The sequence below is a fragment of the Rheinheimera sp. WS51 genome (assembly GCF_050936095.1).
Taxonomy (GTDB): Bacteria; Pseudomonadota; Gammaproteobacteria; order Enterobacterales; family Alteromonadaceae; genus Alishewanella.
Window position 1 is genome coordinate 574976 of record NZ_JBOTRC010000001.1, and the last position, 115343, is coordinate 690318.

Below are 115343 nucleotides of genomic sequence, written 5' to 3' on the forward strand. Positions count from 1 at the left end.
AGTGTGCCTATAAATGATCCTTTGTGCATCGATACGGTGGCGCAGCAGATACAGGTGCCATTAAGTCTATTTGATCAAACTAAGGAGCAACAACGATGGTTAGTGCCTTTAGCGGCAATAACGCTGTTACTGGAATATTTAACAAAGAAAATGCTAAAAGCGACTTTAGATCCACAACTTTATTTTGCTATTGCTTGGCTAAAAGCAGAACATACTAGTGGCCAATGCGATGCAGATAGAATACTAGAGCCCAATAGGGTTCAGCACCGTACTGAAAATGACGAAAGAATTATTTGGCTGTTAGCTGGGCCCTTAGCGAATGAAGAACTCAATAAGTTACATGATACTATTTTAAACAAGGCAATTTTACACACTACGCTTTTATAAAATGTAACTGTAAAAAGTGTTTTATGTTAACTATTAGTTTCAATGGTTTAAGTTGTTTATTTTCATAAGTTGACGCTAAGTTAGCATTCAAGACTATTACTCTATTGATATAGCTGTTTCAACATAACATAACTTGGCGCAGGAATGGTTTTACGTTAATCTGAGTAATAGCATCAGCTGGCTGTTATTGATTCAAGGATGAAATGTGAACCTGCTAAGCTTTAAATTCAACTATTTATCTGCAACTTTATGCAAATTTTTTATTGCTTTATCTTTACTGGCTATAAGCAGCTTTAGTGCGGCGCTACAACCATCTAATACTTTACTTGAAGATTATTTCCAAGAAACTTGGACTACTCGCGACGGCTTACCACACAATACAATCAATAGCATAAACCAAAGCACAGATGGCTATCTTTGGGTAGCAACTTGGGAAGGTCTAGCCCGTTTTAATGGTAGAAAGTTTCAACTGTTCGGTCGGGGTATGACAACAGGCTTACCTGATTCTGGAGTGCGTTCTTTAAATAAGGGTTTAACCGAAGGCATGTTAGTGACTAGCGCACGAGGCGGAGTCGCTAGAGTTAAAGATAACGAATGGCAAAGTTGGCCGCCTTTTGGTGTGCTAATTAACGCTGCAGCTGAAGAAAAGTCGGGAACTCTATGGTTTGCTAGTGAGGGTAAAGGCCTTTTTCGTCAACTGCCTAATGGCGAACGGCAGCAATTTACCACGGAACATGGCTTACCGAGTAATGTAGTGCATAGTTTATTGCTAGATGCAAACCAGCAACTTTGGGTAGGCACTGGCCTAGGATTAGCATTAATTGATCTAGGATCTGAACAGGTCATTATAAATACTTTACCGGCTTTACCTAAGGTGCCAGTATTTGTAATCAAGCAGCAACACCAACACATATTAGTCGGTACAGAGCAGGGGTTATATACCCTTGACCAAGGGCAGCTGGTGAGTTTAGAGCCTAAATTAAGCCAGCATGCTATATCAGCCTTATGGGTTGCTGGTAACACGGTTTGGATTGGCACAACCGATACCGGATTATTTAAGTTGACTGGTGCAAAATTAGAGCATTTAAGTATTGCTCAGGGCTTACCGAATAATCGGATCCTTTCTATCTATCAAGATCGTGAGCAGAGCGTGTGGATTGGCACTAATGGCGGCTTATTTCGTTTACGAGATGCTCCTTTTATTACTTATACTTCTGAAAAAGGCTTAGCTGGCGATTACATCCGTAGCGTTATGCGCCACAGTGATGGCAGCATTTGGGTTGGTACGAGTGAAGGTGTTACAAGAGTTAAAGGACACGAATTCCAACAGCTAGATCTCACTAGCCACAGCGTTGCTCAGTCAGTTTTGAGCTTAATGGAAGATCCTGATGGCTCGGTTTGGATAGGGACTTATACTGATGGTTTATTGCAATGGAAAGATGGCAAAATTATCAATAGTTACACTAGAAATACCGGATTATTGGCTAATGAAGTGAGAGCTATTTTAAAAGCGCAAGATGGCAGTGTGTGGGTTGGTACCGCACAAGGATTAAACCAAATTACCAAGCAGGGTATTAAAAATATAGGCACCGAAAATGGTTTACCTGCGCCTTTTATTATTGCTTTATACCAGCATGATGATCAGCGCATCTTTGTTGGCACAGGGGCAGGTTTAGCTACTATTGATTCGACAGGCACTATTACAACAGTCGATTTATCACACCTAGATGGTGCTGAGTATGTATTTGGCTTTACCTATGACAAGCAAGAAAATACTTTATGGATAACAACAGATAGAGGTTTAATTGCCTATGACTTAATTAATGGTAAAAAACAGCTAATAGGCCGTAAAGCCGGGCTACCTTTTGATAAATTGTTTCAGTTGGTGATAGATAAAAAGCAAAACTTCTGGCTTAGCAGTAATAGAGGTGTTTTAAGATTAAGTAGAAAAAATATTTTGACTTACTTTCAGCAACCTAGCACTAAGTTAGCTTATGAACTTTTTGGTGAAAGTGATGGAATGCAAAGTGCTCAAGCTAATGGTGGCTCCATGCCAGCGGCGACCTTAGGTGATGATGGAAGAGTGTGGATAGCGACATCTAAAGGTACAAGTGTGGTGGATCCGACATTATTAGCCCGTTTTTCAACTACAATTCTACCCGTTGTGCTAGAAGGTATTAAAGCTGATGGGAATGCTTTAAAGCTAACAGATAATTTAACAATCGAAGCCGGAGCGAGTCGAATAGAATTTCACTTTGCCGGTTTAGGCTTTGTCATGCCTCAGCGTATTTTATATCGCACTAAATTAGTCGGTTTTGATCATGACTGGGTGCAAAGAGATAGCCAAAATAATGCAGAATATACCAATTTAGCGCCAGGACAATATGAATTTAAGGTCAGTGCGACCTATCCTCAAGGTGTTTGGAGTGATGCTGTCGCTAGTTTTAAATTCACTATAGCACCACATTTTTGGCAACGACCTATATTTTGGGTTTTTATTGCTATTTCAGTTTTGCTATTGGCTTTATTTTTAGTTCGTATGCGCTTAGCCAGTTTACAGCAGCGTGAGAGGCTACTTACTAAGCAGGTGAAAGAAAAAACCTTAGCTTTACAATTACAGGCAGATAATCTGCAAAAAGTTGATAAAGAACGCTCAGAGTTACTTATACAATTAAAGCATCAAGCAGAAAGTTTTGAAATCCAAGCAAGGCTTGATGTCCTAACAAACTTAGCCAATCGTCGTGCATTTGATGAGGCTTTGGCACAAGAATGTGCTAGAGCCAAACGTACAGGTCAGCCGTTATCAATGGTGTTGCTAGATATTGATTACTTTAAATTAGTTAATGATCAATATAGCCATAGTGTTGGTGACCAAGTGCTAGTGCTGGTGGCCGCCGAAATTAACCAATATTGTCGAGAAGAAGATACTGTTGCCCGGTGGGGCGGCGAAGAGTTTGCTATTTTGCTACCACAAACAAAATTAACTGATGCTGTTGTTTTATGCGAGCGGATCCGTTTAGCTATTATGCAAATTGACTGTTCGGACATTGCAGAAAATTTACAGGTCACTATTAGTTTAGGTGTGGCTGAATATATACAAAACCAACCTTATGACAAACTACTTTCTCGGTGTGATACTGCCTTATATAAGGCAAAACAAAATGGCCGTAATCGAGTAGAGGTTTCAAATAGTTAAATTTAATATTAATTCACAAAAAGTGAATAACAATTCTTGATTGTCAATTCTTAACATTCTACACTAGGCGCAGTTTAGTGCTATACCTATATGTAGCCTCCTGTTTGAGATCATTACTATGTCATTATCTAAGTCATCAAATGCAAAAGTACGCAGTATAGTGCTAGGTGCCGCAGGCTATAGCGGTGCAGAGCTAGCGGTCATTTTAACCCGCAACCCTTATTTTGAATTATATGCAGCTTTTGCTTCTGCAGGCAGAGCTGCACAACCTTTTGCAGAGCTATATCCGCGTTACAAACACCAGCTTGATATTAGTATTCAACCTTGGCAAGACGAATTAGCGACTGAGTTAGCCGATAAAGTTGATGTCGCCTTTTTAGCTTTGCCGCATGAGGCAAGTGAAGCTATTACCCCTATTTTATTAAACAATAATATTGATGTTGTGGACCTTTCTGGTGCCTTTCGCTTAAAAAACATTGAGCAGTATCCTCAGTATTATGGTTATAAGCATCAGCATCCTGAATTATTAGCCGAGGCCGTTTACTCGTTAATGGAGTGGCAAACTGCTGACTTACCTAGACTTATTTCTGTGCCAGGTTGTTACCCAACAGCCTGTTCATTAGCCTTAATGCCGTTAGTGCAAGCAGGATTATTAGCAGACTCTTGTCTGCCAGTTATTAATGCCACTAGTGGAGTCTCGGGCGCCGGGCGTAAAGCGGCGCTAAATACCTCTTTTTGTGAAGTTGGTTTAAATGCCTATGGCTTTTTTAAACACAGACATCGTCCTGAAATAGAGCAGAATTTAGGCCGAAAAGTTATTTTTACACCACATTTAGGCAATTTTAAACGCGGTATTTTAGCCACCAGCGTGGTAACGCTTAAGCCAAATACTAGCGCCGAACAAGTTAAGCAAGCATTCGTCCAAGCTTATGCAGATAAACCCCTGGTTAGACTAGTTGATAGCTCACCCAATGTGGCTGATATTGCCGGTACACCTTTTTGCGATATTTATTGGCAGCAAGATGGCGATCATCTGGTAGTTGTATCGACTGTCGATAATTTATTAAAAGGTGCAGCAGCGCAGGCTATGCAAGCGGCTAATGTTCGTTTTGGCAAGCCAGAAACAGCTGGGTTATTTGCAGGAGTTGCATTATGACAATAAGTAATCTAACTGAGGCGAATAAACAGACACCCTTAGTGTTAAAAATGGGCGGCAGGCTATTACAAGACGATAAGGCGCTTGATGCTTTACTTAATGTTTGCGCGATATTAAAACAGCAATATTCTTTAGTTTTGGTGCATGGCGGTGGTGATCAAGTTGATCAGTGGCTCGCTAAATTTGGCTTTAACACTGAAAAATTGGATGGCCAGCGTATTTCCCCAACCGAACAAATGCCAGTGATTGCTGGCGCTTTATCGGGTGCAGTTAACGCCCATATGGTAGCAAGGGCTGCATTAGCAGGTTTAGCGCCGGTTGGCTTAACCTTAGCGGCGGGCAATAGCTGTCGCTTTGAATTAACGCCGCAATTAGGTGCAGTAGGGGTGGCAAAGCCACAAGATGCCAAGCTATTAACTTGCTTACTTGGTCAAGGTTTTACGCCTATTTTTAGCTCTATTGGTCATGGTGAACAAGGCCAGTTATTAAATGTAAATGCTGATTTAGCTGCTGCGGCAATTTGTCAGCTTATTCAAGGCCAGCTGGTTTTATTGACCGATGTACCAGGCATTTTAGATGGCAATGGTCAATTAATCTCAGAATTAACCAGCAGCCAAGCTGCTGAACTGGTTGAACAAGGTGTAATTAAAGGCGGTATGAAAGTGAAGTTAGATGCCGCCTTAGATACGGCTAAGGTACTGCGACGAAGCATCACTGTTGCCGGTTGGCAGCAGTCTGACGATCTTTTAAAGCTGATGCATCAACAAGCTGTTGGTACCCGCATCATTAATTAAACCTTAGATCTGGAAACCGCTTTGGCGGTTAAATAATCAGTATGAATAAATTACAACACCTCTTGAGTTTGGCGGAATTCACGCCGGCGCAATTTGCCGATCTTTTGGCATTAGCATTAAAGGTAAAACAGCAACCTGCTAATTATAGCCAAGCATTAGCAGGAAAAAGCATAGCATTAATTTTTGAAAAGCCATCTTTGCGAACAAGAGTTAGTTTTGATGTTGGTATAAATAAGCTAGGCGGCCATAGCGTGTATTTAGATCAACAAAATGGCGCTATGGGTAAGCGGGAAACGGTTGCTGATTTTGGTCGTAACTTAGCTTGTTGGACCGATGCCATAGTAGCACGTGTTTTTTCTCAAGCAACCTTAGATGAATTAGCTGCCACTAGTAATAAGCCGGTAATTAATGCTCTGAGTGATCGATTCCATCCCTGCCAAGCATTAGCCGATTTATTGGCCTTAACAGAACGTTTTACTGATCTTAAAAAAGTGCATTTAGCTTATGTAGGTGATGGCAACAATGTGTGTCATTCATTAATGCTAGGTGCGGCGTTATCCGGAATCAAGATGACAGTAATAACACCTGAGGGCTTTTTACCCGCAGCAGATGTTGTCACTCAGGCCAAGCAAATAGCACTGCAAACAGGCGCTAGCATTAGTTTAAGCCAGGATTTAAACAGCGCAAACGGCGCAGATGCTATTTATACCGATACCTGGTTATCAATGGGCGATAAAGCTAATCCTGAACTTATCGCTAAAACCTTTAGCCCTTATCAAATTAATCAACCGCTAATGCAGCAATTAGGTGTGACCTATTTTATGCATTGCTTGCCTGCGCATCGCGAACATGAAGTGACCAGCGAAGTGTTAGATAGCCAAGCATCATTAGTTTTATTACAAGCCGAAAATCGTATGCATGCGCAAAATGCGGTTTTAATCAGTTTATTTTCGTGAGGTTTTTTTATGAGTATTAAAAAAGTTGTTTTAGCCTATTCAGGTGGACTAGATACATCAGCCATAGTGCCTTGGTTAAAAGATAATTATAACTGTGAAGTTATCGCTTTTGTGGCTAATGTCGGTCAAGGCGATGAAGAGTTAGCTGGGGTTGAGCAAAAAGCCATTAATTCAGGTGCCAGTTCATGCCACGTAGTAGATTTACGTGAAGAGCTATTAAAAGAAGTGATTTACCCTACCTTAAAAACCGGAGCGGTTTATGAAGGGCAATATTTATTAGGTACTTCTATGGCGCGCCCGGTGATAGCGCGTGCTCAGGTTAACTTAGCGTTAGAGTTAGGCGCAGATGCGCTTTGCCATGGTTGTACCGGTAAAGGTAATGATCAAGTACGGTTTGAAGCGGCCTTTGCTGCACTAGCGCCACAATTAAAAGTAATAGCACCGTGGCGAGAGTGGAACTTTACTTCAAGACAATCACTATTAGATTACTTAGCTGAAAAGAAGGTACCTACCACAGCCTCAGCAACCAAAATATATAGCCGTGATGCTAACTTATGGCATATTTCTCATGAAGGTGGCGAGCTTGAAGATCCTTGGTGCGAGCCAACAGAACAAGTTTGGATGTGGACTAAATCACCAGAGCAAGCACCAGATAATCCCACCTATATTGAATTAAGTTTCGCTAAGGGTGAGCTCACTCACTTAGATGGTAAAGCGGTAGATCCTATCACAGCTATTGCGCAGTTAAATGCAGTTGGCTCTGAAAACGGTATAGGCCGGATAGATATAGTAGAAAACCGTTTAGTGGGGATGAAATCACGGGGTTGTTATGAAACACCAGGTGGTACCTTATTAATGGCGGCAATTAAAGGGCTTGAGGCTTTAGTCTATGATCGTGCCTCGTTAAAATACCGTGAAGAGGTTGGGCTTGAATTTGCTCAGTTAGTTTATGATGGCCGTTGGTTTACGCCATTAAAAGATGCATTATTAGCCTCTGCAACCAGTTTAGCCCAAGAGTTAAGTGGAGATGTAGTACTTAAGCTATATAAAGGTAATGTGACGGTTGCGAAGCGTCGTTCAGAAAACTCATTATATTCTGAAGCCTTCGCTACCTTTGAAGATGACGAAGTTTATGATCAAAAAGATGCTGCCGGTTTTATTTGTTTATTTAGCTTAGCAAGCCGGATCAAGGCTTTACATCAACAGCAAAAAGGATAAGGGTTATGGCTATGTGGGGCGGTCGCTTTCAAGAGGCGACCTTAGATGAATTTCGCCAGTTTAATGACTCTTTGAGTTTCGATTATGTATTGGCGTTACACGATATCCAAGCATCACGAGCTTGGGCAAAACAATTAGCCGCAGCGAAAATTATTAGTGCTGATGAAGCGCTACAACTAGATAGCGGTTTAGCTAAATTAGCCCAAGCAGTAGAGCAAGATCCAAGCTTGCCATTGCAAACTAGTGAAGAAGATATTCATAGCTGGGTTGAATCACAACTTACCCAGCAACTTGGCTCTGTGGCAAAGAAATTACATACTGGCCGCAGCAGGAATGACTTAGTGGCTACTGATCTACGGTTATGGACCAAACTTAATGCAGAGTCAGTTAAGCAAGCATTGCTTGGTGCTATTAAAGCTTTGTTAGACTTTGCTGAGCAAGCGGGCACTGATGTTATGCCTGGCTATACTCATCTGCAACGTGCTCAGCCAGTATTAGTTGCTCATTGGGCGTTAGCTTATGTTGAAATGTTCCGCCGAGACTTAAGCCGACTTGAAGATGGATTAAATCGGTTGGATGTCAGTCCTTTAGGCTGCGGGGCACTTGCGGGCACGGGGGTTAATATTGACCGCCAAGCTTTAGCACAAAGCTTGGGCTTTACAACCGCGGCTAGAAACAGCCTTGATGCGGTCTCTGATCGAGATTATGTCGTCGAGTTATCTGCTGCAGGCAGTATCAGTATGACGCATTTATCACGCTTATCAGAAGATGTTATTTTCTTTTGTTCAGGTGAAGCTGGCTTCTTTAAGTTAGGCGATGCCATAAGTAGTGGTTCATCACTTATGCCGCAAAAGAAAAATCCAGATGTATTTGAATTATTGCGGGGAAAAACTGGCCGAGTTTTAGGCCATCTAGTTGCGATTATTCATACCTTAAAAGGCTTACCGCTGGCCTATAACAAAGATATGCAAGAAGATAAACAAGGCTTTTTTGACTTAATGCAAACTTGGCAGCAATCTTTACTGGTACTGGCCACAGTATTACCGCATTTAACTGTTAATAGCCAAAAATGTCGCAAGGCTGCTGAGCTTGGTTATAGTAATGCTACCGATTTAGCAGATTATCTGGTAAGTAAAGGCATGCCATTTCGTGATGCCCATGAGGTGGTAGGCGAGCTTGTTGTTGCCGCATCTAAGCAGCAATTAGCGCTTGAAGCTATGCCATTAGCTAGCTTACAACAATACAGTAGCTTGATTGAGCAAGATGTATTTGCGGCATTGCAACTTGAAGCAGGATTAGAAAAACGTAGTGCCTTAGCTGGCACTTCACCCAAGCGAGTTTTAGCGGCACTGGCTGAGGCTAAAAGCTGGTTAGAACAGCAAACATAGTCATTACGTTATAACTGCTTAAAATAAAAAAACCGCTATAGTCAGCGGTTTTTTTATTGCAAATGAGTTGAGATAGCTCTTTAAGAGTGTTTTAAAATAACTCGACTTCTTTTTCAACCGGTTCGCTACTGCTATCAAAACTAATGGGTTGTACGCTATTACTGCTATATTGAGTAGGTTCGGTACCGCTAATAAAGTACTCGAAACTACTAGAGGTATCTGTTTTTCGGCTAAGTAAACCAGTTTTAAGATCAATTCTTACAGAAGCTAGGCCAAAAGGGGCAGCCATTGGCTTAACCGGCAATGATGGCGAAATAACCTTCATATAATCTAACCAAGCAGGTAAAGCGGTTCTTGCCCCAGATTCAGTGCCGGCACTTTGCGACTGCCCCATATTAGCATGCCATTGTGCTCGGCCTAAACTGCGGTTTGCATCATCAAAGCCAACCCATGTTGTGACAGCGAGGTCAGAAGTGAAACCAGAAAACCAAGTGTCTTTTGAATCATTAGTCGTACCCGTTTTAGCAGCGATATCTCGACGTTTTAATTCTTGTAAGCGCCAGGCTGTGCCATTCCAGCCGGTGCCAATTGCCCAATCGCCACCACCCCATACGCTTGACGTTAATGCATCAGCTATTAAAAAGCTATTTTGTTTTGATAATACACGCTGGGCAATAATAGGTTGCTCAATAGGCAAGGTGGCCGCAGCAAACTCAGCATCAGATATTTCATGATGGCTTAAGCGATCATAAAGTTGTTTAATTGAAGTTTCAGCTTTTAATGTTGATGAGACTTTAGGGATAGTCGCTATATCTGTTTCACAGTTATCACAAGCTATAGCAGGTTTATGCTGATAAATAAGGTTATGCTCGGCGTCTGTAATCGTATCAATTAAGTAAGGCTGAACTAAATAGCCACCATTAGCAAAAACGGCGAAGCCTTTAACGACTTCCATAGGTGTTAATGATGCTGAACCTAGTGCTAACGTTTCATTGCGAGGCAAGTCGCTGGCAGTAAAACCAAAGCGCTGTAAATGCTCAATAGCATTATCGATGCCGACGCCACGTAATAACCGAATAGAGACAACGTTTTTAGACTTAGCTAAAGCTTCACGAATGCGAATAGGGCCATCATATACAGCGGGTGAATTTTTCGGTCGCCAGGCAATACCAGCGTTATCATCCCAATGATGAATAGGAGCGTCATTCATAATAGAAGCTAAGGTATAGCCATTTTCTAGGGCAGCAGAATAAATAAATGGTTTAATATTCGAACCTACTTGACGCTTAGCTTGGATAGCGCGATTAAATTGGCTTTCACTAAAACTAAAACCACCCACCAGTGATCGTATCGCACCATCTTTAGGATCTATCGCCACTAAGGCACTGGTAGCCTCTGGAATTTGACTTAGCCGCCACTTGTTGTCTTGTTGTCTTATTAATACATGCATTCCAGGCGCTAAAATAGCATCTGCAGTTTTCGGGGCGTTGCTTTGTCGCCGGTCTGTAATAAAACTACGTGCCCACTTTAAACCATCCCATTCTATAGTAACTTGATCACCACCTTGCATTATTAAGGATACTGATTTGCTAAAGACTTCAGTTACAACAGCAGGAACAAGGTCTTCCAGTCCTTGTTGCTGGTCTAAATAAGCAATGATTTGCTCAGGTTCAAGACGATCGGGTTGTTTAAACTCAGGTTGCTCTGTGACTTCAGGATCTAAAGTCGCTTGCCACAAAGTATTAACGGGACCACGATAACCATGACGTTCGTCATAGTCATATAAATTTTGTTGTAAACTACGCTTAGCGATTGATTGTTGTTGGCTGTTGACGGTTGTAGTTACTTGAAAACCAGCTGAATAGGCAAGCTCTTCACCGTAACGATCAACCATTTCTTGACGAACCATTTCCGCAATATAAGGCGCAGAGGCAGTAATTTGCGCGCCATGACGTTTACTCGTAATCGGGGCCTTAATCGCTGTATCATAAGCGTCTTGACTGATAGCACCCACCGTTAACATTCTATATAAAACGACATTGCGTCGAGTCTTGGCATTGGCAGGTGAACGCACAGGGTTTAAAGTCGAAGGCGCCTTAGGCAAGCCTGCAATAATGGCAATCTCATCTAAGCTAAGTTCATTTACCGATTTACCGAAATAGACTTGGGCGGCTGCGCCAACACCAAAAGAGCGCTGACCTAATTCAATTTTATTTAGATAAAGCTCGAGGATTTTATCTTTAGAAAGTAGTTGCTCAATACGAATAGCTAGAAAAACTTCTTTAATTTTTCGGATCAACTTTTTTTCTCGGGTAAGAAAAAAATTTCTAGCTAATTGTTGGGTGATCGTACTCGCACCTTGGCTAAAATCACCTGATGTAGCAACAACACTGGCAGCACGAATAATACCAATGATATCAATGCCAGGATGTTCATAGAATCGGCTATCTTCTATCGCTAGAAAAGCCTCTATTAATAGAGGAGGCATTTCGTCTAGTGTTAACGGAATACGGCGCTTTTCACCAAATTGAGAGATAAGCTGGCCATCAGCAGTAAATACCTGCATAGGAGTCTGTAATTTTACGTCTTGTAATGTAGAAACATCAGGCAAGTCATCTTTTACATACAGATATAAGCCTGCGATAGTTAAAAGGCCGCATAGACATAAAATAACACCGAGAATTAAAAGTTTTTTAAGCCAAGACACAGATCAACACCAATTTTTTACTCCCAATTCTTGAATAACACTGCTAGTATATATTTATTAGCGCTGGATGAAACGCTTTTTATTGCGAAAAATTAGCAACTAAGCTAATAAACATGCAAGAATAGCGATAACGATAACAATAAAATTTATTGCAGGATGCTATGATAAAACGCCTGTTTACCAAACAACCCACTATGATGGTGGGAATAGACATTGGAGCCCACTCGGTTAAAGCGGTATTGCTTAGTCAGCAAGACGGTAAATGTAAAGTTGAAGCATTTGCGGTTGAGCCTATGATTAAAGGTGCAATGTCTGACCGGGAGATTCAAGATATTGAAGCAGTAGGTAATATACTGACCAAGATCCGTAAAAAGATCCCTAGATCAGTTAAACATGCCGCTGCTGCAGTATCGGGTTCTACCGTAATCAGTAAAATCATCTTTATGGATGTCTCCTTAACCGATGCTGAATTGGAAAGTCAGATTGAAGTAGAGGCAGATACACTGATCCCTTACCCCTTAAATGAAGTTAGTATTGACTTTGAAAAGCTAGATGTTAATGAGTCAGATCCTTCAAGAGTCAACGTCCTATTAAGTGCTGCACGCACAGAAAGTGTTGAAGTAAGAGTTTCTGCCTTAGATAACGGTGGTTTTACAGCCAAAGTTATTGATATAGAAAGCTATGCCTTAAGTCGCGCTGCTAAGTTGTGCTGGAGTCAGTTACCTGACGATGCTGAGAAAAAAGTTGTTGCGATGGTCGATATCGGTGCCACTATGACTTTGCTTAGTATTATCGAAGACGGCAAGACGGTGTATACACGAGATCAATCCTTTGGCGGCGATCAATATACTCGAAGCATTTTATCGTATTATAACAAAAGCTATGACGATGCTGAGTCGGCAAAGGTTAATGGTAATTTACCGCCTAACTATACCTTTGAAGTTTTAGCTCCGTTTCAAACTATGTTGTTACAGCAAGTTCGTCGCGGCATCCAAATGTATCTCACCAGTAGCGGTAAAGATGCTGTAGATTATATTATTATCTCTGGTGGTACCGCTTTAATTGAAGGCATTGATAAACTGTTAATTGACGAATTAGGTATTCATACCGTAGTGGCTAACCCATTTAATTCAATGGATATTGTTGCTTCAATTGACAGAGAACAGTTAAAGAAACATGCTTCACAATTAATGGTCGCTAGCGGCTTAGCTTTACGGAGTTTTTCACCATGGCATATATAAACCTACTGCCGTGGCGCGAAGCTGCGCGAAAAGAACGGCAAAAGAAATACTTAACTGTTTTAGCAGCAACGGCACTATTTAGCTTTGCAGCCATGTTTTCTATTAACATGCTGTACAATGCTAAAATTGATGGCCAGTTACAGCGAAACAGTTATTTAAATAATGAGATTAAAGTACTTGAGCAGCGTATTGTTGAAATTAGTACTTTAAAAGATAAAAAGAAAAGCTTACAACAGCGTATGTCATTGATTGAGCAGCTACAAAGTAGTCGTAACCTCGGTACTCAAATCATGGACGAAATCGCTAGTGTTGTTCCTGCTGGTGTATATCTGACTCAATTTGAGAAAAAAGGTTCTTCTTTGTTGTTGGTTGGTAAAAGTGAGTCGAATAATCGTTTATCAAATATGTTGCGTGAAGCTGAAAGCTCTGAGCTATTAGCTGATCCGTTACTGGAGTTCATTGAAGCAGGTAAAGATTCATCGACTCTGTTAAGTAACTTTAAAATGCATCTAATGATTACTGGTTTTGAAGCTGTTCATGGACCTGCAGAACCTGTGACACCTGCAACAGGAGGTGGTAAATGAGCTTAAATGTTAATTTATCTGATATCGATATTAATGATCTCGATTTAGAGAATATGGGCTCTTGGCCAGTTATTGTAAAAGTAATATTTGCTTTTATTGTTGCCGCTATAGTCTGTGCCTTAGGTTACTTCTTTGTAATAGATAGCAAGCTTGATGAGCTTGCCGCTGCAGAAAGAAAAGAAACTGAGTTGCGACAAGTTTTCAGAACTAAATATGCTTCAGCAGTTAATTTAGAAGCATATAAGCAACAAATGGTAGAGATGGAGCAATCTTTTTCATCTTTACTTAAACAGTTACCGACAACACATGAAACACCAGGCTTATTAGATGATGTTACTTATGTTGGAACAACCAGTGGTTTAAACTTTATCCGTATTAATTGGGAGCCAGAGATAGAAAAAGACTTCTACACTGAGCTGCCAATAAAGATAGAGGTAATAGGTGATTATCACCAATTTGGTAACTTTGTTAGTGAAGTGGCTAAATTACCTCGGATAGTGAGTTTACATGACTTCAGCATAAAAACGGAGAAAGATGAAAAACTACGTTTTAATGTTGTTGCAAAAACTTATAGATATAAAGAGGTGCAGCAATGATAAAAAGATTAGCTGCTATAGCTGTAAGCACGGTGTTGTTAACAGGATGCTTTGATGATTTAAGTGAAGTTCAAAGCTTCACCCAACAAGTAAAAGCAAGTACTAAAGCTAAAGTTGAGCCTTTACCGGAAGTAAAAGAGTTTCAACATATTGCTTATCGCTCTATAAATGCAAGAAGTCCGTTCTCAGAACCAAGACCTGAAGCAATACAAGATAAGTTTTTACAAGTTCAAGATTGTTTGCACCCAGACCCAAGGCGCAGAAAAGAACCATTAGAAAAATATGCATTAGATAATTTAAAAATGCGTGGCACTTTAGGTGATGTCGGTAATATTTGGGCTTTAATTGAAGCTTCAGATAAAACCTTACACCGTATAACTTTAAGTAACCATGTTGGGTTATTCCATGGTCGCGTAATTAACGTTGAGCCAACCCATATTGAATTGTTAGAGTTAATTCCCGATGGCGCCGGATGCTGGAAAGAACGGACGACCATGCTGCAGATGGCAGATACATCATCTGCTACAAGTAATTGATAAGTATGCGAGTAAATTATGGATAAAATAATCACAATAATGTCTGACAGATTTCTGCGCGCTTTGGCCTGTGTGCTAACGCTGACTGTTCTGTCTTTGCCCGCAGCAGCTGTGCCTCTGCTATATGATGTTAAATATAACCCGCTATTAACCGGCGAAACTGAAATTGAATTTGTATTTGATGAAGAATTATATGCAGATCCAAGTATTCAGGTGTTTAACGAACCGGCAAGGATTGAGTTATTCTTTGATAACTCAGACTATGAAGAAAAATTAGACGAAGTGCTAATTAACAAAGCTGGTGTTAAAAAAGTGACGTCTGAATTCGTAGGTGAAGGATTTAGAACGGTTATCTATTTAGACTATTTGAAAATATACCGTACCCGTGTAAAGGGTAATGTTTTCTATATGCATATTTCTGATAACCCAACTTCGGATATTGTAGGTCAGGCTGCAGATGTTAAGCCTACTTATATTAACCGCGTCAATGCGATTGACTTTCGCCGTGGTGATAAAGGCGAAGGCCGCGTATTAGTCTTTTTACGTGATAATACCGCTGCTGTTGATGTTGCAGAACGCTTGGGTAAGCTAGAAGTCGAGTTTCACAATACTGATATCTTAGATGAACTATTATATCAATTAGATGTTGTTGACTTCGGCACTATCGTTAAAGGTATTGAAACCTTTAAAGAAGGCGCTTCTACTCGTTTAGTTATTGATACAACAGCTGAATTTACCTTCACCTATCAGCAAATTGATAATATATTTACTTTGAATGTAGAGCGTGACACTACCAATAGAAGTATTCTTGGCGGTGGTAAAGAATATAAAGGTCGTGCTATTTCTCTTAACTTCCAAGATATTCCAGTAAGAACAGTGTTACAAATTATTGCCGATTATAACGGCTTTAACCTTGTAACGAGTGATTCTGTGACTGGCAATATTACCTTACGTTTAGATGGTACACCTTGGGATCAAGCATTAGACATCGTGTTACGTGTAAAAGGTCTAGATAAACGTATGGATGGTAATATCTTAATGGTTGCGCCTACCGATGAGTTGTCTGCTCGTGAAGCACGTGAGCTTGAAGCGAAACAGCAAGTAGCAGACTTAGAGCCTCTATACTCAGACTTTTTATCTATTAACTATGCAAAAGCGAGTGATATTGCAGGGTTATTAAGTAATAAAGATGCCACAATTTTATCTAGCCGTGGTTCAGTTAATGTTGATGAGCGTACTAACACTATTTTAATTAAAGACACGGCTCAAAATATAGAAAGTGTCAGAAAGTTAATTGAACGTTTAGACGTACCGGTTAAACAAGTTTTAATCGAGTCAAGAATGGTTACCGTACGTGACAAGGTTGATGATGAACTAGGTATTCGTTGGGGCTTTAGTGACCAACAAAGTAGTAGTAGTTCAAATCAGGGCACCTCGGGCAATGCAGGTGGCGCTAATAATATCGCTAATGGTGTTATGCCTGCGTTAGATAATCGCTGGAACGTTAATTTACCTGCGAGTAATCCTGCTGGTAGTATCGCTTTTCATATTGCACGTCTTGCCGATGGTACTTTACTTGACCTAGAGTTATCTGCTCTAGAGCAAGAAAATAAAGGTGAAATTATAGCTAGCCCGCGTATAACTACGGCTAACCAAAAACAAGCAAGTATTGAGCAAGGTGTAGAAATTCCATATGTGCAGGCAGCTTCAAGTGGTGCAACAACAGTTGAGTTTAAAAAAGCAGTATTAAGCTTGACTGTAACACCACAGATCACGCCTGATAATAAAATTATACTAGACTTAATTATCACTCAAAATACGCGTGGTGAAACAGTAGCGACACCAACGGGACCTGCAACTGCAATAGATACGCAACAAATTCAGACCCAGGTATTAGTGGATAATGGTGAGACTATAGTATTAGGTGGAATTTACCAGCAACAAATATTATCAACAGTAAGCAAGGTACCATTCTTTGGTGATATTCCTTACTTAGGTCGTTTATTTAAATCGACAAGCGAAATAAACGAAAAGAATGAATTGCTGATATTTGTAACACCAAAAATTATCTCAGAAGGGCTTTAATTCTAGTTTGCCAGTCAGTATCACAAAGGATACTGACTGGAATAGAGAATTAGCTTGCCAACAAACGGGGATTCCTGACATAATCCCCGCGCTTTAAACTTTCGCGGGAGCCATTTGGTCCTTGAATTCAACATTTAAATGAGTTGGCTGATTAGCAATACGAAATATGGCAGAAAAACGTAATATCTTCCTTGTTGGCCCAATGGGTGCTGGTAAGAGCACAATTGGACGTCATTTAGCAGACATGCTTCATCTTGAGTTCTACGATTCAGATCATGAAATTGAACGTCGTACAGGCGCAGATATTGCTTGGGTATTTGATCTGGAAGGCGAAGAAGGTTTCAGAGTGCGTGAAGAAAACGTCATTCAGGATCTTACAGAGCTTCAAGGCATTGTATTGGCAACTGGCGGTGGCTCGGTGTTAAGTAAAGAAACCCGAAACCGGTTGTCTGCACGCGGCATAGTCGTTTACTTAGAAACCCCTATCGAAAAGCAGGTCGCGAGAACCCAGCGTGACAAACGCAGGCCCCTGCTACAAACAGAAGAAGAGCCAAGACTCGTTTTAGAGCGTCTTGCAGCAGAGCGTAATCCTTTATATGAAGAGATTGCTGACTTTACTATTCGTACTGATGAACAAAGTGCTCGTTCTGTAGCAAACCAGATCATAGATAAAATTGGTTTTTAGCTAAACACATAACGGGGAGCTGTAATGCAAAAAGTTGATGTGCAACTTGGTCAGCGCAGCTACCCAATATGTATCGATACCGACTTTAACGATCTGAATGCTGAATTAGTTCAAAGCAAACAGGTCGTTATTGTTTCTAATCCCGTAGTTGCAGGGCTCTATTTAACCCAAATAAAAAAACTATTTAGTAAGTCCCGCTTAGAAATCATTCTAATTCCTGACGGTGAAGCCTATAAAACACTGGAATCATTTGAATTAATTCAGTCTTTTTTACTGCAGCATCAATTTTCGCGTGAAGTTTTATTAGTTGCACTTGGTGGTGGCGTTATTGGTGATCTAACAGGCTTTGTTGCCGCAACCTATCAGCGCGGCGTACGATTTTTACAAATTCCGACAACATTACTAGCGCAAGTTGACTCTTCTGTAGGAGGGAAAACTGCCATTAATCATGTGTTAGGCAAAAATATGATTGGCGCTTTTAAGCAACCGGTACAAGTATTAATTAATACTCAGGTTTTATCTACTTTGCCTGAACGTGAGTTTGCAGCGGGCATGGCTGAAGTTATTAAATACGGCTTAATAGCAGACCAAGATTTTTTCACCTGGCTAGAACAAAACCAACACAAGATTAAGCAAAAAGATGATGCTAGTTTGGCTTATATGATTAAACATTGCTGCCAGATGAAAGCTGATATCGTCAGTCGGGATGAAACTGAACAGGGCGAACGAGCTTTACTCAATTTGGGCCATACCTTTGGTCATGCCATAGAGGCGTATTTAGGTTATGGTAGCTGGTTACATGGTGAGGCTGTTGCAACAGGCCTGGTTATGGCTGCAAAATTGTCATTATCGCGAGGTTGGTTACAGCAACAAGAGGTTGATAGAATCATCAAGTTACTTATTGCTTTTAACTTACCTACCTTAGCGCCTAAAGGTATGACTATTTCTGACTTTTTACCTTATATTAAATTAGATAAAAAAGTGCTAAATGATAGAATGCGCTTTGTACTCCCCAGCCGCTTCGGTGTTAGTAAGCTAGTGGATGATGTTACTGAACAAGAGTTATTTCAGGTGTTTACAGATGGACTGGGTTAATCTGCAGCAACAGCTAGTTAAATTACCGCATTTATCACCTATACAGCGCGAATGGTTTAGTCGTGTCTGTTTTCAGTTGTCATTTAATCAAATCGACACTATCCAAACTTTAGGTTCAGCCTCAACGGGTAAATCCACTCTTGCTCTTGCCTTAGCTGAATTATTATCAGAACAAGCGAATGTCGCTTTACTAAATGCTACAGCGGAACAACAAGTTGTAAGCTCAATTGAGCAACAATGGTTCGGTCGCCAAACCGCAAATGTTGATTTGCAACAGCAAGTAAATTTATATGCTGGTCATGAAAAACTATGTTTAATTATCGATGATGCGCAAAGCTATAGTCTAGAATTAATAGCTGAATTAACGGCACTTAACGTACTATGTTTTATTTTTACAACACAGTCGTTAATTTCCTCAGCATTAACCTTAACGCTAAAAGATGCTGAAACTGCCGATGCCGCACAATTGTCAGAAAAATACAATATAACAGCTGAACAGCTAGAGTCGCGTTTTAAACAAGCTAATATCGGCCTAGATGGCTCACTTAATCGTGCTGTAAAACCCTTGAGCCCGCAATCAGAGAAACCAGTCATAGCAACCAAAAAATTGACTAGGTCCGTTTTTATTATTTTATCTGTGGTTGCTATTTTAATTTTAGCCGTAGTGTTCAATTATAATTATTCAGCCTCTAAGCCTCGTGAAAAAGTTGCGCAGCAATCTGAACCTGCTAAACCGCTATTTGCATTGCCGAAAAAAGCGGCTAGCAGTGACACTACCTTGGCAACGATAGGCTCTGTTGATCCAGAAACTAATAGCGCTGAGGCTGCAACTGAACAGGATAAGCTTATCGTACCGGGTACTGATCTGAATACTCAGTCTGAGACTAAGGTTATTAACCCTGAAACTGCTGAGCTAACAAAAACCAACACCGGAACTGCCAAAACGCATAGTTCATCTGATATAACTCCTGAGTTACCAGTGACACCTGTGTCTACAAAGGCGTCAGCAGCCTCACAATCAACCAGTACCAGTCTGTCTGATGGCAAGGTTGCTTCTAGTGCCATTTGTGACTCTGAGCAATTACAGCAAGCTTTAGATGGTGATATTGCAATACAATTAGCGGTATTATCTAATGTTGCTGCTTTTGAAGCCTTCCAATCGCAATACCCATCAGTAGCCATGCAATGTTATCAGCGTAGTTGGCAAGGCAACTTACAAATAGTCGTTCTGCTAGGACCCTATGCCGAGAAATCAGAAGCTTTAATGGCCAAAAAAGCATTGCCAGCCAAATTAACTAAAAGCGGCAGCTTTTTTAAAAGCCTCAAAGCAATTAAAGCAGAAATAGATGCCTTTACCGTTAGCCAGCAACTTAGTACTGTAGATTAATTTTATGTCGCAAAAAGAAACTAAAAGTAGGGCCTTTTTAAAATGGGCAGGCGGCAAATTTAAGCTGGTTGATGATATAAAGCGGCATTTACCCAAAGCTGATTTATTGATTGAGCCTTTTGTCGGAGCTGGCTCGGTATTTTTGAATACCGATTATAAGCAATATCAACTCAATGATATTAATGCTGATTTAATCAATTTATATCAAATAGTACAGCGTAATTCAGAGCAGTTTATTGCAGATGCAAGCTCGACATTCTGTGAGAGCAGTAATCAGAAAACTAGTTATTTAAGCTTGCGTCAGCAGTTTAATCAAAGCCAAGATCTCTATGAACGTGCTGTATTGTTTTTGTACTTAAATCGACATGGTTATAATGGCTTATGCCGATATAATTTATCAGGTAAGTTTAATGTCCCTTTTGGCAGCTATAAGAAGCCTTATTTTCCATTAGCTGAGTTATGGTTTTTTGCCGAAAAAGCCCAGCGCGCTAACTTTATCTGCAGCAGTTATCAGGATGTCATGGCGCAAGCGCCAAGTGGCGCCGTCATTTATTGTGATCCACCTTATGTTCCTTTAAGCAAAACGGCAAGCTTCACTAGCTATGCTAGTGCCGGTTTTAATTTGGATGATCAAGCGGCTTTGGCCAATCAGGCTGAGTTACTGCAACAACGTGGAAATACGGTTGTCATTAGTAACCATGATACAACTTTGACGCGTAAGATATACCACCAAGCAAAATTACACAGTATTAAAGTAGGTCGCTCTATAAGCCAAAATGGCGCTGGCAGAAAAAAAGTAGCTGAATTATTTGCCGTCTATGCTGGGGGAAAAAATAATCTTAACTTAAAACCCAATTGACGACCAAGAGTAGAACAAAGACAAACAGTAGGGTGAAAATAACCGCAGTTATAATATAGGGGACAGGGCTTTTATCTGTAAAATCATGTTGCCGTTGTTGTTCAGATTGTACACCAATCAAACCACCTAATACCGCTTTAATTACCTTAAAAAATGACGGTTTACGTTGACGGGCTATGAAATATTTAAGCTTTATTAGCTGGAGAAACACGATTAATTAGCTCTAGTAAGTCAACAAAATGAAATTGGGTAGAGCGACTTTGGCCTTTGATCCAACTTAACCAACTTTGGGTATGTGCTTGGACACAAGATTTAGCGTTATCAACATTTAAGTCATAGCATTCTTGAGCGGCTGATTTTACGAAAAATAGACTGACAACAGCAATAAATACCGTACTAATCGCAATAGTTTTAAATATTGTTGTTGATTTCATGTAAATTCCATTTTGCTTAAAAGCTTTTCCATCATAAAACATTTGCAATAGTGATACAAGGTGATTAATTTTTGTTCTTAATCGCGTTTATGAGTTAGCAGTGTAAATTACTAATTTCAGCGCAATTTACAATGCTTATCAGTTATAATCGTTTAAAATTTAGTATCAATTATAATGGATAACAATTATGCAGCCTTATCTTATTGCTCCTTCTATTCTTTCTGCTGATTTTGCCCGTCTTGGTGATGATGTTGCAGCCGTACTTTCTGCAGATGCTGATGTAGTGCATTTTGATGTAATGGATAACCATTACGTGCCAAACTTAACGATGGGGCCTATGGTTTGTAAAGCATTGCGAGATTTTGGTATTACAGCCCCTATAGATGTTCATTTAATGGTAGAGCCCGTAGATGCTTTAGTGCCACAATTTGCCAAGGCTGGTGCGAGTATTATTAGTTTTCATCCAGAAGCGTCAAAGCATATTGATCGTACTGTGCAATTAATTAAAGATAATGGTTGCCAAGCCGGTTTAGTGTTTAATCCTGCAACTTCGCTAAGTTATCTTGATTATATGTTAGATAAAATAGACTTAGTGTTGTTAATGTCTGTAAACCCAGGCTTTGGTGGCCAAAAGTTTATACCCGCAACACTCGATAAGCTTGCTGCAGTACGTAAATTAATAGATAACAGTGGCCTAGATATTCGCCTAGAAGTTGATGGCGGCGTTACCGTAGATAATATCAGCGATATCGCTAAGGCGGGCGCGGATATGTTTGTTGCCGGTTCCGCTATTTTTAATACCGACAATTATGCTGCAACAATCGCTAAAATGCGTCAGCAGCTTAGTTTAGTCAGCAGATAAATACGGGGTATAAGCCCATAAATTTGTTATTATAAACATCAGGATCAGCATTATTTCTGGTTCGGTTAGCAATAACATTAAATAAATAATTAATTTGATTAAAAGTGGACAGAATTATGAGTAATAAACCCATTGTATTTAGTGGTGCCCAGCCATCGGGCCAATTAACCATTGGTAATTATCTTGGGGCATTACGGCAGTGGGATAAGATGCAAGATGACTTTGATTGTCTATATTGCATTGTTGACTTGCACGCTATTACTGTACGTCAAGATCCTGAAAAACTTCGTGCAGCCTCTTTAGATAGCTTAGCCTTATATTTAGCTTGTGGCATGGACCCAGAGCGCTCTGCTATTTTTATGCAATCTCATGTGCCTGAACATAGTCAGTTAGCTTGGGTGCTAAATTGTTATACTCAGTTTGGAGAATTGGGCCGTATGACCCAGTTTAAAGATAAATCTGAGCGACATAACAATAATGTCAATGCCGGTTTATTTACCTACCCAGTGTTGATGGCAGCAGATATTTTATTGTATCAAACTAACCAAGTTCCCGTAGGTCACGACCAAAAGCAGCATTTAGAGCTAGCCCGTGATGTAGCTATGCGCTTTAATGCAGTGCATGGGGATGTTTTTACTGTGCCAGAGCCTTTTATACCAGGTGTTGCCGCTAGGGTGATGAGCTTACAAGAGCCTACCAAGAAGATGTCTAAGTCGGATGAAAATCCATGGAACTTTGTTGGCTTATTAGAAGAACCTAAGGTGATAAGCAAAAAGTTTAAAAAAGCCATGACCGACTCGCAAGATCCGCCACGGGTTTATTTTGATTTAGAAAATAAACCTGGCGTTGCTAACTTACTCAGTATTTATAGTGGTGTAACGGGTAAAACGGTTGCAGCGTTAGAAGCAGAGTACGAAGGCAAGATGTATGGCCATTTGAAAACTGATGTAGCTGATGCGGTTATTGCATTACTTGAGCCGGTACAGCAAAAATATAAAGCGTTAAGAGAAGATCAAGCCACCTTAAATGAGGTTATGCGCTCTGGGGCAGAAAAAGCCCGTAAACGGGCTGCAGCAACCTTAGCTCAGGTAAACCAAGCGGTTGGTTTTATTACACCTTAAATCGCAGTGTAATAGCTATAGCCTAGTCAACTAGGCTATAGCACTTAGCGTTGTAGCATAAAAGTTTCATATTCTAAACGCAGAAACTGTCTATTAATGAGTATAAGTCCGACAAGGGTGCTAATAAGCATAGATAAGGCGAAACCATAGCCATAAAACTGCGGGCCAAGTTGAACCGATAATTCTGAGAAGATAAGATTGGTACTGGCCATAACAATAATTAAGCTTAGGGCCTGATAGCGTTTATCTAAATAGAACATCACATTTAAGATAGCCATTACAAGAACTTGTAATGATACACCGACTAAGTCGACGTATAGCAAATGCAGATAAGCTAAATCTATTTGTAATAAAGTAAGTATTTCTTCACTCCACAGAAGCAATAACGCGAGTGTAATCCCCTGGATTTTAAATATTTGGTATAAGCTGTTTTTACAGTCCAGCACCATTTTGTCTTTTAGTAAAAAGATGGCTTCTAACGTACCGCCTTCACGTACTGTCTTGTAGAATTTTTCATTTGATGCTGCAAAATCTGTTTCCATATGAAGCATAAAAACCGCCATTCCCGGAATAATGGCTAAATAGGCAATAAAAATAGGCAGGTCATAAATATAAGAGGCGCGAAAGACATCTATAACGTTAAATGACACCTCAGGGTGAAACCAGAACACAAACTTATCGACCCATACGCCTAGGTTATATAACAAGCCACACCAAGCTAAAGAGTAAAAAGCTTTACGCCTGTTTAGAAATTGAAATGAAACCAGTGAATCTGAGCTGTAATTGCGTAGTACAAAAAATAATAAAATAAACGCAATTAAGCCTTGGCTCGCAGCAAAAATAATTAATAAGCCAACTAAGCCATTAGGGGGTAAAAGCCATGATGCTAAAACCATAATGCTATAACCCCCTAATAAGGTTACAACAATTCGGTAATATTGTTTCATACCGCTTAGGAAAACAATAATTAACCATAAGTTACATAAGGCAATAAAACCACAGAATAGAGCGGTTTTTATCGCAGGAGGTAAGGAAGTATAACTAAGTGCTGTTATTGCTAATACACTGCCTAATACTGAAACTGTCATCATACAACCTAATAAATTAGGCGTGACAAGTTGCTCTTTTTTTTCGAAAATTCTATCGGAAATAAAACGTGTGAGTAACAGCTGAAATAAGCCACTTAAAATTAACGATGCAGCCATCATGTAGGTGACTAATACTAAGTATTGAATAATAAGCGTGCTTGGCAATACACGGCCAATACTGAGCATGCCTATTATCATTAAGGCTAAAATAGATAGCACCCAAGGTCCTGAGCCAACCACAGCAGCTAAACCATAGGCTTCTAAATAGGATAAAAGAGTATTTTTCTTCAGGATCCGTCTAAGCTCAAAACCTATTCCTGCCACGATAAGTACTCCTGATATAGGCTTTGATACCGCTGATACATAGTTGCTTCCTGGTAGTATTTTTTTACTCGCTGATAGCCATTCTCAGACATCTGTTGCCAATGCTCATCATCAGACAACAAGGTTAACAAGGCTTGGCTAGCTTGATTAGGATCAGCAATATTTATAATGTAACCACAGCGACCAAGCTGTTGGTCTTGGTCATTCATGCCTTCAACTATCTCTTTGCAAGCGCCAACATCAGTCGCAATACAGGGTATACCTGCAGCCATAGCCTCTAGTAAAACTAAAGGCTGAGCTTCACTAATTGAGGTCAGCATACAAGCGCCTAGTTTAGGTAGGATCTCTGCAACATTTTGCATGCCTAGAAACTTAACATGTTGCTTAAGATCTAAACTATTAATTAGCAGCTCACACTCTTTAACATAGTTAGGATCTTCTTCTGTTGGTCCTATTATCCAACCTTGTAGATCGGGCTGTTGATTAATAGCAACTCGAATTGTTCGTATAAAGGTTTTAATGTCTTTAATAGGCACCACACGGCCAATTAAACCGACCACCTTAGGCGGAGACGTATTGCGCTGTTGGTAAGCTTGAGCAAAGCGTTGCATATTTATGCCATTAACTATAATGCCTGTTTTTTCAACTGGTGCACCGTCTTTTATTTGCCGCTGCCGATTGCCATCATATAACGCAATAATATCATTAGCTTGATCATAAGCTGTGCGACCGAGTTGTTGAAAAAAACTGATCCAAGTTTGCCGTGTTAGCTCCATTTTTTTGTGAATACTGGTATCTAAGGCACTATGACGATCTTTAATCCAACTAGCTTGGGTTAAGTCGATAGTACGTTCTTTTGTGTAGATGCCATGTTCAGTTAATAAAAAGGGGACCTTTTGGCTTTGTTTGGCTAAGGCACCTAAAAAACCTGCGTAGCCGGTAGAAATGCTATGAAACATAGTGGCTTTAGGCAATTGTCTTGCTATTTTGGCTAGGGTAAATAATGGGCTATAGATATTCCTGAAGGTCCAAAAGTAATCGACAAAAGATTGATTAGCCGACTGTGAAAAATATAAATCAACCAGCACCTGCCACGAACGTTCACTATATAAAAAATCATCGTAGCTAAGGCCGTTATCATGGCCTAATTGTTGTATTAGTATGTCAAGCTGATCTGCAGACAGTGATTGCTCACTATTGCTAAAGCGCGATAATATCGCCTGCCACATACTAAAAGCCTGCTTTTTACCCCGTCTTGCTCTAGGTGATAATATGCCGTCTCTGTCCATTAAATAATGCTCTTCTAAACCAACCACATTATCTGGTAATTCATAGTGTTGCTTGCCATAAAATGCCTTACTGCCACCAATAAAGACTAAATAAAATTTATAGTGAGGTAGACCAGTAATTAATTGATGCACCCAGCTAGAGACACCGCCACGGACATAGGGGTAGGTGCCCTCAAGTAACAAGCAAATATCAATATGCTTCACGAGACCAGTACTCCTTAATCTCATCAAGATTTTCACCAGCAGCAGTCGGTAGGCTATTTAGCATAGGCTTAATGCTTTGATAATTACCTGTAGCAAAAGCCGCTTCAGCTAAATAGGGCGCTACTTGGCGTAATAATAAGCCGTTCTGACTAGCTTGTTGCAAATAATGTATCGCGTTAGGATAATCTTGCAGTTCAAGTAAAACGCGGCCTAGTTTTAGTTGAGCTGGCGCTGTGGGTTGTATTTCTTCAGCTTTTAGTAGGTACTGTTTCGCTTGTGTTAGATAATGCTGTTTTAAAGGGCCATCAGCTATACCTAAATAACATAACTCCCAATACAAAGTAGAAATTTGATAATAAGCGTCATAATTTTTTAAGTCAGAATTTAGCTCATCAATTTTTTGATTAATGGCAAACTCAATTTTTTCAATTGCGGCATAAGCTAATAACCGAACGTCATCAACTTTATCGGTTAGGGCTAACTTTAATAATGGCATAGCTTCACGTTGTGGTAAAAAACGACAAGCATTTACAGCGATTAATCGGCGCTCCTCTGATGGGTTAAACAATAAAATATCTTTAAGCGCAGAGGTACCATATCGTTCTCCTTCAAAAATATCTGTATTTAATGGTAGCTCTAATATTTCTGAACGTTTCCACCCTTTGTCGGTTTTCTTTTTGGGAAAATACAATGCAATTAAAAAAATCAATGTTAAACCAAGCATACCAATAACCGGCATACTAAAAGCAATAACAAAAATAAAAGCCATAGCCGGTATAACCGGACTTTTGTATTTCATAGGTAAGACTAACCAACAGAAAAGCGTGAAACTTGCAGTACTTATAGCATGATTGATGGCATAGCCTAGCCAACCTAAAGTACTTAGTTGATCAAGACCTAATAGATAGAGACTGGCCGATTCAAAAAGAATCGTTTGCAGAATCAACCATATCTTCATTTAATGCTCCTAAGTCTTCTAGTAGGCTATTTACTTGCGGCAACTGCTGACTAACAATTAATGGCCCTACAACATCAAGTTCTGTAGCGTTTAACTCAGTGTTTTTTCCTAGCAAGGCTGTTATACGCTCAATAAAATGATTAGCCTCGATTAATGAAGTCATCGGTAGTAGTACACACAATGCCTGTCTGCCATCTTTGCGTTGACAAGCCCAGTAAACATCAGCGCCTCTTCTATAATCAGTGACTTGATATAAGTTTAAAGATTGGGTTTTACTATTGTCATAAAACACAACTAGAACGCTATCTACGCTATATTTATGCATATACCAATGTTGATTTTTAAGATAGTCGCAGAATAATTGTCCTTGCTCAGGATATAAAATAGGGGCAAATAAATCGTTAGAAGTGATATTGGCAATATAACTGGCTAATAGAGCGATTAATGCAATATTGCTATCGGTTAGCGAAATAAACTGTACTTTCTCTGCTAGAACGATGGCTTTTATCTCATCTCGTAAGTCAACTAAAGGGATAACAAGTTGGTAATTGAGATTTTGTGATTTATGATCAAGAAAGCTTAATGGTGAGAGAACAGCTTTAGACTCAAAAGCATCGTTAAGCATTAAATCATCTGGATATAACTGATGCTTTGCCCCTATTTTTGCTAAAGCTTGAGGTTGTATCTGATTATGTTTAACTTCATAAAGACCAGCTTGAAATAAACCTATAACGTCAGAGAAAACCTGTAAAGATTTATCCGCTATATTTATTAACTGTTTATCTGGGGAAGAATTAATTTGTTGCTGTATTAAATGGATACCCGTGCGCAAACTAATTTGTTTGCCCGCGGCGCGTTGTTCTAGTTGGTCATGCGATACTTTTAACAGGTGATAGTTTTGCGTAAAGCTGGCTAGTTTTTGCTCCATATAACGGTAGTTTAATTCATAACGCTGGTTGATATCGTACCAATGGTCACGAAACTCACCTACTAACATGGTAATAACAGCGGTTCCTACGGCAACTGAAATACTAATATCAATTTGCATATCAGCTAAGCGATTAAAAGCCCCAGCTAAAATTAATAAAGTGATAAAACTCATCATGCCACGGCCAAAACCATAGCGTAGCGCAATTAAAATTGGACCTAACATAGGCCAATAAAAATAATCTGTTGCTACTTCATGGGGTAATGCTGAGAGATATAGCCAAATAAGTGCAGCTGCAAAAGAGACGACAAGCATTTCAAACCAAGCAAAAAGTTGGCGATCGCTGCCTAATAATAGTCGTACAAAAATAGCATTAGCGCGACGGCGCTTATTAATCGGCATAGAGCAATTATTCCCAGTTCAACGCATCAAGTAAGTTGTCAAAAGCTTTTAAAGCAATATGAGATAGTGACTCACGGCCCCAGCCACTCTTAGAAACTGAACCACGCCATAAAGTATTGCTTTCAGTCGAACTTAAAATAAGTGTAACGCCTATAGCGGGCTCGCCATCTAAACCGTATTTATATTGCCATTCTTGCACTGAACCTGTAATGACATAGCCACTAGGCTGATTTGCTAACCAGTTTTTTGCTTCCGTTAGACGTTGCTGTGGCTCTAAGCTGGCTTGCAGATCATTAACATTACGCTTTGGGTAGAGCATAACATTAAGCCCTGACTCTGCTAATACCGAAGCCAATAATTGTTCAGCCTGGCTTTGCGCCATTGGCATACTTGACTGGTTTTCAAGCGGCATAATATATACGGTTTTATTACTGTCTAGCACAGGGCTTGAGCCATTAAATTGTGTGGCACAGGCACTTATCATCAACATTAGTATGATTACCCATAAGGTTTTCACATTCTTCTCCTTAATTTTAAAAATCAATAAAATAACCTAGATTCCAACTTAGATTTTTTTGACCGTTTTGGTCAGCACTTTGCCAAGCTGTTTTGAAAAATAGTTCGTCACTGCCAAATAGTGGAATACCCACACTAAAATTAATACTGTAATCTAACTCTGAAGTAAGTAAGTTATAGCCCAAAGCCGTGTCTAGACTAAAGCGTGGTGGCTTATCATCGGGTCCTGGCTCACCGACATTACCATGAATAATTGTTTGGCCAAGTGTTAGCCGCCGATAGTCTTGGCTTATAAAATCAGCTGCATTGATCGTCTTAGATGGAAAATAAGTTGATATTACACTTAAAGGCTGGGTGCTTAAGTTATTTTTATGATAGTCGAATTGGCTATAGAGCTGCCAATTTGGATGCAAGCTTAGCTGTTCGCTTAGGCGTAATGAGGTTTGTAACTGCTGACCAATATAATCTGAAAAGTCAGAATTAAACTCGGCAGCTGAGACGGTTAAACTAACTTGCTCGTAACGGTTTACTTGCCAAGCACCGCGCCATTGCAACCTATCTTCATAGCCTAATAAATATAAATTCTGACTTTGTTTGCTTGGCATATTGTTGCGTAACTCTACTTGTTGCGAAATACGCGGCGAACTTTGCCAATTAAGTTTCAATTGTTGGCCGAAAATGGTTTGCTTAAATCTATCACTCATCGACAGCGAAAACTCTAAGCCACTAAATGCAGACCAATTACGGGTTTTCCAGTTAAGTTGCAGTAAGTCTCTATTATAATTATCAACAATAGTCGATGCTGCTGTGCCATGTTCAAGCTGATAATCTAGCCTAAATAAGCCATTATAAATTGGTTGGTAGTAACTTAACTGTTCGGTATTAATTTGCCAACTATCATAGTTAGTGTGTTCAAATCTAACGCCGTGACTATGTAAGTTATGTGCATTTGCTAAAAAGCGTTGTAAAGGTGCGATTTGCTGCTTAATTGTACCAGCGTGTAAAGAGTGCTCGGCTGTTTGCCAAGCCGAGAAGTTTTGGCCTATTTTGCTTAGTGCTGTTGCTCGCTCAAGCGGTGTTAAGCTGCTGCTTGCGCTAGTAATGGCTTTAATTGTTTTGTCATCATTATAAGCAAGGGCTATTGCTAGCTGAATGCTGTCATTAAAGTTTGTACGTTCAATGACGGAGTGGGCTTGCCAATAAGCGAGTCTCTGTAAACCGACGCTGGTTATATCTGTATAGAGCTCAGAAAATGGTGTAACACTATCTTGTTGATAGGCCTGTTGTAAGGCCAATTGTTGTTTAGTTGCTACATAGGCGGGTGATACAAATAAGCTAAGTAATGCTTGATAGCTTAACTCACCTTGAGGCAACTGTCTTAACTGCTCGGCCAGTGTGGTGAGTACATACCAGCGCAAAATTTGCGCTTGCTCTTCATTACCTTGTTGCTCTAGCAATAAGGCCCAAGCTAATTTATTGGCGGCAGAGGCATATTCAGACTCATCCAACCGTTGATACCATAATTGGGCTTGCTCACTTAAGCCCAAAAGTTGAGCGGCATAAGCCAAGGGTTGAAAAAACGTACTATTGTGTTGCAGATTGGGTACTAATTGCCAATATAGTTTGCTCAGCCATTTTTTATCTTCTGTACTAATCGCTAGCCAAAAGCTACTTTCAATAATCTGCTGATTGTCTGGGTACTGAGTATGAAGCTTGACCAAAAGCTGTTTTGCTTGAATAACATCTTGATGATATGTGGCTAGACTTAAACGAAGCAGTTGTACGTCTAAGCTCATATTTTGCTTTAAGTTTTGCTCAATATTATGCTCAACCTGGTTTATTAACTGCGTGTTGTTAGCATTGATTGCATAATTTAAAATATGCGATAAGACAACAAGAGACCCGCTGTCTAAATAATATTGCCAAAGCAGTTTAAGATCCGTTTCGTTATTTACCTTATAACTACTGAGCAATGCATAAGGATCAATAGTGCGATCTTTACGCGCTATGCGCAGCTCTTGGATTAGACGTTGGGTTTTATTGTCACCAACATATTTAGCTAATGCGTCTAAAGTGGCTAATTGATTTAAGTTTAAACTGATTAAGGGAGTGTGCTTTTTAAACAAAGCTAAGGCTTTATCCGGCTGGCCTAGCGCAAGATAAGCCTGAGCAAAGTATTCTGCTTCTTGGTAATTTAACGTGCTATCAAGGTTTAGCTGTTGCCAAAGTTGAATAATTTTATCTTGCTCGCCAATAAAGTTATAAATACGGGCTAAAGCAAACCAATAATAAGCTTGCTCAGGATAGCGCTGATACAGGGACTGTAAGCGCACAAGGGTCTGCTCAGCACCATAGGCTTTATCGTTATAGTCTAACCATTGTGTTTTTTGTTGATCACTGAGTTGATTTTGCAAGGCTAGCTGATAGTAAAAATCACTTAAGGCTAATACATCACTTTCGGTCGCTGCTTCTGCTAGACCTTGGCGTAAAATAGTCGGATCTGTACTTTTTTGGAGCATTAACTTCGTTAATTCTAATGCTTTTCCCGGTTTGCCCAGCCATAACTGATAGTCGTGTAATTGTTTAATATGGGCAAAACTAGGCTGCTGCTTGACGACCTTAGCTAACCAGGTGGCAGCGGCTTGGGTATTGCCATTGGCCGCAAATAATTGGCTGGCTTGTAGCCAATCGCTAGTGTCGCTACTTTGCAGCGCTTTTTTTAGCGCATAGTTAACACTTTTTTCAGGTAAGTTTGCACTTAGCATAAAATTGATTAATGTTTGCAAACAGCCCAGCTGGCAGTCAACTTTAGTTATATTGTATTCAATAAAGTGAGTGCCAGCTTGCCAATTTTGCTCGCTGGCAAACAAGCTCACTAATGTCACAAACTGCTCAGTTGTTGGTTGTTGTTGAAAATCTTGTTTGAGGTGTTGAATTGCTCTTTGATTAAAGTTTGCTTGTAAGGCCAAATCGGCAAGTTGTGTATGGTTTTTTGTATTTTGCTGACTTAATAATTGATATGCCAGCTTGGGCTGACCAATTTGCAGGGCATAACTTGCGAATTGCTCTGCATTAGCGCTGGGTTGCACTTTTATTTCATTGTGCAAAAACTGTTTTAATTTTGCTGTTGAAGATTGCTCACCATTAAAGCTCAATTGCAATAAGCTAGTGGCATAGAGCAGTTTTGCAGGTGCCTCAAACTCTGAGCCCATAAAGCGAGATAATGGCTCCAGTTCAGTTATTGCTTGTTGGTAGTTTGTTAAATTTGCGTATTGTTTTGCTAGCACTAAGTCTAACTTTAACGAAGGAGAACTGTCGTCTTGTAATACCTCTAAAAAGGCGATAGCAATATTTGGATCTTGAGCATCTTCCATCATCCTAACAAGTAAATCTTTATTGGGTTGCAGTAACCATAATAGGGTTAAGGTAACGCCAGCTAGCGTAATTAGCGTTCTTCTATTAATTAAAACTATCCGAGACTTTTTGCTATTAGCATAGGTATGCGCTTGCTCAGGAATAGGTTTATCTATTTTTCTCACTTATCTGGCTCCCCAATTTGGGTAGAAGAGCAAGCGACACTAATATCAAAATAACCCTGCTCAGGGCTAGTAATACGCATGTTACTTTTGCTAGCAAGACTGCTGATTAGCTTGCTGTTATTAGAGGCTATACTGCAATTTTGAGCCTTAGCTAAGATGATATCTAAAGGTTGATGGCTTTGTATTGTAAAGTGAATGCCTTTAGAGGTTCTTTGCCAGTGTTGAATTTGACCATTAGCTGATTCTAGGTGCACATTGCCGTTAAAATCTTGCTTATTAGTGGCAGCGGTTAACTTGCTACGCGCTTGGGTTAAACTCACATAGCGGCCGTCGGGGCCTGAAGTTACACCGGCGATGCCTTCACTTTGTGCTGATAATGTAAAGTCAGAAGCAATACGTAAGCTTTTTATTCCAGTGCTACTAATGTACCAGCTAGTGTCATTAATTGATTTAGCTATACCCGTTTCATATAAAGCTGTCGCTCGCTGTGCATATTCACTTAAATATAATGGGGTGAGTGTTTGTTGTTGAGCCCATTTATAAACCTGTTTTAACGCCGCAAGTGAGCTTGGATAAACACCAGAATACATATGATAGTAAATACTAACTGGCTTTAACCGTCTTGGTTTACCTAATAAGTCAAAGGTTTCAGTTACCCGTGAGTAGCTATTATAATTTGCTGTCCACAAGGCGGTATATAAGTTTTCATTAATGGTAGGTGCATAAACTTGAACACCGTCTTTATACCAATTTAGGTGTGGGTAAACTTGGGAGATAGAATAGTTATCTTTTAATATAAACGTATTACCTCCATTTACATTTAATAAGCCTAGTTGTTGAGTTTTAGCTATAACGTCTTCAGTAGGGTTGGCCATGCCAGACCATAAAAATACTTTTACTGGCTTATCTTTTGGCGCCAATTGCTGATTAATGTAATTAACGCTACCATCAATTTCGCGGTTTAAATCTTGGGTGTAATTAGGAACAGGTAAAGAATCGCCATAGAGTTTTGTTGTCACATTAATTCGTTCGTCCCAAAAAAAAGGATGACTAAAAGTATGGGATGCCACTTCTACATTATCTAATTGAAAAATTTTACGCGCTATCTGCTCTAATTTATCGGCTATATCTGGGTAGAGGCCATGTTTGGCTATTTCTGCTTCAACAACAGATACCGTATGAGGTAAAGTTGATTGGCTTAAAATGTGCTCATAAACTGATTGACCTGCAAAAGGTTTGCCTGGCAGCCAAGCGACTGATGGAAAACCATCGCCATCAATATGGGCTGTAATAACACGCCGTCCAGACTCTGTTGTAATATCGGGTACGGGGATTTGCTCTAATTTTAATAAGGGCATTAGATACTCAAAGGGATCTAACGGCCAACGACTACGATTATTTATTAACTCTTGTACGTTGAGCGGTTCTAGTAAAACGCCACCCCAAGTTGTGCTTGCCACTGCAATGCCTTGCTGTTGCTTCTGATCATACAAGCTGGCCAGTATTTTATGTCCAGGATCAGTACTTAAGTAGCGGGTAAACTGATTAGGCAACGCACTGGGTAGCGGGTAGGTTAGCGATGCATTATGAATACTTAATTTACCCTCATAGCTACCTGCTGCTTTTAAGCCTAATAAAGACAGTATTTCTGAATTATCAGGTAATTTGCCGATAAAAACGGTAGGAACTTGGTTAATTACCTGCTCAATACTTGTTTGTACTGCCTTATTGTTATAACTGGTTTGAGCTAACCAATAGATAACCGCAGCAAACTGATGACGATTATTTGCTGTTAATGGAAAATCATGGATATTTTCACATTGCGGCACATAGCCATAGTATTCAATTAATACGGATAAATAACGGTGACAGTAAGATTGTTTTTTTAGCTCAGAATTACCGTCATAAAAGCCTAATACCCTGCGCGCTATAGGGTAATGGCTTGAAACACCAAACTGACTAAGGAGCCCATCGCTGATATAAGGTGTATAGCCACGAGCCTGAATAGCGCCAGCAGCTTCTATTCGTGCGGCTTGCTCTGGTGGTAAATAATCGATAACTATGGCTTCTATACCAGCTTGCTTTACTTTATCTAATTGACTTGAAAGCCATAAGGTATCTTGGCTTGTTTGTCTGAAGTAAGCGTTATTCTCTACATCGTAGCCATTAATTAATGATTCAGCGACAACGGCATAGGGGGGCTTTTTTAACTGTGATAAAAGGTTAAAACCACGGTTTAAAATTAAGTTGCCGTTGCTAACTTGAAGTTGGTCAATAAGTGATACAAGGGCGTGTTGCTGTGCTGCATATTGCTTTGGACTTACTGCTAGTTGATAGCTATCTAAGGTATCTAAAAATACGCCGTCATAACCTTGCTGCTTTAATTGTTGTGCTTTTTGCACTAAGTAATTACGCCAATCTTGTTGATTAGCATCCATTATTTTTGCTTGCCACTGCTTGTTGTTACCGATTATTGCCTTAGGGTACAGCTGAGCAATTGAGGGGTTAGCCTCGCCTACACTTAAATAGGCAAAGACTTCGGTATTGGCTGATTTAAGTTGTTGTAACTGTAAGGCTGAAATACTTGAAGACTCAATAACAACACGCTGATAGCTTAATAGCTCACGAACTGAATCCATATTAGCGTAATAAAAAGCGATAGATTTGGCTGTATTGCTTTGTGCTGCATGTGAAAAGTTAGTGGATGCAATTACGTTGAACAAAATATAAAATAACAAAAGTTGACAACGTAAAAGGGGTCTTAGCATTCGGTTACCTGACTACATGATGAATTTTTCTAAATTAGTGTAGTTTTATAAGTATAACTAAAGCTTGGTAGTATATATATTATTGATTAAATTAGTATTATTTTAAAAAGAGAACTGGTTTTTTGTTAATGTAAGTGGTTTTAGTTTAATTAATGTGCTTATTGGGTAAATATTTTGTATCTAACATTGAGTGTAGACTAAAAAAATGAAATGGAAAGATATTAAGTGCTATTAATAATAGATAACTATGATTCATTTACTTTCAACCTGATGCAATACTTTGCGGTTTTAGGTCAACAGGTCGTAGTTAAGCGAAATGATGATATAACTATTCAAGCAATAAAAGCATTAGCGCCGGAGTATCTGGTTATATCGCCAGGCCCTAAATCGCCCGATGATGCGGGTATTTCTATGCAAGCTATTGAATATTTTAGCGATAAACTACCTATCTTAGGGGTTTGTTTAGGGCACCAAGCTATAGCGCAAGTTTTTGGCGCTAAAGTGATTCGGGCTAAGCAGGTTATGCATGGTAAGAACTCACTGATAACACACAATAACAGCTCGGTATTTACCGGTTTAGCTAATCCGTTAGATGTAACGCGATATCATTCTTTAGTTGTTGATGCGACAACATTGCCTACAGAGTTAAATGTGACCGCATGGACCACAGACACACAACAAAATCTTGATGAGATTATGGGGCTGAGTCATACCTCTTTACCTCTTCATAGCGTGCAGTTTCATCCTGAAGCTATTTTAAGTCAGCAAGGTCAGCAATTATTAGCTAATTTCTTACAGTTGACAAAGGCAAGTTAGCTTTGTGCTTGACTGAATTAAAATCCACTTGCAGTATTGCGGCATTAATATAAATGTAAAAAAGGACTCTACGGCACTAATGCAATCTTCCTCATCTAATAATGACGTTTTTTATGGCCGTTTTCTAGATCATTTAGTTGGGGTAGATCCATCTGCTAGCCGGATACATTATGAACCCACTAAAACAGTAGAACCCTCGTCTGAACGCACTTTGTTGCAAGTTGAAGCCGAAGCTAGACGAGCAAAACAAAAAACGCAAAAGATCCAAGCTAAGTTTACGGTGTTTGCTCAAGCACACTTGCATGATGAAGTGTCTAATGAGTTGTTTTTAAAATTACATAATATTGAACATGTTGAGTCAGTTTTATTTAATTTAGAGCCGTCATTTTACTCTTTATTAGATCTATTAAGTACTCAAGCTGTCACTATCACTAAGTTAAATGATACGGTTAGCAACATAAGTTGGCTGAAAGAAGATTTATTGCGCTTAGTTAATAAACCACAATATCGTAATAAAACCGCGTCTGGCGGTTTAATTAAAGATAGTAAAGTCGCTTTGCGACTTTTTGGTATTGAGGCTTTACAGCAGATTGTACCTGTATATGCATTAAAGCGTTTGTTACCTCACTCAACCGACCCCTTTTCGGGGTTAAAATCACGAATTTGGCAGCACTCCCTTGCGGTATCTTTAGCAGCGCGAGCCTTAGCGCAGCATGAGGGATTAAATGAATTTAGCGCTTTTTGTACTGGGTTATTTCAAAGCCTGGGTTATATTGTTGTAACGCGCAGTTATTTACGTATTTATCAGCAGCAGAAACATCAACAGATCCTAAATGCGCAAAAAATGCGCGATACAGTGTTAATTGAAACCCTAGACCCGCTTTTGCCAGATGCTAGCTTTTTAAGTGATAGCATGGTGGAATTTGCCGCTGAACTCAATGCGGATATCACTTCACGCTGGCAGCTAAAAAGGCAGCCGCTATGTCAGACCTTAGAGCAATTGGCTGAAGGCATAGATAATGACAACACTAGTTTATTAACTAAAGTGTTATTGCAGGCGCAAACTTATGTGCAATGGCAAAGCCTAAAGCGATCCAAGTTAATTAACAATGAAGAGTCTTTACGCTGGCTAGCTGCTGCTAAGTTAACAAATGAAAAAATGACCTTGTTAGCTAATACCGATTTAACTAGGTTACATATCGAAATATAAATCTCGAAATATAAATATTCACTTCTTGTGAGAATCTATCTATAAGCCTTATTGTTGTTGGCTTTGCATTCAGTGGGTATGCAAGACAATTGTTATTTTATCTGTAATAATGAGCCGCAAAAGGCCCAGTAATGCAGGCAAATATTGCACTAATATTGCGTTGAATTATTTGCGTAATAACGTCATCAAACTGTAATAAGGCTGTAGCGTTAAAATGATAGAGTTAACATGGAGTAAGCAACGATGATGGTGGTTCGCCCTATTCGTGCAGATGATTATCCTGCTTTGTATGACATAGCCGTAGAGTCTGGTCATGGCTTTACATCGTTACCAGTAAATGAAGAATTGCTGATGCGAAAAATTAGTCGCTCTGAGCAATCTTTTACTAAAGAGGTACAACAGCCAGGGGATGAAGGTTATCTTTTTGTATTGGAAGATACTGCAACTGGTGAAGTATGTGGTACTAGCGGACTAGAAGCAGCAGTAGGCTTAGATGATGCTTTTTATCACTATCATCTAGGTAAGGTTGTGCATAGCTCACGTTCATTAGGCGTGTATAAGACAGTCGATATTCTTACCTTGTGTAATGATTACACCGCAGTCACTGAGTTATGCACCTTATTTTTACGTGAAAGCAAAAGGCAAAAAAATAATGGCCGTTTATTATCTAAAATGCGATTTTTATTTTTAGCTGAATTTTCACAGCGTTTTTCTGATCGTATTATCGCTGAGATGCGTGGTATTTCAAATGCTGATGGCAGTTCGCCTTTTTGGCAATGGCTGCAAGAGCACTTTTTCTCTGTAGATTTCCCCACGGCAGATTATTTAACCGGTATTGGCCAAAAGGTTTTTATTGCTGAGTTAATGCCGAAATATCCTATTTATGTTAGTTTGCTAAGCAAAGAAGCTCAGGCGGCGATTGGTCAGGTGCATGAGCAAACAAAGCCTGCACTGGCTTTATTAAAATCGGAAGGTTTTGCTAGCCGCGGCTATGTCGATATTTTTGATGCTGGCCCAACAGTAGAGGCTAGAGTGGAGCATATACGCTCAGTGCAAAACAGTCACAGATTACAAGTTAGCGTAGCCAGTGTTGGCGTAGGGCAGACTTACTTAATTTGCAATACAAGACTCGCTGATTTTAGGGCAACATGCTGTGAATTAGAGGTTAATTTACCGCAGCAGCAAGTGGTAATTTCAGCTGATGTTGCCGCCGCGCTTAATGTTTCCGCTGGCGATTGGGTAAGAGTAACCAGCATTTAATTAGGGGATAACAATGAATAACGCAGTACAGTTTATTAATAACCAATGGCTTGAAGGTAAGGGGGCTACTTTTAGCTCGGTTGATCCGGCTAAAAATCAACAAATTTGGCAAGGCCAGTCGGCAACGGCAGAGCAAGTAAATCAAGCTATTGCTGCCGCACGCCAAGCGCAATATGATTGGGCAGGCTTAAGCTTTGACGAGCGCGTAGCTATTATTAAAAAGTTCTCTGAGTTATTAGCTGCCAATAAAGAGCATTTAGCCCTAACGATAGCGCAAGAAACAGGCAAGGCTTTATGGGAATCTCGTACTGAAATTGGCGCCATGATTGGTAAAGCTGATATCTCTATTCGTGCTTATCAAGAGCGTACTGGTGAAAAAGAGAATGCCATGCCACAAGGTAGAGCTTTTATTCGTCATAAGCCTCATGGTGTAGTCGCCGTATTTGGTCCATACAATTTCCCAGGTCACTTACCTAATGGTCATATTATTCCTGCGTTATTAGCCGGTAATACTATTATTTTTAAACCGTCAGAGTTAACGCCTAAAGTTGCAGAAGAAACAGTAAAACTGTGGCAGCAAGCTGGCTTGCCGGCAGGCGTATTAAACTTAGTTCAAGGCGAAGTTGAAACAGGTAAAGCCATTGCTGCTAATGATGAAATTGATGGTTTATTCTTTACTGGTAGCTCTCGCACTGGCCATTATTTACACCAGCAGTTCTCAGGACGTCCAGATAAAATTTTAGCTTTAGAAATGGGTGGCAATAACCCTTTAATTGTAAAAGATGTACAAAATATTGAAGCGGTTGTGCATGATATTGTGCAATCAGCCTTTATCTCTTCTGGTCAGCGTTGCACTTGTGCACGTAAACTATTTTTACCCGCTGACGTCAGTGGCGATGCTATTTTACAACGCTTGATTGAAGTAACACGCAATATTAAAGTTGACGTTTACGATGCTCAAGAGCAGCCATTTATGGGCTCTATGATTTCAGTTGCAGCCGCTAAAGGCATGTTAGCTGTTCAACAACAGTTAGCTGAATTAGGGGGGAAACCTTTAGTAGAAATGCAACACCTTGATGTGAATACTGCCTTAGTAACACCAGGAATTATTGATTGCACTGAGATTAAAGATTTTCCAGATGACGAGCATTTTGGCCCATTATTAAAAGTGTTCCGTTTTACGGATTTTGATCAAGCCATAGATGCGGCTAATAACACTAGTTTCGGCTTGTCGGCAGGTTTGCTAAGTGATAGTGCTGCACTTTACCAGCATTTCTTCCGTCGTATTAGAGCCGGCATTGTTAACTGGAATCGCCCTATAACCGGTGCGAGTTCAGCTGCGCCATTTGGTGGTATTGGCGCTAGTGGTAATCACAGAGCAAGTGCTTATTATGCTGCTGATTATTGCGCATACCCCGTTGCTTCAGTTGAGTTAGAGCAAGTGGTTATGCCTGAGCAATTATCACCAGGTTTAAGCTTCTAGATAACACTGTAGTTGATCGGGGCATTAGCCCCGATTTGTTATAACGTTTTTGGTGTAAGATTATGGTGACAGATAAAGCAGGATACGAGCATCTTATCATGTTCTTAACGGAGCACTTGTCGATATTCGAGCAGCCAACGGGCGAAATGACAACAAAAACCATAGATGAAGTTTTAGAAGAAACCATTGCCGAGCAAATAATTAATTTGTGCATGCAACATACACAACTTGAGATTAACCATCGTAGTATGATTATTCGTGAAGTTGATAGCATTATGTATGATATGCAAGAAGTGTTAAGCAGTGTGCTAGAAACTAAAGCAACAAAAAAGCAATTAGAATTTATTACAGAAATATCTATTCTTATCAAAAATTTATTTGATACAGCCATAGCTGAGCTATTTGATTAGGCTAAGTCCTGAGCCGATTTAACTAGATACCTCGGTCAATTTTACGTAGAATGTCGCCCTGTTTTTTAGTCGGGACCGTATCATGCAGGCAAAAGTAAAATGGTTAGATAATAATACCTTTATAGGCCGCTCTGGCAGCGGACATGCTGTTGTTTTTGACGGCAACAAAGAAGGTAGTACAGCACCAAGCCCAATGGAAATGGTTTTAATGTCGGCAGGAGCTTGCTCGTCAGTTGATGTTATTAGTATTTTGCAAAAAGCGCGTCAAAATGTTCAAGATTGTGAGGTCAGCTTGACTTCAGAGCGTGCAGAGACTGTGCCTAGTGTTTTTACCAAGATCCACTTGCATTTCGATGTTACAGGACATGATCTTAGCGAAACTCATGTTGAGCGTGCAGTAAAGCTGTCGGCTGATAAATATTGTTCGGTGTCAATTATGCTCACAGGCAGTGTTGAAGTGACTCACTCATTTAGCGTTATTAGCGCTAAGTAACTTACCTTTAAATTTTAAATACACAGGGCAACGTAAACCGTTGCTGGGTGCTGGAGATCTTGATAAGTGGTAAAACCTTTTGAAAAACTGAAACTGCATGGCTTTAACAACTTAACTAAAAGTTTAAGCTTTAGTCTATATGATATTTGTTACGCAAAAACAGAACAGCATCGTCAAGAGTATATTGAATATATTGACGAACAATATAATGCTGATCGCTTAACCGATATTTTAACTGAAGTAACCGATATTATTGGTGCAAATGTGCTGAATGTGGCTCGTCAAGACTATGATCCACAAGGTGCTAGTGTCACTATATTGGTAAGTGAAGAGCCGGTTTTAGTTAATCCAGATAACACTGAAAATCCAGGCCCAAGACCTGATGCTGTAGTCGCACATTTAGATAAAAGTCATATCTGTGTTCATACGTATCCTGAAGTACACCCGCATGATGGGATCTGTACTTTTAGAGCCGATATTGAGGTATCTACCTGTGGCATTATTTCACCACTAAAAGCACTTAACTTTTTAATTCATAGTTTTGAAACCGATATTGTTACTATCGATTATCGTGTTAGGGGTTTTACCCGTGATATCAGTGGGACTAAGCATTATATTGATCATCCCATTACGTCTATTCAAAACTTTATGGATGATGAAACAAAACAAGCATTTCAGATGATTGATGTGAACGTTTACCAAGAAAACTTATTTCACACCAAAATGATGCTAAAAGAAGCTGATTTAAATAACTACTTGTTTGGCGTTGGCACCGACTCGATGACAAAACAAGAACAAGCTGATATCAGCCAAAAAGTTTTCCATGAAATGCGCGAAATTTTCTATGGTCGTAACTTGCCGGATATTAAGTAATAATTATCATTAAGTAATTGGCAGTAACTAATAAAGCCAAGTACAAATTCACTTCTTGATTATAAACTTTCTATCAAGCCCAATCTAATAAGCTTTACAATACTTAAATAAGTAAGCAAATTAGGTGGGCTTTAGGATAGCTTTATAAGTAATTTTCAGCTCTATTTCTACTACTGCTAGAGCAACGCACTCATCACAGAATAAACCATTGAGCAAAGCGTAAAGCCTAGGCTGTTTGGTGGTCACTTATGTTAAAGTAATGTTTTTTATTTGTTTGTTTTAGGTTTTTTGATATTTTATTGCGGTTAAATTATGCAAAGGATACTGCTAAATGAGTTATCAGGAGATTACCCGCCAAGCATTACCCGTTACCCACTTGTGCAAGCTGAAGCGTTGCAACAGAGGTTAGCCAGCGCTGGTATAGGTAAAGGCAGCATATTGCCTATACAACACCGGCTTATTTTTACCGATCAGGCTCTGGGTATGCTAGAAGTATTAAACGATGTTGATGTTAAGCATGTATGGCAAGAAATTGCTGAATTGTGCAATGACAGTCAACCAGAGCAAAGCGCAGGATGGTGGCGTGATGCTACGCGGCGTTTAATCAAAAGCCGTTATCCGTTTAAGCAATATCATTACCTAATCAGCTATCAGCGCGAAGCTAGCCAGCATATCGTTATTCATGATATCTATCACGATAGGGAACTGAAAGGACCACAACAGTCGCCTAAAAATGAGCGCACTATATTGTATCAGGTAAACAGGACTCTAGACGCGTTACCTTACAGGCAAGCTCAGACCGCCGGAGTAGTGGAGGGGATGGAGGGGGCATGGTCACTTGATCGCAAAGATGTTTATACCATAGGTACCGACTATGCTGCGGTAAATGGTATGTTAAATGAGGTTCAAAAAGCAGCTTGGTTAATGGGGGCACATTTAGATGTGGCCTATCCTAAGGCTGCTATGCCGGCTTACACTCTAGTGCATAACCCAACCGAGGGTTTTTTGCTCGACTTGCTAGAATGCTGGTGGGATAAAAGGCCTGAAGCCGCGCCCAGCCATAATGCTCTGCATTTAGCCAGTGCCTTGCGTCAACGGCAAGCTCAGGGGAAACCCACACAATGGCTGGTACACAGTCAAGGGGCAATAATTTTTATTCGCGCTTTGCAGCAATGCCGAGCACAGGGCATTATGTTGGATAAACACCAAGTGGTAGTGCATGTCGGCGGGGCTAATATGGTTAAATTGCGTGATGTAGCGCAAGCTGTGGGGGTGAAAATAATAAAAAATCGCGCCAACCCGTTTGATGCAGTACCCAATCTTGCGGGGGCCAATAACTTAAGTCCCAGTGGATTATTGCGCAGTATTAGTATGTTCTGCTCTGTTGTTGGCGGTACACCGTTAACTAGTCCGCATAGTTTACCTTATTTGGGGCTGCGCAGTTATCAACAGCAATTAAAAAATGCCGGCCGGCCTTTAAAAGCAGCGATGGTAAAGCAGGTTTATAACCTACGCATAGCCAAAGTCAAACGTAGTGGTAAACAGTTAGTTAATCCTATAGTGGAGCGCTAATATGAGCCTAAATATGTTAAACAGATTACTAGGCCGTGGTTTTAAAGGGGGGCCTAATGCGCTTAAATTTATTGGGCATCGTATCCAGTTAGAGCAAGATGTGTTGGAGTTTTGTGCGCCAGTGGTTAATCCAAATAACTGGCCCGAGCATGCGCCATATCTGGCACCTGAACTACTGGAACAAAGTAAGTGGCAGGAAAGAGCATTGCCTTACTTGCTGTTGAATGTGCAAAGCTATTGGTATGGTGGTTCTTTTATTAAAACTGCAGGCCAGCCGTTGGCCTACCTAGAATTGAGTATCAAACTAAAGACTGTTGTTCAAGGTCAGAAGATTGAACGACATAATCTGGCGTTATTAGGTCGTTATATCGACTGGGAATACGATGATTACTATAATGCACCAGTGTATAACCCTGACATTGGTCCAGGACGAGGTTGGAATAGCCGCATAAGAGATGACTTGCGTTTTCCTTCATCTCACTCGCAGCGCACTGAAGCAGAGGTTGACGAGTTAATGGTAAAAGAGGGGATGCCGATGCCAGAGCATTTTGAAATTACTGAAATTGGTAATTGGCGTATCAGAACGACTGTTTATTAATCCTCATTCGTCTTACTACTCTCAAGCTGCAGGCATTGAAATGCGTAGAAAAGCAGCATTAAACGCCCTCGGTGTTATTGGTGGTGGAAAGGCACGGCACGTCGTTAACCAAGAGTTAATTGATGGCTACTTTCAGCAATACGGCACCTAGTTTGACGTGCCGTTAACTACTTTTCAAAAATTTTGGAACACGCTATGAATTATCATCACAAAAATATAAATGGACAGACGTTGGATTTAGCTCTGGGAAAAGTGGTTTGTGTTGGCCGCAATTACGTGGAGCACGCAAAGGAACTTAATAACCCTGTACCTAGTGAGCCTATTCTGTAAGCGTCTAGCTAACTGCACCTAGCCCTGTTTAATATTCCATGGTAGAAGCATGTCAATATTATCAGGCTTCTTAGTAAGGTGTTGCAAGCACATTGAGATATAGTCATGCACCATAATATCGTTGGCTTTTGCAGTTTCAACAAGACTATACAGTGTGGCACTGGCATGGGCGCCTCTGCTGGTGTTTGAGAACAACCAGTTTTTTCGACCTATTACAAACGGTTTTATTGCTCGCTCGGCGCAGTTGTTATCAATACTGAGCCTGCCATCTTCTAGGTAACGCCGGAACTTTTCAAACTGATTTATCCCATAGCTAATGGCTTTACCCAGCGGTATTTTCGGTGGCATGTTGTCTTGATGCTTTATCAGCCACTGATACAATTCATCCACTATCGGCTTGGCTTTTTGCTGCCTAACGTTGAATTTTTCTTCAACCGTTTTATCTTTAATGGCTTGCTCAATGCCGTACAGCTTGCCGATGAGGTTTAGTACTACGTCCGCTTTACCCGTTTTCTTATTATCTCCTTTGGCTTCGATGAATTTCCGGCGTATATGCGCAAGACACGCAACCAGTGTTGCCTGCGTTTGCTCGTAAGCTTTATAACCATCAACCTGCAGATACCCTTGGTAACCTGCAAGAAAATCAACAGCACATTGGCCTGCTCGGCTATTGTTGTAGTCAAATAATACAATATTGCGGCCTTTACCTTCCTTATCATCACCACAACAATACACCCACATATAGCTTGTTGCTTTATCCGCGTTAATTACCTTTAACGGGGTTTCATCACCATGAATAACCGCTTGAGATAACAGCACCTCTTTTAAGCGTTGATACAAGGGTGACAACAGTTGTGCACAACGTATCATCCAGCTGGACATGGTTTGCCTGCTCAACTCAATTTCGATGTTAGCAAACAGTGTTTCTTGGCGATAAAGCGGTAAGCCAAACTGGTATTTACAGGTGATTATTTGGCTTAGCAAACTGGGCGTGGCAATACTTTTTGCAATGGGTGCTGCGGGCATCGGGGCGGTTTTTATCACACTTTCAATACCTTCACGCTCACAGTGCCGGCAGGTATATTTTGGGCGAATAGTTTTTATCACTTTGATATGCGCGGGCACAAACTCTAAGGCTTCACTGCTGCTTTCACCCATTTTGTGCAAGGGACTTTGACAGCAATCACACACTTTGTCACTGTCATCTAGGTCAACAACCACGTTAACTCTGGGCAACTGCTTTGGCAGTGCCGTGCGTTTAGGGATGGCTTTGTCTTTTTTTACTGCGGCAGACGCCGCTAATAGCGCTTTATCATGTTCATCTAGCGTTTCTTCCGCTTCATTGAAGACCTCACCCGCACCTGGCATTTTTTCTGATTTCTTGGCGTATTCTTTGGCAAGCTTGGCGTTGTAGGCTGCAAGTAGCTCATGAATTTGTGCGTCTTTCTTAGCCAATTCTTCGTCTTTTTTTGCCACAACAAGGTGCAGCTCAAGCAGCATACGCTTGAGTTGCTCTGGGTCGTCAGGTAATGAGTGGGCATCAATTTTCATGGCCACAATTTAGCAGAGTTTACGATTATTTTCTTGCTGGCAGAGCAGATAATTACTGGCGTGGTGGCAATGATCGTTGACTCGTCATTCACACTCTTCTAGATCAGACTGATAACGCAATGCTTGATGGCCAAGCACATCATAACCGGATAATAACCCAATAAGTTGTTGCTCGGTAAGCTCAAACTCCAGCGTATCTAATTGACTGGGCCATTTGAACTTATGCTTTTCTAATCGTTTGTACCATAAAGCAAAACCTGTTTTATCCCAGTACACTAACTTGAGCTTGTCTTTGGTTTTATTGCAAAATAAAAATAATGCGCCAGTATAGGCATCACGTTTTAACTCGCTTTCAACGATAGCAACAAGGCCATCAATAGACTTTCGAAAGTCCACAACATCGCGGTGCAAGTAAATGCTGTCGGGTTGAACGAACATTTTCATTCGGCAAGCTCGCGTAGTAATTGACTTAGGAAGGTGGCGGAGGTTGTTGTCGGCAAGCTAAGTGTTACATTGCCAATCGCAAGAGTGAACGGCTGTTGCCGCTCGATAACGTCGATTTGTTTGGTGATTTTGGCACGAATAAAATGACCCGATGACGCACTCAGTTTATTTTTTGTGGCATAAAAAGTCTTTTTTGATAAAGCATGTTGTTGGCAATACTCAGCGACCGTTAACCCGCTAGCTTGTTGCTCTTCGATAATGTTGCGCCACTGCGCAAGGCTACGTGATTTTTTCATGGTTATCTCCTCATTGAAACGAGGAAATAGCCTAAGAGATTTGATGAGTTACTGGTAGGTGCACTTTGCTAGACGCTTACACCCTTGTGATTTATCCAATAGATCAATCTTGGTCAGAGTGCAGCGCGCTGTTAACAGCTGATAGCGTTCACTCAACCGAACGACCACATGCCGATAATGAAGACAGGAAATAGCGGCATTTATATGTGAAATTATGACCCACCTCACTAAACTAAACTGGTCGAATTCGACCAGTTTATATTTTTGAAAAGAGCCTAGTGCCGTAAGGTCTAGAATTCAAAATATACAATTCAGCAGTCTTATATCCGACTGCTATGAGCGAAAAGCAGACATTGACCGTTAATCGTTTCAACGACGGCAATTAGCCATACGTTGCATGTTTGCTCCCTTACTGGTTTTACGATATCCAAAACCGACATAACGACCATTAAGCAAATACCAAAGTAAAATAGGTATGTGCTCCAATCATATAGCCAAAGAGGATAAAGCGTTAATAGCACTGCTACAGGCCCTAGAATGCTGAAGACAGCTCTGGTATGGTTTTTATTTTTGTGCCAGTTGTATAAGTTTACCAATAGTTCCAAAGATGCAAAAATAGGTAAAAGCGTATTTACAGCTATTCCTTCGAAGTGAGAGAAGAAGCCTAGTCCTAATGCCGATGCAAGTGACCTTAATGCAGGGAGGCAGGCCGTGCCGCTAGCCAAACGCCACTAGAGCCTACTCTGTCTAATATTTTATTTATCATTTGAAAGTCTATTGGTTGATATTACCATCATTCTAAACTCCGTATACAAGTACGGAGTCAATCATTTTAATGAGTCAATTATGGGGCAATGTGTTGGATCTTCGTTTTGCATACAGGTATTTGTCATACCCACAATTACTTTCTCTAAACGTTGAAGGTCATTAATTTTGTCTCGAATGATTGCTAACTTTTGTCGGTTTAATAGCTCAACTTGAGCGCAGTTGCTGTCCATAGACATTAGCGATTTTATTTCTCTTAACGTAAAGCCGAGCGCTTTGGCTTTTGTGATAAACCTAAGTTGTCCTGCTATTGATTCGTCATATTGTCTATAACCAGATATTGGTTTTTCAGGTTGTGTAATCAGTCCTTCTCGTTCATAAAAACGAATGGTTTCTACATTTAAATTTAATGATTGTGCTAATTTGCCAATGGTTTTCATTATTGCCTTTGTGAATACTACTAATCTAAAGTTATATTTAGTTCAACTATCTAATGACTTGATAATGCCACAGACTTCAATTGTACCGTCAGACCCGCAAGAGCTTGCCATTAGTTTTAACTCTTTTTTGAGTGCATTCAATTCCTTCATTCGTTGATTAACTAAAGTTAGTTGCCGATCAATTAATGCATTTACACTAGAGCAACTCTCCTCTGGCTTGTTTTTTAATTCAATGAGTCGCTTAATATCATTAAGCGGAATATCTAAACTTCGACAATGCTTTACGAACTCTAGCTCTTTAAATGCCTTATTAGAATACAACCTGAAATTCCCTTCAGTGCGATCAGGATCTGACAGCAAGCCCTCCTTTTCATAATATCGGATGGTTTGTACTGAATACCCCGATGTTTTCGATAACTCACCAATTTTCATAAAATTTCCAAATAAACTTGACCCTATAGTCACTATAGGATTTATAGTTAGAGCATACAAGTTAATCGGAGATGAAAATGAGCGATTGTGGGTGTGAAGTTGAGCTAAAAGATAACCAGCAAAAAACGGTGCTTTATTGGCTTCTGGCTATCAATGCCTCGATGTTTGTTTTTGAAATTGGCTTTGGTTGGTTATCAGAATCAACGGCTTTAATTGCAGATTCGTTAGACATGCTAGCGGATGCAATCGTCTATGCAATTGCACTATACGCGGTGGGAAAGTCAATCCAACATAAGGCTAATGCTGCTTTAGTGAGTGGCTATTTCCAACTGGGGTTAGGCGTGCTAATTCTAATGGATATTGCTAGAAGGCTGTATGGTGAAAGTGAGCCTCACTCTTGGTTTATGATTGGCGTAGGCATGGTTGCTTTAGTTGCAAATGTGATTTGTCTCATCCTTATTCGAAAGCACAACAACGATGAAGTACATATGAGAGCTAGCTGGATATTTTCAGCGAATGATGTAATTGCAAATCTTGGTGTCGTTATCGCAGGCATACTCGTTATGGTGCTGAAACAGCGTTGGCCTGATATCGTCATTGGTAGCATCATTTCAATGTTAATTCTTCGAGGCGCTTACCGAATACTAAGCGATGCTAAACAAGAATTAGCTGTTGCTGAGAAAACACGTTAAACACCAAATGAAGATAAACAATCAACCTTTGGTTGTTCAAAGTAAGGAAACATCAATGAATAGCAAATATCTAGAAAAAACCAAGATAGTAAATTTTGAACACTCTACAATTCAATCATTAATTTCTGAGCGTAATTGGCAAGAACTCGATGACTTCAACAAAATTGGTGCAGCCTACCAATTTGTTAAAGATGAAATATTATTTGGTTACAATGAGAGTGATGATATTTCAGCAAGCAGTGTTTTAGCCGATGGTTACGGACAATGCAATACCAAGGGTAACTTGCTGATGGCTTTGTTACGAGGATTAGGTATTCAATGTCGTTTTCACGGCTTTACTATTGAGCAGCGATTACAAAAAGGAGCTATTCCAACTTATGTATTTTGGTTAGCACCTAAATATATCATTCATAGTTGGATTGAAGTTTATTTCAAGGATCGTTGGATAAACTTAGAAGGCTTTATATTAGATGAACAATATTTAAGTTCACTACAGCACAAATTTAGTCAAATAAAAAACGAATTTTGTGGTTATGGTGTTGCAACAAAGTGTTTCTCTTCGCCAGATACAGATTGGCGTGGTCAAGATACCTATATACAAAAAGAAGGTATTCATGATGATTTTGGTGTTTATAATTCCCCTGATGAGTTTTATCTCGAAAAAGGAACTAACTTATCAGGAATCAAACGTTGGATGTATCAACGAGTGATCCGTCACTTTATCAATTTTAACGTAGTCAATGTAAGAAATTTAAAAGTTCTTGAGGTGGAAAATGCACAATCATAGCCATAGCCATTCGCATGGAAAAGACGACCGTATAGGTTGGACATTTTTCCTTAATGTTTCATTTACTATTATCGAATTTATTGGTGGTTGGCTAACCAACAGTACCGCTATTATGGCTGATGCTGTACATGACCTGGGTGACAGTTTATCTATAGGATTCGCTTGGATACTGAGTCGTTTCTCGGATAAAGAAGCATCCGATAGATTTAGCTATGGCTATCGTCGTCTTACCCTGTTTGGCGCATTAATTAACAGTATTGTATTAGTTATTGGTTCTGTCTGGGTGCTATTTGAAGCAATACCAAGATTATCTAATCCTGAAATGCCAATGGCTGAAGGAATGTTGGGTCTTGCATTACTTGGGGTTGCTGTTAATGGGTATGCAGTATTTAAACTAAAAGCGGGTAAAACGCTGAACGAAAAAGTACTTACGTGGCATTTGCTTGAAGACGTACTTGGCTGGGTTGCAGTCCTAATTGTTTCTATCGTGCTGCTTTTTGTAGATCTACCAATATTAGATCCTTTGCTTTCTATAGGCTTTACACTGTTTATATTGTTTAACGTTTTGAAAAACCTGAAAACAACATTGGCACTATTTCTTCAAGCTACACCTGATGAAGAAGTGCAGAATAATATTGAAAAAGCGATAAAGGCTATACCTGAAATTAATGGGATTCATCATATGCACTTTTGGTCATTAGACGGGGAAAGTCACGTATTAACTGCTCACCTAGAGTTAGCCCATAACTTTGAGGTTGATAAATTAATTAGGCTAAAACAACAAGTGGCTAAGGAACTTTCTTCTTATAATTTATCTCATACAACCATTGAGTTTGAGTTTCCTCAAGAAACTTGCCGTGACGAGCATGAAAAACATGCGCATGGCTAGTTTAGAAAACCTTTTTTTGATATTATAATTTTTCATATTTAAGTAGGTGTTTATTTTGAAATTCAATGTTGCGTTAAAAATACTATTAGTCGTTTCGATTGTTTTGCAATCGTTAACTGCTGTTGTATCCGCAACACCTGAGAATCACCAAATAGATATAGAGCACCTTCAAATTCAACATGATCATGCAGATGATCGAAATGTCTCAAATGATAATGTAGGTGATGAGCAGCATAATGAAAAAGATTGTCATCACTGCGGACATTGCAGTGGCAGCCACTTATCTTGGATTTTAGTCAGTAATTCCAATGTCGATGGTAAGCTAAATATTATCAATAAAACGCCTTATCAAATTGATCAAACAAGTACCTTTCTTGAAGCTATACTTCGTCCGCCTATTTCTTAATTAGATTAATTTTTAATGACCTATTTATCCTTTAATAATGGATAAAGGGTTCGTGTTTATTAATTTTAAAATTAAGAATTTTTATGTATATATATTTAAAAAATACAGGTTTAGTCCTGTCATTATGTATGGCTGTGAGTTTTTCAGCTGCCAGTTATGGCAAAGAGAAAAATATTTCATGGCTTGATAGTCAAATAAATAAAGATCCCGAAGTTATAGCAGCGAAAGAGTTACTCAATGCAAGTAGTCATAGAGCCAAAGGTTTAACTCAAGCCGTTTATAACCCAGAGCTAGAAGCTAGTTATGAAAAAGAAGGTGATTTTGATAATTACTCTATTGGTATCAGTCAAACGATAGATTTTTGGGATAAGCAATCAGCAAATAAAAGCATTGGTGAAATTGATGTTTATGTAAACCAGCAACAATTGTTATCTTTACTCGATTCTAAAAAGGCTAACGCTTTAACTGCATTAGTTAATTGGCAAGCAGCAAAAGAAGCTGCTCAGTTACTTTCAGAAAGAGAAAATCAATTACAAACACTCGTTGGAATTGTTGAAGATAAGCGAAAAGCCGGACTTTTAGAGCCACTTGACGCTGAACTGGTTTATTTAAACTTGTCCCAAGTTTTCAGTGAAATATCTGAGTCGCAAATAGCATTGAAAAATGCAGAGGTAAAGGTTCAGGAGTTATTGCCTGATTGGACGCCTAATACTACCAATTTGTTTTCATTTACTTTTGGGGCAACAAGCTATTCATTTAACTCCCAGTGGGTTGAGGATCATCCAAAAGTTAAACTCGCTAGAGCGCAATGGAAGGGACAACAATCTAAGGCTCAGCTAACCACTATGGAATCTAAAGCTAATCCAACCATTGGAATTAGCGCAGGGAGAAGTGGAGATGAAGACTTGGTTGGTTTGACTTTCTCAGTTCCTTTAAACATCAGGAATAACTATTCAGATACGGTTAAAGCCGCTTATTCAGAAGCAATCGCAGCAGAAGCCAACTTTCGCTCGGTTTATCGAAAGCAGTCTTTTGAAGCAAAAGCTAATTATGAATCGCTTAATGTCAGTAAAAAATACTTTGAGCAATGGCGAAAACTCACAGAAGGCAGATTAGAAAGTAGCGCAAATTTATTAAATAAGCGCTGGGAAGCTGGTGACATTAATACGTCTGATTACTTACTTGTATTAAATCAACGTGCGGAAGGACTTCATGCAGGAATTCGTTTGGAAAATCAATTCAAGCTTGCAGAAATATCCTTCGTTTTAAGTATGGGTCAGTTATCAAAATTTGAGATTTAAACGTTTACTTTTTCAGTTACGAAAAACGAAATCTTAAATTTATCAAAAATATAGGTTACAAAAATGAATACAATATTTAGTAAAAAATTATTAGCCGTAGTAATTAGCAGCCTGTTATTAGGGCTTACTACAAATCATGATGCTTTTGCACAGTCATCAGATGGTACTGGTTCTGTCGCAAAGGTTTTGAAGCAAGATGTAAAAGAACATGAAGATGATCATGACGATCATGAAAAGGGACATGAAGAAGAAAAAGATGACCATGACGAGCATGAACACGAAAAAGGACATGAAGAAGATAAAGGTGACCATGACGAGCACGGCCATGAAGGTGATAATAAAGAGGAAGAAGAGCATGAAGAAGGTATCACTATTGATCCAAAGAAGATGTCGCTTGCTAACATCAAAGTGGAAAGTGTTAAGCCTGAATATCAATTTAGCACCGTGTATGCACCTGGCGAAATAAAAGCTAATGGCTATAAAAGTTATGTGGTATCACCACGTACAGAGTCGGTTATTATCAGTCGCCATGCAGCGCTTGGCGAACATGTAGCAATAGGTCAGAAGTTGGTTACATTATTTAGTGAAGCAATGGCACAAGCACAGGCTGACTATTTAATCGCTTCAACCGAATGGCAACGTGTGAAAAAGCTGGGTAACAAGACGGTGAGTGAAAGTCGATTGTTACAAGCAGAAACTACATTCAATGCAAGCTATGGGAAGCTTATTGCTTTAGGATTAACTGAAAAAGCGATAGATGGGATTTCTAACAAAAACATAAAAGCGTTTGGGCAATATACATTAACTGCTCAGCGTGAAGGAGTGGTACTTCAAGACGACTTTATCCAAGGGCAACGTGTTGATGCTGGGGATACCGTTATGTTGCTAGCTGATGAAAAACAACTATGGGTTGAAGCAAAAGTTTCTCCAAATAAAAAGCTTAATTTATCAATTGACTCTCCTGCGGTACTTAAATTAGAAGGCCAGAGTTACAATGCCAAAGTTATCCAAGAAGCCCATACAATTGACCCTATTACTCGTACTCGAATTATTAGATTAGGAGTAGAAAATTCGGATGATAACCTCCATTCAGGCATGTTTGTAAAAGTTTACTTTCAGTTCGCCACAAAGCAGAAAGTGATGGCTGTGCCAGAAGAAGCATTGATCCGTAGTGCCGATGGTGATTGGACCGTATTTGTCGAAGACCACCCTGGAGAATTTAAAGCTGTAGAAGTAGAACTAGGCCGAGCCTTAGGTGGTTTTAGAGAAATCATTGGCCTTGATAGTGGAACGCGAATTGTAACCAAAGGTGCATTTTTTGTTGCGTCTGAAATCGCTAAAGGCGGATTCGATCCGCATAACCACTAAGGGGCAAAACTATGTTTAATAAAATAATAGATTGGTCTGTTAATAATAGACTCCTGATTTTGATTGCGCTGTTTGCCACCATGGTTGGCGCAATTATGGTTATTCCAAAACTAAATTTAGATGCCTTTCCTGATGTTACTAATGTTCAAGTTGCTGTGAATACTGAAGCGCCAGGACTGGCTGCTGAAGAAGTTGAACAACTCATTACGTACCCCATTGAAGCGGTAATGTATGCTTTACCTGATGTAGAACAAGTGCGCTCAATTTCTAAAACAGGTTTGTCTGGCGTAACGGTTGTTTTCAAAGAAGGCACCGACATTTACTTTGCAAGACAACTCGTATTTGAGCGTCTTCAAGCCGCAAAAGAACTCATACCTGAAGGTGTTGGGACACCCGAAATGGGGCCAAACACCTCAGGGCTGGGCCAAGTTTTTCAGTACCTTCTTATTTCTGATAAAGATGCAGGCTATGATGCTATGGCGCTTCGAAGTCTTAACGATTGGATTGTGAAGTTACTCGTTATGCCTGTCGATGGTGTTACTGATGTACTCTCCTTTGGAGGTATTGTTAGGCAGTACCAAGTAAATGTAGATCCATCTAAGCTTCTTTCTTATAACCTAACGCAAGAAGACGTTGTTGGTGCCCTAGATAACAACAATGCGAATGTTGGCGGCTGGTATATGAACCGTGGGCAAGAGCAGCTTGTTATTAGAGGTACAGGTTGGTTTGAAAGTGGTGACGCTGGTATTAGTAATATCAAACAAGTTCCCGTCAAAACAGTTGATGGGACGGTTGTGACGGTTTCGGATATTGCTAAAGTTGAAATGGGCAGTGAAATTCGCCAAGGTGCTGTCACTATGACGCGAAAATCACCCAATGGTAAAGTAGAGAACTTAGGTGAAGTTGTCTCTGGTATTGTATTAAAACGCATGGGGTCAAATACTAAAGCTACCATTGATGGTATCAATGCAAGAATCCCATTGATTAATCAAGCATTACCTAAAGGTGTTCGCTTTGAACCATTTTATGATCAGGCTGATTTGATTGAAAAAGCCGTTGATACGGTAGTTGATGCACTTTCACTAGCATTTATTTTCATCTGTATTGTATTGGCTCTATTCTTAATGAATTTACGTGCAACCTTCTTGGTATTAATTTCAATTCCAATTTCTATTGGTATTGCGTTAATGATCATGGCTTGGTGGGGGATATCTGCTAATTTAATGTCGCTAGGCGGAATAGCTGTCGCTATTGGTATGCTAGTTGATGGCTCAGTCGTGATGGTTGAGAACATGTTTAAGCATTTAAATAGACCAGACTCTACCCATTCAAACAGTGTAAAAGAAAGAGTGCCTAGTGCTGATACTGATCCACATGATGTAGAACAAGATGAGCATGGTATTAAATTACGTCTTCAAAATGCGGGTAAAGAAGTGGCTCGTCCCGTCTTTTTTGCAGCCTCTATTATTTTAGTCGTATTTACGCCTTTATTTAGCTTTGAAGGTGTTGAGGCAAAGTTATTTCAACCTATGGCAATAAGCATCATTTTAGCTGTTATATCTGCTATTGTGGTTGCGTTGTTTGTTGTACCCGCTTTAGCTACTTATTTATTTAAGTCAGGTGTAAAAGAGAGGGAAAGCTTTGTTCTTAGGCCATTAGACAAACTCTACAGAAAAGGGCTTACATTCGCACTAAAACGCACCAAATTAGTCATTTCAGCCGCACTTATATTAGTTTTCTCTGCCTTTGCATTAGTTCCATTAATTGGTACTGAATTTGTACCTGAGTTAGAAGAAGGGACGATAAACTTAAGAGCAACGCTTGCACCTTCTTCCAGTTTAGATACCGCGCTCACTGTGGCACCAATTCTAGAAGAAAAACTAATGGCTTTCCCTGAAGTAACCTATGCATTAAGCCGAATTGGACGAGCAGAAATAGGTGGAGATCCAGAGCCAGTTAATAACATAGAAATTTACATAGGATTGAAGCCTGTTTCTGAGTGGTCAAGTGCATCTAATCGATATGAACTTCAAGGTAAGATGGAGAGATCTTTGGAAGAATTCCCTGGGTTGTTACTCAACTTTTCTCAACCTATTGCGACTCGTGTTGATGAGCTACTATCTGGCGTTAAAGCTCAGTTAGCGATAAAGTTATTTGGTCCTGAGTTAGACGTTTTAGCAGCTAAGGGTCAAGAGATTGAAGCAGTTATTAAGAGTGTTGACGGTGCAAGAGATGTTGCGCTTGAGCAAATTGCAGGTGAAGCCCAACTTGTCGTAAAACCTAATAGGCAAGAGCTATCGCGCTTTGGACTTTCAGTTGTTGATATAATGGAAGTTGTACGAGATGGTATTGGTGGGGTCGAAGCTGGACAAATCATCAATGGTAACGAGCGATATGATATTTATGTGCGTATTGAAGAAGAATATCGACGAAATAAGGAAGCTATTTCAGATATTCGAATTCAGTCACCAACAGGTGCCTGGGTACGCTTAGGTGATGTTGCAACTGTTTCATTTGAATCAGGTCCTCCTCAAGTAAGGCGTGATGATGTTCAAAGGCGTGTCGTTATTCAAGCAAACGTTCAGAATAGAGATATGGGCAGTGTAGTAGCCGACATCAGAAAAGTTATTGCTGAGAAAGTTGACCTACCTTCAGGCTACTCGGTAGCAATAGGTGGCCAATTCGAAAGCCAGCAGCGTGCTCAAAACAGACTAGCTATCGTTGTACCTCTGTCTTTAGCGCTAATTGCATTGTTACTTTACTTTGCTTTTGGCTCTGTTGGTCAAGCTATGCTGATTTTAGTGAATGTGCCACTAGCCGTAATTGGCGGAGTTTTCTCCTTATATTTATCTGGACAATACTTGTCTGTACCAAGCTCCGTTGGCTTTATTACCTTATTTGGTGTAGCGGTATTGAATGGGGTCGTTATGGTAGAAAGTATCAACCAACGTATTAAAGACGGTCTAGAAGCATCTAAAGCCGTTTTTGAAGGCGCTACTTCAAGATTAAGACCTGTACTTATGACTGCTATAACATCAGCTTTAGGTTTGATACCGATGTTAATGTCTAATGGTGTTGGTGCAGAAATACAGCGCCCATTAGCGAGTGTTATTGTTGGCGGCTTGGTAACTGCAACACTGTTAACATTATTTGTTTTACCTGTTTTATATCGCTGGTTTTCAGAGAAAAAAATAAAAGAGCTATCCAGATAAAATTACTGTGAACTCTAACCCCACGCTAAAGTCACGTTTAGCGTGGGGTTATTGAGTAGATGAACGAAAAGAAAGATTAGATTTAACAATAAACTAATAGTCATGACTGCTTTGTCGGAATATTTGTCGTTAAACAGGCCAAAGCTAACTTCCGCTTTCGTATCTTTGCAGTCTTAATCTCTATGTGTCTCAAGGTCGGATTATGGCACAGACTGTGTGAAAACTCTGATCACCTTTTGGTCTAAGTATGTTCTGCTTATGATCTATTAATCTATACATTTAGTTCACTTAATATACTGATATTTATATAATTAGACTATTGATTCAGTTGAGGGTTGAGGCAGTATGTCAAAGTTTATAAGCGGTGAAAGTCGTGACCAATCAACGTTATTTCCAGAATCGTTGGAAGACTACGTCAGTGAAGATAATACGGTCAGAGTGATTGATGTTTTCATTGAGGAACTAAATCTAGCTGAATTGGAGTTTAAAGGGTTAACTTTAAAGTCCACAGGCCGCCCTAAGTATCATCCAGCCACATTATTAAAACTGTATCTTTATGGTTACCTCAACCGTATTCAATCATCCCGCCGATTAGAAACCGAATGCCAACGCAATATTGAACTGATGTGGCTACTTGGTAAGTTGGCACCCGACTTTAAAACGATTGCTGATTTTAGAAAAGACAACGGAGATGGTATAAAAAATGTGTGCAAAACGTTTGTTGAAGTCTGCCGTCGTCTGAATATGTTTGAGAAACCAGTTGTTGCCATCGATGGTAGTAAGTTTAAAGCTAGCAACAACAAAGGCAATAATTTTACGCCAAGCAAAGTTAAATTCCACATCGACCGAGTCGAAAAGAATATTGAACGTTACCTTGAATTACTTGATGAAGCCGATAAAGAGCAAGCTAACGTCACAAAAATTAAAGCCACAAAAGATAGGCTAGCTGACTTTCGCAGCCAGTTAAAAAAACTACACGAGATTAAAGAACAAGTTGAAGCTCATCCTGACAAGCAAATATCCACTACTGATCCTGATTCACGTTTAATGAAAACTCAAGGTTTTACAAGAGTTGTGAGTTATAACGTGCAAAGTGCGGTTGATACCAAGCACCACCTTATAGTGGCGCATGAGGTGACCAACGTGCCAGATAGAGGCCAGCTTGCGTCAATGACAAAACTCGCACAAAAAGCATTGCGCAAGGAAGATATAAGGGTATTAGCAGATAAAGGTTACTTCAGTCAGCCCGATATAAAAGATACTATCGATTTGGGTGCAGAGCCAATCATGCCCAAGACGGATACATCGTCCTCTGAAAAGAAAGGGATATTTAACCGCTCACTCTTCAAATACGATGCAAATAAAGATATTTACTTATGCCCCGCTGGTAATGAACTTCAAAATCGAATGCAGGTATTTGAGCAAGGTAAATACCTTGATGTTTACTTCAATCACATTGCTTGTCGAGATTGTAAAATAAGAAGTCAGTGCACTAACTCTAAAAAAGACCCTAGGCGAATAAGGCGGTGGGTGCATGAGATTCTGACAGAAGAAATGCTTCAAAAGCTAAAGAATGAACCTGAATTGATGCTTCATCGCAAGCAAACTGTTGAGCACCCCTTTGGCACAATTAAACTCTGGATGGGAGCTACCCACTTACTAACACGAGGTTTAAAAAGCGTGGGGACAGAAATAAGTCTTCATGTCCTAGCTTACAACTTCAGAAGAATGATAACAATTATGGGAGTTAACGGCCTAAGTAAAGCAATTAGAGTAGCGTTGCCATAGCAGTTTCGCTCGCGCGGAGAAAATTGCGATACTGAGAAAAAATCGATCGCAACCATCTTAAATGGTTTCAAACTAAGAACATTCCCAAGACAATTTATTAAAAATTAGTTTTCACACAGTCTGGGCACAAATCAGTCAGTATGAAGCCATACATCTTTTACCAATTACCGATAAAACCGCTCAGCCAGCTCATCACAGAATTTCGTCCGGTATACCAAAGCAGCTTTTAGCCGCTGCGCGTCCTCCTCAGTCAGCCATGCAGCACTCGACTTCGGCTTGGTATGCGCCGTCAGGTAGTCGATAGCGCCTTCATTTATGCGCTTGGCATCTGCTAAAATGTCTTTTTTTTGCGAGAAGAACATGATTTTTTCATAGCAGCCCAGTTCAAGGCCTTGTGCGTACTTCAGCAAAATACCTTTACGACTCTCAGGGCTTTTAAAAGAATGCTCAAACTCCACCGCACAAAGAGTGCCACTAGGTTCACGTACGATGGCGTCGACACTGCGAACGTCAAATTTCCGTGCTATTTTTCGAAATTCAGCATCAGTAACAAAACAATTCCAGCCATCAAAACTATCGCCGTTTTGAAAATACTGCCCGGTAATACCGCGTAGGATGACATATTGCACTATCAGATCATGATACAAGCTCGATAGATTAATCCGCTGCGAGACCTGTTCTGACGAGCGAAAATGTAACTGCACACCGGTAAGCTGTTCGGCATATTGCGCACCGGCCCTGGTTAGCACATAAACTCTGTCATCAGGTGAGCGGTGTGTCTGGGTAAAGTCTAGCAACCCTTCCTGGCAAAGCTTGTTCAGGTGTACCAGCGCCTGGGCTTGAGAAATACCATATAACCAGCGGATGATCAGCGGACTGGTATGCCCAAACCGACTGACAACTATCATTGTCAGTCGACGTCGGCTTTTGCCTATTTGGTTATTGTTAGTGCCATGGCTGTAGTACATATCAATTGAAAAGTAGTTTTGGTACTGCTCAGTAATTCCTGGGGTTATACTCATAGTGTTTTTTCCGTTAGTTATTGGTCATAACTAACTAGAAAGTGGGGCTGCGAAATTTTCAGTTCCGCGCAGTTTGATGAATATTTTCATCGCGAGATGCTGATGAAGCCTGCTGGCAATGAAATTGGCGATGATTATCGCCAACCTGTCATGCTTCGCATGTTAGCTGGCCGATTTCATCACCCAACTAAACAGCTTGGAACGCACGTCATGCCTGGCCTCGCGAGGCCGTCCTGCCTTTACGCGCTGTTAGCGTTAGCGTACCAAACTGTAAGGCGCACGTTCGGGGCGATGCCCCGTACTACAGCGATTTTCGCCGTTTTCGTTCTGCGAATGCTGTCGCATTTTTTTCGCATCCACAAAAACTCTGCCGTCTGTCGACGGCTTAGGTTGCACTCGGCAATCTGGCGATTGTCTAATGCAATTTTGCCTGGGGGCAAAACAAAATTCACTGTAGTTCGGGCCAGCCGAACGTGCGCCTGCTGCACGCCAAAACCGCTATCGCGGTTATGCCGTTCCGCGACTTGTTGGCTAATTGCATTAGCGCCTTTTTTTGCATTTTTATGCTAAAAATGCTTCTAGTACTTCGTCAAAGGCGTTCTGAGAAATGTGCGGTTTTATATTGAGATAAAAATACTTTAATACGGAATTTTTAGTTTCCTCGCTGGATATATCGGACTGCCCGCGGGGTGAAATTTTGTGCAGGGCATTTTGCGCATCCAATTCGATATAAATTTCCGTTAATGTCGACAGGTCTTGATGGCCAGTAAACAATTTTGCTATGTGCACAACGCTAAAACCTTGCTCAAATTTACGGGAAATGCCCTCCCTACGTAGGTCGTGCAGTTTGAAATCCTCAAGACCTGCGGCGGTGCGTAATTCGGCAAAATACTTGGAAAACGTTTTGCCTTTTATTGAGAAAATCCGAGAGTCCTCGGTAAAATCTGGGCTAATCAAAGATTTGAACAATTGCATTCCGGCGTCTGTCATTTTTGCTGTGAAAGGACTTTTTTGTGTTAACCGCTTAGTGTATTTTAGATTGGAAACTCTGATTGTCTGGTTAATAAAATCCAAATCACTAACCCTAAGATGGAACAACTCCGACAGTCTCAGGCAGGTTTCGATAAGTAGCTGAATAATAATAGTGTAGGGCAGATTGGCAATGTGCTCGGTTTCAAACTGCTTTGCTTTGTTAAACAGTCGATCAGCTTCGCCATGCTTAAACCGGCTTTTACGTCTGCTTGACTGACATATGTACCCCGCTTTTTTCATATCTCTGATGTAGGTGTCCAGATGTAACGTTGATATAGCTTGCTCAGGAAGCTTTTCCGCTGCGTCTTTTAGAGCAGCAGATATAATTTGAATTTCTGTATTAATAGTGCTGGGAGATGCTCCATTGGCAGCGCGGTCTTGACAGTAGCTGATGAAATGTTTGTAAGAGAGTTCAGATGGATGCACTCTTGAAATATCGTATTTTAACGGCTGTCTGCATGCGGACAACATAGAACTGCTATAAGGGTTTGCGGCTGATTGACGATTTGCATAACCCCAATTAAGAACGTCTGCCACATTCGAAAATATTATTTTTGGTTTGAAATTTTGAAAAATAATTTGTTCGCTGTTATCAGCACAAACATGATTATTTAATGTTTCAAGACTCTCTTTAATGAATTGCTGCGCATCTGACTCTGTGTCGAAAGTCTTAGCTTTGGCTGGAAGCTCTATTCCAGCATGTTTTTGCCGGATGATTGCTTTGTATCTGGTTTTGCCACGAGCTGTTACTGTTTTAATTTTTGCGTAAGCCATCAAGTTCACCTGTTAGTAGGACAGGTAAATGCTAATAGATTTTTATATTCTTTCTAAAAGTTAGATCAAAGCGTGAATGGTGCCACGCTTTGTCCGTGGTTTTTAGCTCTGTGTTAGTTGACGCTCTTTCAGGTGAATATGTGCTGGTTTATCGACACGTACACGTTCCAGAGGATTTTTAGATCTTTATGGCCTGTTACCCGTGCGGCCTCTTCAACTGAAAAGCCTTGCTCAATCAACCGGCTAGCCCCCTCTCGGCGAAGATCATGATATCGTAAGTCATCGATTCCAAGTCGCTTGCGTACTCTACGGAATGCGGCTGTAACCGAGCGTGAATTATAGGGGAAAATTAGATCAGTTTGTTTTGGCTGCCGCTTGATGATGTCCAGCGCATTGCCCAGCAGAGGTAGAACGCAGTTGTTGCCAATTGAACCATTGGGGCTTTTCCGATCTCGGATTAAAATTACTTTATTAGTAGTATCTAAATCAGCCCAGCGAAGCTGACATAACTCGCCAATCCGACAGCATGTAATAAGGGACAGTTCGAAAAGATCTGCAAGAGGTAAAAATGATGCGTGGTGATGTTCGCTGGCCCTTAGTTGCTCTAGTAGTTGAGATTGTTCTGAATGTTCTAGTCGGCGAGCTCGTCGGTTTGAGCGGGCAATTAGTTTTAGATCATGTAGTGCAGCATAGGCATCTATAACGCAGCGGTCATCGGTTTTAACGCCAAAAATGGATTTTGCCACTTTTAGCACTTTTCTCAAACAGCTGACATCAATGGAAATAGTTTGTGGAGTAGGGTGGTTGGCGCTTTGTTTACGTTCAATGCAAAAACTGATCACATCTTTTGGTCTGATTTTAGTTACCAGCATCTGACTTATTGGATACCGCCTGATTAGTAACAGTGTATTCCTGGCAGTACGACCAACCGGTCGGTTTGAGGAATCTTTCAAACCTATATAGCGATCAATGAGTTCACCTAGAGTGCAGTCTACTAAATCGGGGTCTGTTTCATCCAGGCAGGATTCAACTTTATTGACCATATGTTTGCCCCAGGCGACAGCCGCAGTTTTGCTGTGAAAAGTTTTTGCTCTGGAGAATATAACAACGCCCTGCTCTTTCTCTCTCACTTTTACTGCGTAGACAGTCTGCCCACCCGTTTTACGTTTTGCTATGGTATAATTTGCCATCGATTTTATCCGTTTTTTGGGACGTAATTTAGTCCCCTGTGGTGAAAAAAAGAGAGCTGTTCCCCACAAAAAACGCAAAAAAATGACAAACGTCATTTAACCGGATTATTTTAAAATTAATGAAAAACAATAGCATACAAGACACTAGTTCAAATATTTTGCCTCACAGGTTCTCTGTCGCACCAATGTTGGATTGGACCGATAAGCATTGCCGTTATTTTCATCGTTTATTGTCAAAACAGGCTGTGCTTTATACTGAAATGATCACAACGGGTGCTTTGATTCATGGCAGTGGTGATTATCTTGATTTTAACCTTGAAGAACAACCCGTTGTTTTACAGCTTGGCGGTTCTGATCCAGACCAAATGGCCCATTGTGCCAAGTTAGCTGAACAACGAGGTTATGATGCGATAAACATTAATGTTGGTTGCCCATCTGACAGGGTGCAAAATGGTATGTTTGGTGCCTGTTTAATGGCTCAACCGCAGCGGGTAGCTGATTGTGTAAAAGCGATGCAGGATCAAGTGTCAATCCCAGTTTCGGTGAAAACGCGAATTGGTATTGATGACTCAGATGATTACCAGTTTTTACAAGACTTTGTTCAAGCCATGGCCGATGCTCAATGCCAGCAGTTGGTGATCCATGCCCGTAAAGCTTGGTTAAAAGGCTTAAGCCCAAAAGAAAACCGAGATATACCGCCGCTTAATTATGAGCGGGTATACCAGGTTAAACGTGATTTTCCGCAGATGGATATCAGCATTAACGGTGGCATTAAAACATTAGAGCAAGCCCAGCAGCACTTAGCTTTTGTGGATGGTGTTATGGTAGGACGTGAGGCCTATACTAACCCTATGCTACTTAGCCAAGTTGATCAGCTTATCTACGGTGACACTAGCCTTGTTAGCACACCGCAGCAAGCAGTATTAGATATGCTCCCTTATATAGAACAACAAATGCAGCAAGGCGCGCGTTTTTGGCATATTGCTAGGCATATGCTGGGTTTATTTCAAGGTATGCCAGGTGCACGGCAATGGCGACGCTTGCTAAGTGAACAGGGCCATCTAGCAACAGCTACACCAGAGTTATTACTACAAGCATTAAGTAAAGTTAGTCAGTTTGAAGATTGCACTATTTAATAGTCTATTTAACTAAAAATTAGTTTTTCAGCAAAAGGCCAATACTTAGTATTGGCTTTTTGTTTTTAAATCTAAATTAAAATCAACAACTTATTTTTATTTCTGCACTTGGCACGCCACTTGAAATACTTTGATCGTAGTGTCGATTAATCATTTCAAGGAACATACTATGAATACGTCTAAAGTTACCCTATCAACTGCTTTGCTCGGATTATGCCAGATTAGCAATAATCTGATGTTAATCGATAAATCTACTATTTCTCGACTATTTCAGAAGAAATAGACATGTTTTTTTCAGAAAATTGGTTATTACTCATCTACTTAAGTCCTGTGCTGAGTATGATCCCAGTATTACTTTTTTATCAGGGTATCAATGTGCTGTTACCGCTTATCCAAAAGTTAAAATGGCCAAATTAAGGTATAAGCCGTGTATTGGATTGCACTTGAGTTTTTAAGTTTCAGTAGTTTTATGTTGGTCTTGTTTGGTATGGGCCGACTGGTTAATTTAAATAAGGAATAACAATGTATACCGAAAAATCTAATGGTTGGTTTTGTTCACAAGCACATCGCAAAATTTCTGGTGTATGTGCCGGCTTTGCTGAATATTATCAACAGCCACGTTGGCTAGTGCGTATTGTGGCTGTTGTGCTGTTAATAAGTGCGCCATTATTGACCCTAAGCGCTTATTTTATTGCCGCACTTTTATTACCTAATCGATAATAGGGTCATAAGGCTTTGCTTTATCAATAAATCCTGACAGCTTAGATGGATACATGCTGTTAACTGAACGCAACTGGTGTAATATATTGTTATATTAATCAAGGAGCGTGCAAATGCATAAATTGATAACAAAGCTTTATTTCTCATTATTGGTGCTTTTAAGTCCTGCATTGTTTGCTAACCCAGCGACTATAATAGATGTATTAGACGCTCAAGTACGCCAACCCATGGTTGGCAGAACGGTTACTGCTGGGTACTTCACTTTACAGAATAAATCTGCTGATGATTTAAGTTTAGTTAGCGTGAGCTCCGATGCATTTGAGCGCATCGAGCTGCATCAACATAGCCACCGTAATGGGGTAATGCGGATGGAGCAAGTTGATGCAATAACAGTTGAAGCCGCAAGTTCTGTTACCTTAAAGCCAGGTGGTTTGCATTTAATGTTATTTGAGCCCAAAACAGACTTAGTTATAGGTGAAGTTATCATCTTGACGTTAACCTTTTCTAATCAGCAAGAATTTGATATTGAAGTGCCAATTGTCGCGCTACCAAAGCGTTAAGGAGTCAAAATGGGCAACGTGAAATTAATTAGTTTTGGCGCATTAATACTGTTAGTCATAATGTATTTAACTGCGTGGTGGGTTAGTAGAGAACCAGATTTACTGGTTGATGAAATCTATCAAAGTCATCAGTCTTTAGGCGATAAAGCGCCTGTAGGTTATAGCACAACAACGGCGTTAATCAGAGTAAGTGAGACGCTACTGAATAAAAATGGTGGCTATATATCAAATGATATTATGCCGCCGTTTAGCTTTATAGATAATATGCCAGCGTGGGAGTTAGGTGTATTAGAAATGTCTCGTGATTTAGCGTTGTCTTTACGTAAAGACTTGAGTCGCTCGCAGTCACAGTCGACAGAAAACATTTTTTTAAAAGTTGCTCAGCCGCAGTTTAATATTGATCATAAAAGTTGGGCGATTCCTAGTGCAGAGTCTGAATATAAAAAAGCCATAGCCCAATTATATTTGTATCGTGATGAGTTAGTTGATCCTGCTAAGCCAGATAGCCAATTTTATGCCCGTGCTGATAACTTACGTGATTGGTTAAAAGCCGTTGAAAAACGTTTAGGTAGCTATTCACAGCGTTTAAGTGCCAGTGTTGGTCAAGATAGATTAAACACAGATCTAGCGGGTGAAGCCGCTGCCCGCCAATCGACCTATGCACCATCTTTGCGTAATATTAAAACCAGCTGGTGGAAAATTGATGACGAGTTTTATGAAGCGCGTGGTGCTGCTTGGGCATTATTGCATTTCTTAAAGGCTGTAGAAGTTGACTTTGCAGACACGCTTGAGCGTAAGAATGCTATGATTAGTTTGCGGCAAATTATTCGTGAGCTAGAGGCGACTCAAGAAGCAATCTGGAGTCCTATGGTATTAAATGGCAGTGGGTTTGGTTTATTAGCAAACCATAGTTTAGTTATGGCTAATTATATTTCTAGAGCTAATGCTGCATTAATCGATTTGTCAGAACTATTATCACAAGGGTAACGATTAGATGAAAAAATCAGTTTTAGCATTAAGCATGACCGGGATGTTATTAAGTTCAGCTATTCAAGCTGACACTATATTAGGTATATATGCCGGTGCAGACGCATGGCGAACTGCTGGTGATGGGCATTTTGGCCAGACCGAGCAAGTACAGAAATTTAACTTTAAAGATAAAACGCAAGGATCCTATTACTTAGCATTAGAGCATCCGATTCCTGTGTTGCCAAATATTCGTATTCAGCATACTCCCCTTAAAGCTAACGGTGAGACAACCCTAAGCACGGATCTTAGTCTGGATGGTCAAATCTTTCCTGCTGGAACTATGATTAACAATCAAGTTGACCTTACTAGCACAGATTATATTTTATACTATGAAATTTTAGATAATGGTTTAGTAAGTATAGACTTAGGGATTAATGCAAAAAACATCAAAGGTGATGTTTATGTGGAAGATATCAATACTGGTTTTGCTCAAAGACAAAACGGATCTGAGTTTATTCCTTTAATTTATGCTTCTACCATTGTGGGGTTACCGCTAACTGGTTTAGAGTTTTTCGCTAATGGTAATTACGTATCTTATGATGGTAATCGAGTTTATGATGCTCAAGCCGGTGTGGCTTATGCTTTATTAGATAATATAGCGGTCGACCTGCGCTTGAAAGCGGGTTATCGCGCTTTTAATCTAACATTGGATGATGTTGATAATTTATATACTGATCTTGATTTCACCGGTGCATTCTTAGGTGTTGAACTACACTTTTAATGTAGTAAACGTAAGCTAAATTATTAGCTTACGTTTATTAAATTTTGGCTATTATAAGATTAATAGCCGTTAAAGAGAGAGTTCGTTTTATTTTGGTAAATCATTTTCGGCAACTAACCTTACCTTGGCTAGTTGCAGTTAGCCTGATGCTGCTGTTTACAGCACTTTGGTATCAGTACGAGGCTAAACTACAGCAACGAGCACAAATACAGCAGTTTTCTGCCGCATTGCAATTATCGGTTGCGCCTTATTTAGCTAATCGTAATTATCAGGCGATTAGTAATCACCTTACGCATGCTGGGGCCGTGAGTCGTTTACCTATTCAAGCAACCGCTTTGTTGTCAAAAACAGGTGCCGTTTTGGCATTATCACAAGCTTCTAATTTCTCTGAAAAACATATTCAGCAACAGTACTTTTCAACTGAAAATTCGACTAACTATCAACTGCAGAAAGTTGATCATTTATTAGTGTCGGTACAGCCGGTTTCGGCCTTGCAGCACTCTTCTGCAATAGACAAAGATTTTGAAAATATCGGCCAATATTATTTACTGATTATTATAGATAACAAGCCGGCTGTTGCGGTTTGGCTATTGCCGATGTTAGTGGTGTTTCTTATTGGTTTAATAACATTAATTTGGATTAAAAACAGCTTAGTCCAGCAGCAGCAGCGGCAGCAAATTGATATTGGTTTAGTTGCACATAAACTACGGCAATTACAACAAGGCCAATATAATTGTCGTATTGATGAAGAATTAACTCATGACTTAGAGCCCGTTAAACAGAGCTTTAATAAAATGGCTGAGCAATATACAGAGCAACACTCTGTATTGCAGCAAAACTTGCAAGATCAAACTGAAGAACTTAGCCAAGCTCGGTTAAAGTTAAGTCAAACTAATGATGTTATGCAGCAACTAATAACCGATCAGGTTAAGAATAAAGCTAAATTAGCCTACAGCATCCATGGTCTGCAAGTACTTTGTCATAATAGGTCCTTACTCGCATCTGAAGACTTATCTCGCCTAATTAGTAAGCAGCTATTCTTAATGCAGTTATTAATTAATGATGAAAAGTTTCTGCCAGAAAAGCTGTTATTAACTGAATTTATAGCGAATGAACTATCTGAATATCGGAAACGATTTACAGATAAAAATATCGAGTTGGTTGTATTTGAATCGCCTGCCAATGCTATTTATGTTATTGACATTAATCCAACGGTGTTAGGTGTTTTATTATCATCCTTATTAGAGATCGCAGTAGTAAACACTGAGGTTAGCCAAGTTGTGTTACGTATTGATTTAAAGGTAGAGCAAGCTGCATTTGAGCTAAGTGTTGTTAGCGATGGTGAGGGCTTATCTTTAAAGCAACAAAAGTTATTTGAAGCTAAGGATTTTACAGGTTTAGGTTGGCAAGATGTTGATTATGCCATTCTAGCCGCGTTAGGTGATCAGCTTAGTATCACAAAACATAATCTTAATTTAGCAGGGTTAGGTTGCACAATAAAATTGGATATTCCTGTTACTGTAGTAGAGCAGAAGCCTATAAGACCACTGGCAAGTATTTTAGTTTTTGATACAGATTTAGAGTATTTACAAGAACGAAAAAATAATTTAATGCCTCTAGCCACTCAAGTCACTTACTGTTCAGATTTAGCTAGTTTAGAGTTTAAAGCGAAACAAGCGAATATTGATACGGTTATTGTTTTTCTGCCGATACCTGAATCCTTGACTATTTGGCAACAAGCAATACAGAACATAAGCAAAAACCGGCGCGTTTATTGTTATGCTAGCCTTAATAGTGTTGAAGTTTGGCGACAAGCTTTAGGTCACTTAATACAAGAGGAATTATTTTGCTTAAACACCTTATTATCTAGTGTGGACGAAACTAAAAATACCCAACTTTTAGTGGTAGATGATAATCTGACAAATTTAGCTTTTATACGGGTTTTAATGAAGGATAAACCCATAGATCTTACGTTAGTTAGCTCAGGGCAAGAAGCTTTAGATGTCTGTGCCGTGAATAACTTTGATGTTATTTTACTAGATATTCAATTACCTGATATCCATGGTATTGAGATAGCTAAACAATTAAGAATGCAACCTGCCTATCAAGATGTACCCATTCTAGCTTTTACAGCCCATGCACTTGAATCAGAAAAAGCAGAGTTTCTAGCAGCAGGTATGAATGATGTTATTTTAAAGCCTCTACAGGCTGACAAATTAGAACAAATTCTACAGTGGTGCGATCTTGAAAAGTAAGCTGATACAAGTTGTAACGACTTATTGTTACTAATATCAACTAGCTTAAACGTTATTTAGGGGTATTATTAATTCAAACTATTCCTTAATTAACTTAGTGAAATTTGTTCACAAGTATTAATATCCTGCATTTATGCTGTTATTTTTCTTATCTTAAATTATAGTTAGGAATAAGAAATTTAAGTTCTAATTTGATTAAACATGGTTATTTATCGTTCTAGACTACAGGATTAAAGCGCATTGTCTAAAATATCAAATACAGACTTTTTGTTTTCAGCAGAAAGTGAGCCAGAGGTTAGCACTAAAAAAACCAGTTTGACGCCTTGGCCAATATTGATTGTTGATGATGAACATGAAGTTCATACAGTGACAACCTTAGCTTTAAGCAACTTACAGGTATTAGATAGAAACCTTATTTTTTATCATGCCTATAGCGCTGAAGAAGCGATCCAACTGCTAAAGCAGCGCTCTGATATTGCGCTGATTCTATTAGACGTAGTGATGGAGTCTGATAATGCTGGTTTGATTGCCGTACAACGAATCCGTGACGAACTTAAACTTGATGAAGTTCGTATTATTCTGCGTACCGGCCAACCTGGATTTGCTCCTGAAGAAAGAATAGTGAAACAATATGATATTAATGACTATAAAACTAAAACTGAACTTACTCGTGCTAAGTTAGTTACGTCTATTATCTCTGCTATACGCTCGTATCAACAAATCAGAACCATTAATCAAAGTCGTCGAGGTTTAGTTCAAATTATTACAGCGGCTGCAAACCTTCTTGAGCGGCAATCATTACACAGTTTTTCTGAAGGTGTCTTAACCCAAATAGCGTCATTACTAGGTTTGCCCGCCGAAGGCATAGTTTGTGCTCAGTTAGAGGAGGATGGTAAAGCCAGTGATAATATTTATGTATTAGGTGCTGCAGGCGAGTATGCTCCTTTTATTAAAAGTCAGTTAGAACACATAAATAACAACGATGTTATTGCCAAAATTAAACAGTGTTTAAAACATCAGCAGCATGTATATTCTGCTGATTCAACTGTGCTGTATTTAGGTCATAATCAGTACCACGCTGCTGTTTACATTACAACCAATCAGCCTATTTCTGAGCTAGTGCAGCAATTAATAGAACTTTTCTTAAGTAATGTTTCTATAGGTTATGAAAATGCAGCATTATTTCAGCAGCTAAAAAATGCAGCTTATATTGATCCGTTAACTAAGATTGCTAATCGTAATGAGTTTATTCAACTTATAGAGAAAGAGTTGATATTAGACACCACCGAAGATGTTATTGCTCTTGTGGATATTGATCATTTTTCGGATATTAATGACGGTTTAGGCCAAGAAACTGGTGATGAAGTCTTAATGGCTGTAGCTAATCGACTGACAGAATGCTTTGGTTTAAAAGCGCAAATTGCCAGGGTAGGTGGTGATGTCTTTGGTCTTATAGCGGCAGATGCCGAGTTAAGTTCTGACAATATCAATGCTGCTTTTACCCAGCCTTTTATCATATCAGAGCACCGGTTGCAGCTAAGTGTTAATATAGGTTTGTGCCGATTACAAGAGCTTAAGTGCAAAGCGTTATCTGCTCTAAAAAATGTAACAATCGCACTTAATGTCGCTAAGAAAAATCTAACTACAAATTATCAGTATTATCAGCCTGATATGGGGCAACAAATAACCGGTCGTCTTAGCTTATTGCGCAATCTAGCTTATGATTTTTCTCAGCAAAAATTGCAGCTTTGGTATCAACCGCAAATCGCTCTTAATGGTCAGAAAATAGTTGGTGTTGAGGCTTTACTACGCTGGCCGCAAGATGATGGTAGCTATATTTCTCCTGCAGTATTTATTCCTTTAGCTGAATATTCTGGCTTAATTGTTGAAATTGGCGACTGGGTACTGAAACAAGCTTGTCAGAAAATCAAGCAATTTACCGCTGCAGGCCATGCTATACGTATAGCTATTAATGTTTCTATGCAGCAATTTAGAACAGCAACCTTTGTTCAGTCGGTGATGGATAATATAAGTTATTATGGTATTGATGCTAGCCAACTGGAGATTGAGATAACGGAATCCATTGTTATGGATGATCCTCAAGCTATTATCGCAGCACTAAATCAATTAAAAAAGCTTGGAGTTAAAGTGGCAATTGATGACTTTGGCATTGGTTTTTCATCGCTAAGTTATATTCAAAAGCTCCCTTTAGACAGATTAAAAATAGATCGTTCGTTTATTATCAATTTAACTACAAGTACCGATAGGGTTATTGTTGAAACCATTATTCGTTTAGCAAAACAGTTAAACCTAGCGACTATTGCTGAAGGCGTTGAAGAAGCAGAACAACAGCAACTATTAACGGCTTTAGGTTGTGATGAGATGCAAGGTTACTATTACGCTAAACCTATGCCTGAGAATGAGCTTCTATTGTTGTTAAACAAACAGCAGTAAAGTCGTTTTAATAAAGCATAAAAAAGCCCAGTTAACTGGGCTTTTTTATAGCAACGGGCTAATTATTTGTTAGCGCGGTCAAAAGAACTTTGAATTTCTGCTTTTGCAGCATTAATATCGCCCCAACCGGTTACTTTTACCCACTTGCCAGCTTCTAAGTCTTTATAGTGCTCGAAGAAGTGTTGAATTTGCTTTCTTAGTAACTCTGGTACATCAGAAACATCTTTAACATCGTCATATAACTTAGTTAATTTGCTTACTGGAACCGCGATAACTTTTGCATCTTCGCCTGCTTCATCAGACATATGTAATACACCTACAGGACGGCACTTAATAACTGAGCCAGGTACTAAAGGGTAAGGTGTAGGAACTAACACGTCAACCGGATCACCATCTAGTGATAGGGTATTGTTTACATAACCATAGTTACAAGGGTAAAACATCGGGGTAGACATAAAGCGGTCAACTAAAATAGCACCAGTGTCTTTGTCTACTTCATATTTTACTGGATCAGCATTTGCTGGGATTTCAATAATAACATTAATTTCGTCTGGTAAGTTCTTACCTGCAGGGATTTCACTTAAGCTCATTAGCTTTTCCTTCGGTTCTTAAAAAATTGTCGCTTATTATAGCGGGCAAAACAAAAATCGCTATGATTGATGGTAATTAATGCAGGTTTCTACTTCGTGTTTAGAGCCTAAAATGACTGCAACACGCTGGTGAATACCCGTGGGCTGAATTTCCATAATACGCTGATAGCCAGTCGAGCTTAAACCACCTGCTTGTTCTACTAGGAAACTCATAGGATTAGCTTCATACATTAAACGTAATTTATCAGGCTTATTGGCATCTTTTGTATCGGTTGGGTACATAAAAATACCACCACGGCATAAAACACGGTGCACATCGCCTACCATAGCGGCAATCCAGCGCATATTATAGTTTTTACCGCGGCTACCCGTTTTGCCTTTTACTAGATCATCAATATAACGCTGCATTGGCTCTTGCCAGAAGCGCTGGTTTGACATATTAATAGCAAACTCAGCGGTATATTTTGGAATGCTAACCTGTTCTTCAGTCAGCAAAAAACCACCATAAGTTTTATCTAAGGTGTAAACTCTTGTGCCTTTGCCGGTAGTTAGCGCTAACATTGTAGATGGGCCGTAAAGTACATAACCTGCAGCTAGCTGTGCTGTGCCAGGCTGTAAAAACTGGCTAGGATCATCAGCAGCTAAATCAGCTTGTGCTGGTAATATTGAAAAAATAGTGCCAATTAAGCTGTTGATATCAGTATTAGATGAGCCATCTAAAGGATCGAATGTGACTAAATATTTACCATCTGGGTTGCCGGCAACAGTATGATCTTCTTCTTCTGAACTAATGGCTTTAACTAAGCCTGTCTCTAAGATCACCTCTTTAAGTAGCTCATTGGCAATAATATCTAGCTTTTTTTGAGTTTCACCTTGTACGTTCTCAGCTAAGGTTGAACCTAAAACACCAGCTAACTCGCCTTGACTGACACGAAATGATATTTCGCGACACGCTGCCAAGATGGTTTTTATTAGTGAAATTAAGTTACTATCAACTTTGTCTTGTTGTAGTACAGGGGAAATACGGCGCATTTTTGCTTCCTTTTCTCGACAGTTAGTCAGTGTAAAATAATAGGGCTAGACTATTTTAATGAATTTACCGCTAAATTGCAGGTGTGATTAACACTTTGTTTGTAATTACAGTAAAAACGGTAAATTAAGCGTAGGAAATGTTATGCATATTCACATTCTCGGTATCTGTGGCACCTTTATGGGCGGAATCGCTGCTATAGCAAAATCTCTTGGTCATAAAGTGACAGGTTCAGATGCCAATGTTTATCCGCCTATGAGCACGCAGCTTACTGAATTGGGTATTAATCTAACTCAAGGTTATGATCCAGCACAGTTAGATCCCGCACCCGATCTAGTGATTATTGGCAATGCCTTATCACGAGGGAACCCTGCTGTTGAATATGTTTTAAATAATCATTTACGCTATACGTCTGGGCCACAATGGCTTGCAGAACAAGTTTTGCACGACCGCTGGGTGTTAGCGGTATCAGGGACTCATGGTAAAACGACCACCAGCACCATGTTAGCGTGGATTTTAGATTATGCAGGTTTAAACCCTGGCTTTTTAATTGGTGGTATTCCGCAAAACTTTGACTGCTCAGCACGCCTGGGCGATTCGCCTTTTTTTGTTATTGAAGCCGACGAATACGATACGGCTTTTTTTGATAAGCGCTCTAAGTTTGTTCATTATCGACCACGCACCTTAGTTATTAATAACTTAGAATATGACCACGCAGATATTTTTGCCGATTTAGCCGCTATTCAAAGGCAATTTCATCACTTGTTACGGATGGTACCTAGCAATGGCTTAGTGTTATCACCTGAAGATACCGTTGCAATTAAACAAACTTTAGACATGGGCTGTTGGAGTGAAAGACAAAGTTACGGTACAGATTGGCAAGGGCCGTTAATTAAACCTGATGGCACTGAATTTAAAGTATGTTACCGCCAAGAAGTGCTAGGCCAAGTGCAATGGACCTTAAGTGGTCAGCATAACGTTGAGAATGGCATTATGGCAATAGCCGCAGCTCGCCATGCTGGGGTGCCGGTGAATATTGCTATAGAAGCCTTAGCTAAATTTGTAGCGCCTAAACGACGGATGGAATTAAAAGCTCAGATAAACAATATTAAAGTTTATGATGATTTTGCCCATCACCCCACAGCAATTAATACCACTTTACAAGGCGCTTGTGCCCAAGCAGGGCAAGGCCGAGTGTTGGCGGTATTAGAGCCTAGATCAAACACTATGCGTATGGGAGTTCATCAAGCCACCTTACCAGCAGCCTTAGCGTTAGCTAATCATGTCTATTTATACGAGCCTGCTAATGCCAATTGGTCATTAGAAACCCTAACACGCGCTTTGGCGCCTAAAGCCAGTTTATCGCATGATATTGCGCATTTAGTGAATATATTAACCGAACAGGCCTTACCAGGTGATAGTATTGTTATTATGAGTAATGGCGGCTTTGGCGGTATTCACGACAAGCTTATTGCTGCGCTAGAGGATAAATGGAACAATTAATGAATCAACATTTAGCGACTACAGCTGTAAAAGAAGTTACCTTAGCTTTTACAGGCGCATCAGGTGCTGGCTACGGCTGGCGCTTATTAGGTGTATTATTAGGCCAAGGCATTAAAGTTCATTTATTAATATCTAGTGCGGCTCGAGTTGTTTTTGCCACTGAAAATAATATTAAATTAGCGGCTTCTGCTGAAAAATGTACTGCACAGCTGGTTGAAACCTTTGGTTGTGATGCCAATTTAATCACTGTTTATGGTAAAGACGACTGGTTCTCTGTGGTTGCCTCAGGGTCAGCGGCACCAAAGGCGATGGTAGTTTGCCCATGCTCGACTGGGACGGTAGCCGCGATTGCTCATGGTATGAGCGATAATTTAATTGAGCGCGCAGCTGATGTTGTTATTAAAGAAGGGGGCAAGTTAATTTTAGTCCCTCGAGAAAGCCCGTTAAGCGCTCTACATTTAGAAAATTTACTTAAGTTAGCAAAAATTGGTGTAACCATTATGCCCGCAGCGCCAGGCTTTTATCATCAACCGACCCAGGTTAGCGATTTAATTGACTTTATGGTGGCCCGCATTTTAGACCATTTACAATTGCCGCATCAGCTACTAACCCGTTGGGGCTATAGTGGCACAACTAACAAATAGGAGAGCAGTGTTGAGCTTAGCGTTAGATATTCAGCAACTTCATAAAGTATATAAAAGCGGTACTGTGGCACTCAGTGGTATTGACTTACAAGTACAGCAAGGCGAATTTTTTGCCTTACTGGGCCCTAATGGCGCAGGTAAAAGCACCTGTATTGGTATTATTAGCTCGCTAGTTAATAAAAGCAGCGGCAGTGTTAAAGTATTTGGTTATGATTTAGATAACGACTTAGAGCAAGCTAAACAACAACTAGGCTTAGTCCCCCAAGAGTTTAACTTTAACCAATTTGAAACGGTGTTACAGATTGTTGTTAACCAAGCTGGTTATTATGGCGTGCCGCGCAAAGTTGCCTTACAACGCGCTGAAAAGTACCTAAGTCAATTAGGCTTATGGGATAAACGCTTTGCACGCTCGCGTGAGCTATCTGGTGGCATGAAGCGCCGATTAATGATTGCTAGAGCCTTAATGCATGAACCCAAATTACTTATTTTAGATGAGCCCACAGCAGGTGTAGACATTGAGCTTCGCCGTTCAATGTGGGACTTCTTACGGCTTATTAATCAGCAAGGCGTGACTATTATTTTAACGACCCACTATTTAGAAGAGGCAGAAAGTTTATGTCGTAATATCGCCATAATTGATCAGGGTAAAATTATTGAAAATACATCAATGAAAAGCCTATTAGCCAAGCTGACTCGTGAAACATTTATTCTAGATTTAGCAACAAATCCAAACCAGATCCAATTAGAAAACACTAGCTGGCGCATTTTAGATGACCATAGTATTGAAGTGGATATTGAAAAACAGCTTGGTTTAAATGCAATTTTTGCACAGTTATCAAAGCAAGATGTCACGGTATTATCGATGCGAAATAAAGCCAATAGATTAGAAGAGCTTTTTGTGAGTTTAGTTGAGAATGGCCGTGGAGGTAACGCATGAGTACGTCTACTTATTGGGTAGCATTAAAAAGTATTTTAACCAAAGAAACTAATCGATTTTTACGTATTTGGGTACAAACCCTAGTACCGCCAGCAATTACTATGGCGTTATATTTTGTTATTTTTGGTAATTTAATTGGCTCACGCATCGGTGAAATGGGCGGCTTTAGTTATATGGCCTTTATTGTGCCTGGCCTTATTATGATGTCGGTAATTACGAGTTCCTATTCTAATGTAGCATCCTCTTTCTTTAGTGCTAAATTTCAGCGCAACGTTGAAGAGCTGCTAGTGGCGCCTGTGCCTAATTATATCATTGTACTTGGTTATGTTGGCGGCGGCATGGCACGAGGCATGTTAGTTGGCTTGATTGTGACCTTGTTATCATTATTTTTTGTTACTATCCAAGTGCATAATATAGCGGTGATTATAATTACCGTTATGCTAACTTCTATGTTATTCGCACTTGGTGGCTTAATTAACGCCATCTACGCGAAAAGTTTCGATGACATTAGTATTATTCCTACCTTTGTTTTAACCCCGTTAACCTATTTAGGCGGTGTATTTTACTCGTTAACCTTACTGCCGGAATTTTGGCAAAAGGTTGCGGTATTAAATCCGGTTGTGTATATGGTTAATGCGTTTCGTTATGGCTTTTTAGGCGTATCTGATGTCAGCTTAATGGTTGCCCTCACTGTTGTTGTTAGTTTTATCGTTGTTCTGTTTAGCTTTGCATTATTTTTAATCAATCGGGGCATAGGCCTGCGTAGCTAAAGTTAAGTGAGTTATGATAATAATTTTTTACAGACTTTTTTTAACAGTTGCAGTAAAGTGAGCGACTTTCTTAACCGGCTTGGCAATATTAAGGCCAGTAAGTGCATGGTACTATAAGCATGACAGAACCAATACAGCGGCAGGCTACAGCGTCTGAAGAATCGCTTTTACGTATTTTTACCGTACCAGAAGCGCCAGATTCAACTTTAAGTATTATTGAGCAAAATCTGTCTCAAAATTTAGCTGGTTTTTTGCGAAATAGCATTGTTGCCTTAGAAAAACCGTTATGGCAAATCGAACGTGACTTTCAAACGCATCAAATTCCAGAGATGCCAGAGTTTGTGTCTGATTATGCCCAGAAGCTAATGCAAAAATTGGTTGCCCATTCGGTGCATACTGCAGCCCCTAGTTTTATTGGCCATATGACGTCAGCCTTGCCGTATTTTGTCTTGCCATTATCAAAAATGATGGTTGGGTTAAATCAAAACTTGGTTAAAATTGAAACATCAAAAGCCTTCACGCCGATGGAGCGCCAAGTTTTAGGCATGATGCATCACTTAGTCTATGGCGAAGCAGATGGCTTTTATAAAAAGTGGATGCATAGTGCGAACCATTCACTAGGCGCTTTTTGCTCTGGTGGTACTATTGCTAATATCACGGCCTTATGGATAGCCCGTAACCGGTTGCTCAAAGCCGATGGCGACTTTAAAGGGATAGCTCGGGAAGGTTTATTCCGCGCCATGCAGCATTATAATTATCAGGGCTTAGCTATTTTAGTTTCTGAGCGTGGCCATTATTCCCTTGGTAAAGCGGCGGATATTCTTGGCATTGGCCGAGACTCGTTAGTTTCTATAAAAACTGATGCTGATAATAAAATTGATGTCGCTGAATTAGCTGCGGCGATGGCTGATTTAACCGCACGAAACATAAGAGTGATGGCGGTGGTTGGCGTTGCTGGCACTACGGAAACCGGTAATGTTGATTCCTTGCATCAATTAGCCGATTTAGCCGAACAATATCAATGTCACTTCCATGTTGATGCGGCCTGGGGCGGTGCAACCTTATTCTCTGCGCGTTACCGGCATTTATTAGCTGGCATTGAGCGCGCTGACTCTGTCACTATTGATGCTCATAAGCAAATGTATGTGCCTATGGGGGCCGGTATGGTGGTGTTTAAGCATCCATCAGAAGCGCATGCTATTGCTCATCACGCTGAATATATATTACGTAAAGGGTCTAAAGATTTAGGCAGCCAGACTTTAGAAGGCTCAAGACCCGGTATGGCTATGCTAGTGCATGCTTGCTTACAAATTATAGGTCGTGATGGCTACGAGATTTTAATTAATAGAAGCATTGAAAAAGCCCGTTATTTTGCCACTTTGATAGCGCATAATATTGATTTTGAACTCATAACCGAGCCTGAGCTTTGTTTATTAACTTATCGCTATGTGCCAGCTCAAGTACAAAAAGCTATGGCTCAAGCAAGCCCTGAGCAGTTACTTAGTTTTAATGAGCTACTAAATGGCTTGACTAAGTTTATTCAAAAACGTCAGCGTGAAGAGGGTAAGTCTTTTGTATCACGTACTCGGTTGACTCCGGCCAAATATCAAAGGCAAGAAACCATTGTATTTAGAGTGGTTTTGGCAAACCCGTTAACAACAGAGCATATTTTACATGACGTTTTAGTTGAACAAGATCAAATAGCTCAGCAGGATAAAGACTATTACCCTAAATTAATCCAATTGGCAAAAAAACACTTGGCTTAATGCGGTAGTTTGTTCTGGGTTAATTAAGGCGCTATGCTTTAAACAATGATGATACTAAGCAAAGGATAATTTTATGCGCTACTTGTTGATTATATTACCTTTACTGTTAAGCCTTACAGCATGTCAAACTGCCTATTATTCCGCAATGGAAAAAGTGGGTGTTCATAAACGTGACATTTTATCAGACCGTGTAGAAGAGGCGCAGGAGTCACAACAAGACGCACAACAGCAATTTAAGTCGGCCTTAGATCAGTTTAGCCAATTAATTCAGTTTGACGGTGGTGATTTACAGCGTGCTTATGAAGCAACAGATAGTGAATACCAAGCTTGTAAAAAGGCCGCCGACGAGGTGAGCGAACGAATAGATAGCATTGAAGCGGTGGCAGATGCTTTATTCGATGAATGGCAAGATGAGCTTGAACAATATACTAGTGCCAAATTTAAACAAGATAGTGCAAGAAAACTAGAAAGCACTAAGCGACAATATACTACTTTACTTAAAACAATGCGCCGTGCTGAGAAAAGTATGCTACCGGTGCTGGCTTCTTTAAAAGATAATTCACTCTATTTAAAGCATAATTTAAATGCTAAAGCCATAGGGGCTTTACAAGGCGAGTTTGGCTCTATTCAGCGTGATATTAATCGCTTAATTTCTGATATGAATACTGCTATTGCGCAGTCAGAGCAGTTTGTTGCGACGTTAAAACAATAGGAAGTTTACTGCTGCTATCAACTCGCTTTAAATAAACAAGGCTTTAATCTAGATTAAAGCCTTGTTTATTTTACACTTTGAATGTTTTAAGCTAAAACTTAAATTTCAATATTATCAATTAACCTAGTTTTACCTAGTGACACTGCCGCTAAGATAACTTTTTCGTGCTCAGGGCTAGTGGCTAGCGTTAAATCTTGCTGATTGGCAATATTAATATAGTCAGCGGTAAAGCCTAAAGTATTTAGTTCTAGACGGGTTTGCTGCTCTAAAGAGCGGTAATCGTGATTGCCAGCAATAATCGTACTACGCAGCTGTTGCAGCACCTGGTACAGCTTAGGGGCGATAGCGCGTTGCTCCGGGGTTAAATAACCATTACGCGAGCTAAGTGCTAAGCCATCTTCAGCACGCTCTGTTGTAACGCCGACGATCTCAATAGGTAAAGATAAGTCACTAACCATTTGGCGAATAATAGCAACCTGCTGATAATCTTTCATACCAAAGCAAGCGATATCGGGCTGAACTAAATTAAACAGTTTGCAAACTATGGTCGAGACACCGCGAAAATGGCCCGCTCGGCTAGCACCGCAGTGTAAGTCGCCAAGTAAAGGCACTTCGACAAAGGTTTGCACATCTAAGCCCCGTGGATACATCATATCTGGGGTAGGCGTAAATACGGCATCGGCTCCGTGAGCAGTTAAGCCCTTGCAGTCGGCTTCTAAGGTGCGCGGATATTTGTCTAGATCTTCATTTTTACCAAATTGCATTGGGTTTACAAAAATACTAACAATCACGCGGTCAGCTTTTTGTTTGGCTACGTCGACTAAACGAAAATGGCCGTTATGCAGGTTGCCCATTGTTGGAACAAAAGCGATACGCTCACCATTACGGCGCCACTGGGCAATTTGTTCACGCAGTTCTGTGTTGGTAGTTAATAATTTCATCATAAGTTAAAGCTGTGCTCGGCAGATGGGAAAACACCCGTTTTTACTTCACTTACAAAGGTGCTAATAGCACTGCGGATTTCACCAGTTTGCTGTAAGTAGTTTTTCGAGAATTTTGGAATGTAACCGCTGCTTATGCCTAAAATATCGTGCATAACTAATACTTGGCCATCGGTAACATTGCCTGCACCAATACCAATAACAGGAATAGTTAAAGCATCAGTAATGCGTTTTGCCAGGGCTGTAGGAACACATTCTACGACCAATAGCTGTACTCCAGCTGCTTGTAAGGCAAGTGCTTGGGCTACAATAGCATCAGCTTGCTCGTTAGTTTTGCCTTGCACTTTAAAGCCGCCAAAAACATGCACCGATTGCGGCGTTAAACCAAGGTGACCGCACACAGGCACACCGCGCTCTGTTAAAGCTTTAATGGTAGGAATTAAAAAGTCGCCGCCTTCAACTTTAACCATATTGGCACCCGCTTGCATTAGGGGCACAACGCTTTGTAAGGTTTGCTCTAGGGTGCCGTAGCTCATAAAAGGCATATCAGCAATAACAAAGGCATTAGGTGCTCCAGCGCGCACAGCACGGGTATGGTAAGCAATATTATCAATGGTAACGGGTAACGTATCGCTATGACCTTGTAAGACCATGCCTAAAGAGTCACCGACTAATAATATTTCTACGCCTTGTTCAGCAAATAATTTAGCAAAGCTGGCATCATAAGCAGTCAGCATGGTAATTTTTTCAGCCTGCTGCTTCATTTTCTGTAATACGGCGGTATTAATTTTAGCCATTTTATTCTCTTTTACTTGTCTTGCAGGTTGCGCAAGATTGCACAATCCTAAGTTAACTGCAACTATTGTCCTAGCTTATATAAACCATTGTCAGGGACTTGGTTAAGCAACTGTTGTAACGAGGTGCCATCAGGAAGTATTAACTCTGGCGTTATTTCTGCCAAAGGGTATAGCACAAACTCACGCTGGGTTAAGCCATAATGGGGCACAGTTAAACGTGGTGTATCTATTGTTTGTTGGCCATAAAGTAAGATATCTAAATCTAAGGTTCTTGGCCCCCAGCGCTCATCTTTACGTTGCCGGCCTTGGTTAAGTTCAATCTGCTGTAAGTTATCTAACAGCGTTTCGGCTGTTAGTTCGCTATCAAGCGCTGCGACAGCATTAACATAGTCGGGCTGATCTTGCGGTCCCATAGGCTTAGAGGCATAAAAAGAGGAGGCAGCAATAAGTGTAGTGTGAGGAATTGCCTCTATTGCCACTAATGCTTGCTGTAATTGAGCCAGAGGCTGATCTAAATTAGCCCCTAAACCGATATAGCAACGAGTCATGATTATTTCTCTGCTGGGCGCTTACGTTTATAGTTACGTCTACGGTTAGGCTTTTTAGCATTGCCGCTTTTACCTAACTGTTGTACGAGGATGTTTTTTTCACCTTCATTGGCAAATTGAAACCGCTCCCACCACAGAGCAAGCTCTGTAAGATCGCCGCCTTCAGCTTCAGCTCTAAGTTGTAAAAAGTCAAAACCACCACGGAATTTAGGTTGCTCTAATAACTTATATGCCCGTCGACCACCACGTTTTACTAAACGGTGTTGTAAAATCCAGATATCACGCATAGTAAAGCTAAAACGCTTAGGAATAGCAATAGTGCGCTGAACGTCGGCTAAAATCTCGGTCATAGCAATGTTAAGCGCATCTAATTCATTTAAGCCGCTATCAATCATAAGCGCTTGGCTGCGCATTTCTACTGGGTACCAGAGTAAAGCCGCAAAAATAAAGGCCGGCGTAACCGGTTTGCCTTCTGCAATACGGTTGTCGGTACTTTGTAGCGCCTTAGTCGCTAATAAAAAGGCTTTGCCTTCTGGCTCTTGCTTTAGGGCCTTATCTAATTGTGGTAATAACTGCCTTAACACTCGCATTTCACGCATTAGCATAAAGTTGTCAAAGGCTTTGCCGGCAAGAAACATTTTAACTAGCTCGTCAAATAAGCGCGGCGCGGGCACTTCTTTTAACATAACGGCAAGTTGTGGAATTGGCGCTGCAGTGTCGGTTGCTATTTGCATATTTAACTTAGTAGCAAAACGAATAGCGCGTAATATGCGCACCGGATCTTCACGATAGCGCGTTTCAGGATCGCCGATTAATTCTATTTTACGCTGCGCTATTGCTGCCATGCCATTGGCAAAATCATAGACTGCGAAATCATTAACGGAGTAATATAAAGCATTAATAGTGAAGTCACGCCGCTCGGCATCTTCTTCAATAGTGCCATAGACGTTATCGCGTAAAATTTGTCCTTTATCACTTAAGCTAGCGGTTTTATTTTTAGCTGCCACTTCCTCTTCGTCATCTGCGCCACTATGATGGCCGCGAAAAGTGGCTACCTCAATAATTTCTCGGCCAAACATAATATGGGCTAATCTAAAGCGGCGACCAATTAAGCGGCAGTTACGAAATACCTGCTTAACTTGTTCCGGATGAGCATTGGTTACGACGTCAAAATCTTTTGGTTGCATGCCAAGCAATAAATCACGAATACAACCACCAACTAAATAGGCGTCAAACCCAGCATCTTTTAAGCGGTATAGCACTTTTAACGCATTTGGGCTTATTTGTTTACGAGATATAGCGTGCTGATCACGCGTTAAGCGTTTTACATCAGGTAATGCGCTAGCGCCTGCAGCTAATCGCGCGGGGGCGGCTTTAGTAACTGGATCGGCAGAGCGAGAGACTTTTGACGGTTCAGTTTGTTCTGTGGTTTGTTTGCCGGATAGGGTACGGCGGCAAAAATCTAACACGCGCGAAATAATGATAATTCTCCTGAAAAATAAACTGAATTAGTGACGCTAAAATTAGCGCTGCAATAATACCGCAGCTTGAAGCAAAAAAGAATGAAACTAAGCGTTATCAATTAAATTCCGTTTGTAATATCTCATATTGTCGGCTTACTTTTGCTAATTGCCACTGCGGGATAGCCCAGTTTAATAAATCTGTTACCGGTGCCGCCTTAAGTTCTAAAGGCACTGGGTGGCCTAAAAATTGTAAAACCTTAGCTAAGGCATCTGAACTAGACCAATGGCGAATATCTGTAGCATGATTTTGCTTGCTTAATTTAATGCCTGGGGCTGTTACGGCTACTGGAATATGGCCATAGTTAGGGCTAGCGGCGCCGAGTAATTTAAATAATGCTTGTTGGCGCGGTGTCATATCTATTAAATCTGCACCTCGAATGACTTCGGTTATGCCTTGATCCCAGTCATCTACTACTACGACTAATTGATACGAAAACAAGCCATCGCGCCGTTTGATAATATAATCTTCGTTAGCGAGCTTTTGGCTAATCTGTTGTTGGCCAAAGACCAGATCGTAAAAGTTGGTGTTAACGGTAGAGCGTAGGCGCCAAGCTAACCGGCTTTGCTTATCTTGGTTGGCAGCTAGCTGTCTATTGGCACAATGACCAAGGTAAATACCGCCTTGTTCGCTAATTTGTTTACGGCTGCAGTCACAGCCATAGATTAAATCTTGCTGTTTTAACTGTTGAAAAATGTCTTGATAACGCGCTAAACGCTGGCTTTGGTAAATAACAGGGCCGTCCCAGAATAAACCAAATTGCTCAAGCGTTTGCATAATACTGCTTGCAGCACCGGCTACGGTTCTTGGGCTATCAATATCTTCGATACGTAATAACCACTTACCCTGCTGGCTTTTAGCTTGTAGATAACTACTGGTGGCCGCTATTAAAGAACCAAAATGAAGAGGGCCGGAAGGCGAAGGTGCAAACCGGCCAGTATAGACAGGAACAATTGGCATCATTAGCCGCCTAGCTGTTTTTCCTTGATCTCAGCTAAGGTTTTGCAATCGATACACATGTCCGCCGTTGGGCGGGCTTCTAATCGTTTAATGCCTATTTCAATTCCGCAAGTGTCACAGAAACCAAAATCGTCATCTTCGATTTGTTGTAATGTCTTTTCAATTTTCTTCAATAATTTACGTTCACGATCTCGGGCGCGTAATTCGAGACTAAATTCTTCCTCCTGCGCGGCACGATCAACTGGATCCGGGAAGTTTGCTGCTTCGTCGGCCATGTGGTTTTTCGTGCGATCCACTTCCTCGCGTAATTGTTGACGCCAAGCGTCAAGAATTAAGCGAAAATGCTCTAACTGTTTTGGGTTCATATACTCTTCCCCAACAGCTTCTTGGTACGGCGCTACGCCTGCTAGGGCTAATAAGCCCAGGGTTTTGGTAGTCTTGCCCTCTGGCATGATCATCTCCTGTATAATGCCAAGCAAAAAATGTGGCGGCTATTGATAGCAGAATATCGCTATTATCGCAATCAGATCTTAAAAGCGCCGCAGTATACATTCGTTTAACCGGTTCGTCATCTGTTATTCAATAAAGCCGCTTTTATCCGCGCTCTAGTAGTGTGTTTTGGGCTATACTCGGCAGTTATTGAATTGCTATGTTACACTTAAGCCCATTTTTAGTTGTGGTAAAAGACGACAGGATAAAGCGTATATGACAGATATAATTGAAATTAAGTTGCAATTAGATGCAGTTGAAGCCAAGTGGGGTAAAGCATTATTTAGCCCTGTAGCTAACGGTTTTCAAATACATTTAACGGATACTGATAAAGCAAGAACAGTACAGAAAGTTGCAAGAAGCCTTGAAAGCATGGGCTTACGTCAAGTTCAACTTGTTGGCTCGGATTGGACTTTAGAATTGCAATGGGCGTTTTATCAAGGCTTTTGTAGTGCTAAAAAGTTAGGTGGTGTTAACTTCACCGGTGATAACGAAACTAAGCAGCATTTAGAACATTTAGCAAAATGCTTTAGCTGGGCCAAACAAATCGTCAATGATACGCCAGAGAATTTAGCACCTGTGACTTTAGCTAAGCAAGCAGTGAGCTTTATTGAATCTATTGCTGCAAAAGGCACAGTATCTAGTCAAATTTTACAAGGCGAGCAATTATTAGAGAATGGTTGGCAAGGTATACATGCGGTCGGCCGTGGTAGTTCGCGTCCTCCGGCGATGTTAATACTCGATTTTAACCCAACAGAAGATGATAACGCTGAAACCGCAGCTGCTTTAGTGGGTAAAGGCATTACTTTTGACAGTGGTGGTTATTCAATAAAAGCAAGCGAAGGCATGGCAACCATGAAGTGCGATATGGGCGGCGCGGCAACGGTGACTGCTGCACTCGCTTTAGCTATTTTACAAGGTTTAAATAAGCGAGTACGGTTAGTTCTTTGTTGTGCTGAAAACTTAATTAGTGGTAATGCTTATAAATTAGGTGATGTTATTACCTATAAAAATGGCACTACAGTTGAAATCTTAAATACCGATGCCGAAGGACGCTTAGTACTTGCTGATGGCTTAATGTGCGCAACAGAGAGCGGTGCTAAGTTAATTATTGATGCTGCAACCTTAACAGGTGCTGCCATTATGGCATTAGGCAGTGAATATAACGCGCTGTTCTCATTAGATCAGGCGCTTGCTCAGAAAACCTTAGCCTTAGCTGAGCAAGAGCACGAATTAACCTGGCAATTACCGTTACAAAAATGGCATCAACAACAGTGTCCATCACCTTATGCTGATACCGCTAACAGCCGTGCAGTAAAAGGCGGCGGTGCGGGTGGTGCTATTAACGCGGCTGCTTTTTTAAGTCGTTTTGTCAATGAAGACGGCAAAGGCTGGTTACATTTTGATTTAGCCGCAGCTTTTAACAGTAGCGGTAATGCGTTTTGGGCTGCGGGCGCAACGGGGATGGGCATTCGCACTATCAGCGCAACCTTACAATCAGAAGCAGAAGCCTGATTTTTATAGCGAAATAAGGTAAACTGCACAGCTAAAATAGCCATTTGGGTATAGCTGTGTTACCTGTTGCTGATATTTTTCCAAAATTATGTTCTTTATTAAAGCAGCACAGCATAGTGCTGCTTTCTGCTCCGCCTGGAGCAGGTAAATCTACTTATCTTCCTTTGCAATTACTACAGCACAGCGACTATGCAAATAAGCGCATTGTTATGCTGGAGCCGCGTCGTTTAGCGGTAAAAACTATCGCCAGTTATATTGCTAAGCAGCTAAACGAGCCGGTGGGGAAGACGGTAGGTTATAAAATTCGCCATGACAGTAAGCTAAGTTCAAATACTCGGTTACTTATTGTTACTGAAGGTATTTTAACCGCTATGCTGCAGCACGATCCCAGTCTTGAAAATGTCGATTTACTTATTTTCGATGAGTTTCATGAGCGTTCGCTACATGCTGATCTAGGTTTAGCTTTTAGTTTAGATGTTCAGCAATTGCGGCCAGATCTAAAGTTACTACTGATGTCCGCTACCATTGATATGGATAAGTTAGGACAACAACTCTCGGCTGCTGTAGTGCACAGTGAAGGGCGAAGCTACCCGGTAGAAATTAACTATATTCCTGACAACAATAAACCTTTGGCCATTCAAGCGGCAGCTGCAGCTGAAATGGCTTTGCAGAAACATTCAGGTAGTATTTTAGTGTTTTTGCCAGGCCAAGCTGAAATTAATCAAGCAGCCCAGCATTTATCTGGGCAGTTAAGCCACAATGTCGCCTTAGCACAAGTAGAAGTGCACACATTGCTTGGGAATTTGTCATTAGCTCAGCAGCAAGCGGCAATAGCCGCACCCGCTGCAGGGCAACGAAAAGTGGTGTTAGCGACTAACTTAGCCCAAACCAGTTTAACCATTGAAGGCATTAAGGTGGTAATAGACAGCGGGGTTTATCGACGAGCCCGTTTTGACCCGCGCCAAGGTATTACGGTTTTAGAAACCGTGGCAATTAGCCAAGCTGCGGCTATTCAACGCAGCGGCAGGGCTGGCAGATTAAGTGCCGGTGTGTGTTATCGCATTGATACCCCTGAAAAATGGCAACGAAGAGCCGCCTATGATCCTGCAGAAATAGAGATAGCCGAGCTAACTCAGCTAAGACTAGATATCGCAAGTTGGGGAGCTAAGGTTGCCGATTTAAATTGGCTAACGCCACCGCCGATGGGGGCAATACAGGTTGCTGAGCAGCTATTGCAACAATTGGGCTTAATTGATACATCAGGTCGTTTAACACCCTTAGGAACTGCATCAACTAAACTGGCCGCTGAGCCTAGATTGGCTACTATGTTACTGCATGCTAAAGAGTTAGAAAAGTTGGGGCATACTGGTGCGGCAGGTTTGGCTTGTGTTTTAGCGGCGTTGTTAGAAGACACTCGACACTTAGCGTCTGATATCTACCTGCAAATAGCAAACTTAAAAACCAGCTTAGGGCAACAGTGGCAACAAGCTTTAGCGCTCAGTCGGCAGCTTAACTGCAGCATAGCCAGTTCTTTACCCTTAGAGTTAGTACCCATTTTATTATTGCGAGCTTATCCAGACAGGTTAGCCAAACAGCGTGGCCAAGGCTATCAATTAGCCAGTGGCATTGGTGCCCAGTTAAAAGAAAATGATGCGCTGCAGCATCAACCATGGCTAGTGGTATTGCATTTGCAGCTTTTTGCTAAGCGAAATATCATTAGCCGTGCGGTGACAATAACTTTAGAACAAATACTTGCCGATTGGGATGACGAGTTAAGCTGGCGTACAGTAACGGGTTGGGATGATACTAAAGGCAGTTTTTATGCTGAGCGACAACTTAATTTTGGCCAGTGCCGACTTGCAACTAAGCCGGAGTCATTAGCGCTTAGCCCCGAGCATAAACAGCAAGCTTGGCTAAATTATATTAAAGTACAGGGGCTTAATTGTTTAACTTGGACCGAGCAAGCGAAGCAATTTATTGCACGCGTGCAATTGCTGCAAGAGTATCAACAAGAAGAAACTTGGCCAGATATGTCAGAGCAAACACTCATTGCTCAGTTGCCGTTATGGCTAGGTCATGCGTTACCGGCCATTAATAAACGGCAGCAATTAGCAGATGTGCCGATATATCAATATTTACTGCAGCGATTAAACTATGCGCTACAGCAGCAACTACAAGCGTTAGCGCCAACACACTGGCAAACGCCGGCTGGTAATAAGGTATTGATTAATTATTTAGCCCAAGGTGGGCCAAGAATTTCGGTAAGGGTTCAGGAAATGTATGGTCAAACAGCGTCACCGACTTTACTGCAAGGACGCTTAGCCATTACGATTGAATTATTATCACCGGCAAGGCAGCCATTACAACTAACCCAAGACTTAACCAGCTTTTGGCAAAATAGCTGGCAAGAAGTGCGTAAAGAGATGCGTGGGCGCTATCCAAAACATTTTTGGCCCGAACAGCCTGCACAAGCGATGCCAACCTCTAAAACGAAAAAGGCCATGTTGCGATGAGTAGTAAAAGCAATAAGAGTAAAACTAAGACCAATAAAAAGCAGAGTGCAGCGGTAAAATCTGCAAAATTAGGCCGCTTATTTAAACGCTGGGTATTCACTTTACTTAAGCTTGCGTTAGTTTTGTTTTTAATCTTGGTTTTTTATTTTATTTACTTAGATAGCAAAATAACCAAAAAATTCTCTGGGCAAAAGTGGCAAGTGCCGGCGCAAATTTATGCTCGCAGTATGACTTTACTGCCCGGTAAAAAAATCAGCCAGCAACAATTATTGCAACAATTAGACGCCTTGCAGTATCAAAGAAATGCCGAGTTAGCTTCTCCTGGCCAGTATAGTGTTTCTCGTGATCATATTACTATTTATCGTCGGCCTTTTACGTTTATCGATGGCTATGAAACGGCACAGTTATTTAGTGTCGAATTTAAACGAGGCAGTATTCACCGCATTACTCAACGGTTACAGGAACAGCCAATTAATTTTGCGCGACTAGAACCGCAACTGATTGAACATTTAGTGTCACCTCATCAAGAAGATCGTGAACTAGTGCGCTTAGAACAAGTACCTGAAATTTTTAAAGATACATTGCTTCTAGTTGAAGATAGAAATTTTTACCATCACCATGGAGTATCACCCTTAGCCGTATTGCGTGCGCTCTGGGTTAATATTACCGCTGGACGAACTGTACAAGGGGGCTCAACACTTACTCAGCAGTTAGCTAAAAACATGTATCTTAGTAATGAGCGTACTTTGTTGCGCAAGGTTAACGAAGCGCTTATTGCCATTATTTTAGATTATCGGTTTAATAAAGATCAGATTTTAGAAGCTTATCTTAATGAGGTTTTTGTTGGTCAAAAATATGCTACTGCCGTTCACGGTGTGGGCTTAGGTAGCCGTTTTTACTTTGGTAAGCCACTGGCTGAGCTAAGCATTAGTGAATCTGCGCTATTAGTGGGCTTACTTAAAGGGCCATCGTATTTTGACCCGCGCCGCCATCCTGAGCGCGCATTACAGCGTAGAGACTTAGTATTGCGCCTGATGTTTGAACAGCACTTTTTAAGTCGACACCAATATGAGGCTGCCGTAATGGAGCCATTATTTGTTATTCCTAGGGCAAAGTTGTCTAATGCCAGTTATTCTAGCTATATTGATGCTGTAAAAAAGGAGCTTCGCCAGTTAAATTTGGCTCATCAATTACGGCAAAGCGGCATTAAAGTTTTTACTCACTTAGATATTATAGCGCAGCAAGATGCAGAGGAAGCCGTAGCAAGCCAACTACAAAAATACGATGAAGCCCTGCAGGCAGCTGTTATTGTGACAGAATACCAACAAGCAGATATAGTCGCAGTTGTTGGTAGTCGTACCCAGGTAGATAGTGGTTTTAATCGCGCCTTAGATGCTAAAAGGCAAATAGGTAGCATTATCAAACCAGTTATTTATCTTGAGGCCTTAGCACAAAAAGGACGCTATAGTTTAGCTACCAAAATAGAGGATACGGCTATTCGTTTACGCAGTAATAATCAAGATTGGCAGCCGCAGAATTTTGATAAGCAATTTCGTGGCCCTGTTAGCTTATTGGATGCTTTAGCTAACTCCTTAAATGTGCCTACAGTAAGGTTAGGTTTACAGCTCGGTTTGCCTAATATTAGTAAAGGTTTAGAGAAACTCGGTTTAGAACGTGATATAAAATTACATCCTGCTGCTTTATTAGGAGCAATTGAATTAAGTCCTATTGAGGTAAGTCAGCTGTATCAAACTATTGCTAATAGTGGTTTGCATCGAAAGCAAAGTACATTGCTAGCGATAACTGATAACAATGGCCATATACTGTATCAGCGCCAAGATGCATTAACGCGCCGCTATTCAGAAGCCGAAATGTATCTATTACACTATGGCTTGATTCAGGCGGCTACAACGGGAACAGCAAAATCGTTAACTAATGCATTCCCACAACAGGTTTTGGCGGGTAAAACGGGAACCTCAAGTGATTATCGAGATAGCTGGTTCGTTGGCTTTGATCAGCATAAACTGGTGACAGTTTGGCTAGGTAAAGATAATAATAATGCCATAGGCTTAACCGGCAGTAGTGGTGCTTTGCCGGTATTTAGTCGTTTCTTTCGACAACAAGGTGTAAGCTCTATTTTACGGCTTATGCCAGAACAAATTAGTTTACAAGCTTTTTCAGTGACATCAGGCTACCCTCAGCCAGAGCACTGTAGCAGCATCTTGTTATTGCCAGCTTTTACCGATGAATCAATGGTAGTAGATGGTTGTGAAAACTAAGTTTGAACTATTAAAGCGTAATAACAGCACATTATAATTATAAACAGGCGTTAATTAATTCTATGACTATAAAACCAGATCAACCATTACAGGTTGGCGATTGGCAGTATTTGCCTGAGCAGGATAAGCTGGTTAAGCTAGATGCTCAGGGTGAAATTAGTGACGTTACTGATCTTGATAATTTATGTCAAAAAGTGATTAACTATTTTATTGTTAATGCAGGTAAGTTAGTCACTAAAGATGAATTATTACTTAAAGTGTGGGGCATTCAAGATGTTTCCGACGGCCGCGTTACACGAGTTATTCGTGTGCTTAGAGTGGCCTTAGGTGATGACACGAAAGAGCCTAGCTATATTGAAACTATTCCTAAACGCGGCTATCGTTTTATTGCCCCTGTTACACCGCTTACGTTAGAAACAGACAATCAAACGTCAGACGATACTCCCACTGATACTGGGTCTACTGCTGTTGCTCAAACTTACTCTCAAGCGAAATCAAAAAAGGTATTTAGTTATATTGCAATTGCATTTGCGGTTTTATTTGTTGTAGTAGCCTTGCTAGTGGGATTAATTCAGAGTAATGACAGCGAGCCAACCGAACTCAGTACGGCTATGCATCGTTATCGCCATATCACTGCTTTAGATGGTTTAGAGTTTTATCATCATACCTCTTTGGATGAACGATATTTAGTTTATAGTTATAAGCGTAATAATGATGTCAGCGCTGTTTTATTGCTAGAAGACTTACAGTTAAATCAGCGTATAACATTAACCTCTGCCGAATATAATAGCTTTGGCGCAGTATTTAACCGCGATGCAACAAAAATAGCTTACCAGCGTTTATATCCTGATGGTAGCTGTGAAATTAGGCTAATCCATTTACAACAACAGCAATTAATAGACGATACGTTGTTAGTTAAGTGCGCAGACAATTCTATTTCAGCACGAATAGCTTGGTCGCCGGATGATCATTATTTAGTTTACCCTGAGTTAGAGGCTGAGCAACGCCAGATGGTTTTAAAAATGCTGGCATTAGATAGCAAAACCCCAGAGCAGTTAACTGTGCCTTCTGCTAGTAGTTTTGGCGATTATGCGGCGCGTTTCTCGCGCAAGGGCGATAAGTTGGTTTTTTTACGTGATGCTTCAGGCTCAGCGCAAATTTGGTTATTAGACTTAGCTAGCCGCGCGACCCAATTTATTGTTGCTATTAAAGATATTTACCCCGGTAATGTTGATTGGAACTTAGACGATACCGCAATTATTTATCCGTCAGGTGCATCGACGCTAAGTCGAGTTGATATTGACACCTTACAAAGCAATATTTTTGCTTTTACTGATGATTATGCCAGTGAATTACAGGTGACCTCCTCGGGTAAAGTTATGGTATCTGCTGGAAACTTTTCTCGAATGAATATTAAAAAAGTAACTAACCCTTTATTAGCTGGTGCTGCAGTTGATCAAGTGGTATTTAGCTCTAATCGTAATGAAACCTATATTGAAGTAAACCCGAACAGTGAGGGGCCTACTGCAGTGGTATCTAGGCGCTCAGGTATACCGCAAGTTTGGTATTTTTACCCTGATGGTCGCCAGCAACAGATGACATTCTTTGCAAAAAACAGACGTTTTCGCAGCATTAGCTTTTCGCCAGATGGCCAGCAGCTATTAATACAATTAAATAATCAACTCTGGCTGCTTGATGCAAAGCAAAAACTGCAGCATATCGCCGGAGATGAGAAGGCTATTATTAATATGCCCAGCTGGGCTAAATCAGGTGAGAGTATTTATTATGCAGAGTCTAAGCAAGGGCGTTGGCAAATAGTCAAACAAAGTACCAGCCATAACGAAGTAAAAAGTGTTCATGCTACAGATAGAGAACTCTATTTAGAAAGCCCCCGCACAACTTATCACTTTTGGCGCGATAGCAGCAATAAGCACTTTTATATCCAATATGATGATAACCAGGCACAGAAGCTAGCAATAGACATACCTGAAGCGCAGGTGTCTTTGCAATTTTGGTTGGGGTTTAGAGGTATATACTATGCCTATTTTATCGGAGCTTTAGAGGAATATCAGCTACGTTTTTATGACTTTCAGCAGCAGAAAAGTGTAGTGGTTCAAGATGGAATGCAATTAGAGCGTTTTAGTCTTAATGCTAATGAAAGTGAGATTTTTTATTTAGAATATGAACTAGGTGATATCGATATTGCTGAGTTTACGCCTGATATCGGTTCTTTATAATAATTTTATCGGTTAAATATTAGGTTATTTTATTTTTATTGTTTTAGGTTGGATGTGTTGCCGACATAACTATAGAGGAATAAAAATGGTATCACTATTTGCATCAAGTGTTTTACTTGGCCAGCTACTTATGAACCAGCCGATAGCAGTAAATTCTGAGCAAGAATATAATCTACTAAATGAACAACCTGCTGAAAGTCAACTGTTAGCTTGTATTATCTTCCCATTGTGTACAGATCCAGATATGCGAGATAAAGAAAAAGACACAGACACGACGTCTAAAGATAATGACTCTAGCAGATTAGCTTAAATAGTTACTTACTCTACAAAGATAAAAGATTAAGTTAGATTCAGGTATACTCCGTTCGATGATTCAAATTGTCGAACGGATTTTTTTATGGCAGAGCGGGAGCCGGTAGTGCTTTTTGGTGATTGGCACTATGAGGTTATTGAAGGCCGAATACGTGCAATAAAGAATAATACCGATGGCGGTATTAGATTAGAGCCATTATTACAGCGTTTACTTAACTTCTTTATACAGCAGCCTACTATAGTATTGTCTAAACAGACTTTACTAGAAAACGTTTGGTCTGATGATTCAGGCTCAGACGCTGCGGTTATGCGTGCGATAGGCGCTTTGCGTAAAGTACTTAAAGATGACGTTAAGGCTCCTCGTTATATTCAAACTATGCCAAGAGAAGGTTATTGCTGGATTGCTGAAGTTACAAAAGTTGAGGCTAGTCAAAGTACTGAAACTCAGATAACAACCTTAGCCTTATTAGCGGAACCAGTAGTAGAGCCTGTAAATAAAACAGCTATAAACCAAGAAGCCGCTCCAGAAGCATACCCATTAGTAAGCAAAGTTATTCAACCAGCTTTAACACAAGCTTTGTCCCCAATCGTTGGCGACAAAAGCGCTAAAAATAATCAAAGTGATAATAGTAGCAGTTGGCGCTTTGTGTTGTTTTCTACCCTAATGCTATTAATTTGTTCAGCAAGCGTAGCCTATATTTTATCAATTTATACCACAGATCCGCTGCTAAAAATGCCAGATAGTCTGGTACCCATTAGCGCATTAAATGGACAAGAGTATTGGCCCATTTTAAATGTTGAGCAGACAGAGGTCATTTTTCAACATAAAAAGATGGGACAATCAACATTAAGCTGGGTACAACAAAGCTTAATTAGTCGACGCGTTAGGTTTTTAAAGCAAGACTATCTAGCCTTAGCGCCAAGCCAGTGGCTAGATAATAATCATATTATTTTTAGTGGTCAAACCGATAAAATTAAGTGTGGTATCTATAAGCAGCAACTTTACCCTGAGGTTGCGAAACCAGCGTTATTATGGCGCTGTAAGCAGCATTTTAATAATGCAGTTGTTAGGTGGCAAGACCAGTGGTTATGGCTTGATCTAGCAAAACAAGCAACTGAACAGCAGGTGTTAGAGTTGTGGCTTGGCGACGTTTCACAAACTGCCAGTTTGTTGGCTTCATTTAAATTAAATTGGCACAGCGTATCGGCTACATTACTACAACAAAATAAACTTTTAATGCTAGCTCATGAAAGTCCATATAATACGGTATTAGTTGAAATAGACCTTAAAACCCAAGCTTTATCGATACGTCATCGCTTTGATCGTAAAGTTAGTCATATGACATGGTGGGATAAATCTGAATTACTATTGTCGGGTTTTAATCAACAATTACAAATTTATGATTTAAAAGCGGGTACTGAGCAAAGTTTAGGACCATTAAGCCAAAGCTTAATTCAGCCCTTGCGTTACCCTCGACAAGTATTAGCAACACAGTATTTGAACTATACTAGCGATATTTATCATATTGATAACACAGCTAAATATGAAGCTAGATTGTCGGCATGGCAAGTTAGTAACAGAAGTGAGTATTTACCGAGTAAAAATGGTGGGTTATATGCTTATGTCTCAGAGCGCACTGGGCTTAGCCAAGTATGGCTACATTCGTCTTCTGGAGAAAACAGACAACTAACCCAGTTTACTCAGGCCAAGCAATTAAGGCAGTTATTCTGGCATAAAAACCAATTAATGTTAGTGGCGAATAACCAGTTATACCAATTGGATCCCTCCAGCTCTGAGCTTACATTAGCTCAGCAGCAGGCGAAGAGCCCAGGGCGTTATACTAGCTGCCAGCAACAACTGTTTTGGACCGAGCTTAACGATAACGAATGGCAACTTTTCACTGAGTCAGAGCAAGGGCCAAAACTACTATATAAAGATGTGGTAGATGTGCGTTGTGGGATTAATCAGCAATTGGTTATTCAACAGGCGACTGATCCCACTTTACAAGTTATCTCGTTTACAGATGGCAAGGTACAGTTAGTTAAGTTGTTGCCAGTTGGGCTTGATTGGCGTCAGCTGACAGCACAGCAGTGGTTTACTGATCGAAGTGGGATTTATTGGTTAAATCCAATAACAAAAACGCTAGATAGTTATTTATGGTCATCACAGCAAGTGAAACAAGCTAAGTTGCCAGATGATACTTGGCCATTAGGCATATACAGCAATGAAAACGGCCTAGGTTTTATAGTAAAAGCTAGGCCGTTTGATACCGATATTGTTTGGTTGCAACAACGAAATTAAAAGCTTTGCTATTACAATGCGGCGAAGCTTTTTTCGGCAGCAGCTATGGTATGAGCAATATCGTCATCTGAGTGGGCTAATGAAATAAACCCTGCCTCATAGGCTGAAGGCGCTAAATACACACCATGTTGTAGCATTAGATGGAAGAAGCGATTAAAGGCTTCAGTATCACACTGTGTAGCTTGAGCAAAGTTAGTAATGTTTTCTTCTTTGCTAAAAAACAAACCAAACATAGCGCCGACTTGGTTAGTGCTCAATGGGATATTATGTTTTTTCGCAGCCGCAGCAATACCATTAACTAACACCTGAGTCTTTTTGGTTAAGGTCTCATAAACGCCCGGCTTACTTAATTCAGTTAAAGAAGCTAAACCTGCAGCCATTGCGATAGGGTTACCTGATAAGGTGCCCGCTTGGTAAACCGGACCTAAAGGCGCGATATGGTGCATAATTTCTTTTTTGCCACCAAAAGCACCCACTGGCATGCCGCCACCTATAATTTTACCTAAAGTGGTAAGATCTGGTTTTACATTGTATACCGCTTGCGCACCGCCTAGTGCCACTCTAAAGCCGGTCATTACTTCGTCAAAAATAAGCACAGCACCATATTGGTCACACAGTTGACGTAAACCTTGTAAAAAACCTTCCCTTGGAGGAATACAATTCATATTACCGGCCACTGGCTCAACAATAATACAAGCAATATCATCGCCATGAGCCGCAAAGGTTTGTTTAAGCTGATCTAGGTTATTAAACTCACAGGTTAAAGTATATTTGGCAAAATCAGCTGGCACACCAGGAGAATTCGGTACGCCTAAGGTTAATGCCCCTGAACCAGCTTTGACTAATAAAGAATCTGCATGGCCATGATAGCAACCTTCAAACTTAACAATAGTATTTCTATTGGTATAGCCTCGAGCTAAACGAATAGCACTCATGGTTGCTTCGGTACCTGAACTGACCATCCGAACCATTTCCATGCTAGGGACTAGCTTAGCGACCATCTCAGCCATATCAACTTCGGTCGCGCAGGGTGCGCCAAAGCTTAAACCTTTTTCAGCGGCCTCAATAACGGCTTTACGAATAGCTGGATGGTTATGGCCCAATAACATTGGTCCCCAAGAGCCGATGTAATCAATATATTGCTTACCATCAACATCAAACATATAAGCGCCATCAGCATGATCAATAAATACAGGCGTACCACCAACACTACTAAAAGCACGAACCGGTGAGTTTACACCTCCTGGAATAGTGCGTTGAGCGCGGGCGAATAGTTGTTCTGAAATCGACATAAATAGTGATCCTAATAGTGACTTTAAATAATTAAACAGTTAGAAAGCGGCTTTAATTAAGCATTCTTATTACTAAACCAAGGCACAGCACACTCGTAATCTTTAACCTTATCAGCAACACCTAAGGTTAAGGCAAATAAAGCCATGCGTACTAATACGCCATTGTCAGCTTGACGAAATATGGCCAAGTTAGGGTTCAGGTTTAAGTCGTTATCAAGCTCGTTCGCATCTGAGCGAGAATCACGTGGCAACGGATGCATAATGACGGTATTAGACTTACAATAGCGCGTATAAATTTGTTGGTTTAAACGAAACTTGCCGCGATATAAGTTAGCTTCTTCTTTGCTGCTAAAACGCTCTTCTTGGATCCGAGTCTGATAAACAATATCAGCACTTAGATTGCCTTCTAAAGTATCGGTAATAGTGACTTGATGACCAGCAGTTTCAATTGCACCTGTAATTTCATCCGGCATAGCCAGAGCATGAGGCGCGATCAGAGTAAAACGAATATTTTTGAACAAGCATAATAACTTAGAGAGTGAATGTACTGTTCTGCCATGTTTAAGATCGCCGACCATTGCGATATGCATACCATCGACAGTTAAGCCAGAAGCAGCAAGTTCACGCTCTATAGTAAACAAGTCTAATAGGGCTTGAGTAGGATGCTCATTAGCACCGTCACCACCATTAATAACGGGTACTCTACTGCCCAAAGCAAATTCAGCAACCGATCCCGCCTGAGGGTGGCGCATGGCAATAACATCGCTGTAGCTACTAATTACCCGCGCTGTATCAAATAACGATTCACCTTTAGCTAAAGCCGAACTTTCCATACCGGTAGTTTCACGCACTTCACCACCTAACAAGTTAAAGGCACAACCAAAGCTAACACGGGTTCGGGTGCTTGGCTCAAAAAATAAATTACCTAAAATAGCGCCTTCTAATACTTTTGTCCGCTTCTGGCGGCTGGCATAAGGAGCCATATTGCGGGCAATTTGAAAAATCTGCTGGATACTATCGCGGTCAAATTGATGTACAGAAAGAATATGTTCGCCTGTGAAGCTCATATTTAGCACTCTCGTTGGTAAGATGTTATCACTGCCAGAATTGGCCAGTAACTACTGGCCATTATACCCAAGAACCTAGATTAAAAGCGAGTTTGTTCAAAAAGGTTTAAGCACGGCTAATAATACAACTGCTAATAGAACTAGCACTGGAAGCTCATTAAAAATGCGATAAAAGCGAGCGCTTCGTTGATTGTTATTGTTTTTAAAGTCAGCCAGTAATTTGAAACAATAGCCATGATAAAGATATAAAAGAAATACCAGCAGCAATTTTGCATGCAGCCAATGGCTAAATTTAAACCAAGCTAAGCCGTAGCTATAAATAAGTAAGCCGCCAAAAACTAAAGTTAGCAGTGCAAAAGGAGTCACAAAATAGAGCAGACGACGCTCCATTATTTTAAATTGCTGATCACAATCAGGACTTTGAGTTTGAGCATGGTAAACAAATAACCGTGGAAGGTAAAAAATGCCGGCAAACCAAGCGACCATAAAAAACAGGTGTAAAGCTTTATAGATTAATAGTGTTGTCATAGTAAGTTATTCTGTTTAATTAATAATGTGCGTATTTGATCCCAGCGAATAATCCCCATTAGCTGACAAGGATCTTGCTGTCGGTATATATATACTGCACCCTCTTTTGGCTCTTCTAATATTGAGAAAACCTCAGCGAGGGTAACTTGATGGCTTAAGCCTACTAAAGGCAGATATTTTAAAGCGCTATCGCTTGTCATAGATAATTGAACATCGTAATTGGCTAACAAAAATTGTGTTTCGTTACCTTCTCCTCTTTTTACAAGTAACTGAGCTGGAGGAGTTAAATTATCTAATGCTTGCATCACTGTTTCGTCATCTGGGTTATGCAACAGTTGATAATTAGTGTCTAGTACAGCGAGTGCTCCTACTTTTTGTAATACGTCGTTAGCCGGAGATAACTTATAGGGCATCTGTAAAAAATCTAACTGCAATAAAAAAATTGATTTATTATTAAACAGTTGCACCGCAGTGACATAGGCTGTCGCTATTACTAGCATAGCAGGGACAATAATAGTGGGGTTATTAGCTAATTCCATTACGGCAACTAAGGCTGCTAGAGGGGCGTGCATGGTTGCGGCCATTAACCCGGCCATACCTAATAAAGCGTAAGTGCCTGCTAGACTATTATCACCCGTAATGAGTGCTGGAACTATAGCTAATAAGGTGCCAAGTACAATGCCTAAACCAAAAACAGGCCCAATTACTCCCCCAGGTACGCCTAAACCTAATGCGAATAAGGTTAATAACATCTTACCTATGAAAATAATTAATAATAAACTAATGTCATCAGGTGCATTAATAGCGTAAAAAATAGCCCCTGTTTCAGCACCCATTGCCAGTGGAATAATATAACCAATAGCCGCAGTAATAATTCCTGCTAGACAAAGTCGAATAGCTAATGGCCATTTTTTAAAAAGTTTAAGTAATAGCATTAAATTGTTATTAAAAACAAAAGCGATAACGCCAAAAATAACACCACAGAGTACTAGGTAGGGTAAATGCCAGCCACTAATAGCAACAATATCTAATAAGGCAAGTTCCGATGTATTATCAAACACCGCTTGTGTCACTATAGAGCCAACAACAGAGGCCAGCATAATAGGAATAAAAACGTGAACACGATATTCCCTCAGTACCACTTCCATAACAAAAAGCACAGCGGCTAAAGGGGTATTAAATGAAGCAGAAATACCGGCAGCAATACCACAGCCGGCAAGAATTCGAATACTATTAAAAGGTAGCTGTAGGTATTTACCTATAGTACTAGCACCATAAGCACCAAGATGGACAGAAGGACCTTCTCGACCGACAGAAAAACCGCTGCTTAAGGCGATAATGCCACCAAAAAATTGATTAAAAGTATTGCGAAAAGGCATTAAGCCATACTTAATTTTAATTCGACTAATGACAAAAGGAATACCTAAACGATAATGTTTATAACCAGTAATTGCAGCGATAATACCGATTAAAACAGCCCCAGCGATAGGTAACATCCACCGAATATCAGCAGGAACAGTCGAGAAATCATCACTTTTATCTAAAAAAAATGCTTGAATGCCGATAATGGCTAAGCGGAATAAAATAATAAGTAATGCCGCAACAAGGCCACCTAATATAGCCAGTAGACATAACTGCCAAGATGTTTGAGCCAGCGCTAATCGCCGCTGCAAAGAAGGAAGCCAAATTTTCCAGCGTTGCATAGTTAACACCGTAAAAAGTTCGTTATAATTAGTGTAACATAAGCAATTGATTGCGCGTTATTAAAGCTTTTATACCTGTATAATATAAAAGTGAATACTTGAATAAAACAGTCAAGTATTAGATAATTTGTACTTAGCGTTAAACGATGGAGTTATTATGTCAGATCCTGCAGTACCAATTGAGTTTACTGAAGCGGCGGCAAAAAAGGTCGCATTACTCGTTGCTGAAGAGGAAAATCCGGCACTAAAGTTACGGGTATATATTACTGGTGGCGGTTGTTCAGGCTTCCAGTACGGCTTTACGTTTGACGAAAAAGTAAATGACGGTGATTTTGTTGTTGAAAAGCAGGGCGTTTCAATGGTTGTTGATCCAATGAGCCTGCAATATTTAATGGGCGGTGTTGTTGATTACACCGAAGGCCTACAAGGTAGTCGTTTCTTAGTGCAAAACCCAAACGCTAGTACAACATGTGGTTGTGGTTCTTCTTTCTCAGTGTAAGGGCATGACCTATAAAATTAATACAGCTAGCACGCCATTAGCGCTGAGTTAGCTGTATTAATATCGTTAGCATAGCTGCAATGGCTAAATTAAAGCTAATAATATAAGCAAATCCTTTCCAGCCTTGCTTAATTGTCCAATTATGTGATTTTAAATACCAAAACCATAATCCACACATAATTAATGGTATAAAATACAATAATTTAATCATGATTGTGCTGAAACCTTAATAATAACCTTTACTCATCTCTATACTAGCATCTATTAGCCAGCTGAATATAGCTGCTTTAGTACCCTAAAATGTTAAATGTTTTCGCGGTTGTGCTGTACGCTCTTGGTGAGCTGTGGTTTAATTAACCGATCCACTTTGCTTATTGCGTTTTTGCAATAAGGTTTACTGGTTGCGTTTTGCAACAACTGAACATTGCTATAGCGACATTAACTACCGGGAGAATAATAATATGAAAGGTACTAAAAGTGTCACGTCTGAAGAAAATAAGCGCTTATGTGTTTGGCTAAAGCGACAACGCCAAGAAAAAGGTCATACTATGCGCAGCTTATCTGAAATTTTAGGAGCACCACACTCTTTTATTGGTAAAGTAGAAAACCAAGAAAGAAGGCTTGATGTCATTGAGTTTGTACGATATTGCCAAGCACTAGAGGTTAATCCAGCAGAAGGTATTACCAAAGTATTAGAAGGCGAGTATTAGCGTTAACAATATATAGAATAAAAAACACCGCTAATTAGCGGTGTTTTTTATTCTAGGCGTAAATTTATTCAGGAGTAGTATTAAAGTTAATGCTGGGATCCCTAATAAGGCGCTAACAATAAAAAATTGGTTGTAGCCTAAGGATTGCACCATAACGCCAGAAAAACCACCAACAAATTTAGGAAGCAATAACATAAGAGAGCTAAAGATAGCATACTGTGTTGCGGTAAAAGCTAAATTAACTAGGGAGGATAAATAAGCAATAAAAGCACTAGTTGCAATGCCAGCACTAAGGTTATCGGCTGAAATAACAACGGTTAGCCAAATTAGATCATGACCAAGGGTGCTTAAAACAGCAAATAAAAGATTGGTAGCAGCGCTTAAAATTGCCCCTAAGAATAAAATACGCAAAATCCCAAATTGGTTTATGAGAATTCCACCTAATGCAGCGCCTAATAATGTCATAATGACACCGAAAACTTTTGAAATACTGGCTATTTCTTCTTTGCTATAACCCATATCAACATAAAAAGTATTTGCCATAACGCCCATAACAATATCTGACAATCTGTAGCAAGATATTAAACTTAAGATTAATAAGGCGTGCCATTTATAACGAACGATAAAATCAATGAAAGAAGCCAATACGGCCGTTTTTAACCAAAGTAATAACTTAAAGCGGCCTTCTTGTGTCGTGCCATGCTTAAGTTGGCTGTTAGGCTCTTTACTTAATAAGGTAGTGAATAAGCCCGGTAACATGCAAAGTGCCATGGTAGCGTAGGTCAGCTGCCAAGCGGTTAAGTCATAGCCGGTACCGGTTGAATATAAAGCAGCCAACCATAAGGTGCCAGCAGAAGCTAAAATCATCGCTAAGCGGTAGCCAGTTAAATAGGCCGCAGCTAAAGCTGCTTGCAACGTATCAGGAGCGGTTTCTATACGAAATGCATCGACATTAATATCTTGGGTTGCAGAAGCAAAAGCTAAAATAACCGCAAATACCGCCATCAATGCTAGGTTCTGTTGCGGATCAGAAAAGGCCATAGCGGCTATTGCTGTAATTACAGTAACTTGTGATAGTAATAACCAGCTACGCCGACGGCCTAACCAAGCATGTAAAAAGGGAATTTTCAAGTGATCGGCTAAAGGCGACCATAACCATTTAAAGGCATAGGCTAAAGCAACCCAGCTAAAATAGCCAATATCAGCCCGTGATACGCCAGCTTCACGTAACCAAAAAGATAAAACACCAAATACTAACATTAGTGGCAAACCACTAGAGAAGCCTAAGATGAAGATGCTAAGAACGCGACGCTGAAAATAAATATGTAAGCCACGTAGGCTACTAATAATAAAAGACAAAGGAAATACTCAATAGCGACAACAGCTGTTACTTTACTGCTCAATTTAGTGAGGTCAAGTGTTTATGGTCTAATACCTATACAATTAGCCGGAGCAATACCTGAGCCCTGTAAAAAGCGCAGACAATACTGAATATGTAAGCGTAATGGCTGGTTATGAATTAACTCTGCTTCAGGCCAATATTCTAATTGATGGATTAAATACCAAAAAACACGTTCATAATCGTCACACTCAGCGCAAGAGGTTACTGAGTATTGCGCCCATTCCTCTAATGTGTCCCAAATAAAAAGGTGTAACTCGTTATAAAGCAGTTGGCCTGAAAAGTAGGCCGATGCATATTTAATTAGCTGCTGAGCTTTTGAATCAATAAAATGTTCAAGAATCATGCGTTAAATACCCTCTTAAGCAGAGTAATTAACTTGATTATAGCTGGTTTTACAGTTCTGGCTCAGGCAATACGCGGATCATCTTAATTACAATAGGTTCAACCGGCACGTTAGGCCAGCCTAACTTTGGCGATACATCAGTGGCTTGCTCACGAATGGTTTCTAACACTGACTCGCCTGCGCTAATACGACCAAATACAGCGTAGCCCCAGCGTGATCCTGGATCTAAATTTGGGTTGTCTTTTAAATTAAAGAAAAACTGGCTAGTTGCACTATGAGGATCATTTAATCTAGCCATAGCTATAGTTCCGTATTGGTTTTTTAAGCCATTACCCGATTCGTTAAAAATAGACTCACGCTCTTCTATAGTAGTAAAGTCAGATTTGTAACCACCACCTTGTAATACATATTCTGGCTCTAGGCGATGAAAAACAGTATTGTTATATCTCTTTTCTTTAACATAGCTTAGAAAATTATTGACCGTAATCGGCGCACGACTGCGATCAAGCTCGACTTCTATATCGCCTAAGTTAGTGCTAATTAATACTTTAGGGAATAAATTATTAGGTTGAACAAATTGACCAGGATTAGCAAAAGTACTCTGGCTAATACTTACTAGGATTAGTAACAAAAATAGGGGCAGTAACAGTTTATATTTCATGGCTTAGCTCCGTAATTAGCTGCGTAAAAAATGTTGCCAGCTTGAGTCTTGCAATAATTGGCTTAGCACCTGTTCAGTTAATAAGCGTAGCTCGCGCTCTACAGCAGCAACGTCTATTGTGAATGGTCCTGTGTAATTTCCATCACCTGAGTAAGTTTTGGTAAAAGCGCCCGCTGCGGTTTGTACATTAATAATAAAGGCAACTTGGTTAGTTACTGTGTGATCTAAAGTGTTCTGTTGAACTAAGGCCTGTAACTGAGCTATTTGGATCTTAACTTGATAATCATTACTACTATTGATTGCCGCCCCTTGCTCAGTTAATGCTTGGGTAATTGTTGTTTTTAAATGGCTCAATAAGTCATTGCTAGTTTTTAATTGAAAGCTTTTATTACCATTCATTACCTTTAAGGTATAGGGCATAGCGCGGCTATCAACTAACTGAAGGTTAAACCTAGTTTGGCTTAAAGCTTGATTTTGGGGCGCAAAAGCCTGAGGAGCCAAAATAAATTTAGTCGGGTTATTACTACATGCGCTGATTAACAACAGCATAAAAACTAGCAGGTAACGCATTGATTAACTCCTTTTTATTGCTTCTAAGATAACAAACTTGGGATCAGCCGCTAATTGCCGACAATTACCAAATAAGCGTTGTAATACCTCTGCATAATTCAAGTGACGATTAGCCACAATACGAAAATGGCCCCCTTGCTTAAGCACGCGCTTAGCATCGGTAAACATTTGATTAGCAATATGCCGAGTCACAGCTTGTTGTTGATGAAATGGCGGGTTGCAAATAATGTAATCGGCTGATTTATCGGTTTGTTTTTGTAAACAGTCATCAATAATAAACTGGCACTGGGCTAGTTGTTGCGGCAAATTGTTAGCGATGGTTTGTCGAGCTGAATCAATAGCCATATAAGATTCATCGCATAAAATAAGCTTAATCTGCTTATCTTGCTGTAATAGTTTTAATCCTAAAACACCATTACCACAGCCTAGATCAATAACAGTATAGTGATCTTGCATTTGCGGAATATGCTGTAACAGCACCCTAGCACCTAAGTCGAGCTTTTCACGTGAAAATACATTGGCATGATTAACCACAGTAAAATCTGTACCTTCTAATGGCCAAACAATAGGAAAAGTAACAGTTTTAGCCTGTTGTGGTTTGTTGCTAAATTGGCTAGTGATAAGACGGCACTTCTTAACGGTTAAAGAAGCTGAACTTGGTCCTAAGCTTTGCTCGAACATTGTCATCACATTGCGGGTGATATCTTTAGCTTTCGCGCTGGATAAAATAACCGTTTTATCGTTAACAACCTTGGCTAGCTGCTGGAGAATATACTGTAAATAGCTATGGTTACTAGGGAGCTTAAGTAGCACTATATCTGCATCTGGGTATGTATCTAAGCTAGTAATCTGGTTTAAGTTTTGTGTTGAAAGGTTGTTTTGTTGTCTATTATATAAGGTGCCCTGTTCGGCTAAAAATGAATCATTAACCTGTATTTGCTGGCAATCAGCTAATGCACAAGATAAAGCACCAAAACTATCATTGATTATTAGCACCTTAGGCTGGCGCTGTTGCGTTGCTGCAAATTGATTAATAGCCTCAATAGCATGAGTAATCAGTAACTCATCAGCCGCATCCCAAGCCTGTAAGCTAGTATTTGGCTGGTTTAATGGCCAGCGACGCAATTGTAAGGTACCGGTTTGGGTTTGAAAATTAATATTCATAGCAACACATTTTAATAAATAAGGCCCCCATTTTGACACGGCATTGCCATACCGACAACTAGCAAAAGCAAGTCAATGAATTAATCAACAAGCAGGTCAATAAAATACCTAGTTTTGTGGCTAGACAAGTTTGGCGTATAGTATGGCGGCAATTGTCGAGTTAGGCTTAAATTAACGACAGCATTCTCAGCATAAGAGGTTATATAATGGTGGTTTATCCAATTATAGAGCAAAAGCTACAAGATGCATTTTCGCCTATTTTTTTGCAGGTGAAAAATGAAAGCTATAAGCATAATGTGCCAGAAGGCTCGGAATCACATTTTAATGTGGTGATAGTAAGCGAAACCTTTGCAGGGCAGCGTTTATTACAGCGCCATAGGGCAGTTAATACCGTGTTAGCTGAAGAATTAGCTAAGCAAATACATGCATTAGCTATCCATACTTATACGCCTGAAGAGTGGAGTAAGCAGCAAGCAGAACACGTTCCCGCCTCTCCAAAATGTTATGGCGGCGGTAAATAGGGGTAGCATAAACGGGTAAATAGATTAGTTTTGCGCTGATCAGACCTGTTTTTGCTGGTAAAGTTTTACACTAGCGTCAATTTTTCGCAATAACAGCAGGAGCTGTCATGGTTATTCAACCTAAAATTCGTGGTTTTATTTGTACTAATGCGCATCCCGTCGGTTGTGCTGAGCATGTCAACGAACAGATTGAGTACGTTAAATCGTTAGGTGACATAAGTGAAGGCCCTAAAAATGTATTAGTAATAGGAGCTTCAACAGGATATGGCTTAGCGTCACGCATTACAGCCGCTTTTGGTTCTGGCGCTAAAACTTTAGGCATCTTTTTTGAAAAAGAACCAACTGAAAGCAAAACTGCTTCGGCTGGGTGGTATAACACTGTTGCTTTTGAACAAGCTGCAAATGCCGCAGGCCTATGGAATAAACATATTAATGGCGATGCATTTACAGATGAATTAAAAGCGCAGGCAATTGATATTATTCGCCAAGAAATGGGCAAAATTGATCTCGTGGTTTATAGTTTGGCAGCACCAAGACGTAAAGATCCGGTAACCGGCGATGTCTATAGCTCAGTGTTAAAACCAATAGGTGAGGCCTATACCGCTAAAACCTTAAATACAAGCAAACGTGAAATCGAGCATGTATCAGTAGAGCCTGCTAGTGAGCAAGAGATTTTCGATACCGTTAAAGTAATGGGTGGCGAGGATTGGGAGCGATGGTTAAATCAATTAGACGGTGCTGGTGTTTTAGCGGATAACTGTCAAACAGTAGCTTATACCTATATCGGTGAAAAACTCACTTGGCCTATTTATGGCAAAGCAACCATTGGCCGTGCCAAAGAAGATTTAGACCGCGCAGCAACTGAGATTACCAATAAATTAGCCCATATTAATGGTAAAGCCTATGTGGCGTCATTAAAAGCTTTAGTAACGCAGGCTAGTTCAGCTATTCCTATTATGCCGTTATATATTTCATTATTGTATCGTGTAATGAAAGAAGAGGGCACACATGAAGGCTGTATTGAGCAGATTAATGGCTTATTCCGCCAAGGCTTATATAGCGAAACGCCAACTTTAGACAGCGCTGGCCGGTTACGTCAAGACGGTAAAGAGCTTAAAGATCATATTCAACAAGCCGTTACCGATTTATGGCACCAAGTGACAACAGAAACCATAGATACCTTGACTGATTATAAAGGCTATCATAGTGAGTTTTTACGTCTGTTTGGTTTTGGCTATGATCATGTTGACTATAACGCTGATGTTAATCCGCTGCAGCCACTAGCTAACTTAGTAAAATAAATAGAGTAACTTAAAAAAAAGTAAAATTAGTTAGCATTTTACGTCACAAATTAAGCTGAAAAGTAACGATATCGCTTGGTTTTATTCATCAATTAAAAGTGAAATAGACCAAGCGTGCATTTACTCAGCCCATTTGCTGGAAAATTTACGTTTTAGCATAGATAGGTGATCGTATTAGTGCTAGAATTCGCGACTTTAATACGTGTATCCGCTGAAAAAATGAGCAGTTAATGTTCGGAACTCGTCAACGGATGCGCTGCGCGGTGAGCAGCTGAAAAACTAGGTCCTGTTTCTTCCAATAAAGTAGTGCAAGTACGTATGATAAAACTCAAGAAAGGCTTGGACATTCCCCTGTCGGGCAGTCCTAAACAAGAGATTAGTACCGGCAATAGCATTAAAACCGTTGCGGTTTTAGGCGAAGAATATGTTGGTATGCGTCCGACTATGTCGGTCGAAGTAGGTGATAGCGTAAAAAAAGGTCAGGTACTTTTTGAAGACAAGAAAAACCCTGGCGTTAAGTTTACGGCACCTGTAGCAGGTACTGTTAAAGAAATTAACCGTGGCGCTAAGCGTGTTTTACAGTCTGTAGTGATTGCTGCAGAAGGTGACGCGGCTGAAAAGTTTGCAAGTTACCCTGCAAACCAGCTAGCTGGCTTAAGTGCTGAGCAGGTTAAGCAGAATTTAGCTGATTCAGGGCTATGGGTTGCATTGCGCACTCGTCCTTACAGCCAATCGCCTGCTTTAGACAGTACACCTAAAGCAATTTTTGTTAATGCCATGGATACTAACCCGCTTGCGGCAGATCCAAGCATTATCATTGCTGAGAATGCAGATGCGTTTAGCCATGGTTTGACGGTGTTATCAACGTTAACTGCAGGTAATAAACTCTATCTGTGTAAAAAAGCTGGCGCTACTGTGCCAAGCATTTCGCAGGCAGAAGTGGCTGAATTTGATGGCCCGCATCCAGCTGGTTTAGTCGGTACCCATATTCACTTCTTAAATAGTGCCAGTGCAAAAAATGTTGTTTGGCATATCGGTTATCAAGACGTTATCGCAATTGGTAAGCTGTTCACAACAGGCGAATTATGTAATGAGCGTGTTGTTTCAGTTGCTGGTCCTATGGTTAAGTCGCCTCGTTTAGTTAAAACCATTTTAGGTGCCTCTGTTACTGAGTTAACAGCTGGTGAACTTAATGACGGCCAATCTCGTATCATTTCAGGCTCAGTGCTTTGTGGCGTTAACGCTAAAGGTGTACATGGTTACCTTGGTCGTTTCCATAATCAAGTATCTGTGCTCGAAGAAGGAACTGAAAAAGAATTCTTAGGTTGGATAGCGCCAGGTTCTAAAAAGTTCTCAGTTACGCGTGCTTATTTGTCACATTTAAACCCGAAACGGTTATTTAATATGACAACCACGACTAACGGTTCTCCGCGCTCAATGGTACCTATTGGTAACTATGAACGAGTGATGCCACTGGATATATTGCCTACTTTATTGTTACGTGATCTTATTTCTGGCGATACTGACGAAGCTCAAGCTTTAGGTTGTCTAGAGTTGGACGAAGAAGATTTGGCACTTTGCACCTTTGTTTGTCCTGGTAAATACGATTACGGCACCATTTTACGTAATTGCTTGACGACCATTCAGAAGGAAGGCTAGTCATGAGTTTGAAGCATTTTTTAGAGCGTATTGAGCCGTCATTTGAAAAAGGCGGCAAATATGAAAGATGGTATGCACTATATGAAGCAATCGCGACTGTATTGTATACGCCAGGTCTGGTAACCCGTAACGGTACTCACGTTCGTGACAGTATCGACTTAAAACGGATTATGATCTTTGTTTGGTTGGCGTTATTCCCAGCTTTATTCTTTGGTATGTATAACGTTGGTCATCAAGCTGTTGTTGCGTTACAAGCCGGTTTTGGTACGCCAGATACTTGGCAAGTTAGCCTATTTGCTATGCTTGGCGGTGAGCTTACGCTTGACTCAGGCTGGGGCAGCAAAATGTGGTATGGCGCAGTTTGGTTTTTACCAATCTATGCTGTGACCTTTATCGTCGGTGGTTTCTGGGAAGTATTATTCTCAACTGTGCGTAAGCATGAAATCAACGAAGGTTTCTTTGTTAGCTCAATCCTATTTGCCTTAATTTTGCCTGCGACCATTCCTTTATGGCAGGTCGCCTTAGGTATTACTTTTGGTATCGTAGTGGCAAAAGAAGTATTCGGTGGTACTGGCCGTAACTTCTTAAACCCTGCGTTAGCCGGTCGTGCTTTCTTGTTCTTTGCTTACCCAGCTGCGATTTCTGGTGATCAAGTATGGACAGTAGCAGATGGCTTCTCTGGTGCAACTTGGTTAAGTAAAGCGGCTTCAGGCGAGTTAGATTATAGCTGGGCTGCAAGTTCACAACAGTGGTTAGATGCATTCTACGGCTTTATCCCAGGCTCGGTAGGTGAAACGTCAGTTTTAGCGCTATTAATTGGTGGTTTTGCCCTAATTTATTTCCGTATTGCTTCTTGGCGTATTGTTGCCGGTGTAATGATTGGTATGGTGGCAACATCATTCTTATTCAACGCTATCGGTTCTGAGAGTAACGGCATGTTTGCTATGCCTTGGCATTGGCACCTTGTGTTAGGTGGTTTTGCGCTAGGTATGTTCTTTATGGCAACAGACCCAGTATCAGCCTCTTTTACCAACCAAGGTAAATGGGCATATGGTATTTTAATTGGCTTAATGGTGGTGATGATTCGTGTTGTTAACCCGGCTTACCCAGAAGGTATGATGTTAGCGATATTATTTGCCAACTTATTTGCGCCATTATTTGATTTCTTCGTGGCTCAGGCCAACATTAAACGGAGGCTGGCACGCAATGTCTAGTAATAACGATAGCATTAGTAAAACGCTGATAGTAGTTATCTCTTTATGTTTAGTTTGTGCGGTTATTGTATCAACAGCAGCGGTACAGTTACGGCCACAACAAACAGCGAATAAGCTACTAGACTCGCAGAAAAACGTATTAGTTGCCGCCGGTTTATTAGAAGGCAGCAATATTGCCGAGCTTTATAGCAAGCACATTGAAGAGCGTTTTGTTGACTTAGATAGTGGTGATTTTGTCGAAAAACCGGCTAATTACGATTATCGTAAGTTTATGAAAGATCCTAACGAAAGCATTCGCTTAAAAGGTGAAGAAGACCAAGCGTCAATAAAAACACGTGCTAATGTTGCACCTGTTTACTTTGCTTATGAGCAGGGCGTTGAGTCAGGTAAGCTTTCTGCAATAGTGCTGCCTATTCATGGTTATGGCTTATGGTCAACTATGCATGCGTTTTTAGCATTAGGCCCTGATGGTACAACCATAAAAGCCCTTAATTACTATGAGCAAGGCGAAACTGCTGGTTTAGGTGGTGAAGTACAAAATCCGAAATGGGTTGCTCAGTTTGAAGGTAAAAAGTTACTTGATAAATCAGGTCAACCAGCTATTAAAGTGGTTAAGCCTGGCAATGCCAGTGCCGATTCTGCTTTTGAAGTAGATGGGTTATCTGGTGCGACTTTAACCAGCAATGGTGTGCAAAACACATTCGATTTCTGGGCCGGTGCTAAGGGTTTTGCCCCATTCCTGGCTAAAATTCGTGACGGAGCATTAAACAATGGCTAATGCAAAAGAAATTAAAACGGTTCTGTTTGGTCCTATTTTTGCCAATAACCCTATAGCGTTACAAGTATTAGGGATCTGCTCGGCACTAGCTGTGACTACAAGAATGGATAAAGCGTTAGTAATGTGTATTGCACTTACGTTAGTAACAGCTTTCTCTAACTTCTTTATCTCGTTAATTCGTAACCATATTCCATCAAGTGTGCGTATTATTGTACAGATGACGATTATCGCTTCATTAGTAATCGTAGTCGATCAGCTGTTAAAAGCATTTGCTTATGAGGTCTCTAAAGAGTTATCGGTATTCGTTGGCTTAATTATTACCAACTGTATCGTAATGGGACGTGCTGAAGCCTTTGCGATGAAACGCTCACCAGGTATCAGCTTTTTAGATGGTATTGGTAACGGTTTAGGTTATAGCTTAGTGCTGATGATTGTTGCCTTTATCCGTGAGTTAGGTGGTTCAGGTACCTTATTTGGTGTTGAAATTATGCCTCTAGTTAAAGATGGCGGCTGGTATCAACCTATGGGGTTACTGTTAATGCCACCAAGTGCGTTTATCATTATTGCCGCATTTATATGGATACTACGCGCTTTTCGTACTGAGCAAGTAGAGAAGGCATAAGGGGTTATCGATGGAACATTATATAAGTTTATTTGTTCGCGCGGTCTTTATAGAAAACTTAGCGCTAACGTTTTTCCTCGGTATGTGTACTTTTATTGCCGTATCGAAAAAAATCACTACTGCTTTTGGCTTAGGTGTTGCAGTTACTGTAGTACTTGGTATTTCTGTACCGGTTAATAATTTGGTTTATCAGAACTTATTAGCTCCGGGTGCACTGGGCTGGGCTGGTTTTCCTGAAGCTGATTTAAGCTTTTTAGGTTTCTTAACCTATATCGGTGTTATCGCTGCATTGGTACAGATTTTAGAGATGATTTTAGATAAGTTTTTCCCTGCGTTATATAACGCACTAGGGATCTTCTTGCCGCTAATCACTGTGAACTGTGCCATCTTCGGTGGTGTTGCCTTTATGGTAGAACGTGATTATAACTTTAGCGAAAGCGTTGTTTTTGGTTTTGGTAGTGGTATAGGTTGGGCATTAGCTATTACCTTACTTGCTGCTGTACGTGAAAAGTTAAAGTATGCAGATATTCCGGAAGGCTTGCGCGGTTTAGGCTCAACCTTCTTAATTGTTGGTTTAATGGGATTAGGCTTTATGTCTTTCTCAGGTGTTTCTCTGTAAGGGGTAAAGGAACGCGATATGGAAAATGTAGACATATTTCTTGGCGTTGGCATGTTTACCCTGGTGGTGCTGGCGTTAGTAATTATTATTTTAGCGGCTAAGTCAAAGTTAGTTGCCTCGGGTGATATTACTATCAGTATTAACGATGATCCAAGTAAAGCAATTAAAACCAAAGCCGGGGGTAAATTACTCGGTGCTTTAGCTGATAAAGGTATTTTCTTATCTTCAGCTTGTGGTGGCGGTGGCTCTTGTGGTCAGTGTAAGGTGCATGTTAAGTCTGGTGGTGGTGAAATCTTACCAACAGAATTAGGTCATATTTCTAAAGGTGAAGCGCGCGAAGGTTGCCGTTTATCTTGTCAGGTTAACGTTAAATCTGATATGGAAATTGAAGTTGAAGAAGAAATCTTTGGTATTAAAAAATGGGATTGTGAAGTTATTTCTAATGATAACAAGGCAACCTTTATCAAAGAATTAACTTTAAAAATTCCTGATGGTGAATCAGTTCCTTTCCGTGCTGGTGGTTATATTCAAATTGAAGCCCCTGCGCATCATATCAAATATAAAGATTTTGATATTCCAGAGCAATTCCGTGGTGACTGGGAGCGCTTTAACTTCTTTAGCTTAGAGTCTAAAGTTGATGAAGAAACCATTCGTGCTTATTCGATGGCTAACTACCCTGAAGAAGAAGGCATTATAATGCTAAACGTGCGGGTTGCTACGCCGCCACCAAATAACTTGACCTTACCTTGTGGTAAAATGTCATCTTATATTTGGAGCTTGAAAAAAGGTGATAAAGTTACTATTTCTGGCCCATTTGGTGAATTCTTCGCTAAGCAAACTGAAGCAGAAATGGTGTTCATCGGTGGTGGTGCAGGTATGGCCCCGATGCGTTCACATATTTTCGATCAGTTACGCCGTTTAAAAACGGATCGTAAAATTAGCTTCTGGTATGGTGCCCGTTCTAAACGTGAAATGTTCTATGTTGAAGACTTTGATATGCTTGCTGCTGAGAATGAAAACTTCGAATGGCATGTTGCATTATCAGATCCACAACCAGAAGATAACTGGACCGGTTATACAGGCTTTATTCATAATGTTATTTATGAAAACTACCTGAAAAACCATAAAGCACCAGAAGATTGTGAGTTCTACATGTGTGGACCGCCAATGATGAATAAAGCGGTTATTAGCATGTTACAAGATCTTGGTGTTGAAGATGAAAACATCATGTTAGATGACTTCGGTGGCTAACATTATGTAATACGAGCAGGGGCAATTTTTAGTTGCCCCTGCTGCTTTTAGGAACTTATATGCAATTAGTATCCCATTATAAAGTATGGCTAGCGGCTTTGGCGCTGGCCTTTTTAGTTTCTTGCAGTCCTGCTACTTCAACAGATAATCCGCAAAAACTGACTGGCAATACCATGGGCACTTATTATGTTATTAAATTCGTTGCTCAAGCTGAAGTTGATGCTGATGCTGATAAGTTACAACAGAAAATTGATGCAGAGCTAGAATTAATTAATGACTTAATGTCTACCTATCGCCCTAATTCAGAGCTAATGCGTTTTAATGCTTACCAAGGCACTGAGCCATTTGCTTTAAGTGACCAAACACGCACAGTAGTCGCGGAAGCTATTCGCATTGGCGCACAGACTAAAGGGACCTTAGATGTGACTGTTGGGCCTTTAGTTGAACTGTGGGGATTTGGTGCTCAGGGCCGAATTGAACATGCGCCTGAACAATCTCAGATTGATGCTGTCAAAGCGGCTATAGGCATTGAAAAATTAAGCCTAAGCGAACAGGGGTTAAGCAAAGCAGATCCAAAAATTGCCGTAGACTTATCAACCATAGCAAAAGGTTATGCTGTTGATAATGTGGCTGCTATTTTAGATCAAGCGGGTATACATAATTATCTGGTTGAAATTGGCGGTGAAATGCGGATTAAAGGTGCTAAAATAGACCAGCCGTGGCGTATTGCGATTGAAAAACCAGAGTCAGCTGAGCGTGCGGTTCAACGGGTGCTTGAACCTGGCGATATGGGAATTGCAACTTCAGGCGATTACCGTAATTATTTTGAGCAAGATGGTATTAGATTTTCGCATCTTATTAACCCCCATACAGGGCGACCAATCCAGAATAAGATTGTTTCTACAACGGTTTTACATCCATCTTGTATGACAGCTGATGCTTATGCTACAGCATTACATATTATGACCAATGCAGAACAAGCTCTAGCCTTTGCAAATGAGCATAATATAGCAGCACTTATTATCGTTAAAACGGCTGATGGTTATACAGAATTAGCATCAGAACAATTTAAACCCTATATAACTCAACAGTAAAGGTGGCAAAAATGAGCATATTCTTATTAACATTTGGTTTGTTTTTAATTGTCGTCGTTGCTATGGCATTAGGGTATTTAGTGCAACGAAAAACTATCGCAGGCAGTTGTGGTGGCTTAGGCGCACTAGGTATTGAGAAAGCCTGTGACTGTGACAAACCTTGTGAAAGCAGACAGCGTAGGTTAGAGAAAGAAAAGTTTTGGCAAGATAATAAAATAATTTAAGTAATAGCTTTATTAAAGGCTTAACTTAAGGTTGTAGCTATGGCTGTTGCTGGTTATGCTGTAGCTATGACATTCATTTAGAACATAACGGTTCTTTCATTAGCAGGATAAGAATGAGGTTACGCCAGACGCTTGTTGCTTAT

General features: G+C 40.3%; 103 protein-coding genes (2 of these 103 running past the window's edge). 67 read left to right on the forward strand and 36 right to left on the reverse strand.

Features of this window, described 5'->3' with window-relative positions:
• The 7 genes from ACRCA4_RS02705 to argH form a co-directional block, all read left to right on the forward strand.
• A protein-coding gene (locus ACRCA4_RS02705; protein WP_433183781.1) for a hypothetical protein crosses the window boundary here: on the forward strand, positions 1 to 387 show its end. Its footprint begins 939 nt before the window's first position; only the last 387 of its 1326 coding nucleotides appear in the window; the start codon falls outside the window, past its left edge; its stop codon occupies positions 385 to 387.
• Positions 388 to 592: 205 nt separating this feature from the next.
• Positions 593 to 3583 carry a ligand-binding sensor domain-containing diguanylate cyclase gene (locus tag ACRCA4_RS02710; RefSeq protein ID WP_433183784.1) on the forward strand — a complete coding sequence of 997 codons (2991 nt, stop codon included), beginning with the start codon at positions 593 to 595 and terminating at the stop codon, positions 3581 to 3583.
• Between the two features lie 118 nt (positions 3584 to 3701).
• Positions 3702 to 4739, forward strand: coding sequence for an N-acetyl-gamma-glutamyl-phosphate reductase (gene argC, locus ACRCA4_RS02715; protein WP_433183787.1), 1038 nt, complete (start codon positions 3702 to 3704; stop codon positions 4737 to 4739).
• Positions 4736 to 5533, forward strand: a complete 798-nt coding sequence (gene argB / locus ACRCA4_RS02720) for an acetylglutamate kinase (RefSeq protein ID WP_313908564.1) — start codon at positions 4736 to 4738, stop codon at positions 5531 to 5533. Before argC ends, argB begins: the two co-directional genes overlap by 4 nt.
• Positions 5534 to 5574: 41 nt before the next feature.
• A complete protein-coding gene (locus tag ACRCA4_RS02725; RefSeq protein WP_433183790.1) occupies positions 5575 to 6489 on the forward strand; it encodes an ornithine carbamoyltransferase in 915 nt (304 codons plus the stop codon).
• 9 nt (positions 6490 to 6498) lie between these two features.
• Positions 6499 to 7707: an argininosuccinate synthase gene (locus ACRCA4_RS02730; RefSeq protein WP_433183793.1), complete on the forward strand. Its 1209-nt coding sequence runs from the start codon at positions 6499 to 6501 to the stop codon at positions 7705 to 7707.
• 5 nt (positions 7708 to 7712) lie between these two features.
• Positions 7713 to 9095 (forward strand): argininosuccinate lyase, encoded by a 1383-nt coding sequence (gene argH / locus ACRCA4_RS02735; protein WP_433183796.1) that lies wholly within the window; start codon positions 7713 to 7715, stop codon positions 9093 to 9095.
• A gap of 91 nt (positions 9096 to 9186) precedes the next feature.
• Here argH and ACRCA4_RS02740 read toward each other — a convergent pair whose 3' ends face one another.
• Positions 9187 to 11802 carry a penicillin-binding protein 1A gene (locus tag ACRCA4_RS02740; RefSeq protein WP_433183799.1) on the reverse strand — a complete coding sequence of 872 codons (2616 nt, stop codon included), beginning with the start codon at positions 11800 to 11802 and terminating at the stop codon, positions 9187 to 9189.
• 161 nt (positions 11803 to 11963) lie between these two features.
• On the opposite strand from ACRCA4_RS02740, the gene ACRCA4_RS02745 reads away from it, so the two are divergent.
• From ACRCA4_RS02745 to ACRCA4_RS02785, 9 genes are all read left to right on the forward strand, one after another.
• Positions 11964 to 13043 (forward strand): pilus assembly protein PilM, encoded by a 1080-nt coding sequence (locus ACRCA4_RS02745; protein WP_433183802.1) that lies wholly within the window; start codon positions 11964 to 11966, stop codon positions 13041 to 13043.
• Positions 13031 to 13627: a PilN domain-containing protein gene (locus tag ACRCA4_RS02750; RefSeq protein ID WP_433183805.1), complete on the forward strand. Its 597-nt coding sequence runs from the start codon at positions 13031 to 13033 to the stop codon at positions 13625 to 13627. Before ACRCA4_RS02745 ends, ACRCA4_RS02750 begins: the two co-directional genes overlap by 13 nt.
• Positions 13624 to 14223, forward strand: coding sequence for a type 4a pilus biogenesis protein PilO (locus ACRCA4_RS02755; protein ID WP_433183808.1), 600 nt, complete (start codon positions 13624 to 13626; stop codon positions 14221 to 14223). Before ACRCA4_RS02750 ends, ACRCA4_RS02755 begins: the two co-directional genes overlap by 4 nt.
• Positions 14220 to 14759: a pilus assembly protein PilP gene (locus ACRCA4_RS02760; RefSeq protein ID WP_433183811.1), complete on the forward strand. Its 540-nt coding sequence runs from the start codon at positions 14220 to 14222 to the stop codon at positions 14757 to 14759. Before ACRCA4_RS02755 ends, ACRCA4_RS02760 begins: the two co-directional genes overlap by 4 nt.
• 39 nt (positions 14760 to 14798) lie before the next feature.
• Positions 14799 to 16844, forward strand: a complete 2046-nt coding sequence (locus ACRCA4_RS02765; protein WP_433183814.1) for a type IV pilus secretin PilQ — start codon at positions 14799 to 14801, stop codon at positions 16842 to 16844.
• A 166-nt stretch (positions 16845 to 17010) separates the two neighbouring features.
• On the forward strand, positions 17011 to 17529 hold the full coding sequence (gene aroK, locus ACRCA4_RS02770; protein WP_433183816.1) for a shikimate kinase AroK: 519 nt from the start codon (positions 17011 to 17013) through the stop codon (positions 17527 to 17529).
• Positions 17530 to 17553: 24 nt separating this feature from the next.
• Positions 17554 to 18624: a 3-dehydroquinate synthase gene (gene aroB / locus ACRCA4_RS02775; protein ID WP_433183819.1), complete on the forward strand. Its 1071-nt coding sequence runs from the start codon at positions 17554 to 17556 to the stop codon at positions 18622 to 18624.
• The gene (locus ACRCA4_RS02780) at positions 18611 to 20011 is read left to right on the forward strand and encodes an SPOR domain-containing protein (RefSeq protein ID WP_433183822.1); all 1401 of its coding nucleotides are present in this window, start codon (positions 18611 to 18613) and stop codon (positions 20009 to 20011) included. The genes aroB and ACRCA4_RS02780 overlap by 14 nt, the downstream gene beginning before the upstream one ends.
• Before the next feature lie 4 nt (positions 20012 to 20015).
• A complete protein-coding gene (locus tag ACRCA4_RS02785) occupies positions 20016 to 20870 on the forward strand; it encodes a Dam family site-specific DNA-(adenine-N6)-methyltransferase (RefSeq protein ID WP_433183824.1) in 855 nt (284 codons plus the stop codon).
• On the opposite strand, the gene ACRCA4_RS02790 is transcribed toward ACRCA4_RS02785, so the two are convergent.
• Both ACRCA4_RS02790 and ACRCA4_RS02795 read right to left on the reverse strand, forming a co-directional pair.
• Entirely contained in the window at positions 20851 to 21081 is a 231-nt protein-coding gene (locus tag ACRCA4_RS02790) for a DUF2970 domain-containing protein (protein WP_433183826.1), read from the reverse strand. The genes ACRCA4_RS02785 and ACRCA4_RS02790 overlap by 20 nt on opposite strands.
• Positions 21056 to 21304 (reverse strand): hypothetical protein, encoded by a 249-nt coding sequence (locus ACRCA4_RS02795; protein WP_433183829.1) that lies wholly within the window; start codon positions 21302 to 21304, stop codon positions 21056 to 21058. Before ACRCA4_RS02795 ends, ACRCA4_RS02790 begins: the two co-directional genes overlap by 26 nt.
• Positions 21305 to 21491: 187 nt before the next feature.
• Between ACRCA4_RS02795 and rpe the strand changes: the two genes are divergently transcribed.
• Both rpe and trpS read left to right on the forward strand, forming a co-directional pair.
• The gene (gene rpe / locus ACRCA4_RS02800; protein ID WP_433183832.1) at positions 21492 to 22166 is read left to right on the forward strand and encodes a ribulose-phosphate 3-epimerase; all 675 of its coding nucleotides are present in this window, start codon (positions 21492 to 21494) and stop codon (positions 22164 to 22166) included.
• A 116-nt stretch (positions 22167 to 22282) separates the two neighbouring features.
• Positions 22283 to 23287, forward strand: a complete 1005-nt coding sequence (gene trpS / locus ACRCA4_RS02805; protein ID WP_433183835.1) for a tryptophan--tRNA ligase — start codon at positions 22283 to 22285, stop codon at positions 23285 to 23287.
• A 44-nt stretch (positions 23288 to 23331) separates the two neighbouring features.
• On the opposite strand, the gene pelG is transcribed toward trpS, so the two are convergent.
• From pelG to ACRCA4_RS02840, 7 genes are read right to left on the reverse strand one after another with little or no spacing between them, the layout of a single operon-like run.
• A complete protein-coding gene (gene pelG / locus ACRCA4_RS02810; RefSeq protein WP_433183838.1) occupies positions 23332 to 24699 on the reverse strand; it encodes an exopolysaccharide Pel transporter PelG in 1368 nt (455 codons plus the stop codon).
• Entirely contained in the window at positions 24687 to 26192 is a 1506-nt protein-coding gene (gene pelF / locus ACRCA4_RS02815; protein WP_433183841.1) for a GT4 family glycosyltransferase PelF, read from the reverse strand. Before pelF ends, pelG begins: the two co-directional genes overlap by 13 nt.
• A complete protein-coding gene (locus ACRCA4_RS02820) occupies positions 26179 to 27150 on the reverse strand; it encodes a hypothetical protein (RefSeq protein ID WP_433183844.1) in 972 nt (323 codons plus the stop codon). The genes pelF and ACRCA4_RS02820 overlap by 14 nt, the downstream gene beginning before the upstream one ends.
• Positions 27113 to 28480, reverse strand: coding sequence for a PelD GGDEF domain-containing protein (locus ACRCA4_RS02825; protein WP_433183846.1), 1368 nt, complete (start codon positions 28478 to 28480; stop codon positions 27113 to 27115). Before ACRCA4_RS02825 ends, ACRCA4_RS02820 begins: the two co-directional genes overlap by 38 nt.
• Positions 28481 to 28487: 7 nt before the next feature.
• On the reverse strand, positions 28488 to 28997 hold the full coding sequence (locus ACRCA4_RS02830) for a hypothetical protein (protein WP_433183849.1): 510 nt from the start codon (positions 28995 to 28997) through the stop codon (positions 28488 to 28490).
• Between the two features lie 16 nt (positions 28998 to 29013).
• Positions 29014 to 32535 (reverse strand): tetratricopeptide repeat protein, encoded by a 3522-nt coding sequence (locus ACRCA4_RS02835; protein WP_433183852.1) that lies wholly within the window; start codon positions 32533 to 32535, stop codon positions 29014 to 29016.
• Positions 32532 to 35303 (reverse strand): endo alpha-1,4 polygalactosaminidase, encoded by a 2772-nt coding sequence (locus ACRCA4_RS02840; protein WP_433183855.1) that lies wholly within the window; start codon positions 35301 to 35303, stop codon positions 32532 to 32534. The genes ACRCA4_RS02835 and ACRCA4_RS02840 overlap by 4 nt, the downstream gene beginning before the upstream one ends.
• Positions 35304 to 35528: 225 nt before the next feature.
• On the opposite strand from ACRCA4_RS02840, the gene ACRCA4_RS02845 reads away from it, so the two are divergent.
• The 9 genes from ACRCA4_RS02845 to ACRCA4_RS02885 all read left to right on the forward strand — a co-directional run bounded on the left by ACRCA4_RS02845 (position 35529) and on the right by ACRCA4_RS02885 (position 44018).
• On the forward strand, positions 35529 to 36119 hold the full coding sequence (locus ACRCA4_RS02845; RefSeq protein ID WP_433183858.1) for an anthranilate synthase component II: 591 nt from the start codon (positions 35529 to 35531) through the stop codon (positions 36117 to 36119).
• A 79-nt stretch (positions 36120 to 36198) separates the two neighbouring features.
• Positions 36199 to 37329 (forward strand): HDOD domain-containing protein, encoded by a 1131-nt coding sequence (locus ACRCA4_RS02850; RefSeq protein WP_433183860.1) that lies wholly within the window; start codon positions 36199 to 36201, stop codon positions 37327 to 37329.
• Between the two features lie 243 nt (positions 37330 to 37572).
• Positions 37573 to 38589, forward strand: coding sequence for an arginine N-succinyltransferase (gene astA / locus ACRCA4_RS02855; protein WP_433183863.1), 1017 nt, complete (start codon positions 37573 to 37575; stop codon positions 38587 to 38589).
• 13 nt (positions 38590 to 38602) lie between these two features.
• The gene (gene astD / locus ACRCA4_RS02860; RefSeq protein ID WP_433183866.1) at positions 38603 to 40072 is read left to right on the forward strand and encodes a succinylglutamate-semialdehyde dehydrogenase; all 1470 of its coding nucleotides are present in this window, start codon (positions 38603 to 38605) and stop codon (positions 40070 to 40072) included.
• A 62-nt stretch (positions 40073 to 40134) separates the two neighbouring features.
• Positions 40135 to 40482: a DUF3802 family protein gene (locus ACRCA4_RS02865; RefSeq protein WP_433183868.1), complete on the forward strand. Its 348-nt coding sequence runs from the start codon at positions 40135 to 40137 to the stop codon at positions 40480 to 40482.
• An 82-nt stretch (positions 40483 to 40564) separates the two neighbouring features.
• Entirely contained in the window at positions 40565 to 40975 is a 411-nt protein-coding gene (locus ACRCA4_RS02870; RefSeq protein ID WP_433183871.1) for an OsmC family protein, read from the forward strand.
• Between the two features lie 66 nt (positions 40976 to 41041).
• A complete protein-coding gene (gene speD, locus ACRCA4_RS02875; protein ID WP_433183873.1) occupies positions 41042 to 41848 on the forward strand; it encodes an adenosylmethionine decarboxylase in 807 nt (268 codons plus the stop codon).
• 312 nt (positions 41849 to 42160) lie between these two features.
• A complete protein-coding gene (locus tag ACRCA4_RS02880; protein ID WP_433183876.1) occupies positions 42161 to 43420 on the forward strand; it encodes a hypothetical protein in 1260 nt (419 codons plus the stop codon).
• Between the two features lies 1 nt (position 43421).
• Entirely contained in the window at positions 43422 to 44018 is a 597-nt protein-coding gene (locus tag ACRCA4_RS02885) for a hypothetical protein (protein ID WP_433183878.1), read from the forward strand.
• 348 nt (positions 44019 to 44366) lie between these two features.
• Here ACRCA4_RS02885 and tnpC read toward each other — a convergent pair whose 3' ends face one another.
• The 6 genes from tnpC to ACRCA4_RS02915 form a co-directional block, all read right to left on the reverse strand.
• Positions 44367 to 45899 (reverse strand): IS66 family transposase, encoded by a 1533-nt coding sequence (tnpC, locus tag ACRCA4_RS02890; RefSeq protein ID WP_433183881.1) that lies wholly within the window; start codon positions 45897 to 45899, stop codon positions 44367 to 44369.
• Positions 45900 to 45983: 84 nt separating this feature from the next.
• Positions 45984 to 46343 (reverse strand): IS66 family insertion sequence element accessory protein TnpB, encoded by a 360-nt coding sequence (tnpB, locus tag ACRCA4_RS02895; protein WP_433183884.1) that lies wholly within the window; start codon positions 46341 to 46343, stop codon positions 45984 to 45986.
• Positions 46340 to 46639, reverse strand: a complete 300-nt coding sequence (gene tnpA, locus ACRCA4_RS02900) for an IS66 family insertion sequence element accessory protein TnpA (RefSeq protein ID WP_433183886.1) — start codon at positions 46637 to 46639, stop codon at positions 46340 to 46342. The genes tnpB and tnpA overlap by 4 nt, the downstream gene beginning before the upstream one ends.
• 320 nt (positions 46640 to 46959) lie before the next feature.
• Complete coding sequence (locus ACRCA4_RS02905; protein WP_433183889.1) at positions 46960 to 47364, reverse strand: MerC family mercury resistance protein; 405 nt, start codon at positions 47362 to 47364, stop codon at positions 46960 to 46962.
• A 102-nt stretch (positions 47365 to 47466) separates the two neighbouring features.
• The gene (locus tag ACRCA4_RS02910; protein WP_004588890.1) at positions 47467 to 47844 is read right to left on the reverse strand and encodes a MerR family transcriptional regulator; all 378 of its coding nucleotides are present in this window, start codon (positions 47842 to 47844) and stop codon (positions 47467 to 47469) included.
• A 42-nt stretch (positions 47845 to 47886) separates the two neighbouring features.
• Complete coding sequence (locus ACRCA4_RS02915) at positions 47887 to 48276, reverse strand: Cd(II)/Pb(II)-responsive transcriptional regulator (RefSeq protein WP_004588889.1); 390 nt, start codon at positions 48274 to 48276, stop codon at positions 47887 to 47889.
• A 77-nt stretch (positions 48277 to 48353) separates the two neighbouring features.
• On the opposite strand from ACRCA4_RS02915, the gene ACRCA4_RS02920 reads away from it, so the two are divergent.
• The 8 genes from ACRCA4_RS02920 (at position 48354) to ACRCA4_RS02955 (ending at position 58719) form a co-directional block, all read left to right on the forward strand.
• Entirely contained in the window at positions 48354 to 48968 is a 615-nt protein-coding gene (locus ACRCA4_RS02920; RefSeq protein WP_004588888.1) for a cation transporter, read from the forward strand.
• 55 nt (positions 48969 to 49023) lie between these two features.
• Complete coding sequence (locus ACRCA4_RS02925) at positions 49024 to 49755, forward strand: transglutaminase-like domain-containing protein (RefSeq protein WP_004588887.1); 732 nt, start codon at positions 49024 to 49026, stop codon at positions 49753 to 49755.
• A complete protein-coding gene (locus ACRCA4_RS02930) occupies positions 49742 to 50644 on the forward strand; it encodes a cation diffusion facilitator family transporter (RefSeq protein ID WP_004588886.1) in 903 nt (300 codons plus the stop codon). The genes ACRCA4_RS02925 and ACRCA4_RS02930 overlap by 14 nt, the downstream gene beginning before the upstream one ends.
• 55 nt (positions 50645 to 50699) lie before the next feature.
• Positions 50700 to 51050 carry a hypothetical protein gene (locus ACRCA4_RS02935; protein WP_433183898.1) on the forward strand — a complete coding sequence of 117 codons (351 nt, stop codon included), beginning with the start codon at positions 50700 to 50702 and terminating at the stop codon, positions 51048 to 51050.
• Between the two features lie 83 nt (positions 51051 to 51133).
• The gene (locus tag ACRCA4_RS02940; RefSeq protein WP_433183901.1) at positions 51134 to 52351 is read left to right on the forward strand and encodes a TolC family protein; all 1218 of its coding nucleotides are present in this window, start codon (positions 51134 to 51136) and stop codon (positions 52349 to 52351) included.
• 63 nt (positions 52352 to 52414) lie between these two features.
• Positions 52415 to 53719 (forward strand): efflux RND transporter periplasmic adaptor subunit, encoded by a 1305-nt coding sequence (locus tag ACRCA4_RS02945; RefSeq protein ID WP_433183904.1) that lies wholly within the window; start codon positions 52415 to 52417, stop codon positions 53717 to 53719.
• An 11-nt stretch (positions 53720 to 53730) separates the two neighbouring features.
• The gene (locus ACRCA4_RS02950) at positions 53731 to 56931 is read left to right on the forward strand and encodes an efflux RND transporter permease subunit (RefSeq protein ID WP_433183907.1); all 3201 of its coding nucleotides are present in this window, start codon (positions 53731 to 53733) and stop codon (positions 56929 to 56931) included.
• A gap of 345 nt (positions 56932 to 57276) precedes the next feature.
• Positions 57277 to 58719 carry an IS1182 family transposase gene (locus ACRCA4_RS02955; RefSeq protein WP_004589456.1) on the forward strand — a complete coding sequence of 481 codons (1443 nt, stop codon included), beginning with the start codon at positions 57277 to 57279 and terminating at the stop codon, positions 58717 to 58719.
• Positions 58720 to 58883: 164 nt separating this feature from the next.
• On the opposite strand, the gene ACRCA4_RS02960 is transcribed toward ACRCA4_RS02955, so the two are convergent.
• The 3 genes from ACRCA4_RS02960 to ACRCA4_RS02970 all read right to left on the reverse strand — a co-directional run bounded on the left by ACRCA4_RS02960 (position 58884) and on the right by ACRCA4_RS02970 (position 62737).
• On the reverse strand, positions 58884 to 59741 hold the full coding sequence (locus tag ACRCA4_RS02960) for a hypothetical protein (RefSeq protein ID WP_433183910.1): 858 nt from the start codon (positions 59739 to 59741) through the stop codon (positions 58884 to 58886).
• A gap of 561 nt (positions 59742 to 60302) precedes the next feature.
• A complete protein-coding gene (locus tag ACRCA4_RS02965; protein WP_433183912.1) occupies positions 60303 to 61547 on the reverse strand; it encodes a tyrosine-type recombinase/integrase in 1245 nt (414 codons plus the stop codon).
• A gap of 128 nt (positions 61548 to 61675) precedes the next feature.
• Positions 61676 to 62737 (reverse strand): site-specific integrase, encoded by a 1062-nt coding sequence (locus ACRCA4_RS02970; RefSeq protein WP_433183915.1) that lies wholly within the window; start codon positions 62735 to 62737, stop codon positions 61676 to 61678.
• Between the two features lie 119 nt (positions 62738 to 62856).
• Here ACRCA4_RS02970 and dusA point away from each other — a divergent pair, with 119 nt between their 5' ends.
• The 7 genes from dusA to ACRCA4_RS03005 all read left to right on the forward strand — a co-directional run bounded on the left by dusA (position 62857) and on the right by ACRCA4_RS03005 (position 71612).
• A complete protein-coding gene (dusA, locus tag ACRCA4_RS02975) occupies positions 62857 to 63873 on the forward strand; it encodes a tRNA dihydrouridine(20/20a) synthase DusA (RefSeq protein WP_433183918.1) in 1017 nt (338 codons plus the stop codon).
• Between the two features lie 522 nt (positions 63874 to 64395).
• Positions 64396 to 64593, forward strand: coding sequence for a PspC domain-containing protein (locus ACRCA4_RS02980; RefSeq protein WP_433183921.1), 198 nt, complete (start codon positions 64396 to 64398; stop codon positions 64591 to 64593).
• 113 nt (positions 64594 to 64706) lie between these two features.
• Positions 64707 to 65153 carry a copper chaperone PCu(A)C gene (locus ACRCA4_RS02985; RefSeq protein ID WP_433183924.1) on the forward strand — a complete coding sequence of 149 codons (447 nt, stop codon included), beginning with the start codon at positions 64707 to 64709 and terminating at the stop codon, positions 65151 to 65153.
• Between the two features lie 9 nt (positions 65154 to 65162).
• Positions 65163 to 66140, forward strand: coding sequence for a DUF2333 family protein (locus tag ACRCA4_RS02990; protein WP_433183927.1), 978 nt, complete (start codon positions 65163 to 65165; stop codon positions 66138 to 66140).
• Positions 66141 to 66147: 7 nt separating this feature from the next.
• On the forward strand, positions 66148 to 66903 hold the full coding sequence (locus ACRCA4_RS02995; protein ID WP_433183934.1) for a TIGR04219 family outer membrane beta-barrel protein: 756 nt from the start codon (positions 66148 to 66150) through the stop codon (positions 66901 to 66903).
• Between the two features lie 92 nt (positions 66904 to 66995).
• Positions 66996 to 69158, forward strand: coding sequence for a response regulator (locus tag ACRCA4_RS03000; RefSeq protein WP_433183937.1), 2163 nt, complete (start codon positions 66996 to 66998; stop codon positions 69156 to 69158).
• A gap of 240 nt (positions 69159 to 69398) precedes the next feature.
• On the forward strand, positions 69399 to 71612 hold the full coding sequence (locus tag ACRCA4_RS03005) for a GGDEF/EAL domain-containing response regulator (RefSeq protein WP_433183940.1): 2214 nt from the start codon (positions 69399 to 69401) through the stop codon (positions 71610 to 71612).
• A gap of 62 nt (positions 71613 to 71674) precedes the next feature.
• Here the strand turns inward: ACRCA4_RS03005 and ppa are convergent, their stop codons facing one another.
• The gene (gene ppa / locus ACRCA4_RS03010; RefSeq protein WP_433183943.1) at positions 71675 to 72202 is read right to left on the reverse strand and encodes an inorganic diphosphatase; all 528 of its coding nucleotides are present in this window, start codon (positions 72200 to 72202) and stop codon (positions 71675 to 71677) included.
• A gap of 60 nt (positions 72203 to 72262) precedes the next feature.
• Positions 72263 to 73234 carry a class 1 fructose-bisphosphatase gene (locus ACRCA4_RS03015; RefSeq protein WP_433183946.1) on the reverse strand — a complete coding sequence of 324 codons (972 nt, stop codon included), beginning with the start codon at positions 73232 to 73234 and terminating at the stop codon, positions 72263 to 72265.
• A 142-nt stretch (positions 73235 to 73376) separates the two neighbouring features.
• On the opposite strand from ACRCA4_RS03015, the gene mpl reads away from it, so the two are divergent.
• The 6 genes from mpl to ACRCA4_RS03045 all read left to right on the forward strand — a co-directional run bounded on the left by mpl (position 73377) and on the right by ACRCA4_RS03045 (position 79564).
• A complete protein-coding gene (gene mpl / locus ACRCA4_RS03020) occupies positions 73377 to 74735 on the forward strand; it encodes a UDP-N-acetylmuramate:L-alanyl-gamma-D-glutamyl-meso-diaminopimelate ligase (RefSeq protein ID WP_433183949.1) in 1359 nt (452 codons plus the stop codon).
• Positions 74735 to 75379 (forward strand): flavin prenyltransferase UbiX, encoded by a 645-nt coding sequence (locus tag ACRCA4_RS03025; RefSeq protein WP_433183952.1) that lies wholly within the window; start codon positions 74735 to 74737, stop codon positions 75377 to 75379. The genes mpl and ACRCA4_RS03025 overlap by 1 nt, the downstream gene beginning before the upstream one ends.
• Positions 75380 to 75389: 10 nt before the next feature.
• Positions 75390 to 76316: an ABC transporter ATP-binding protein gene (locus ACRCA4_RS03030; RefSeq protein WP_433183955.1), complete on the forward strand. Its 927-nt coding sequence runs from the start codon at positions 75390 to 75392 to the stop codon at positions 76314 to 76316.
• Positions 76313 to 77086: an ABC transporter permease gene (locus ACRCA4_RS03035; protein ID WP_433183958.1), complete on the forward strand. Its 774-nt coding sequence runs from the start codon at positions 76313 to 76315 to the stop codon at positions 77084 to 77086. Before ACRCA4_RS03030 ends, ACRCA4_RS03035 begins: the two co-directional genes overlap by 4 nt.
• 119 nt (positions 77087 to 77205) lie before the next feature.
• On the forward strand, positions 77206 to 78852 hold the full coding sequence (gene panP / locus ACRCA4_RS03040) for a pyridoxal-dependent aspartate 1-decarboxylase PanP (protein ID WP_433183961.1): 1647 nt from the start codon (positions 77206 to 77208) through the stop codon (positions 78850 to 78852).
• A 73-nt stretch (positions 78853 to 78925) separates the two neighbouring features.
• The gene (locus tag ACRCA4_RS03045; RefSeq protein WP_433183964.1) at positions 78926 to 79564 is read left to right on the forward strand and encodes a DUF2959 domain-containing protein; all 639 of its coding nucleotides are present in this window, start codon (positions 78926 to 78928) and stop codon (positions 79562 to 79564) included.
• A 98-nt stretch (positions 79565 to 79662) separates the two neighbouring features.
• Here the strand turns inward: ACRCA4_RS03045 and panC are convergent, their stop codons facing one another.
• The 6 genes from panC to dksA form a co-directional block, all read right to left on the reverse strand.
• Positions 79663 to 80505 (reverse strand): pantoate--beta-alanine ligase, encoded by an 843-nt coding sequence (gene panC / locus ACRCA4_RS03050; RefSeq protein WP_433184405.1) that lies wholly within the window; start codon positions 80503 to 80505, stop codon positions 79663 to 79665.
• Positions 80505 to 81302, reverse strand: coding sequence for a 3-methyl-2-oxobutanoate hydroxymethyltransferase (panB, locus tag ACRCA4_RS03055; RefSeq protein WP_433183966.1), 798 nt, complete (start codon positions 81300 to 81302; stop codon positions 80505 to 80507). Before panB ends, panC begins: the two co-directional genes overlap by 1 nt.
• Before the next feature lie 62 nt (positions 81303 to 81364).
• On the reverse strand, positions 81365 to 81850 hold the full coding sequence (gene folK / locus ACRCA4_RS03060; RefSeq protein WP_433183969.1) for a 2-amino-4-hydroxy-6-hydroxymethyldihydropteridine diphosphokinase: 486 nt from the start codon (positions 81848 to 81850) through the stop codon (positions 81365 to 81367).
• A gap of 2 nt (positions 81851 to 81852) precedes the next feature.
• Positions 81853 to 83319 carry a polynucleotide adenylyltransferase PcnB gene (pcnB, locus tag ACRCA4_RS03065; protein ID WP_433183971.1) on the reverse strand — a complete coding sequence of 489 codons (1467 nt, stop codon included), beginning with the start codon at positions 83317 to 83319 and terminating at the stop codon, positions 81853 to 81855.
• 109 nt (positions 83320 to 83428) lie between these two features.
• Positions 83429 to 84334 carry a tRNA glutamyl-Q(34) synthetase GluQRS gene (gene gluQRS, locus ACRCA4_RS03070; protein WP_433183974.1) on the reverse strand — a complete coding sequence of 302 codons (906 nt, stop codon included), beginning with the start codon at positions 84332 to 84334 and terminating at the stop codon, positions 83429 to 83431.
• Positions 84334 to 84783 carry an RNA polymerase-binding protein DksA gene (dksA, locus tag ACRCA4_RS03075; RefSeq protein WP_433183977.1) on the reverse strand — a complete coding sequence of 150 codons (450 nt, stop codon included), beginning with the start codon at positions 84781 to 84783 and terminating at the stop codon, positions 84334 to 84336. Before dksA ends, gluQRS begins: the two co-directional genes overlap by 1 nt.
• A gap of 253 nt (positions 84784 to 85036) precedes the next feature.
• Here dksA and pepB point away from each other — a divergent pair, with 253 nt between their 5' ends.
• From pepB to ACRCA4_RS03105, 6 genes are all read left to right on the forward strand, one after another.
• A complete protein-coding gene (pepB, locus tag ACRCA4_RS03080) occupies positions 85037 to 86335 on the forward strand; it encodes an aminopeptidase PepB (RefSeq protein ID WP_433183980.1) in 1299 nt (432 codons plus the stop codon).
• Positions 86336 to 86391: 56 nt separating this feature from the next.
• Positions 86392 to 88848: an ATP-dependent helicase HrpB gene (hrpB, locus tag ACRCA4_RS03085; RefSeq protein WP_433183983.1), complete on the forward strand. Its 2457-nt coding sequence runs from the start codon at positions 86392 to 86394 to the stop codon at positions 88846 to 88848.
• Positions 88845 to 91127 carry a penicillin-binding protein 1B gene (gene mrcB / locus ACRCA4_RS03090; protein WP_433183985.1) on the forward strand — a complete coding sequence of 761 codons (2283 nt, stop codon included), beginning with the start codon at positions 88845 to 88847 and terminating at the stop codon, positions 91125 to 91127. Before hrpB ends, mrcB begins: the two co-directional genes overlap by 4 nt.
• Before the next feature lie 62 nt (positions 91128 to 91189).
• Positions 91190 to 93364, forward strand: a complete 2175-nt coding sequence (locus ACRCA4_RS03095; RefSeq protein WP_433183988.1) for a winged helix-turn-helix domain-containing protein — start codon at positions 91190 to 91192, stop codon at positions 93362 to 93364.
• Positions 93365 to 93449: 85 nt separating this feature from the next.
• Complete coding sequence (locus ACRCA4_RS03100; RefSeq protein ID WP_433183991.1) at positions 93450 to 93674, forward strand: hypothetical protein; 225 nt, start codon at positions 93450 to 93452, stop codon at positions 93672 to 93674.
• An 87-nt stretch (positions 93675 to 93761) separates the two neighbouring features.
• The gene (locus ACRCA4_RS03105) at positions 93762 to 95978 is read left to right on the forward strand and encodes a winged helix-turn-helix domain-containing protein (RefSeq protein ID WP_433183994.1); all 2217 of its coding nucleotides are present in this window, start codon (positions 93762 to 93764) and stop codon (positions 95976 to 95978) included.
• Positions 95979 to 95989: 11 nt separating this feature from the next.
• On the opposite strand, the gene hemL is transcribed toward ACRCA4_RS03105, so the two are convergent.
• From hemL to ACRCA4_RS03125, 4 genes are all read right to left on the reverse strand, one after another.
• Positions 95990 to 97270, reverse strand: a complete 1281-nt coding sequence (gene hemL / locus ACRCA4_RS03110; protein ID WP_433183997.1) for a glutamate-1-semialdehyde 2,1-aminomutase — start codon at positions 97268 to 97270, stop codon at positions 95990 to 95992.
• A 56-nt stretch (positions 97271 to 97326) separates the two neighbouring features.
• The gene (locus tag ACRCA4_RS03115; protein ID WP_433184000.1) at positions 97327 to 98337 is read right to left on the reverse strand and encodes an aspartate carbamoyltransferase; all 1011 of its coding nucleotides are present in this window, start codon (positions 98335 to 98337) and stop codon (positions 97327 to 97329) included.
• Between the two features lie 96 nt (positions 98338 to 98433).
• On the reverse strand, positions 98434 to 98865 hold the full coding sequence (locus ACRCA4_RS03120) for a CopD family protein (protein WP_433184003.1): 432 nt from the start codon (positions 98863 to 98865) through the stop codon (positions 98434 to 98436).
• A complete protein-coding gene (locus ACRCA4_RS03125) occupies positions 98862 to 100568 on the reverse strand; it encodes a chloride channel protein (RefSeq protein ID WP_433184006.1) in 1707 nt (568 codons plus the stop codon). The genes ACRCA4_RS03120 and ACRCA4_RS03125 overlap by 4 nt, the downstream gene beginning before the upstream one ends.
• A 157-nt stretch (positions 100569 to 100725) precedes the next feature.
• Between ACRCA4_RS03125 and erpA the strand changes: the two genes are divergently transcribed.
• On the forward strand, positions 100726 to 101067 hold the full coding sequence (gene erpA / locus ACRCA4_RS03130) for an iron-sulfur cluster insertion protein ErpA (protein WP_433184008.1): 342 nt from the start codon (positions 100726 to 100728) through the stop codon (positions 101065 to 101067).
• 461 nt (positions 101068 to 101528) lie between these two features.
• Complete coding sequence (locus ACRCA4_RS03135) at positions 101529 to 101777, forward strand: helix-turn-helix domain-containing protein (RefSeq protein ID WP_433184011.1); 249 nt, start codon at positions 101529 to 101531, stop codon at positions 101775 to 101777.
• 30 nt (positions 101778 to 101807) lie between these two features.
• Here the strand turns inward: ACRCA4_RS03135 and ACRCA4_RS03140 are convergent, their stop codons facing one another.
• From ACRCA4_RS03140 to ACRCA4_RS03160, 5 genes are all read right to left on the reverse strand, one after another.
• Entirely contained in the window at positions 101808 to 103136 is a 1329-nt protein-coding gene (locus tag ACRCA4_RS03140) for an AmpG family muropeptide MFS transporter (protein ID WP_433184014.1), read from the reverse strand.
• A 62-nt stretch (positions 103137 to 103198) separates the two neighbouring features.
• Complete coding sequence (locus ACRCA4_RS03145) at positions 103199 to 103522, reverse strand: hypothetical protein (protein WP_433184017.1); 324 nt, start codon at positions 103520 to 103522, stop codon at positions 103199 to 103201.
• 49 nt (positions 103523 to 103571) lie between these two features.
• Positions 103572 to 104183, reverse strand: coding sequence for a peptidylprolyl isomerase (locus ACRCA4_RS03150; protein ID WP_433184020.1), 612 nt, complete (start codon positions 104181 to 104183; stop codon positions 103572 to 103574).
• A gap of 15 nt (positions 104184 to 104198) precedes the next feature.
• The gene (locus ACRCA4_RS03155; RefSeq protein WP_433184022.1) at positions 104199 to 104753 is read right to left on the reverse strand and encodes a YajG family lipoprotein; all 555 of its coding nucleotides are present in this window, start codon (positions 104751 to 104753) and stop codon (positions 104199 to 104201) included.
• A gap of 3 nt (positions 104754 to 104756) precedes the next feature.
• Positions 104757 to 105917: a methyltransferase gene (locus ACRCA4_RS03160; protein ID WP_433184025.1), complete on the reverse strand. Its 1161-nt coding sequence runs from the start codon at positions 105915 to 105917 to the stop codon at positions 104757 to 104759.
• Between the two features lie 206 nt (positions 105918 to 106123).
• Between ACRCA4_RS03160 and bolA the strand changes: the two genes are divergently transcribed.
• From bolA to ACRCA4_RS03215, 11 genes are all read left to right on the forward strand, one after another.
• Positions 106124 to 106438 carry a transcriptional regulator BolA gene (gene bolA / locus ACRCA4_RS03165; RefSeq protein ID WP_433184028.1) on the forward strand — a complete coding sequence of 105 codons (315 nt, stop codon included), beginning with the start codon at positions 106124 to 106126 and terminating at the stop codon, positions 106436 to 106438.
• A 107-nt stretch (positions 106439 to 106545) separates the two neighbouring features.
• A complete protein-coding gene (gene fabV / locus ACRCA4_RS03170) occupies positions 106546 to 107739 on the forward strand; it encodes an enoyl-ACP reductase FabV (RefSeq protein WP_433184030.1) in 1194 nt (397 codons plus the stop codon).
• A gap of 318 nt (positions 107740 to 108057) precedes the next feature.
• A complete protein-coding gene (locus ACRCA4_RS03175; RefSeq protein ID WP_433184033.1) occupies positions 108058 to 109398 on the forward strand; it encodes a Na(+)-translocating NADH-quinone reductase subunit A in 1341 nt (446 codons plus the stop codon).
• A 2-nt stretch (positions 109399 to 109400) separates the two neighbouring features.
• The gene (locus tag ACRCA4_RS03180) at positions 109401 to 110612 is read left to right on the forward strand and encodes an NADH:ubiquinone reductase (Na(+)-transporting) subunit B (RefSeq protein ID WP_433184036.1); all 1212 of its coding nucleotides are present in this window, start codon (positions 109401 to 109403) and stop codon (positions 110610 to 110612) included.
• A complete protein-coding gene (locus ACRCA4_RS03185; protein ID WP_433184038.1) occupies positions 110605 to 111390 on the forward strand; it encodes a Na(+)-translocating NADH-quinone reductase subunit C in 786 nt (261 codons plus the stop codon). Before ACRCA4_RS03180 ends, ACRCA4_RS03185 begins: the two co-directional genes overlap by 8 nt.
• Entirely contained in the window at positions 111383 to 112012 is a 630-nt protein-coding gene (locus tag ACRCA4_RS03190) for an NADH:ubiquinone reductase (Na(+)-transporting) subunit D (protein ID WP_433184041.1), read from the forward strand. Before ACRCA4_RS03185 ends, ACRCA4_RS03190 begins: the two co-directional genes overlap by 8 nt.
• Before the next feature lie 10 nt (positions 112013 to 112022).
• Entirely contained in the window at positions 112023 to 112631 is a 609-nt protein-coding gene (gene nqrE / locus ACRCA4_RS03195) for an NADH:ubiquinone reductase (Na(+)-transporting) subunit E (RefSeq protein ID WP_433184044.1), read from the forward strand.
• Positions 112632 to 112649: 18 nt separating this feature from the next.
• The gene (gene nqrF, locus ACRCA4_RS03200; RefSeq protein WP_433184047.1) at positions 112650 to 113882 is read left to right on the forward strand and encodes an NADH:ubiquinone reductase (Na(+)-transporting) subunit F; all 1233 of its coding nucleotides are present in this window, start codon (positions 112650 to 112652) and stop codon (positions 113880 to 113882) included.
• A 59-nt stretch (positions 113883 to 113941) separates the two neighbouring features.
• The gene (locus ACRCA4_RS03205; protein ID WP_433184050.1) at positions 113942 to 114976 is read left to right on the forward strand and encodes an FAD:protein FMN transferase; all 1035 of its coding nucleotides are present in this window, start codon (positions 113942 to 113944) and stop codon (positions 114974 to 114976) included.
• An 11-nt stretch (positions 114977 to 114987) separates the two neighbouring features.
• Positions 114988 to 115200, forward strand: a complete 213-nt coding sequence (gene nqrM, locus ACRCA4_RS03210; RefSeq protein WP_433184053.1) for a (Na+)-NQR maturation NqrM — start codon at positions 114988 to 114990, stop codon at positions 115198 to 115200.
• 113 nt (positions 115201 to 115313) lie between these two features.
• On the forward strand, positions 115314 to 115343 hold the beginning of the coding sequence (locus tag ACRCA4_RS03215; RefSeq protein WP_433184056.1) for an ATP-binding protein. The gene runs 2625 nt beyond the window's last position; only the first 30 of its 2655 coding nucleotides appear in the window; the start codon lies at positions 115314 to 115316; its stop codon lies beyond the right edge, outside the window.

Bases quoted from the DNA above. Each gene is read 5' to 3' on its own strand.
- argC (WP_433183787.1), top strand. From the start codon at position 3,702: ATGTCATTATCTAAGTCATCAAATGCAAAAGTACGCAGTATAGTGCTA.
- argB (WP_313908564.1), top strand. From the start codon at position 4,736: ATGACAATAAGTAATCTAACTGAGGCGAATAAACAGACACCCTTAGTG.
- ACRCA4_RS02725 (WP_433183790.1), top strand. From the start codon at position 5,575: ATGAATAAATTACAACACCTCTTGAGTTTGGCGGAATTCACGCCGGCG.
- ACRCA4_RS02730 (WP_433183793.1), top strand. From the start codon at position 6,499: ATGAGTATTAAAAAAGTTGTTTTAGCCTATTCAGGTGGACTAGATACA.
- argH (WP_433183796.1), top strand. From the start codon at position 7,713: ATGGCTATGTGGGGCGGTCGCTTTCAAGAGGCGACCTTAGATGAATTT.
- ACRCA4_RS02745 (WP_433183802.1), top strand. From the start codon at position 11,964: ATGATAAAACGCCTGTTTACCAAACAACCCACTATGATGGTGGGAATA.
- ACRCA4_RS02750 (WP_433183805.1), top strand. From the start codon at position 13,031: ATGGCATATATAAACCTACTGCCGTGGCGCGAAGCTGCGCGAAAAGAA.
- ACRCA4_RS02755 (WP_433183808.1), top strand. From the start codon at position 13,624: ATGAGCTTAAATGTTAATTTATCTGATATCGATATTAATGATCTCGAT.
- ACRCA4_RS02760 (WP_433183811.1), top strand. From the start codon at position 14,220: ATGATAAAAAGATTAGCTGCTATAGCTGTAAGCACGGTGTTGTTAACA.
- ACRCA4_RS02765 (WP_433183814.1), top strand. From the start codon at position 14,799: ATGTCTGACAGATTTCTGCGCGCTTTGGCCTGTGTGCTAACGCTGACT.
- aroK (WP_433183816.1), top strand. From the start codon at position 17,011: ATGGCAGAAAAACGTAATATCTTCCTTGTTGGCCCAATGGGTGCTGGT.
- aroB (WP_433183819.1), top strand. From the start codon at position 17,554: ATGCAAAAAGTTGATGTGCAACTTGGTCAGCGCAGCTACCCAATATGT.
- ACRCA4_RS02780 (WP_433183822.1), top strand. From the start codon at position 18,611: ATGGACTGGGTTAATCTGCAGCAACAGCTAGTTAAATTACCGCATTTA.
- ACRCA4_RS02785 (WP_433183824.1), top strand. From the start codon at position 20,016: ATGTCGCAAAAAGAAACTAAAAGTAGGGCCTTTTTAAAATGGGCAGGC.
- ACRCA4_RS02795 (WP_433183829.1), bottom strand. From the start codon at position 21,304: ATGAAATCAACAACAATATTTAAAACTATTGCGATTAGTACGGTATTT.
- rpe (WP_433183832.1), top strand. From the start codon at position 21,492: ATGCAGCCTTATCTTATTGCTCCTTCTATTCTTTCTGCTGATTTTGCC.
- trpS (WP_433183835.1), top strand. From the start codon at position 22,283: ATGAGTAATAAACCCATTGTATTTAGTGGTGCCCAGCCATCGGGCCAA.
- ACRCA4_RS02820 (WP_433183844.1), bottom strand. From the start codon at position 27,150: ATGAAGATATGGTTGATTCTGCAAACGATTCTTTTTGAATCGGCCAGT.
- ACRCA4_RS02825 (WP_433183846.1), bottom strand. From the start codon at position 28,480: ATGCCGATTAATAAGCGCCGTCGCGCTAATGCTATTTTTGTACGACTA.
- ACRCA4_RS02840 (WP_433183855.1), bottom strand. From the start codon at position 35,303: ATGCTAAGACCCCTTTTACGTTGTCAACTTTTGTTATTTTATATTTTG.
- ACRCA4_RS02850 (WP_433183860.1), top strand. From the start codon at position 36,199: ATGCAATCTTCCTCATCTAATAATGACGTTTTTTATGGCCGTTTTCTA.
- astA (WP_433183863.1), top strand. From the start codon at position 37,573: ATGATGGTGGTTCGCCCTATTCGTGCAGATGATTATCCTGCTTTGTAT.
- astD (WP_433183866.1), top strand. From the start codon at position 38,603: ATGAATAACGCAGTACAGTTTATTAATAACCAATGGCTTGAAGGTAAG.
- ACRCA4_RS02865 (WP_433183868.1), top strand. From the start codon at position 40,135: ATGGTGACAGATAAAGCAGGATACGAGCATCTTATCATGTTCTTAACG.
- ACRCA4_RS02870 (WP_433183871.1), top strand. From the start codon at position 40,565: ATGCAGGCAAAAGTAAAATGGTTAGATAATAATACCTTTATAGGCCGC.
- ACRCA4_RS02880 (WP_433183876.1), top strand. From the start codon at position 42,161: ATGCAAAGGATACTGCTAAATGAGTTATCAGGAGATTACCCGCCAAGC.
- ACRCA4_RS02885 (WP_433183878.1), top strand. From the start codon at position 43,422: ATGAGCCTAAATATGTTAAACAGATTACTAGGCCGTGGTTTTAAAGGG.
- tnpC (WP_433183881.1), bottom strand. From the start codon at position 45,899: ATGAAAATTGATGCCCACTCATTACCTGACGACCCAGAGCAACTCAAG.
- tnpB (WP_433183884.1), bottom strand. From the start codon at position 46,343: ATGAAAATGTTCGTTCAACCCGACAGCATTTACTTGCACCGCGATGTT.
- tnpA (WP_433183886.1), bottom strand. From the start codon at position 46,639: ATGAAAAAATCACGTAGCCTTGCGCAGTGGCGCAACATTATCGAAGAG.
- ACRCA4_RS02910 (WP_004588890.1), bottom strand. From the start codon at position 47,844: ATGAAAACCATTGGCAAATTAGCACAATCATTAAATTTAAATGTAGAA.
- ACRCA4_RS02915 (WP_004588889.1), bottom strand. From the start codon at position 48,276: ATGAAAATTGGTGAGTTATCGAAAACATCGGGGTATTCAGTACAAACC.
- ACRCA4_RS02920 (WP_004588888.1), top strand. From the start codon at position 48,354: ATGAGCGATTGTGGGTGTGAAGTTGAGCTAAAAGATAACCAGCAAAAA.
- ACRCA4_RS02925 (WP_004588887.1), top strand. From the start codon at position 49,024: ATGAATAGCAAATATCTAGAAAAAACCAAGATAGTAAATTTTGAACAC.
- ACRCA4_RS02930 (WP_004588886.1), top strand. From the start codon at position 49,742: ATGCACAATCATAGCCATAGCCATTCGCATGGAAAAGACGACCGTATA.
- ACRCA4_RS02940 (WP_433183901.1), top strand. From the start codon at position 51,134: ATGTATATATATTTAAAAAATACAGGTTTAGTCCTGTCATTATGTATG.
- ACRCA4_RS02945 (WP_433183904.1), top strand. From the start codon at position 52,415: ATGAATACAATATTTAGTAAAAAATTATTAGCCGTAGTAATTAGCAGC.
- ACRCA4_RS02950 (WP_433183907.1), top strand. From the start codon at position 53,731: ATGTTTAATAAAATAATAGATTGGTCTGTTAATAATAGACTCCTGATT.
- ACRCA4_RS02955 (WP_004589456.1), top strand. From the start codon at position 57,277: ATGTCAAAGTTTATAAGCGGTGAAAGTCGTGACCAATCAACGTTATTT.
- ACRCA4_RS02960 (WP_433183910.1), bottom strand. From the start codon at position 59,741: ATGAGTATAACCCCAGGAATTACTGAGCAGTACCAAAACTACTTTTCA.
- ACRCA4_RS02965 (WP_433183912.1), bottom strand. From the start codon at position 61,547: ATGGCTTACGCAAAAATTAAAACAGTAACAGCTCGTGGCAAAACCAGA.
- ACRCA4_RS02970 (WP_433183915.1), bottom strand. From the start codon at position 62,737: ATGGCAAATTATACCATAGCAAAACGTAAAACGGGTGGGCAGACTGTC.
- dusA (WP_433183918.1), top strand. From the start codon at position 62,857: ATGAAAAACAATAGCATACAAGACACTAGTTCAAATATTTTGCCTCAC.
- ACRCA4_RS02980 (WP_433183921.1), top strand. From the start codon at position 64,396: ATGTATACCGAAAAATCTAATGGTTGGTTTTGTTCACAAGCACATCGC.
- ACRCA4_RS02985 (WP_433183924.1), top strand. From the start codon at position 64,707: ATGCATAAATTGATAACAAAGCTTTATTTCTCATTATTGGTGCTTTTA.
- ACRCA4_RS02990 (WP_433183927.1), top strand. From the start codon at position 65,163: ATGGGCAACGTGAAATTAATTAGTTTTGGCGCATTAATACTGTTAGTC.
- ACRCA4_RS02995 (WP_433183934.1), top strand. From the start codon at position 66,148: ATGAAAAAATCAGTTTTAGCATTAAGCATGACCGGGATGTTATTAAGT.
- ppa (WP_433183943.1), bottom strand. From the start codon at position 72,202: ATGAGCTTAAGTGAAATCCCTGCAGGTAAGAACTTACCAGACGAAATT.
- ACRCA4_RS03015 (WP_433183946.1), bottom strand. From the start codon at position 73,234: ATGCGCCGTATTTCCCCTGTACTACAACAAGACAAAGTTGATAGTAAC.
- mpl (WP_433183949.1), top strand. From the start codon at position 73,377: ATGCATATTCACATTCTCGGTATCTGTGGCACCTTTATGGGCGGAATC.
- ACRCA4_RS03025 (WP_433183952.1), top strand. From the start codon at position 74,735: ATGAATCAACATTTAGCGACTACAGCTGTAAAAGAAGTTACCTTAGCT.
- ACRCA4_RS03035 (WP_433183958.1), top strand. From the start codon at position 76,313: ATGAGTACGTCTACTTATTGGGTAGCATTAAAAAGTATTTTAACCAAA.
- panP (WP_433183961.1), top strand. From the start codon at position 77,206: ATGACAGAACCAATACAGCGGCAGGCTACAGCGTCTGAAGAATCGCTT.
- ACRCA4_RS03045 (WP_433183964.1), top strand. From the start codon at position 78,926: ATGCGCTACTTGTTGATTATATTACCTTTACTGTTAAGCCTTACAGCA.
- panC (WP_433184405.1), bottom strand. From the start codon at position 80,505: ATGAAATTATTAACTACCAACACAGAACTGCGTGAACAAATTGCCCAG.
- panB (WP_433183966.1), bottom strand. From the start codon at position 81,302: ATGGCTAAAATTAATACCGCCGTATTACAGAAAATGAAGCAGCAGGCT.
- folK (WP_433183969.1), bottom strand. From the start codon at position 81,850: ATGACTCGTTGCTATATCGGTTTAGGGGCTAATTTAGATCAGCCTCTG.
- gluQRS (WP_433183974.1), bottom strand. From the start codon at position 84,334: ATGATGCCAATTGTTCCTGTCTATACTGGCCGGTTTGCACCTTCGCCT.
- dksA (WP_433183977.1), bottom strand. From the start codon at position 84,783: ATGCCAGAGGGCAAGACTACCAAAACCCTGGGCTTATTAGCCCTAGCA.
- pepB (WP_433183980.1), top strand. From the start codon at position 85,037: ATGACAGATATAATTGAAATTAAGTTGCAATTAGATGCAGTTGAAGCC.
- mrcB (WP_433183985.1), top strand. From the start codon at position 88,845: ATGAGTAGTAAAAGCAATAAGAGTAAAACTAAGACCAATAAAAAGCAG.
- ACRCA4_RS03095 (WP_433183988.1), top strand. From the start codon at position 91,190: ATGACTATAAAACCAGATCAACCATTACAGGTTGGCGATTGGCAGTAT.
- ACRCA4_RS03100 (WP_433183991.1), top strand. From the start codon at position 93,450: ATGGTATCACTATTTGCATCAAGTGTTTTACTTGGCCAGCTACTTATG.
- ACRCA4_RS03105 (WP_433183994.1), top strand. From the start codon at position 93,762: ATGGCAGAGCGGGAGCCGGTAGTGCTTTTTGGTGATTGGCACTATGAG.
- hemL (WP_433183997.1), bottom strand. From the start codon at position 97,270: ATGTCGATTTCAGAACAACTATTCGCCCGCGCTCAACGCACTATTCCA.
- ACRCA4_RS03115 (WP_433184000.1), bottom strand. From the start codon at position 98,337: ATGAGCTTCACAGGCGAACATATTCTTTCTGTACATCAATTTGACCGC.
- ACRCA4_RS03120 (WP_433184003.1), bottom strand. From the start codon at position 98,865: ATGACAACACTATTAATCTATAAAGCTTTACACCTGTTTTTTATGGTC.
- ACRCA4_RS03125 (WP_433184006.1), bottom strand. From the start codon at position 100,568: ATGCAACGCTGGAAAATTTGGCTTCCTTCTTTGCAGCGGCGATTAGCG.
- erpA (WP_433184008.1), top strand. From the start codon at position 100,726: ATGTCAGATCCTGCAGTACCAATTGAGTTTACTGAAGCGGCGGCAAAA.
- ACRCA4_RS03135 (WP_433184011.1), top strand. From the start codon at position 101,529: ATGAAAGGTACTAAAAGTGTCACGTCTGAAGAAAATAAGCGCTTATGT.
- ACRCA4_RS03145 (WP_433184017.1), bottom strand. From the start codon at position 103,522: ATGATTCTTGAACATTTTATTGATTCAAAAGCTCAGCAGCTAATTAAA.
- ACRCA4_RS03150 (WP_433184020.1), bottom strand. From the start codon at position 104,183: ATGAAATATAAACTGTTACTGCCCCTATTTTTGTTACTAATCCTAGTA.
- ACRCA4_RS03155 (WP_433184022.1), bottom strand. From the start codon at position 104,753: ATGCGTTACCTGCTAGTTTTTATGCTGTTGTTAATCAGCGCATGTAGT.
- ACRCA4_RS03160 (WP_433184025.1), bottom strand. From the start codon at position 105,917: ATGAATATTAATTTTCAAACCCAAACCGGTACCTTACAATTGCGTCGC.
- bolA (WP_433184028.1), top strand. From the start codon at position 106,124: ATGGTGGTTTATCCAATTATAGAGCAAAAGCTACAAGATGCATTTTCG.
- fabV (WP_433184030.1), top strand. From the start codon at position 106,546: ATGGTTATTCAACCTAAAATTCGTGGTTTTATTTGTACTAATGCGCAT.
- ACRCA4_RS03175 (WP_433184033.1), top strand. From the start codon at position 108,058: ATGATAAAACTCAAGAAAGGCTTGGACATTCCCCTGTCGGGCAGTCCT.
- ACRCA4_RS03180 (WP_433184036.1), top strand. From the start codon at position 109,401: ATGAGTTTGAAGCATTTTTTAGAGCGTATTGAGCCGTCATTTGAAAAA.
- ACRCA4_RS03185 (WP_433184038.1), top strand. From the start codon at position 110,605: ATGTCTAGTAATAACGATAGCATTAGTAAAACGCTGATAGTAGTTATC.
- ACRCA4_RS03190 (WP_433184041.1), top strand. From the start codon at position 111,383: ATGGCTAATGCAAAAGAAATTAAAACGGTTCTGTTTGGTCCTATTTTT.
- nqrE (WP_433184044.1), top strand. From the start codon at position 112,023: ATGGAACATTATATAAGTTTATTTGTTCGCGCGGTCTTTATAGAAAAC.
- nqrF (WP_433184047.1), top strand. From the start codon at position 112,650: ATGGAAAATGTAGACATATTTCTTGGCGTTGGCATGTTTACCCTGGTG.
- ACRCA4_RS03205 (WP_433184050.1), top strand. From the start codon at position 113,942: ATGCAATTAGTATCCCATTATAAAGTATGGCTAGCGGCTTTGGCGCTG.
- nqrM (WP_433184053.1), top strand. From the start codon at position 114,988: ATGAGCATATTCTTATTAACATTTGGTTTGTTTTTAATTGTCGTCGTT.